General features: G+C 65.6%; 111 protein-coding genes, 1 tRNA gene, 3 pseudogenes and 2 riboswitches (2 of these 117 cut by a window edge). Of the genes and pseudogenes, 74 read left to right on the top strand and 41 right to left on the bottom strand.

The window, feature by feature from the left end; all coding sequences use genetic code 11:
* The 16 genes from IPK20_02800 to IPK20_02725 all read left to right on the top strand — a co-directional run.
* A protein-coding gene (locus IPK20_02800) for a DUF268 domain-containing protein (protein ID MBK8015736.1) crosses the window boundary here: on the top strand, positions 1–583 show its 3' portion. The gene continues 203 nt to the left of window position 1, outside the view; only the last 583 of its 786 coding nucleotides appear in the window; the start codon falls outside the window, past its left edge; the stop codon is at positions 581–583.
* 46 nt (positions 584–629) lie between these two features.
* Positions 630–1,589, top strand: coding sequence for a glycosyltransferase (locus IPK20_02795; GenBank protein MBK8015735.1), 960 nt, complete (start codon positions 630–632; stop codon positions 1,587–1,589).
* A gap of 3 nt (positions 1,590–1,592) precedes the next feature.
* A complete protein-coding gene (locus IPK20_02790) occupies positions 1,593–2,348 on the top strand; it encodes a class I SAM-dependent methyltransferase (protein ID MBK8015734.1) in 756 nt (251 codons plus the stop codon).
* Positions 2,345–3,268 (top strand): alpha-1,2-fucosyltransferase, encoded by a 924-nt coding sequence (locus IPK20_02785; protein MBK8015733.1) that lies wholly within the window; start codon positions 2,345–2,347, stop codon positions 3,266–3,268. The genes IPK20_02790 and IPK20_02785 overlap by 4 nt, the downstream gene beginning before the upstream one ends.
* Before the next feature lie 38 nt (positions 3,269–3,306).
* Complete coding sequence (locus tag IPK20_02780; GenBank protein MBK8015732.1) at positions 3,307–4,011, top strand: FkbM family methyltransferase; 705 nt, start codon at positions 3,307–3,309, stop codon at positions 4,009–4,011.
* Entirely contained in the window at positions 3,996–4,889 is an 894-nt protein-coding gene (locus IPK20_02775; protein MBK8015731.1) for a glycosyltransferase family 2 protein, read from the top strand. Before IPK20_02780 ends, IPK20_02775 begins: the two co-directional genes overlap by 16 nt.
* 28 nt (positions 4,890–4,917) lie before the next feature.
* Entirely contained in the window at positions 4,918–6,885 is a 1,968-nt protein-coding gene (asnB, locus tag IPK20_02770) for an asparagine synthase (glutamine-hydrolyzing) (protein ID MBK8015730.1), read from the top strand.
* Positions 6,849–8,069, top strand: a complete 1,221-nt coding sequence (locus IPK20_02765; GenBank protein ID MBK8015729.1) for a glycosyltransferase family 4 protein — start codon at positions 6,849–6,851, stop codon at positions 8,067–8,069. Before asnB ends, IPK20_02765 begins: the two co-directional genes overlap by 37 nt.
* Positions 8,063–9,058 (top strand): glycosyltransferase family 4 protein, encoded by a 996-nt coding sequence (locus IPK20_02760; protein MBK8015728.1) that lies wholly within the window; start codon positions 8,063–8,065, stop codon positions 9,056–9,058. The genes IPK20_02765 and IPK20_02760 overlap by 7 nt, the downstream gene beginning before the upstream one ends.
* A 373-nt stretch (positions 9,059–9,431) precedes the next feature.
* Positions 9,432–11,204 (top strand): polysaccharide biosynthesis protein, encoded by a 1,773-nt coding sequence (locus IPK20_02755; protein ID MBK8015727.1) that lies wholly within the window; start codon positions 9,432–9,434, stop codon positions 11,202–11,204.
* Positions 11,201–11,956, top strand: a complete 756-nt coding sequence (locus tag IPK20_02750) for a glycosyltransferase family 2 protein (GenBank protein MBK8015726.1) — start codon at positions 11,201–11,203, stop codon at positions 11,954–11,956. The genes IPK20_02755 and IPK20_02750 overlap by 4 nt, the downstream gene beginning before the upstream one ends.
* A complete protein-coding gene (locus IPK20_02745; GenBank protein ID MBK8015725.1) occupies positions 11,953–12,786 on the top strand; it encodes a glycosyltransferase family 2 protein in 834 nt (277 codons plus the stop codon). The genes IPK20_02750 and IPK20_02745 overlap by 4 nt, the downstream gene beginning before the upstream one ends.
* On the top strand, positions 12,783–13,793 hold the full coding sequence (locus IPK20_02740; protein MBK8015724.1) for an NAD-dependent epimerase: 1,011 nt from the start codon (positions 12,783–12,785) through the stop codon (positions 13,791–13,793). Before IPK20_02745 ends, IPK20_02740 begins: the two co-directional genes overlap by 4 nt.
* Complete coding sequence (locus IPK20_02735) at positions 13,790–14,512, top strand: glycosyltransferase family 25 protein (protein MBK8015723.1); 723 nt, start codon at positions 13,790–13,792, stop codon at positions 14,510–14,512. The genes IPK20_02740 and IPK20_02735 overlap by 4 nt, the downstream gene beginning before the upstream one ends.
* A gap of 77 nt (positions 14,513–14,589) precedes the next feature.
* Positions 14,590–15,735 (top strand): O-antigen ligase family protein, encoded by a 1,146-nt coding sequence (locus IPK20_02730; protein ID MBK8015722.1) that lies wholly within the window; start codon positions 14,590–14,592, stop codon positions 15,733–15,735.
* Between the two features lie 16 nt (positions 15,736–15,751).
* On the top strand, positions 15,752–16,861 hold the full coding sequence (locus tag IPK20_02725) for a glycosyltransferase family 9 protein (GenBank protein MBK8015721.1): 1,110 nt from the start codon (positions 15,752–15,754) through the stop codon (positions 16,859–16,861).
* Between the two features lie 37 nt (positions 16,862–16,898).
* Here the strand turns inward: IPK20_02725 and lipA are convergent, their stop codons facing one another.
* The 5 genes from lipA to IPK20_02700 are packed head-to-tail and all read right to left on the bottom strand — an operon-like array spanning position 16,899 to position 20,802.
* Positions 16,899–17,852 carry a lipoyl synthase gene (lipA, locus tag IPK20_02720; GenBank protein MBK8015720.1) on the bottom strand — a complete coding sequence of 318 codons (954 nt, stop codon included), beginning with the start codon at positions 17,850–17,852 and terminating at the stop codon, positions 16,899–16,901.
* On the bottom strand, positions 17,845–18,525 hold the full coding sequence (gene lipB / locus IPK20_02715) for a lipoyl(octanoyl) transferase LipB (GenBank protein MBK8015719.1): 681 nt from the start codon (positions 18,523–18,525) through the stop codon (positions 17,845–17,847). Before lipB ends, lipA begins: the two co-directional genes overlap by 8 nt.
* Entirely contained in the window at positions 18,525–18,800 is a 276-nt protein-coding gene (locus tag IPK20_02710; protein MBK8015718.1) for a DUF493 domain-containing protein, read from the bottom strand. Before IPK20_02710 ends, lipB begins: the two co-directional genes overlap by 1 nt.
* Positions 18,797–19,690, bottom strand: coding sequence for a D-amino acid aminotransferase (locus IPK20_02705; protein ID MBK8015717.1), 894 nt, complete (start codon positions 19,688–19,690; stop codon positions 18,797–18,799). Before IPK20_02705 ends, IPK20_02710 begins: the two co-directional genes overlap by 4 nt.
* Entirely contained in the window at positions 19,660–20,802 is a 1,143-nt protein-coding gene (locus IPK20_02700) for a D-alanyl-D-alanine carboxypeptidase (protein ID MBK8015716.1), read from the bottom strand. Before IPK20_02700 ends, IPK20_02705 begins: the two co-directional genes overlap by 31 nt.
* A 204-nt stretch (positions 20,803–21,006) precedes the next feature.
* Here IPK20_02700 and IPK20_02695 point away from each other — a divergent pair, with 204 nt between their 5' ends.
* Positions 21,007–21,468, top strand: coding sequence for a copper chaperone PCu(A)C (locus IPK20_02695; protein ID MBK8015715.1), 462 nt, complete (start codon positions 21,007–21,009; stop codon positions 21,466–21,468).
* A 55-nt stretch (positions 21,469–21,523) separates the two neighbouring features.
* On the opposite strand, the gene IPK20_02690 is transcribed toward IPK20_02695, so the two are convergent.
* From IPK20_02690 to IPK20_02680, 3 genes are read right to left on the bottom strand one after another with little or no spacing between them, the layout of a single operon-like run.
* Positions 21,524–22,333, bottom strand: coding sequence for a putative DNA-binding domain-containing protein (locus tag IPK20_02690; GenBank protein MBK8015714.1), 810 nt, complete (start codon positions 22,331–22,333; stop codon positions 21,524–21,526).
* Positions 22,290–23,150 (bottom strand): DUF692 domain-containing protein, encoded by an 861-nt coding sequence (locus IPK20_02685; protein MBK8015713.1) that lies wholly within the window; start codon positions 23,148–23,150, stop codon positions 22,290–22,292. The genes IPK20_02690 and IPK20_02685 overlap by 44 nt, the downstream gene beginning before the upstream one ends.
* A 25-nt stretch (positions 23,151–23,175) precedes the next feature.
* Positions 23,176–23,490: a low-complexity protein gene (locus IPK20_02680; GenBank protein MBK8015712.1), complete on the bottom strand. Its 315-nt coding sequence runs from the start codon at positions 23,488–23,490 to the stop codon at positions 23,176–23,178.
* A 237-nt stretch (positions 23,491–23,727) separates the two neighbouring features.
* Between IPK20_02680 and IPK20_02675 the strand changes: the two genes are divergently transcribed.
* The 3 genes from IPK20_02675 (at position 23,728) to IPK20_02665 (ending at position 25,888) form a co-directional block, all read left to right on the top strand.
* Positions 23,728–24,150 carry an Hsp20/alpha crystallin family protein gene (locus tag IPK20_02675; GenBank protein ID MBK8015711.1) on the top strand — a complete coding sequence of 141 codons (423 nt, stop codon included), beginning with the start codon at positions 23,728–23,730 and terminating at the stop codon, positions 24,148–24,150.
* 131 nt (positions 24,151–24,281) lie between these two features.
* Complete coding sequence (gene argB / locus IPK20_02670; GenBank protein MBK8015710.1) at positions 24,282–25,172, top strand: acetylglutamate kinase; 891 nt, start codon at positions 24,282–24,284, stop codon at positions 25,170–25,172.
* Between the two features lie 35 nt (positions 25,173–25,207).
* On the top strand, positions 25,208–25,888 hold the full coding sequence (locus tag IPK20_02665; GenBank protein ID MBK8015709.1) for a UPF0149 family protein: 681 nt from the start codon (positions 25,208–25,210) through the stop codon (positions 25,886–25,888).
* Between the two features lie 260 nt (positions 25,889–26,148).
* Here IPK20_02665 and IPK20_02660 read toward each other — a convergent pair whose 3' ends face one another.
* From IPK20_02660 to IPK20_02650, 3 genes are all read right to left on the bottom strand, one after another.
* Positions 26,149–27,630 (bottom strand): aldehyde dehydrogenase family protein, encoded by a 1,482-nt coding sequence (locus IPK20_02660; protein MBK8015708.1) that lies wholly within the window; start codon positions 27,628–27,630, stop codon positions 26,149–26,151.
* A 274-nt stretch (positions 27,631–27,904) separates the two neighbouring features.
* Positions 27,905–28,447, bottom strand: coding sequence for a DUF2799 domain-containing protein (locus tag IPK20_02655; GenBank protein MBK8015707.1), 543 nt, complete (start codon positions 28,445–28,447; stop codon positions 27,905–27,907).
* Positions 28,448–28,546: 99 nt separating this feature from the next.
* Complete coding sequence (locus IPK20_02650; GenBank protein ID MBK8015706.1) at positions 28,547–29,029, bottom strand: DUF456 family protein; 483 nt, start codon at positions 29,027–29,029, stop codon at positions 28,547–28,549.
* A gap of 163 nt (positions 29,030–29,192) precedes the next feature.
* Here IPK20_02650 and IPK20_02645 point away from each other — a divergent pair, with 163 nt between their 5' ends.
* The gene (locus tag IPK20_02645; GenBank protein ID MBK8015705.1) at positions 29,193–30,452 is read left to right on the top strand and encodes a diguanylate cyclase; all 1,260 of its coding nucleotides are present in this window, start codon (positions 29,193–29,195) and stop codon (positions 30,450–30,452) included.
* 306 nt (positions 30,453–30,758) lie between these two features.
* Here the strand turns inward: IPK20_02645 and IPK20_02640 are convergent, their stop codons facing one another.
* Positions 30,759–31,934, bottom strand: a complete 1,176-nt coding sequence (locus tag IPK20_02640; protein ID MBK8015704.1) for a zinc-binding dehydrogenase — start codon at positions 31,932–31,934, stop codon at positions 30,759–30,761.
* A 239-nt stretch (positions 31,935–32,173) separates the two neighbouring features.
* Here IPK20_02640 and IPK20_02635 point away from each other — a divergent pair, with 239 nt between their 5' ends.
* The 5 genes from IPK20_02635 (at position 32,174) to IPK20_02615 (ending at position 37,151) form a co-directional block, all read left to right on the top strand.
* Positions 32,174–33,109 carry a LysR family transcriptional regulator gene (locus tag IPK20_02635; protein MBK8015703.1) on the top strand — a complete coding sequence of 312 codons (936 nt, stop codon included), beginning with the start codon at positions 32,174–32,176 and terminating at the stop codon, positions 33,107–33,109.
* A gap of 205 nt (positions 33,110–33,314) precedes the next feature.
* Entirely contained in the window at positions 33,315–34,937 is a 1,623-nt protein-coding gene (locus IPK20_02630; protein MBK8015702.1) for a GMC family oxidoreductase N-terminal domain-containing protein, read from the top strand.
* Complete coding sequence (locus IPK20_02625) at positions 34,934–36,178, top strand: Zn-dependent hydrolase (protein MBK8015701.1); 1,245 nt, start codon at positions 34,934–34,936, stop codon at positions 36,176–36,178. Before IPK20_02630 ends, IPK20_02625 begins: the two co-directional genes overlap by 4 nt.
* Positions 36,179–36,303: 125 nt before the next feature.
* Complete coding sequence (locus tag IPK20_02620) at positions 36,304–36,726, top strand: YeeE/YedE family protein (GenBank protein MBK8015700.1); 423 nt, start codon at positions 36,304–36,306, stop codon at positions 36,724–36,726.
* A 2-nt stretch (positions 36,727–36,728) separates the two neighbouring features.
* Complete coding sequence (locus IPK20_02615; GenBank protein ID MBK8015699.1) at positions 36,729–37,151, top strand: YeeE/YedE family protein; 423 nt, start codon at positions 36,729–36,731, stop codon at positions 37,149–37,151.
* On the opposite strand, the gene IPK20_02610 is transcribed toward IPK20_02615, so the two are convergent.
* Positions 37,140–38,915, bottom strand: coding sequence for a SpoIIE family protein phosphatase (locus IPK20_02610; GenBank protein MBK8015698.1), 1,776 nt, complete (start codon positions 38,913–38,915; stop codon positions 37,140–37,142). The two genes, IPK20_02615 and IPK20_02610, sit on opposite strands and share 12 nt — an antisense overlap.
* A gap of 16 nt (positions 38,916–38,931) precedes the next feature.
* A complete protein-coding gene (locus tag IPK20_02605; protein MBK8015697.1) occupies positions 38,932–39,276 on the bottom strand; it encodes an STAS domain-containing protein in 345 nt (114 codons plus the stop codon).
* A gap of 260 nt (positions 39,277–39,536) precedes the next feature.
* Between IPK20_02605 and IPK20_02600 the strand changes: the two genes are divergently transcribed.
* Together IPK20_02600 and IPK20_02595 are read left to right on the top strand one after the other, a co-directional pair.
* On the top strand, positions 39,537–41,135 hold the full coding sequence (locus IPK20_02600; protein MBK8015696.1) for a benzoate-CoA ligase family protein: 1,599 nt from the start codon (positions 39,537–39,539) through the stop codon (positions 41,133–41,135).
* A gap of 89 nt (positions 41,136–41,224) precedes the next feature.
* Positions 41,225–41,986 carry an alpha/beta hydrolase gene (locus IPK20_02595; GenBank protein ID MBK8015695.1) on the top strand — a complete coding sequence of 254 codons (762 nt, stop codon included), beginning with the start codon at positions 41,225–41,227 and terminating at the stop codon, positions 41,984–41,986.
* Positions 41,987–42,797: 811 nt separating this feature from the next.
* Here IPK20_02595 and IPK20_02590 read toward each other — a convergent pair.
* From IPK20_02590 to hrcA, 13 genes are all read right to left on the bottom strand, one after another.
* The gene (locus IPK20_02590; GenBank protein MBK8015694.1) at positions 42,798–43,274 is read right to left on the bottom strand and encodes a PAS domain-containing protein; all 477 of its coding nucleotides are present in this window, start codon (positions 43,272–43,274) and stop codon (positions 42,798–42,800) included.
* An 11-nt stretch (positions 43,275–43,285) separates the two neighbouring features.
* Positions 43,286–43,648 carry a roadblock/LC7 domain-containing protein gene (locus IPK20_02585; protein MBK8015693.1) on the bottom strand — a complete coding sequence of 121 codons (363 nt, stop codon included), beginning with the start codon at positions 43,646–43,648 and terminating at the stop codon, positions 43,286–43,288.
* Between the two features lie 54 nt (positions 43,649–43,702).
* Positions 43,703–44,020: a hypothetical protein gene (locus IPK20_02580; GenBank protein MBK8015692.1), complete on the bottom strand. Its 318-nt coding sequence runs from the start codon at positions 44,018–44,020 to the stop codon at positions 43,703–43,705.
* Positions 43,930–44,682 (bottom strand): ATP/GTP-binding protein, encoded by a 753-nt coding sequence (locus IPK20_02575; protein ID MBK8015691.1) that lies wholly within the window; start codon positions 44,680–44,682, stop codon positions 43,930–43,932. The genes IPK20_02580 and IPK20_02575 overlap by 91 nt, the downstream gene beginning before the upstream one ends.
* On the bottom strand, positions 44,628–45,638 hold the full coding sequence (locus IPK20_02570) for a serine/threonine protein kinase (protein MBK8015690.1): 1,011 nt from the start codon (positions 45,636–45,638) through the stop codon (positions 44,628–44,630). Before IPK20_02570 ends, IPK20_02575 begins: the two co-directional genes overlap by 55 nt.
* The gene (locus tag IPK20_02565) at positions 45,635–46,078 is read right to left on the bottom strand and encodes a hypothetical protein (protein MBK8015689.1); all 444 of its coding nucleotides are present in this window, start codon (positions 46,076–46,078) and stop codon (positions 45,635–45,637) included. Before IPK20_02565 ends, IPK20_02570 begins: the two co-directional genes overlap by 4 nt.
* Positions 46,079–46,083: 5 nt before the next feature.
* Positions 46,084–46,911: a hypothetical protein gene (locus IPK20_02560; GenBank protein ID MBK8015688.1), complete on the bottom strand. Its 828-nt coding sequence runs from the start codon at positions 46,909–46,911 to the stop codon at positions 46,084–46,086.
* On the bottom strand, positions 46,908–47,384 hold the full coding sequence (locus IPK20_02555; protein MBK8015687.1) for a hypothetical protein: 477 nt from the start codon (positions 47,382–47,384) through the stop codon (positions 46,908–46,910). Before IPK20_02555 ends, IPK20_02560 begins: the two co-directional genes overlap by 4 nt.
* 403 nt (positions 47,385–47,787) lie before the next feature.
* Positions 47,788–50,658, bottom strand: a complete 2,871-nt coding sequence (gene gcvP / locus IPK20_02550) for an aminomethyl-transferring glycine dehydrogenase (protein MBK8015686.1) — start codon at positions 50,656–50,658, stop codon at positions 47,788–47,790.
* A gap of 103 nt (positions 50,659–50,761) precedes the next feature.
* Entirely contained in the window at positions 50,762–51,145 is a 384-nt protein-coding gene (gene gcvH, locus IPK20_02545) for a glycine cleavage system protein GcvH (protein MBK8015685.1), read from the bottom strand.
* A 29-nt stretch (positions 51,146–51,174) separates the two neighbouring features.
* On the bottom strand, positions 51,175–52,287 hold the full coding sequence (gene gcvT / locus IPK20_02540) for a glycine cleavage system aminomethyltransferase GcvT (GenBank protein ID MBK8015684.1): 1,113 nt from the start codon (positions 52,285–52,287) through the stop codon (positions 51,175–51,177).
* 78 nt (positions 52,288–52,365) lie between these two features.
* A riboswitch (glycine riboswitch) is annotated at positions 52,366–52,467 on the bottom strand.
* Positions 52,468–52,482: 15 nt separating this feature from the next.
* A riboswitch (glycine riboswitch) is annotated at positions 52,483–52,576 on the bottom strand.
* A 55-nt stretch (positions 52,577–52,631) separates the two neighbouring features.
* Positions 52,632–53,732 (bottom strand): ferrochelatase, encoded by a 1,101-nt coding sequence (locus tag IPK20_02535; protein ID MBK8015683.1) that lies wholly within the window; start codon positions 53,730–53,732, stop codon positions 52,632–52,634.
* Positions 53,733–53,832: 100 nt separating this feature from the next.
* Complete coding sequence (gene hrcA / locus IPK20_02530) at positions 53,833–54,849, bottom strand: heat-inducible transcriptional repressor HrcA (GenBank protein MBK8015682.1); 1,017 nt, start codon at positions 54,847–54,849, stop codon at positions 53,833–53,835.
* 111 nt (positions 54,850–54,960) lie between these two features.
* Here hrcA and IPK20_02525 point away from each other — a divergent pair, with 111 nt between their 5' ends.
* A complete protein-coding gene (locus tag IPK20_02525) occupies positions 54,961–55,836 on the top strand; it encodes an NAD kinase (GenBank protein MBK8015681.1) in 876 nt (291 codons plus the stop codon).
* 150 nt (positions 55,837–55,986) lie between these two features.
* A complete protein-coding gene (recN, locus tag IPK20_02520; GenBank protein MBK8015680.1) occupies positions 55,987–57,654 on the top strand; it encodes a DNA repair protein RecN in 1,668 nt (555 codons plus the stop codon).
* Between the two features lie 160 nt (positions 57,655–57,814).
* Here recN and fur read toward each other — a convergent pair whose 3' ends face one another.
* Positions 57,815–58,291: a ferric iron uptake transcriptional regulator gene (gene fur / locus IPK20_02515; GenBank protein MBK8015679.1), complete on the bottom strand. Its 477-nt coding sequence runs from the start codon at positions 58,289–58,291 to the stop codon at positions 57,815–57,817.
* Between the two features lie 56 nt (positions 58,292–58,347).
* Between fur and IPK20_02510 the strand changes: the two genes are divergently transcribed.
* From IPK20_02510 to IPK20_02485, 6 genes are all read left to right on the top strand, one after another.
* Positions 58,348–58,758, top strand: coding sequence for an outer membrane protein assembly factor BamE (locus IPK20_02510; protein ID MBK8015678.1), 411 nt, complete (start codon positions 58,348–58,350; stop codon positions 58,756–58,758).
* 2 nt (positions 58,759–58,760) lie between these two features.
* Positions 58,761–59,564 carry a 4-hydroxy-tetrahydrodipicolinate reductase gene (gene dapB, locus IPK20_02505; GenBank protein MBK8015677.1) on the top strand — a complete coding sequence of 268 codons (804 nt, stop codon included), beginning with the start codon at positions 58,761–58,763 and terminating at the stop codon, positions 59,562–59,564.
* Between the two features lie 299 nt (positions 59,565–59,863).
* Positions 59,864–61,030 (top strand): glutamine-hydrolyzing carbamoyl-phosphate synthase small subunit, encoded by a 1,167-nt coding sequence (gene carA / locus IPK20_02500; protein MBK8015676.1) that lies wholly within the window; start codon positions 59,864–59,866, stop codon positions 61,028–61,030.
* A gap of 42 nt (positions 61,031–61,072) precedes the next feature.
* Positions 61,073–64,279 carry a carbamoyl-phosphate synthase large subunit gene (gene carB, locus IPK20_02495; protein ID MBK8015675.1) on the top strand — a complete coding sequence of 1,069 codons (3,207 nt, stop codon included), beginning with the start codon at positions 61,073–61,075 and terminating at the stop codon, positions 64,277–64,279.
* A gap of 45 nt (positions 64,280–64,324) precedes the next feature.
* Positions 64,325–64,801, top strand: a complete 477-nt coding sequence (gene greA / locus IPK20_02490; protein ID MBK8015674.1) for a transcription elongation factor GreA — start codon at positions 64,325–64,327, stop codon at positions 64,799–64,801.
* A 55-nt stretch (positions 64,802–64,856) separates the two neighbouring features.
* On the top strand, positions 64,857–65,300 hold the full coding sequence (locus IPK20_02485) for a DUF4149 domain-containing protein (protein MBK8015673.1): 444 nt from the start codon (positions 64,857–64,859) through the stop codon (positions 65,298–65,300).
* A gap of 99 nt (positions 65,301–65,399) precedes the next feature.
* On the opposite strand, the gene yhbY is transcribed toward IPK20_02485, so the two are convergent.
* Positions 65,400–65,750 carry a ribosome assembly RNA-binding protein YhbY gene (yhbY, locus tag IPK20_02480; GenBank protein ID MBK8015672.1) on the bottom strand — a complete coding sequence of 117 codons (351 nt, stop codon included), beginning with the start codon at positions 65,748–65,750 and terminating at the stop codon, positions 65,400–65,402.
* 83 nt (positions 65,751–65,833) lie between these two features.
* Between yhbY and IPK20_02475 the strand changes: the two genes are divergently transcribed.
* Positions 65,834–66,487, top strand: coding sequence for an RlmE family RNA methyltransferase (locus tag IPK20_02475; protein ID MBK8015671.1), 654 nt, complete (start codon positions 65,834–65,836; stop codon positions 66,485–66,487).
* Positions 66,488–66,586: 99 nt separating this feature from the next.
* Here the strand turns inward: IPK20_02475 and IPK20_02470 are convergent, their stop codons facing one another.
* Positions 66,587–66,736 carry a hypothetical protein gene (locus IPK20_02470; protein ID MBK8015670.1) on the bottom strand — a complete coding sequence of 50 codons (150 nt, stop codon included), beginning with the start codon at positions 66,734–66,736 and terminating at the stop codon, positions 66,587–66,589.
* A 25-nt stretch (positions 66,737–66,761) separates the two neighbouring features.
* Here IPK20_02470 and ftsH point away from each other — a divergent pair, with 25 nt between their 5' ends.
* From ftsH to IPK20_02335, 27 genes and pseudogenes are all read left to right on the top strand, one after another.
* On the top strand, positions 66,762–68,657 hold the full coding sequence (gene ftsH, locus IPK20_02465; GenBank protein ID MBK8015669.1) for an ATP-dependent zinc metalloprotease FtsH: 1,896 nt from the start codon (positions 66,762–66,764) through the stop codon (positions 68,655–68,657).
* Between the two features lie 114 nt (positions 68,658–68,771).
* Positions 68,772–69,626: a dihydropteroate synthase gene (gene folP, locus IPK20_02460; protein MBK8015668.1), complete on the top strand. Its 855-nt coding sequence runs from the start codon at positions 68,772–68,774 to the stop codon at positions 69,624–69,626.
* Complete coding sequence (glmM, locus tag IPK20_02455; protein MBK8015667.1) at positions 69,562–70,986, top strand: phosphoglucosamine mutase; 1,425 nt, start codon at positions 69,562–69,564, stop codon at positions 70,984–70,986. Before folP ends, glmM begins: the two co-directional genes overlap by 65 nt.
* Positions 70,987–71,134: 148 nt before the next feature.
* The gene (locus IPK20_02450; GenBank protein MBK8015666.1) at positions 71,135–72,145 is read left to right on the top strand and encodes a PstS family phosphate ABC transporter substrate-binding protein; all 1,011 of its coding nucleotides are present in this window, start codon (positions 71,135–71,137) and stop codon (positions 72,143–72,145) included.
* 158 nt (positions 72,146–72,303) lie between these two features.
* Positions 72,304–73,223, top strand: a pseudogene (pstC, locus tag IPK20_02445) (phosphate ABC transporter permease subunit PstC).
* A gap of 1 nt (position 73,224) precedes the next feature.
* Entirely contained in the window at positions 73,225–74,148 is a 924-nt protein-coding gene (gene pstA / locus IPK20_02440) for a phosphate ABC transporter permease PstA (protein MBK8015665.1), read from the top strand.
* Between the two features lie 9 nt (positions 74,149–74,157).
* Positions 74,158–74,958 (top strand): phosphate ABC transporter ATP-binding protein, encoded by an 801-nt coding sequence (gene pstB / locus IPK20_02435; protein ID MBK8015664.1) that lies wholly within the window; start codon positions 74,158–74,160, stop codon positions 74,956–74,958.
* 171 nt (positions 74,959–75,129) lie between these two features.
* Complete coding sequence (locus IPK20_02430) at positions 75,130–75,891, top strand: triose-phosphate isomerase (protein ID MBK8015663.1); 762 nt, start codon at positions 75,130–75,132, stop codon at positions 75,889–75,891.
* Positions 75,892–75,895: 4 nt separating this feature from the next.
* A complete protein-coding gene (gene secG / locus IPK20_02425; GenBank protein ID MBK8015662.1) occupies positions 75,896–76,255 on the top strand; it encodes a preprotein translocase subunit SecG in 360 nt (119 codons plus the stop codon).
* A 43-nt stretch (positions 76,256–76,298) separates the two neighbouring features.
* A tRNA-Leu gene (locus tag IPK20_02420) sits at positions 76,299–76,383 on the top strand.
* A 136-nt stretch (positions 76,384–76,519) separates the two neighbouring features.
* Positions 76,520–76,888 carry an NADH-quinone oxidoreductase subunit A gene (locus IPK20_02415; protein ID MBK8015661.1) on the top strand — a complete coding sequence of 123 codons (369 nt, stop codon included), beginning with the start codon at positions 76,520–76,522 and terminating at the stop codon, positions 76,886–76,888.
* 72 nt (positions 76,889–76,960) lie between these two features.
* Positions 76,961–77,437: an NADH-quinone oxidoreductase subunit B gene (locus IPK20_02410; protein ID MBK8015660.1), complete on the top strand. Its 477-nt coding sequence runs from the start codon at positions 76,961–76,963 to the stop codon at positions 77,435–77,437.
* Positions 77,438–77,447: 10 nt separating this feature from the next.
* A complete protein-coding gene (locus IPK20_02405) occupies positions 77,448–78,047 on the top strand; it encodes an NADH-quinone oxidoreductase subunit C (protein ID MBK8015659.1) in 600 nt (199 codons plus the stop codon).
* Positions 78,048–78,203: 156 nt separating this feature from the next.
* A complete protein-coding gene (locus IPK20_02400; GenBank protein ID MBK8015658.1) occupies positions 78,204–79,457 on the top strand; it encodes an NADH-quinone oxidoreductase subunit D in 1,254 nt (417 codons plus the stop codon).
* A complete protein-coding gene (gene nuoE, locus IPK20_02395; protein MBK8015657.1) occupies positions 79,454–79,945 on the top strand; it encodes an NADH-quinone oxidoreductase subunit NuoE in 492 nt (163 codons plus the stop codon). Before IPK20_02400 ends, nuoE begins: the two co-directional genes overlap by 4 nt.
* A pseudogene (nuoF, locus tag IPK20_02390) lies at positions 79,942–81,262 on the top strand (NADH-quinone oxidoreductase subunit NuoF). The gene nuoE and the pseudogene nuoF overlap by 4 nt, the downstream one beginning before the upstream one ends.
* Before the next feature lie 52 nt (positions 81,263–81,314).
* On the top strand, positions 81,315–81,659 hold the full coding sequence (locus tag IPK20_02385) for a hypothetical protein (protein ID MBK8015656.1): 345 nt from the start codon (positions 81,315–81,317) through the stop codon (positions 81,657–81,659).
* Positions 81,656–81,997 (top strand): hypothetical protein, encoded by a 342-nt coding sequence (locus IPK20_02380; GenBank protein ID MBK8015655.1) that lies wholly within the window; start codon positions 81,656–81,658, stop codon positions 81,995–81,997. Before IPK20_02385 ends, IPK20_02380 begins: the two co-directional genes overlap by 4 nt.
* A gap of 11 nt (positions 81,998–82,008) precedes the next feature.
* On the top strand, positions 82,009–84,381 hold the full coding sequence (locus IPK20_02375) for an NADH-quinone oxidoreductase subunit G (GenBank protein MBK8015654.1): 2,373 nt from the start codon (positions 82,009–82,011) through the stop codon (positions 84,379–84,381).
* A gap of 1 nt (position 84,382) precedes the next feature.
* A complete protein-coding gene (gene nuoH / locus IPK20_02370; protein ID MBK8015653.1) occupies positions 84,383–85,411 on the top strand; it encodes an NADH-quinone oxidoreductase subunit NuoH in 1,029 nt (342 codons plus the stop codon).
* Between the two features lie 10 nt (positions 85,412–85,421).
* Entirely contained in the window at positions 85,422–85,910 is a 489-nt protein-coding gene (gene nuoI / locus IPK20_02365) for an NADH-quinone oxidoreductase subunit NuoI (GenBank protein ID MBK8015652.1), read from the top strand.
* Positions 85,911–85,921: 11 nt separating this feature from the next.
* Positions 85,922–86,554: an NADH-quinone oxidoreductase subunit J gene (locus IPK20_02360; GenBank protein MBK8015651.1), complete on the top strand. Its 633-nt coding sequence runs from the start codon at positions 85,922–85,924 to the stop codon at positions 86,552–86,554.
* On the top strand, positions 86,551–86,856 hold the full coding sequence (nuoK, locus tag IPK20_02355) for an NADH-quinone oxidoreductase subunit NuoK (GenBank protein ID MBK8015650.1): 306 nt from the start codon (positions 86,551–86,553) through the stop codon (positions 86,854–86,856). Before IPK20_02360 ends, nuoK begins: the two co-directional genes overlap by 4 nt.
* 1 nt (position 86,857) lies before the next feature.
* The gene (nuoL, locus tag IPK20_02350; GenBank protein ID MBK8015649.1) at positions 86,858–88,849 is read left to right on the top strand and encodes an NADH-quinone oxidoreductase subunit L; all 1,992 of its coding nucleotides are present in this window, start codon (positions 86,858–86,860) and stop codon (positions 88,847–88,849) included.
* 7 nt (positions 88,850–88,856) lie between these two features.
* Entirely contained in the window at positions 88,857–90,341 is a 1,485-nt protein-coding gene (locus IPK20_02345) for an NADH-quinone oxidoreductase subunit M (GenBank protein ID MBK8015648.1), read from the top strand.
* A gap of 37 nt (positions 90,342–90,378) precedes the next feature.
* Positions 90,379–91,827, top strand: a complete 1,449-nt coding sequence (nuoN, locus tag IPK20_02340) for an NADH-quinone oxidoreductase subunit NuoN (GenBank protein MBK8015647.1) — start codon at positions 90,379–90,381, stop codon at positions 91,825–91,827.
* Positions 91,827–92,438, top strand: a complete 612-nt coding sequence (locus tag IPK20_02335) for an NUDIX hydrolase (GenBank protein MBK8015646.1) — start codon at positions 91,827–91,829, stop codon at positions 92,436–92,438. The genes nuoN and IPK20_02335 overlap by 1 nt, the downstream gene beginning before the upstream one ends.
* Positions 92,439–92,490: 52 nt before the next feature.
* On the opposite strand, the gene IPK20_02330 is transcribed toward IPK20_02335, so the two are convergent.
* The 4 genes from IPK20_02330 to IPK20_02315 all read right to left on the bottom strand — a co-directional run bounded on the left by IPK20_02330 (position 92,491) and on the right by IPK20_02315 (position 95,429).
* The gene (locus IPK20_02330; GenBank protein MBK8015645.1) at positions 92,491–93,276 is read right to left on the bottom strand and encodes an EAL domain-containing protein; all 786 of its coding nucleotides are present in this window, start codon (positions 93,274–93,276) and stop codon (positions 92,491–92,493) included.
* Complete coding sequence (locus IPK20_02325; protein ID MBK8015644.1) at positions 93,198–93,608, bottom strand: GGDEF domain-containing protein; 411 nt, start codon at positions 93,606–93,608, stop codon at positions 93,198–93,200. The genes IPK20_02330 and IPK20_02325 overlap by 79 nt, the downstream gene beginning before the upstream one ends.
* Entirely contained in the window at positions 93,497–94,444 is a 948-nt protein-coding gene (locus IPK20_02320; protein MBK8015643.1) for a PAS domain S-box protein, read from the bottom strand. The genes IPK20_02325 and IPK20_02320 overlap by 112 nt, the downstream gene beginning before the upstream one ends.
* Positions 94,445–94,505: 61 nt before the next feature.
* Positions 94,506–95,429, bottom strand: coding sequence for a crotonase/enoyl-CoA hydratase family protein (locus tag IPK20_02315; protein ID MBK8015642.1), 924 nt, complete (start codon positions 95,427–95,429; stop codon positions 94,506–94,508).
* A 293-nt stretch (positions 95,430–95,722) separates the two neighbouring features.
* On the opposite strand from IPK20_02315, the gene IPK20_02310 reads away from it, so the two are divergent.
* Positions 95,723–97,846, top strand: a complete 2,124-nt coding sequence (locus IPK20_02310; GenBank protein ID MBK8015641.1) for an AMP-binding protein — start codon at positions 95,723–95,725, stop codon at positions 97,844–97,846.
* Between the two features lie 33 nt (positions 97,847–97,879).
* Here IPK20_02310 and IPK20_02305 read toward each other — a convergent pair whose 3' ends face one another.
* Positions 97,880–98,986 (bottom strand): sorbosone dehydrogenase family protein, encoded by a 1,107-nt coding sequence (locus tag IPK20_02305; GenBank protein MBK8015640.1) that lies wholly within the window; start codon positions 98,984–98,986, stop codon positions 97,880–97,882.
* A gap of 104 nt (positions 98,987–99,090) precedes the next feature.
* Between IPK20_02305 and htpG the strand changes: the two genes are divergently transcribed.
* Positions 99,091–100,998, top strand: coding sequence for a molecular chaperone HtpG (gene htpG / locus IPK20_02300; protein ID MBK8015639.1), 1,908 nt, complete (start codon positions 99,091–99,093; stop codon positions 100,996–100,998).
* Between the two features lie 49 nt (positions 100,999–101,047).
* Here htpG and IPK20_02295 read toward each other — a convergent pair whose 3' ends face one another.
* Entirely contained in the window at positions 101,048–102,667 is a 1,620-nt protein-coding gene (locus IPK20_02295; protein ID MBK8015638.1) for a phospholipase D family protein, read from the bottom strand.
* A gap of 155 nt (positions 102,668–102,822) precedes the next feature.
* On the opposite strand from IPK20_02295, the gene IPK20_02290 reads away from it, so the two are divergent.
* The gene (locus IPK20_02290; protein MBK8015637.1) at positions 102,823–104,469 is read left to right on the top strand and encodes a hypothetical protein; all 1,647 of its coding nucleotides are present in this window, start codon (positions 102,823–102,825) and stop codon (positions 104,467–104,469) included.
* Between the two features lie 16 nt (positions 104,470–104,485).
* On the top strand, positions 104,486–105,133 hold the full coding sequence (locus tag IPK20_02285; GenBank protein ID MBK8015636.1) for an FMN-binding negative transcriptional regulator: 648 nt from the start codon (positions 104,486–104,488) through the stop codon (positions 105,131–105,133).
* Positions 105,134–105,148: 15 nt separating this feature from the next.
* Here IPK20_02285 and IPK20_02280 read toward each other — a convergent pair whose 3' ends face one another.
* Together IPK20_02280 and IPK20_02275 are read right to left on the bottom strand one after the other, a co-directional pair.
* Positions 105,149–105,505, bottom strand: a complete 357-nt coding sequence (locus IPK20_02280) for a hypothetical protein (GenBank protein ID MBK8015635.1) — start codon at positions 105,503–105,505, stop codon at positions 105,149–105,151.
* A gap of 3 nt (positions 105,506–105,508) precedes the next feature.
* A complete protein-coding gene (locus tag IPK20_02275) occupies positions 105,509–106,903 on the bottom strand; it encodes a DUF1446 domain-containing protein (GenBank protein ID MBK8015634.1) in 1,395 nt (464 codons plus the stop codon).
* Positions 106,904–107,153: 250 nt separating this feature from the next.
* Here IPK20_02275 and IPK20_02270 point away from each other — a divergent pair, with 250 nt between their 5' ends.
* The 5 genes from IPK20_02270 to IPK20_02250 are packed head-to-tail and all read left to right on the top strand — an operon-like array spanning position 107,154 to position 111,763.
* Positions 107,154–108,293, top strand: coding sequence for an ABC transporter substrate-binding protein (locus IPK20_02270; protein MBK8015633.1), 1,140 nt, complete (start codon positions 107,154–107,156; stop codon positions 108,291–108,293).
* Positions 108,294–108,345: 52 nt separating this feature from the next.
* Entirely contained in the window at positions 108,346–109,206 is an 861-nt protein-coding gene (locus tag IPK20_02265; GenBank protein ID MBK8015632.1) for a branched-chain amino acid ABC transporter permease, read from the top strand.
* Positions 109,207–109,255: 49 nt separating this feature from the next.
* Entirely contained in the window at positions 109,256–110,263 is a 1,008-nt protein-coding gene (locus IPK20_02260) for a branched-chain amino acid ABC transporter permease (GenBank protein ID MBK8015631.1), read from the top strand.
* Positions 110,260–111,012 carry an ABC transporter ATP-binding protein gene (locus IPK20_02255; protein ID MBK8015630.1) on the top strand — a complete coding sequence of 251 codons (753 nt, stop codon included), beginning with the start codon at positions 110,260–110,262 and terminating at the stop codon, positions 111,010–111,012. The genes IPK20_02260 and IPK20_02255 overlap by 4 nt, the downstream gene beginning before the upstream one ends.
* Before the next feature lie 10 nt (positions 111,013–111,022).
* Positions 111,023–111,763, top strand: coding sequence for an ABC transporter ATP-binding protein (locus tag IPK20_02250; GenBank protein MBK8015629.1), 741 nt, complete (start codon positions 111,023–111,025; stop codon positions 111,761–111,763).
* A 49-nt stretch (positions 111,764–111,812) separates the two neighbouring features.
* On the opposite strand, the gene IPK20_02245 is transcribed toward IPK20_02250, so the two are convergent.
* The 3 genes and pseudogenes from IPK20_02245 to IPK20_02235 all read right to left on the bottom strand — a co-directional run bounded on the left by IPK20_02245 (position 111,813) and on the right by IPK20_02235 (position 113,320).
* Positions 111,813–112,295 (bottom strand): sel1 repeat family protein, encoded by a 483-nt coding sequence (locus IPK20_02245; protein ID MBK8015628.1) that lies wholly within the window; start codon positions 112,293–112,295, stop codon positions 111,813–111,815.
* Entirely contained in the window at positions 112,292–112,513 is a 222-nt protein-coding gene (locus IPK20_02240) for a DUF2970 domain-containing protein (protein ID MBK8015627.1), read from the bottom strand. Before IPK20_02240 ends, IPK20_02245 begins: the two co-directional genes overlap by 4 nt.
* A pseudogene (locus tag IPK20_02235) lies at positions 112,510–113,320 on the bottom strand (enoyl-CoA hydratase). Before IPK20_02235 ends, IPK20_02240 begins: the two are co-directional and overlap by 4 nt.
* A 33-nt stretch (positions 113,321–113,353) precedes the next feature.
* Here IPK20_02235 and IPK20_02230 point away from each other — a divergent pair.
* Positions 113,354–113,387, top strand: the beginning of a protein-coding gene (locus IPK20_02230; GenBank protein MBK8015626.1) for a patatin-like phospholipase family protein. Its footprint extends 2,240 nt past the window's final position; the window shows 34 of its 2,274 coding nt (coding positions 1–34); its start codon is at positions 113,354–113,356; its stop codon lies off the right edge, out of view.

Below are 113,387 nucleotides of genomic sequence, written 5' to 3'. Positions count from 1 at the left end.
TCCCCATTACTTTCACCAGGCCGCCTGGCTCGCCCGCTGTCTGGCGCAAGCGCGTCCCGCTCGCCACGTCGACATCGGCTCGGACGTCGGCATGATCGCCGTGCTGAGCGCATTCGTGCCCGTGGAGTTCGTCGACTATCGTCCCATCGAGGTCGAGTTGAGCGGCCTCACGCCGAAGGCAGGGAATCTGACGGCCTTGCAGATGCCCGAGGGCAGCATTGCCTCTCTGTCCTGTCTTCACGTCATCGAACACGTGGGTCTTGCCCGCTATGGGGACCCATTGGACCCCGCCGCACATCTGCAGGCGGCATCGGAACTTGCCCGGGTGCTCGCCCCTGGCGGGAACCTTTACGTGAGCATGCCCGTGGGACGCGAACGGACGTGTTTCAACGCGCATCGGGTGTTTTCGCGTGCGACCGTGGAACGGATGTTCGGGTCCCTGCGGCTCGAAAGCGTCTCGCTGGTGGACGATGCGGGCGGCCTGCGGGCCGCGGCGTCGCACGACGAGGTCGATGCGTGCGACTACGGCTGCGGACTGTTCCAGTTTCGCAAGGGGCCATCCGGAGACGAGGTGGGAATCTGATGCCGTCGCCGGACCGCAAGGCGTGCACGCGCAGGATCGCGCACTGATGGAGTTCCCTGATCTGTGCGCCGTCGCCGCGCCCCGCCTGTCGGTCATCACGCCCTCCCTCAACCACGCGAAATTCCTGCGGGACACCATCGAGACGGTCGCGAACCAGTCGTTCCGCGACTTCGAGCACATCGTGATCGACGGCGGATCGACCGACGGCACGGTCGACATCCTCAAGTCCTACCCGCACGTGCGCTGGATCTCCGAGAAGGACCGCGACATCGTCGACGCCTATCGCAAGGCCATCGCCCGCGTGCGCGGCGATTGCGTCATCCAGTGCTGCGTGTCGGACGGCTTTCACGACCGGCACTGGTTCGCCAGGGCGGTGGCGGCTCTGGACGCGGACCCGCAGGTCTCGCTGGTCTGGGCGCTGCCCCAGTACATGACCGAGGCGGGAGCGCTCCAGGCCGTCGCGTATCCCGATTTTCTGGAGGATCCGCCGCCGCAGAAGGCGGCCTTCCTGCCGTTCTGGTGGGCCACCCGGATGCCGTTTCCCGAGAGCAACTACTGCGTCCGCGCGCATGTCCTCGACCGGCATTTCCCGACGGAGCATTCGCCCGAGCACCACAGGATCCATCCGCACCTGGGCTTCATGTACGAGTTCATGGTGAACGGATATCTCCCTGCGTTCCTCCCCGAGGTCGTGAGCTTCGGGCGTCTCCACGCCGATCAGCGCGGCAAGCGCCTGTGGCACGTCGAGCGGCCTGCGCAGCTCCGATACAACGCGGACGTCGACACGCATCGGACACAGGTGGCCGCCGGCACCGTGCCGATGGTGTTCCGCGATGGCGCCGGACAGCCCATACGGACGCTTTCGCCAGCGGATGCCAAGGCGCAGGCGCGGTCCTGCTGGAAGATCCGCGTGGCGCGCTCGGTGTTCCTGCGGACGCCGCCCTACCAGCTGGCGAGACGGGCGCTGCAACGTCTGGGGCTGCGCCGGCCCGTTCCGCGGACCTGATCCATGTCCTTCGACTCACTGCGGCAGCGGCTGGCCCATTCGCGATTCCTCGCCTTCAATGCGGTGTCGCGCGATGCCTGGGTGCGTGCGCGCGCGGCCGAAGTGCCGTCCGGGTCGAGGGTTCTCGATGTCGGGGCGGGATCATGTCCCTACCGGTCTGCGTTCTCCCACTGCCGCTACGAGACCCAGGATTTCGCTCAGCTCGATGCCGATCAGTTGAGGTACGGCGGTTACGGCGCGATCGACTACGTCTGCGATGCCCGCGCCATTCCGGTCCCCGACGGCACATTCGATGCCGTCCTGTGCACGGAGGTCCTGGAGCATGTTCCCGAACCCGTCGCCGTGGTGAAGGAGATCGCCCGGGTCCTGCGGCCAGGCGGCCGCCTCATCCTGACGGCGCCGCTGGGTTCGGGCATCCATCAGGAGCCCTATCACTACTACGGCGGCTACACGCCCTACTGGTACCGCGACTTCCTCGCGGCGGCAGGATTCGAATCCATCGGCATCGAGCCGAACGCGGGCTCCTTCCAGTTCTTCGCCCAGGAGTGCATCCGGTTTGCCCGCACCACCCGGCCCTTCCGGCTGGGCATGCCTTTCCTGCTGGAGCTTCTCTGGGCCCCTCTCTGGATGCTCCTGTTCCCGTTGCTGGTGGTTCTCTTCCCGGCCGTGTGCAGCGTCCTCGATCGATATGACACGGAGCACCGGTTCACCGTCGGCTACCACGTCACTGCCGTCCGCAGCGGCCCGTCCGGCGCATGAGCTCCCGGGAGTACTCGAACCGGCCGCGGGTCGTCGTGAAGATCGTCGGCGGGCTGGGGAACCAGCTCTTCTGTTATGCGACGGCCCGGGCGCTCGCGCTCCGTGGTGAGGCGGAACTGGAACTGGACGTCGATTTCTTCCGCTCCGACGTACGGTACGAACGTGAGTACCGGCTCGACCGGTTCGTTCTCGCGCCGCATCGTCTGCGAAGCACACGCCGATGGCTCCCCCGCGCGCTCGATCTGCGCTGGTGGCGGGTGAAGCGATTGCTCGCGCGTCACGGGCTCGTGCCTGGACAGCGCGCGGTCGTAGAGGAAGGCGCCAAGCATTTCCACGACGAATTGCTCGGCATGCGGTGGACCGGCACGCTGCTGCTCGACGGCTACTGGCAGGACGAGCGGTACTTCCGGGATGCGCGAGCGCAGCTGCTTTCGGAGCTGCGCGTCGCCCGTGAGCCGGACGAGCGTCATCGGTCGCTCGGGCAGGCGATGCAGGCCTCGCATTCGGTGGCCGTTCACTGCCGCCGGCATCACCACCGTCTTGCCGACGGTTCCGTTCACGCGGCGAACGGCCGGACCGGACTCGACGTGCAGTACTATCGGCGCGCCCTGGAGCAGCTGTCGGCCCGGGTGCGGCCGGATCATCTGTATCTGTTCGGGGACGAGCCGCAATGGCTGAGTGCTGCGGTGCCGGAGGGCGTTCAGGCGACGGTCGTCGACTGGAACGGCGGACCCGGCGGCGAGGTCCGGGATCTCTGGCTCATGACGCAGTGCCGGCACTGCATCGTGTCGAACAGCACGTTGAGCTGGTGGGGCGCGTGGCTCGGCAGCGAGGCGGACCGGATCGTCATCGCCCCGAGGCCGCAGGACCTGGAGTACTGGGTGCCTAACGCCCGCAGCTGGCAGGAGATCGACTGGTGAACGCCGATCGCGAACCCTTGTCCCTCTGACGGAGACTCATGGCATCCCTCATCACACGGCTGAAGCGGCGCGCGCTGCGCGAGGCGGGCATCCACTATCGGAAGTCCTACGCCCAGTGCGGCGAGGACATGATCGTGCGTTTCGTCTTCGACGCCCTCAAGGTGGATCGCCCGCGCTTTCTCGATCTTGGCGCGCATCACCCCACCTACCTCAGCAATACGTATGCGCTCTACGCGGAGGGCAGCCGTGGCGTCAACGTCGATGCCTCGCCGGCCGCGATCGCCGCATTCCGCCGGACGCGTCCCGACGATGTGAATCTCAACGTCGGTGTCGGCACCGAGCCCGGCGAACTCGATTTCTACGAGATGTCCGTCCCTACCCTGAGCACGTTCTCCGAGACGCAGGCGCGCAGATACGAGGCCGAGGGCGGCGCCAGGATCGTCGGCACGCGCAAGGTGCCGGTCAGGACCTTTCACGATCTGGTGCGCGAACACTTTCCCGTCACACCCGATTTCGTTTCCCTGGACGTCGAAGGCCTGGACGTGGCGATCCTGCGTTCGATCGATTTCGCTGCGTGCCGGCCGACCGTGTTCTGCATCGAGACGCTCACCTATTCTTCCGAGCGGCAGGGCGATCGCATCGACGAGATCGATCCGATCATGATGGCGGCGGGCTATCTGAAGTACGCCGACACGCACGTGAACACGATCTACGTCGTGGAGTCCGCGTGGCGCCGACGATGAATGCGGGCGATGAGGGCCCGCCGCTCGTCACCATCGCGTTGCCCGCATGGAACTCCGCCACCACGCTGCACCGGACGCTCGCATCGGTGCTGCGGCAGACGTTCCCTTCGTGGGAATTGCTGGTGATGGACGACGGCTCTTCCGACGACACCGTGCGCATGGCACGCGACACCGGGGACCCCCGGGTGCGCGTGCATGCCGATGGACGGCACGCCGGCCTCGCCACCCGGCTGAATCAGGCCATCGACCTGGCCCGGGGCCGGTACTTCGCGCGCATGGATGCGGACGACATCGCCTATCCGCAACGGCTTCAGACGCAGCTCGCGTTTCTCGAGGCTCATCCCGACGTCGATCTCGTGGCCGCGCGCGCCCTGGCGTTCCGCGGCAACGGGCAGGCGATCGGTCTGCTTCCGTTTCGCGGAACGCACGAGGCCATCTGCGCGCGTCCGTGGAGCGGTATCCCCATGCCGCACCCCACGTGGTTCGGACGCATCGAGTGGTTCCGCCGCCACCGCTATGCCGTGCCGGATGCGCTTCGCGCGGAAGATCAGGAACTGCTCATCCGCGCATTGCCCGGCAGCCGGTACGCCGCGTGTCCCGAGATCCTGCTCGGCTACCGGCAAGGCGCCTATTCGCTGACCCGTCTGCTGAAAGGACGATACGGGCGCGCGCGCGCCTATGCTCGCAACGCGCTTCCGCGGGGTGAGTGGCTCGGACTCGCGGCCTGCACCGGCGTGACCTTGCTGAAGGCGGGAATCGACGTGCTCGCGGCCATGCCGGGTTGCGATGCCCTGTTCTTCCGCCGCATGGGCAGGATGCCCGACGCAGCGGATCTGCAGGACTGGAACGCGTTGTGGTCCCGGCTCGGCACGGCGTGAAGCCCGGGACACGCGGAGAGCGCGGCTGATGTGCGGAATCGCCGGTTTCTGGCGCCCGGGTCCGATGATCGCGGAGGCAGCCGAGGACGAGGTTCGCGGCATGGCGCGGACCATCGGCCATCGCGGCCCGGACGACGACGGGATCTGGTGCGATGCCGCCGCAGGCATCGTCCTGGCCCACCGCCGCCTGTCGATCGTCGATCTCTCCCCCGAAGGCCACCAGCCCATGTCGTCCCGCGATGGCCATCGGGTCATCGTCTTCAACGGCGAGATCTACAACTTCCAGGAATTGCGCGCCGAACTGGATCGGGGCGGCGGTGCCGATTGGCGAGGACATTCCGACACGGAGGTGATGCTGGCCGCGATCGGGCGTTGGGGCGTGCGGCGTGCCCTGGAACGCATGACCGGGATGTTCGCCTTTGTGCTGTGGGACCGCCGTTCGCGCACCCTGGTGCTGGCCCGCGACCGCTTCGGTGAGAAGCCGTTGTACTACGGCTGGTCGGGAAGCACGTTCTTCTTCGCCTCGGAACTGAAGGCGCTGCGCGCGAGCCCTGCGTTTCGCGCCGAGATCGACCGCGAGGCGCTGGCCCTGTATGCGCGGCATGCCTGCGTGCCGGCCCCGCGCTCCATCTACCGGGGCATCCGCAAGCTGACCCCCGGGCATGTGCTCGAGATCCCCGAAGCGCAGCTGAACCGACGCGAGACGGTGCCGTCGCAGGCCTACTGGTCGCTCGCCGCCGCCGTCGAACGCGGGCGGTCACAACCCTTCGCGGGATCGGAGGCCCAGGCGGCCGACGCTCTCCACGCATTGCTCGGAGGCGTCGTGAAGTCGCAGATGGTGGCCGATGTGCCGCTGGGAGCGTTCCTGTCCGGCGGCATCGATTCCTCCACCATCGTCGCGCTCATGCAGGCCGCCGGATCGAGACCGGTCAAGACGTTCACGATCGGTTTTCGCGAAGGCGATTACGACGAGGCTGCCGATGCCCGTGCCGTCGCCGCCCATCTGGGCACCGATCACACGGAGTGGATCCTGTCGCCGGAGGAAGCCCGTGCCGTCGTCCCGCGACTGGCCCATCTATACGACGAACCGTTCGCCGATTCGTCGCAGATTCCGACGCATCTGGTCTCCGCTCTGGCCCGGCGTCACGTGACCGTGAGCCTCTCCGGAGATGCCGGCGACGAGGTCTTCGGCGGCTACAACCGTCACCGCCTCGCGAGCCGCCTGGACGCGTGGGGGCGGCGCACGCCCGCCGCGCTTCGGCAGGCTGCAGCGGCCCTGCTGCGCGGGATTCCTCCGGGGGCGTGGGATGCCGCGGCGCGAACGGCCTCCCGTGTCGTTCCGTCCCTGAGCGTCCACCGAGCGGTGGGCGACCGGGTTCACAAACTGGCGGGCCTGCTGGGCGCCGCGGATGCCTCGCGGCTCTACGAGCAGCTGACTTCGATCTGGCCCGAGGGATTGGTCCGGGGCAGCGGGACAGCCGCAAGCGACTGGCTTTCCATGGACGTTCCTGCCGGGCTCACGTCGGCCGAGTCCATGATGTTCCGCGACACGCTGGGGTACCTGCCCGACGATATCCTCGTCAAGGTCGACCGTGCGGCGATGGGGACGAGTCTCGAAACCCGCGTGCCGTTCCTCGACCATCGCGTCGTCGAATTTGCATGGACGCTACCGGCGTCCTTCAAGGTCGATGGCCGGCGGGGAAAGAAGATCCTGCGCGAGGTCCTGTTCAGACACGTGCCGCGTGAACTCGTGGAACGTCCCAAGATGGGCTTCGGCATTCCGCTCGACGCGTGGCTGCGGGGCCCGCTGCGCGAGTGGGCGGAATCGCTGTTGGACGAGGCGCGCCTGAGGCGGGAAGGTTTCCTCGATCCCATGCCCATCCGCCGCTGCTGGACAGAGCACCAGTCCGGCGCCCGCAACTGGCAACACCGTCTGTGGGTCGTGCTAATGTTCGAAGCATGGCTCGATACGTGGGGCAGGGGGCTCACCGGGTGAACGCACCGCGGCTGCTTTTCCTCATCAGCGAGGACTGGTTCTTCTGCTCCCACCGTCTGCCGCTCGCCATTGCCGCGCGCGAGGCGGGTTACCACGTTACCGTTGCCACGCGTGTCACCAGGGACGGTGACCGTATCCGCGATGCCGGTCTCGATCTCATCCCCCTCCACTGGTCGCGACGCAGCACCCATCCTCTGCGGGAGTGGTCCGCGCTGCGGGAGGTCGTGAGCGTCTTCCGGCGCGTGCGGCCCGACATCGTTCACCAGGTCGCGATCAAGCCGGTGTTGTACGGATGCATCGCGGCACGCCTGACGGGCGTTCCGGCGGTCGTCAATGCGGTCGCGGGACTCGGTTACGTCTTTGCCTCACGCGATCTCAAGGCGCGCGCGCTGCGCCCGGTGGTGCGTGCGGCGTTCCATCTGCTGCTCGACCGCGACAATGCGCGGCTCATCCTGCAGAACGCCGATGACGTCGAACACTTCGTCCGCGAGCGCATCGTCCACCGTCCCAGGGTCACGCTCATCCGGGGTTCCGGTGTGGATCCCGACCGCTTCACCGTCGTACCCGAACCCGACGGAGACCCGCTCGTGGTCCTGCCGGCACGCATGCTGCGGGACAAGGGCGTGGAGGAGTTCGTGGCCGCGGCGCGGTCCCTCAGGCGTTCCGGGGTTGCCGCGCGCTTCGCGCTGGTCGGCTCGCCCGATCCCGAGAACCCGGCGTGCATCGACGAAGCGCAGCTGAAGGCGTGGGAAGCCGAAGGGGTGGTGGAGTACTGGGGATGGCGCACGGACATGACCGCCGTCTTCCAGCAGGCGCACGTGGTCTGTCTGCCTTCCTATCGCGAGGGACTGCCCAAGGCCCTGATCGAAGCGGCCGCGTGCGCGCGGCCCATCGTGACGACCGACGTTCCCGGTTGCCGGGAGGTCGTGCGCGACGGCGACAACGGTTTCCTGGTTCCCGCGCGCGACGATGCACGCCTGGCCGATGCGCTTCGCAGGCTGGTGGCATCCGGCTCGCTGCGAGAGCGCATGGGAAGGCGGGGGCGCGAACGGGCGGAGCAGGAGTTCTCGCTCGACCGCGTCATCCGCGAGACGCTGGATGTCTATCGCAGCGCTGCCGGTGCCGTGGAACACCGGCTGTCCGCGCCACTGCCGCAGGCGTCCGACCGGCGGGTGAGATCCTGATCGCGCTTGCCGCCTTCGCCGTGGGTGCCTCGGCGTGTCTTGTGGTGATCGTCTGGCTGCTCCGGTCCGGCCGCGCATCGCGGGTTCTGGACCGTCCCAACGAGCGCTCGCTCCATTCGACTCCCGTTCCCAGGATCGGCGGGCTGGGCATCATGGCCGGTGTGCTGCCCGCGCTGCTGATCGCCGGGATGCCCTGGACCGTGGTGAGCGCCACGGCATTCCTCGCAGCCGTGTCGTTCGCGGACGATCGCAAGGGGCTGCCCATTGCCGCGCGATTCGGCGCCCATTTCGTCGCCGCAGGGCTGCTTCTCGCCGCCGTGGCGGGCGGCGCCTGGTCCTGGTTCGCGGCCGGGGCCGCGGCCCTCGCCGTCGTCTGGATGACGAACCTCTACAACTTCATGGACGGTTCGGACGGACTGGCGGGAGGCATGGCCCTCATCGGCTTCGGTGCGTACGCTGCGGCGGCCGGGATGTCCGGTGACGCCATGCTGCTCACCGCCTCGATCGGCATCGCGGCCGCTGCCGCGGCCTTCCTGCACTTCAATTTCCACCCCGCCCGGGTGTTCATGGGTGATGCCGGCTCCATACCGCTGGGCTTTCTCGCCGCATCCCTCGGGCTGCTGGGCTGGGCGCGTGGCGCGTGGCCGCTGTGGTTTCCGGCGGTCGCCTTCGGCCCGTTCGTGGCCGACGCGAGCGTCACGCTGATCCGCCGCATGGCCCGGGGCGAGCGCTTCTGGGAGGCACACCGTTCGCACTACTACCAACGGCTGGTCCAGCTCGGCTTCGGCCACCGGCGCACGGCACTCGCGGAATACGGGCTGATGGCGCTGTCCGCCCTGGTTGCGCTGCTGGCCTGTCGCGCCACCCCTGCCGCACAGGCGATCGCTGCCGTGGCGCTCGCCGCCGTCTACGCCGTGGCCGGTGCCTGGGTCGACCGGAGGTGGCATCGCTTCGCCGCCGCGCGGAATCGGCAGGAGGCAGGCGAGTGAGCGCCGCGCCTGCGGGGCAGGCCGCTCGATTGAAGACAGCACGGCGCTGCACCTACAATTCCGGATTGCTTCACGAGAGCCGGGTCCAGGCGATGGAGTCACGGGACCGCGCCTGCCGCATGCCATTCGGAACTTGCCGAGCCGCACCTTGGCGCGTCGCGGAACCGTCGTCTGTCCCGTCGACCCTGCCGGATCACGAGGCGTCCCGCCCCTGCGGCGCGGCCGTATCCGAGAGAACTCCTTGGACAACCTGAAGGCCTTCGGCCGGAACTTCACCGCGTTCTTGCACGACATCGTCGCCTGCGCCGCGGCATGGGTGTTCGCTTTCCTGCTGCGATTCAATTTCGAGACGCCGCCGGAGTTTCTCGCCAGCATGTGGTCGAAGCTCCTCTGGATCCTGCCGGCCCAGGCCGCCATCTTCTGGCGTTTGAGTCTCTATCGCGGGCTATGGCGCTATGCCAGCCTCACGGATTTCCGCCGCATCGTGGTGGCCGCAGCCATGGGGGCGATGACCATCGCCCTCGTGCTCTTCTTCTTCCAGCTGCGTGAAACGCCGCGTTCGGTGCTGGTCCTGTATCCGATCCTGCTCATCGCCATCATGGCCGGCAGCCGGGTTCTCTACCGCGCCTGGAAGGAAGGCCACCTGGTCCGGCTGTCGCGCCTCGATGCCAAGCGCGCCATCGTTCTGGGGGCGGGCGGGGCTGCCGCGCGGTTGCTGGAGTCCGTCGCCCGCAACAATGAATGGCTCGTGGTCGGCATGCTCGACGACGACCCCGCCAAGCAGGGGCGCGAGATCCATGGTGTGAAGGTGATCGGCCGGCTGCAGGATCTTCCGCGGCTCGCCCAGACGCTGGACGTGGGGCTGGCAGTGATCGCCCTGCCGGGGCAGTTGCACGGCGCGCGCAAGCGCGCCATCGAACTGTGCCGCGAGGCCAGGGTCAAGGCCATGACCGTGCCTTCCTACGACGATCTCGTCTCCGGACGCGTCAGTCTGTCCGCCATGCGGCCGGTGGAGGTCGACGATCTCCTCGGGCGCGATCCGGTCGAGCTCGACAGCTCCGGCCTCAAGCAGTGGCTCGAAGGCGCGGTCGTGATGGTGACGGGAGCGGGCGGGTCCATCGGATCCGAACTGTGCAGGCAGGTGGCCCGCTACAGGCCGGCGACGATCGTGTTGTACGAACTCAACGAGTTCGCGCTGTACACGATCGAGCAGGAGTTTCTGGCACGGGCGCCCGGGACACGCGTGGTGTGCATCCTCGGCGACGTCAAGGACCCCCACCGGTTGCGAACCGCGATGACCCTCTGGCGGCCAGCGGTCGTATTCCACGCGGCTGCCTACAAGCACGTGCCCATGGTGGAATCCGGCAACACCTGGGAGGGCGTGCGCAACAACGTGCTGGGCACGTGGCGAACGGCTGCCGCTGCCATCGAGGCAGGCGTCGGGAAGTTCGTGCTGGTATCCACCGACAAGGCCGTCAATCCGACCAGCGTCATGGGAACGAGCAAGCGGCTCGCCGAGATGGTGTGCCAGTCGCTGCAGGCGGACGCGGACACGCGTTTTGTCATGGTGAGATTCGGCAACGTGCTGGGCAGCACCGGAAGCGTCATTCCCAAGTTCCGCGAGCAGATCGCGGCGGGCGGGCCCGTGACCGTCACGCACCCCGACATGACGCGCTACTTCATGTCGATTCCGGAAGCCGCCCAGCTCGTGCTGCAGGCCGGCGTGATGGGCAACGGCGGCGAGATCTTCGTGCTCGACATGGGCGAGCCGGTGAAGATCGTGGACCTCGCGCGCGAGATGATCCGCCTGTCCGGCTTCGGCGAGGACGACATCCGCATCGTGTTCACCGGGCTGCGCCCGGGCGAGAAGCTGTTCGAGGAGGTGCTGGCCGACGACGAAGCCACGCTGCCGACCCACCACCCGAAGCTGCGGGTGGCGCGTTCGAGACAGGCCGCCGACGGCTTGCTGCCCCAGCTCGCCCAGTGGCTCGCCGAGGGCGTCGAGCGCACCGACGAGGATGTCCGTACCGATCTCAAGCGCTGGGTTCCCGAATACGTGCCCGTCGCGGGGGCGCCGGCCGAACGTCAGCCGACTTCCCCGTCCCCGATGAGCCTGCCGCGTGCGGCAGGCGGCACGACGCGTTGAAGCTCTCCGTCATCGTCATCACCAAGAACGAAGCGGCGGCGATCGGCCGGTGCCTCGATTCGGTCGCCTGGGCGGACGAGATCATCGTGCTCGATTCCGGCAGCGACGACGAGACCGTGGCACTGGCGCGCAGCCGCGGCGCGCGAGTGGAGACGGCCACGGACTGGCCCGGGTTCGGACCGCAGAAGAACCGCGCGCTGGCCCTGGCCCGCGGGGACTGGGTGCTGTCCCTGGACGCCGACGAGTGGGTGACCGAAGCGCTTGCGGAGGAGATTCGCGGGCGACTGGAGTCGCCGGACAATGCCGTCGCCTTCGAGGTGCCCCGGTCGTCTCGATTCTGCGGGCGGGAGATGCGCCACTCGGGCTGGTGGCCCGATTACATCGTCCGTCTTTTCCGCCGGGATCGCGCCCGCTTCTCCGACGACATCGTCCACGAGAAGGTGATCGTCGACGGGCGAGTGGCGCGGCTTGCGGTGCCGCTCCAGCACGAGTCCTTCGTGTCGCTGCACGAGGTCGTGGACAAGATGAACCGCTATTCGACGGCCGGTGCGCAGATGCGGATCTCCCGCGGCAAGGGCGGGTCCATCGGGGGTGCGGTGGGCCACGGGTTGTGGGCCTTCCTGCGCACGTACGTGTTTCGCGCGGGCTTCCTGGATGGCCGCGAGGGGTTCGTTCTCGCGGTCGCCAACGCGGAAGGGACGTACTACCGCTACCTCAAGGCGTGGCTCGCCGCGCGGGACCGGCGCACGTGAAGCTCGCTGTCGTGGTGACCACCTATAATCGGCCGGATGCGTTGCGGGCGGTGCTCGAAGGATATGCGGCGCAGTCGGACGACAACTTCGAACTGGTGGTGGCCGATGACGGATCCACCGCCGCCACCGGCGATCTCGTGCACGACTTCGCCGCACGGGCTCCGTTCGCCTGCCGGCATGTGTGGCACGAGGACGACGGATTTCGCGCCGCCGCCATACGCAACAAGGCCGTCTGCGAAACGCTCGCCGAGTACATCGTCTTCACCGACGGCGATTGCATTCCGGGCACGCACTTCGTCGCCCGGCATCGCGCGCTCGCGGAGCGCGGCTGGTTCGTCGCCGGCAACCGGGTGCTGCTGTCCCGGCGCTTCACCGAGCGCGTGCTGGCGGAGGGCATTCCCGTTCATGGCTGGACCGGGGGACGGTGGGTCGGGGCCCGCATCGCCGGCGACGTCAACCGTCTCGCACCGCTCCTGTCGCTGAGCGACAGACCCTGGCGCAAGCGGCGGCCGGACCTGTGGGAAGGCGTGAAGACCTGCAACCTCGCCGTATGGCGCGACGACCTGATGAAAGTGAACGGGCTGGACGAGACGTATACGGGCTGGGGCATGGAGGATTCGGACCTCGTCGTCCGGCTGCTGCGTGCCGGTGTGAAGCACAAGAGCGCCCGCTTCGGCGCGCCGGTGTTCCACCTGTGGCACGAAGAGAACGACCGGTCGCGTCTGCCCGGCAATCAGGCGAGGCTGCGGGAAGTACTGGCCGCGGACACGATCCGCGCGCGTTGCGGTCTCGACCGGTACTCCGGCGCTCCGGAGACGTCGCGATCATGAAGGTCCTGGTGACGGGCGCCGCCGGATTCATCGGCATGCACACGGTCCAGCGCCTCGCGCAGGCGGGACACCGCGTCGTCGGCGTCGATTCGGTCAACGACTACTACGATGTGTCCCTGAAGGAGGCGCGGCTCGCGCAGCTTTCCGGCGCCCCCGGTTTCGAGTTCGTCCGCATGGATCTGTGCGATGCCGCAGCGGTCGACGGTCTGTTCCGCGCCCATGCGTTCGACCGGGTCGTCCATCTCGCCGCGCAGCCGGGCGTCCGGTATTCGATCGCCAATCCGCGCGCCTACGTCGATCGCAACATCACGGCCTTCCTCAATGTGCTGGAGGCCTGCCGGCACGCGGCCACGCCGCATCTCGTCTACGCGAGCAGTTCCAGCGTCTATGGCGGCAACACGAAGCTGCCCTTCCGGGAAACGGATCCGGTGGACCACCCGGTGAGCCTCTATGCGGCGACCAAGCGCGCGAACGAGCTGATGGCGCATACCTACAGCCACGTGTTCGGGCTGCCCACCACGGGGCTGCGCTTCTTCACCGTCTACGGTCCCTGGGGACGGCCGGACATGTCGCCCATCCTGTTCGCCTCGGCGATCATGGAAGGCCGCACGATCGATCTGTTCAACCACGGCAGGTCGCTGCGCGACTTCACGTACGTGACCGACATCGTGGAAGGCGTGGTGCGCGTGATGGATCACGTTCCCGCGAGGGGCGATCCGGCGTCGTCGCGTGCTCCGGACCGGAGCTGGGCACCTTTCCGCCTGTTCAACATCGGCAATCACGACGCCGTCGAGGTGAGCCGCTTCATCGCTCTGCTGGAAGAGGCGCTGGGACGCAAGGCGAGCGTGCGCCCGCTGCCCATGGAGCCTGGCGATGTGGAAGCCACCTTCGCCGATGTGGAAGCGCTGTCCGCGGCCGTGGGATTCGCGCCGTCCACTCCGATCGAGGAGGGCGTCCGGCGTTTCGTGGAGTGGTTCCGCGGGTATTACGGAGCCCCAGAGACATGAATTCGCTCGGGCTGGACGCGATCTTCGTGCTCAACGTCCGGGCCTACGAGGACAGACGCCGGCACGTCGCAGCGGAACTCGCCCGCTTCGGACTCCAGGCGGAGTTCGTGCACGACTACGACGTGGCCGATCTGACTTCCGAAGTGGAAGCCCGGTGGTTCGCGCCTGACGCGCAGCTGCGGCCCAGCCAGAAGTCCTGCGCCATGAAGCACGTGGCTGCCCTGCAGCGGATCGTCGCAGGGGATCACGCGGCAACGCTCGTGCTGGAAGACGACGTGGTGCTCTCGCCCGGGTTCGCCGATGGCGTGAAGGATGCACTGCGGGAGGCGCGGCAGTGTCCGCAGCCCCATGTGATCTTCATCGGGTCCGGCGGCAACTTCTACACGCCTCGCAGCGAACGCAGGCCGGGTCGACGACTCTATCCGGCACAGCGGGGACGCTTCGGCGACTCCTACATCCTGGGCAGCGACACGGCCCGCAGGCGTCTCGAGTGGATCGAAGGCCATCGCATCCGCATCCCCATCGACAATCAGTTCGAGGAAATCGACAAGGCGCTGGGCATCGCTATGCTGTGGCTGGAGGAACCGGTGGTGGAGCAGGGCAGCAAGAACGGGCTGTTCCAGTCCATGGTGGAGCCCGCGCCCCCACCGCCCATCCAGCGCCTCAAGTTCGGCTGGGAAAAGCTGCGGCGCAAGTATCTGTATCAGCTATGGCGATAGATTTCCGCGATCTCCCAGCCGACGCAGTGCCCGGATCCTGGGCGGCGCGATGTCTTGCCACGAGCCGTTCCGCCGCGATGGCCGGAGTCGTGGCCATTCCCGTCGCGACTGCCCTGGCCAGCACGGCCCTGGGGGTGTTCGTGATCGCCCTGGTGTTGTCGGGCCGATTCGCCGCAGTCGCGCGCGATGCCTTCCGCCAACCCCTGGGCAAGGCGCTCCTCGTGTTTTTTGCGGTCATCCTGCTCGGAACGCTGCACGGACCGGCGGATTGGCACGAGCGCTGGGAAAGCGTCTGGAGCTGGCGCAAGCTCCTCTACGCCTTCCTGCTCCTGGGCCTGTTCGGTCCCACGGTCTGGAAGGATCGTTTCGCCCGCACGGTGGCGCTCGCTGCGGTGGCGGGCGGCATCGCCTCCTATCTCGCCTGGCTCGGCATGTTTCCCTCGCGGCCCAATCACGAGATCGGGGTGCTCTTCCAGAACCATACGACGCAGGGCATGTTCTTCGCCGCTGGCATTCTGTTCTGCGCCCAGATCTCTCTTGCGGCTCGAGGTCCCTGGCGCTGGTTCCTGATCGCCGGTGCCGTGCTTCTTGCCACCAACATCCTGTTCGTCTCGCCCGGCCGCAGCGCCTATCTCGTTCTGGCGGCGATTCCGGCCGTCCTCGGCATACAGCACCTCGGCATGAGACGGGTTCCCCTCGTGCTGGCGGCGGTGGGCGTCCTGTGCGTGGCCACCTACGGTCTGTCGCCCCTGGTGCGCGACCGTGTCGATCTGGCGTGGGAACAGACGATCAACGCGGACCGCTCGCCCATTCTCACTTCCGTGGGGTTCCGCGCCGTGGTCTATCGCAACACCCTGGAACTGATTCGCGACAATCCGGTGATCGGTTACGGGACAGGCAGCTTCAAGGACGTCTACTCGCCGCACGTCGCCAGGAAATACCCGGACTGGCGCGGCGAACCGACGGCCGATCCTCACAACCAGTACATGCTGATCGCCATGGAAACGGGACTCATCGGTCTCGCCGCGTTCGGCGCGGTGCTGTTCCTGGCGCTTCGCTGTGTCCGGCGCAACACGACTCACGCGTGGATCGCCGCAGGCGTGCTGCTGGGATGGATGCTCTCCTGTCTGTTCAACTCCCACTTCCGCACGTTTCCCGAGAGCCATCTGATCGCATTGATTCTCGGTGCCATGCTGGCCGCGCCGCGCGAGCCGTCGGCCTGACCCGGTGACGCGAGGCATGGAGCCCGGTGCCCTCCGTCCTGCAGCCAGCCTTCCGCGGCGCATCCTGGTGGTCTGCACGCGCCGCATCGGCGACGTGCTGCTGGTCACTCCGCTCGTGCGCAGCCTGAAGTCCGCCTGGCCTGCCGCGATCGTCGACGTCATGGTGTTCAGTGGGACCGAGGCCGTGCTCGAAGGAAATCCGGACGTGGACCGGGTGCTGTCCGTCGGCGAGCGCGATCCCCTCGGCGCCCGATTGAAAACGATGATCCGCACCTGGCGCCGCTACGACCTCGCTTGCAGCGCCCAGACGTCCGACCGCACGACTCTTTACGCCTGGGCGGCAGGGCGCCGCGCCGTCGGACTCCTGGACCCGCGCAAGGCGCCTGCATGGAAGCGCGCTCTGCTGGACGCCTGGCAGCCGTTCGACAATCTCGACGTTCACACGGTTGTCGCCGGCCTGTCGCTGTGCGATGCGCTGGATATTCCCAAGCGATTCGACGTGGTGCCGCCCGCGGCCGACGAAAGCGCCACGGCCATCGGCGCACAACTGGGTCTGGACCTCCTGTCGGGGGAATCCTTTGCGGTGCTCCACGTGTCGCCGAAGTTCGTCTACAAGAGCTGGACGGCGGACGGTTGGCGGACGCTCGCCAGGTGGCTGTCCGAACGCGGCATCAAGCCTGTCGTGTCGGCGGGGCCAGGGGGAGAAGAACGCGCCGTCGCCGCCGCGGTGGTCGCGCATCTCGAAGGTCAGGCCATCGATGCGAGCGGCCGTCTGAGTCTTCCCCAGCTCGTCACTCTCGTCGGCGCGGCGGTCGCCTATATCGGCACGGATACGGCAGTCACCCACGCGGCCGCCGCGACGGGTGTCCCCACGATCGCACTTTTCGGACCGTCCAATCCGGTCAAGTGGGGTCCGTGGCCAAGCGGTTGCAGCGTCACGCCGAGTCCCTGGAAGCGGGTTGGCTCACAACGCGCAGGGAACGTGACGCTCGTGCAGGGGAGAGGGGACTGCGTGCCTTGCCTGCTGGAGGGATGCGACCGGCACGTGGCGAGCCTGAGCCGCTGCCTGCAGGAAATGCGGGCAGACGATGTGATTGCCGCGGTGGAAGAAGCCTTGAGCGGCTGATGCGGAAAGGACCGGGACCCGCCGGTCCGGTCCAGGGTCAGACGACGCCGGCCCCGTGCGCCTGCCGGTCCGCGTGATAGCTGGACCGGACCAGCGGACCGCACGCTGCGTGGCGGAACCCCATGGCGTACGCTTCGCGCTCGAAATCCTTGAACCGCTCCGGTTCCACGTAGCGCAGCACGGGAAGATGCCCGCCCGTGGGCTGCAGGTACTGGCCGAGCGTCAGCATGTCGATCTCGTGCGCACGCATGTCGCGCATCACCTGCAGGATCTCGTCGTCGGTTTCGCCCAGGCCCAGCATGAGCCCGGACTTGGTGGGCACGTCGGACTTGCGCTGCTTGTAGGTCTTGAGCAGTTCGAGCGAGTGCTCGTACTTGGCCCCCGGGCGCGCCAGCTTGTACAGACGCGGCACGGTCTCGAGGTTGTGGTTCATCACGTCGGGCGGCGTCTCCACCAGCCTGTCGAGTGCCGGCTGCAGCCTGCCGCGGAAATCCGGCACCAGCACCTCGATCACGATCCCCGGATTGGCGGCCCGCACCTCGCGGATGCAGTCCGCAAAGTGGCCGGCCCCGCCGTCGCGCAGGTCATCCCGGTCCACGCTGGTGATCACGACGTACGAGAGCTTCATGGCCTGGATGGTGCGCGCGAGGTTGCCGGGCTCCTGCGCATCCGGGGCCAGCGGACGGCCGTGAGCCACGTCGCAGAACGGGCAGCGCCGGGTGCACACGTCGCCCAGGATCATGAAGGTCGCGGTGCCCTTGCCGAAGCACTCGCCGATGTTGGGGCAGGAGGCCTCCTCGCAGACCGTGTGCAGCTTGTGGTCGCGCAGGGCCTGCTTCACTTCGAGGAAGCGCGGGCTGCTGCCGACGCGCACGCGGATCCAGTCCGGCTTGCGCAGCGCTTCCACGGGCACGATCTTGATCGGGTTGCGGGCCGTCTTGGCGGCACCCGTCTGTCGCAGAGGGGTCGCGGTATCGTGATCGTCAGCCATACAGGCGCTCCATCAGGTGTTGTGCAAGGCTCGCCGCCAGTTCTTCGCGGGGCGCGGTGATGCCCAGCCGCCGGGCGTCGGTGACGTCCAGCCCGGGGAAACCGCACGGATCGATGCGGCCGAACGGCGCAAGGTCCATGTCGACGTTGAAAGCCAGACCATGATACGAACATCCGCCACGGATCTTGAGGCCCAGCGCGGCGATCTTCGCCCCTCCGACATAGACACCGGGACGGGCGGGGTCTCCCGCCGCGTCGACGCCATGGCTGGCCAGCAGCCCCACCACGCTGTCCTCCAGCCGCCGCACGAGAGTCCGGATGGTGAGATCGAGCCGGCGAAGATCGAGCAGCGTGTACAGGACGATCTGGCCGGGCCCGTGATAGGTGACCTGCCCGCCCCGATCGGTACGTACGAGAGGGATCCCGTCGCCATCGAGGGGCAGGTGCTCCGGCCTCCCGGCAATGCCTACCGTGAAGACCGGAGGGTGTTCGGTGAGCCACAGTTCGTCGACCGTCGACGGAGTGCGTTCCGCCGTGAAGCGCTTCATGGCGTTCCACGTGTCGTCGTATCCGGTCGGCCCCAGGTCGCGGACGGTGGCGCGTCCGGATCGTCCCCGTGGCGCCGGAGCGTTGTCCCGGCGCAGCGTATCCGGCGACCGGCCCGTAGGCGACATCACAGCACCATCACCACCTGCGGGTGATCGCACAGGTCCCGGTAGACGGCGTCGAGCTGTTCACGCGAGGCCGCGCGGATGACGCAGGTGACCGACAGGTAGTTCTTCTGCTTGCTCATCCGCATCTCGATCGTGGAGGCATCGAAATCGGGGGCGTGACGCGTGACGATGGCCACGATGTCCTGGGCGAGCCCGGGTCCCTGCCTTCCCATCACCTTGATGGGAAAGTCGCAGGGATACTCGATCAGAGAGGGGGTTTCCGGGCTGGCGGTCATGCGTGTCTCGCGGGCGGAGGGGGTTGGCGCTTGTCCGGCTGGAAAAGTCCGTACATGCGCTCGAACATGGGGCCGGGTCTGCCGGTGCCAACGGGCCAGCCGTCCAGCGTGGTGATGTCCAGGACCTCGCGCGTCGAACTGGCGAGCCACAGCTCGTCGGCTTCGCGGACTTCGGCCTCGCTCACGTCGCGCTGCTCGAACGGCATGCCGTGCCTGAGGGCGAGTTCGGCGATCGCTTCCCAGGTGATGCCGGGGAGAAGGAGGTGGCTCATGGCGGGCGTTGCGACGCGGCCGTTCTTGACCACGAACACGTTCGACGCCGAACCCTCGGTGAGAAAGCCGTTGCGCAGCAGCACCGACTCCGCCGCTCCCTGGTCCACGGCGAACTGCCGCAGCAGCACGTTGGCCAGGAGCGAAGTGGATTTCACGTCGCAGCGATACCAGCGGTTGTCCGTGGCGGTCACCGCACGCACGCCTTCCTGCACCTGCTCGCGCGTCGGCAGCGCGAGGGGGTTCGACATCATGAAGACGGTGGGGGCGACCCCTTTCGGGAACGCGTGGTCGCGTTTCGCCACTCCGCGGGTGACCTGCAGATACAGCGACTGGTCGTCCGTTGCCTGCCGCGCGACGAGTTCGTCGAACAGGTGAGCCCACTGTCCGTCGTCGTGCGGGTTGGCGATTTGCACGGCGTCGAGACTGCGGCGAAGCCGGGCCAGGTGTCCCGGCAGCCGGTACGGCCGGCGCCCGTACACGGGGATCACCTCGTACACGCCGTCGCCGTAGATGAATCCCCGGTCAAGTACGGGGATCCGCGCTTCTTCGAGCAGCAGGAACTCACCGTTGAGGTAGCAGACGCCGGTCACTTGAGCATCAGCCGCAGGCTGTCCCATGCACGGCCGAAGATGTTGGCCACACCGATGCTCTCCAGCGCGACCACCGCATAGTCGCCGACCGGCTTGCCGTCCAGCGTGACCTTGAGCGTGCCCACGCGGTCGCCGGCTGCCACGGGAGCGATGAGCGGCTGCATGCTTTCGAGGGAGGCCTTGAGCCGACTGGCCATGCCTTGCGGAATGGAGAGATGGAAGTCATCGGTGAAGCCGGCCTTCAGTTCGGAACTCGACCCCTTGAAGACCGGCAGAACGCTCACGGCCTGACCCTTTTCGTAGAGGCGCACGGTGTCGTAGAACTGGAATCCGTAATTCAGGAGCTTCTGGCTCTCGGTGGCGCGGGCCGTGTCCGAGGCGGTGCCCAGAACGACCGAAATGAGGCGCCGGGGAGCGCGCTTCGCCGTCGCAATCAGGCAATAGCCGGCGGTCTCGGTGAAGCCGGTCTTGAGGCCATCGACCGTGGGGTCGAGCGTGAGCAGACGGTTGCGGTTGTACTGCGTGATGTTGTTGTAGCGGAATTCCTTGGTGGAGTAGAGCGGGAGATACTCGGGGAAGTCCCGGATCAGATTGGCGGCCAGGGTCGCCAGATCCCTTGCCGTGGTGTAGTGCTGAGGATCCGGCAGGCCGGTCGAGTTCACGTAGTGCGTGTTCTTGAGGCCCATGCGTTCGGCCTGCTTGTTCATGAGGTCCGCGAAGGCGTCCTCGCTGCCCCCCACGGTTTCCGCCAGTGTGATGGTGGCGTCGTTTCCGGACTGCACGACCATTCCCTTGAGAAGATCTTCCACCGTGACCGGAATGCGCGGGTCCAGGAACATGCGCGAGCCCTCCGCGCGATAGCCGCGTTCCGATACCCGGGCGATCTGGTCGATCGCGATGCGTTTCTGCTTCAGCGCATCGAAGACCAGATAGGCGGTCATGAGCTTGGTGAGCGATGCCGGCTCGATCCGCCTGTCGGCCTCCTTCTGGACCAGAAGCTGACGGCTCTGCCAGTCGAGCAGCACCCAGGCCTTCGCGGCCAGCGCGGGCGGATTGGGAATCAGCGGAGAACTCGACTGGGCGAACGCGGTGAGCGGGAGGATCAGCAGGCAGAGGCAGACGGACAGGAAACGATTCATGTGCGTGTCGCGGCAAAACACGGATTATAGGGGCGGGCACCCGGCGCAGTCCTCGCGAGATTGCGCTCGCACGGGAGCTTTGGCGACAATCGGCGTCCGGCCCGTCGATTCGGGCCCTCCGCAGTCTTCACCCGTAGTGTTCCGATGGAGTCCAACATGTCGTCATCCTTGCGTGGTGCCGTGGCAATCGCCTCAGTCGCGGCGATGCTGTGGTCTTCCACCTCCTGGGCGGTGCCCACCGGTCCCCAGGTCGAAGTGATCGATCCCTGGGTACGTGCCACCGTTGCCGGCCAACCCGTCGCCGGCGCGTTCATGGAACTCAAGTCGCCCAAGGCGGCCAGGCTCGTGGGAGCCACCACCCCCGCGGCCAAACGCGTCGAGCTGCACGAGATGAAGCACGAAGGCGGCGTGATGAAGATGCGTGCCCGCAAGGACATCGCCCTGCCCGCCGGTGAAAGCGTCCGGCTGGAGCCCGGTGGCCTGCACATCATGATGTTCGGTCTGCAGCAACCTCTCGAAGCGGGACAGACCGTGACGTTCACGCTCCAGTTCCGCGGCAGCGACGGCAAGCCGTTCGCGCAGACCGTGGAGGCGCCCGTCCGGCCGAAGGAAACATCCGGCCAGGAACCGGCCGGCAAGAACGCTTCGGGGCACGAGCACCACTGACCGGTCCGGGCCGCGAGACGGCGCCGGTCTGCCCCGGTCCCGCTGCGGCGGCTCGTCAGCCCGCGGCAGCCTTGCGTGCAGGCGGCCTGGCGCCGAGCAAGGCGCCTTGGGCCCGGAGATCTTCGAGGATTGCCCGTCCGCCTTCGATCACGATGGCCGGATCGGGATGCTGCAGTTCGCGGGCGATGCGGCGCAGCGCGCCAAGGCCCGTCAGCCGGCCCGGCTCCAGCAACGCGACCAGCCGGGCCGACACGGGGTTCAGGACGATGAACCGGACCGCGTCGGAGGGATCGCGAAACGCGAAGATGATCGTGTGTTCTGGCGGCGCGCGCCGGCGGTGTCCCGCTGCGCCGAGGCGATGCACCGCGCAGGGATACTCGAGCAGCATCGAGACGGGGTTCACGGCGGGCCGGCCCGCGAGCAGATCGCCCGACGGGTCTGCACCGGGCGCGGAGGCCTCGCGCGGGCTGACGTCCAATGCAAGTTCGACCCACTCGTAGTGCACCAGGTGGCGCAGATGCTCGGGCACGGCCAGGGCGCTGCCTCCCGTCGCAAGCCAGCGCACGAACTCCTCGGGAATCTGGCGGAACAGCGGGCTCTGACAGCGGTGGACGGCGAAGAACTCGCGCATCAGGCGTGTCCACTTCGTCTCGCCGAGAAGCTCCCGCGAAACGGGGAAGCAGGCGTCGAGAAAGCCGCGCAGATTGTTGAAGAGCAGCTCGTTGTAGACATTCATCCGGCGAGCCTGGACGCCGGCTGGACGCGTGCGTTTCTGCGGATCGCGGATGTGCCCGGTGAAGGCGTACTGGTACTGCTGGAACTCAGGAAGCGGCACGGCCCGGCCTCGCCGAAGGGAGCAGCCCATGCGCGCGCTGCAGCGATGCGATGCGCGACACCTGCGGCAAGAGCGCCTCGAGCGGAGGGATGTTGAAGTCGCGCTCCAGCAACGTGGGGTGCGTGCCGACCCGGCCGTACGCGTAATCGAGCAGGTCCCATACGGGATCGATGACGTCCGTGCCGTGCGTGTCGATCAGCAGATCGTCCGCTTCGCGGAAGTGACCTGCCATGTGCAGGTAGGCGACGCGATGGGGGGGCAGTGCGTCGAGGTAGGCGCGCGGATCGAAGCCGTGATTGACGCTGTTCACGTAGACGTTGTTGACATCCAGGTGCAATGCGCAGTCGGCCTCGTCCAGTACCGCCCGCACGAACTCAGGCTCGGTCATCTCGTCGATCGGAGAACTCACGTAGTAGGACGCGTTCTCCACCGCGATGCGTCTGCCGAGAATGTCCTGGGCCCGGCGGATCCGCCGGCTCACATGCAGGACCGCATCCCCGGTGAACGGGATGGGCAGCAGGTCGTAGAGCTGGCCGTCGTCGGTGGTGTAGGCGAGATGTTCCGTGTAGAGCTCGATGCGGAATTCCTCCAGGAACCGCCGCACGCGGCGGAGGAAGATCTCGTCCAGGGGTTTGGGGCCGCCCAGGGATAGGGACAAGCCATGGGCGACGATGGGCCGCTGCTGCGCCAGTTCGCGAAACCGCCGGCCGCTCGCACCGCCCATGTCCATCCAGTTCTCCGGTGCGATCTCGAAGAACTCGACCTCGGGCGGGACGCCGGCCTGAAGCGAGGGGATGAGTTCCCGCCTCAGGCCGAGCCCGGCACCGCGGACTCCGGTGGGAATCACGACGGTTCGACCGGCAAAGGGCCGCTTACTTGCTGCCGCCGCACTTGCCCTCGCCGCACTTGCCGTCCTTCTTCTTGTCGCCGCCGCATTTGCCTTCCTTGGCCTTGTCGCCGCCGCACTTGCCGTCCTTGGCTTTGTCGCCACCGCACTTGCCTTCCTTGGCCTTGTCGCCGCCGCACTTGCCCTCCTTGGCCTTGTCCGCGGCGGCCACCTGGTAGCCGTTCTTCAGGGACTGCATCTCGAAGGGGTTGCCGGCAGCGTTCGCCAGGGACGCGGCAGCCAGGGACGCCGCGACGGCGGTACCCACTGCGGCGGAAACGAGGATTTTCTTGCTGGCCATGATGATTCTCCTGAATTTGAGGTTTCGATGGTTGCCTGCACGGGTGCGGACCGCTACTGCGGGATCGGATGGTAACCCGCTCTGTCGAACCGCATGCGCCGGCTTATACGGCGGCCGGCGCCATTCGGATTCAGGGAGCCGCAACGGGTGCCCTTGAAAGCGCTCGCCGGGCACCCACTTTGGTGACATCGGCGCAACGTCGTGCGCTTCGGACCACTCCTGAGAGGAGAAATTCACATGGCCAATGTCACCCGATTCAATCCCTTCGAGGATTCCCTCGATGACCTGTTCCGCGGTTTCTTCGTGAAGCCGGTCGCCTTCGAGAACGAGCGCCCGGTCCAGATCAAGATGGACGTGAAGGAGGACGGCAACAATTACGTCGTGCATGCCGAGATCCCCGGGGTGAAGAAGGAAGACATCCACGTCACCATCGACGGCAACCAGGTGGCCATCAGCGCCGAGGTGAAGCGCCAGTCCGAAGAAAAGCAAGGTGAGCGCGTGCTTCGCAGTGAACGCTACTACGGCAAGGTGCAACGGATGTTCTCTCTGGCGTCGGAGGTGGATTCGGCGGGGTCGCAGGCCAGGTACAGCGATGGAGTGCTGGAGTTGACGCTTCCCAAGAAGGCGACGGTTTCGTCCAAGCGCATCTCCGTGCAGTGACGGTGCTCCTGCCCGCCAGATGAGAAAGACGGCCCTCCGGGGCCGTCTTTCTTTGGACGCGCGGGCCTTGTCCGCTTGGACGGGCTTCGGGGGGTCGATACAATCCGCCCCTCTTCACCGGTGCCGTTCCCATGTCCGACTCTCCTCCCCTCCAGCCTTTCCAGAAAGCCCAGGTCCTGGCCGAGGCGCTGCCCTACATCCGGCGGTTCCAGGACAAGACCATCGTGGTCAAGTACGGCGGAAACGCCATGACCGACCCGGCGTTGAAGGAAAGCTTTGCCCGGGATGTCGTCCTGCTGAAGCTCGTCGGCATGAATCCGGTCGTGGTCCATGGCGGCGGCCCCCAGATCGACGAAGTGCTGAAGCGCGTCGGCAAGCAGGGACAGTTCATCCAGGGCATGCGGGTCACCGACGAGGAGACCATGGACATCGTCGAGATGGTCCTGGGCGGTTCGGTGAACAAGGAGATCGTCAACCTGATCAACCGCCACGGCGGCAAGGCGGTAGGCCTCACGGGCCAGGACGGCTCGTTCATCCGGGCGCGCAAGCTGCTGATGCCCAACAAGGACAAGCCCGAGGAACTGCTGGACATCGGCCAGGTGGGGCAGATCGTCTCCATCGACCCGTCGATCATCGCGTTCCTGGACACGGGTGACTTCATTCCCGTCATCGCGCCGATCGGCGTGGGAGAGGAGGGCGAGTCGTACAACATCAACGCCGACGTGGTGGCGGGCAAGCTCGCCGAGATCCTCAAGGCCGAAAAGCTGATCCTGCTGACGAACACGCCCGGCGTGCTGGACAGGGACGGCAATCTGCTCACCGGACTCACGCCGAAGCAGATCGACGACCTCTTCGCGGATGGCACGCTGTACGGCGGCATGCTGCCGAAGATCTCCTCCGCGCTGGACGCTGCCCGCAGCGGCGTGCGCAGCGTGCACATCATCGACGGACGCGTGGAGCACTCGCTGCTCCTGGAAGTGCTGACCGACCAGGGCGTCGGCACCCTCATCAAGGCGAAATAGGCCCACCGCAGAGGGGGCCCCACCGGAGAAGACGCATGGCCGCCATTCCCATGACCGAGGCGGAACTCGACCGCCTCGAAACCTTGCTCGATTCGCATCCCCCGGGGCTCGATCCTTTGTGGATCGATTCTCTGCAGGGATTCCTCGCCGCGTGCATCAGCGCACCGGAGCCTGTCAGCCGCGACCGCTGGATGGCCGTGGCCGTGGGCAAGGAAGACGGCTGGGACACCGACCCCCAATCCCAGGAACTGGTCCGGCTCGTCGACCGCCTCTACGCGGACGTGCTGCGGGATCTCGGGGAGGGCGAAGGCATTCCCCTGCTGGTCTACCCGAAGGACGAATCAGGCGACGAGTACGACTTCGAGCCCTGGGTGGCGGGATACCTGGAAGGGGTGGAACTGGCCGATCCCGCCTGGTACGACGCGGGCGAGGAGGAAGTCGTCGACGAGTTGCTGTTCCCGTTCGTGGCGCTGTCGGGTGGATTGGAGGAGGACGACGAGATCGTCGAAATGCTCACCGAGGATGGTGCCACCCGGGAGGAAGTGATCCTTCGCTGCCAGGAGGAGCTTCCGCTGGTGGTGCAGAACGCCTTCGACTACTGGTTCGAAAAACGCAAGCCCGACACCGTGAAGCGTGACGCGCCCAAGGTGGGGCGCAACGATCCCTGCCCGTGCGGCAGCGGCAAGAAGTACAAGGCGTGTTGCGGGGCGGGATAGAGGGGCGACAGGCCCGAGACCCCAGTCCCCAGCCCCTGGTTCGTTTCGCCCGCGGCAAGGCGCCGCGGGCCTCGGGCTGCACGGGGCCCCTTTCGCGGCCTGAGGCTCAGGCGGGTCCAGTCCCCGGTCCAGAGACCCGATGTCCGGTCAGCCGCGGCCCATGGCCGCGAAAACGTGGATGCCGTCGGCCGCCGGAGGCGGCCTGAGTGTTCCTGGGGGCCAGGGTCCGGGGACCAGGCCCGGGCTGCTCCAGGCCAGCGTTACCCGTGCTTGTAGACGACGGTCTTGGCGTGCGAGAACTCGCGCAGCGCCTCGAAACCTTTCTCCCGCCCGTGGCCGCTCTTCTTGACGCCGCCGAAGGGCAATTCGATGCCACCGCCGGCGCCGTATCCGTTCACGAAGACCTGGCCGCACCGCATGCCCTTCGCGACCCGCATCTGCCGCGCACCGTTGCCGCTCCAGATGCCGGCCACCAACCCGAATTCGGTGGAGTTCGCGAGCTTGATCGCGTCCGCCTCGTCCTCGAAGGGAATGGCGGACAGCACGGGCCCGAACACTTCGTCGCACGCCAGCGCATTGGTGCGCGGAACGGGTCCGAACAGGGTCGGTGCCACATAGAAGCCACCGGCAGGGGTCCCTTCCGCGATCGTGGCTTCGGCCAGCACCTTCACGCCCTCGGCCTTCGCACGCTGGATGAAGCCTTCCACGCGTTTCTTCTGGGTGGCGCTGATGAGCGGTCCGCAATCGAGATCCATGACGTGGGAGCCCACGCGAAGCTGCGCGAAGCGCTCCGCCACGCGGGCCATGAAGGCGTCGTAGACGTTGCGCTGGACCAGCACCCGGCTGCCCGCGGAGCAGGTCTGGCCGCCGTTCTGCACGATCGCGGCCACCACCACGGGGACGGCTGCGTCGAAGTCGGCATCGTCGAACACGATCTGCGGCGACTTGCCGCCCAGTTCCAGCGTGCAGCCGATGTGGTTTCTCGCGGCCGCGATCTGGACCAGCGTGCCCACTTCAGGTGAGCCGGTGAAGGACAGGAAGTCGATGCCGGGATGCCCAGACAGCGCGGCACCTGCTTCCTCGCCGATACCGCTCACCACATTCAGGACACCGGCGGGAAAGCCCACCTCTTGCGCCAGTGCGGTGAGCCGTAGCGGCGTCAGGCAGGCTTCCTCCGCCGGCTTCATCACGGTGCAGTTGCCCATGGCGAGTGCCGGTGCCAGCGTGCGCCCGAACATCTGGGCCGGGTAGTTCCAGGGAATGATGTGGCCGGTGACGCCCTTGGGGTCGCGCAGCACGGTGACCATGTAGCCTTCCAGGAACGGGATCACGTCGCCATGGACCTTGTCGGCGGCGGAACCGTAGAACTCGAAGTACCGCGCAGCTGCGACCATGTCGGCGCGCGCCTGCTTCATCGGCTTGCCGGTGTCGCGGGCCTCGAGCTGGGCGAGTTCTTCGGCATGTTCCGCGATCTTGGCGCCTAGCTTCACCATCAGGCGCCCGCGTTCCACGGCGGGCATGCGCGGCCATGGACCTTCCTCGAAGGCGCGCCGCGCGGCGGCCACGGCATCGTCGATGTCGGACGCCGTTCCTCGGGCGATGCGGGCGAACACCTTGCCGTCGCTGGGAGACACGACGTCCACGGTGCGTCCATCGGCCGCAGGGCGCCACTTGCCGTCGATGAAGTTCTGGAATTCGAGCAGGCCGCTGTCGAGCGTGCCGCCGGTGACGGGTGCATTCATGGTGTCCTCGAGAAGATGGGGGTCAAGGCCGCGCATCGGATCGCGGCAAAGGGAAAGGCTCGATTCTAGGGAAGTTCTGGAAAATGCACCCGGATCGCGTGCAGCCCGGGGACGGGGGAGGGCAAGGCCGGAGGCGACGGCAGGATGGGACTGTGGGGCCACGGCGAAAGCGCTTCCCAGCGGAGGATCCGATCGACGGATGCGATCCGCGCGCCTTGCCTGGACGTTCTCCGGCGTGCCGGCCGGTGGTTTCCCCCATCCGGTCAAGGCAGGGTCAACCGCCGAATCCGGCCCGGGTTGCATCTTCCTCCAGACGGCGGACGCGCCTTTGGGCATCCAGGATCTCTTCGTCCAGGGTGCGGATCTGCCGGCGCAGGTTCTCGCGCTCTTCCGCACTCTGCGACTTCTTGAGCTTGTCCTCGGCCGCGCGTATCTGGACCTGCGTGCTGTCGATCTGCCGCCGTTCCTTGCGGATGTCGGTTCCCAACCGGAAGCCCTCGCGGAACTTCGCGTCGGTCTCCGGCGGGCAGGTGTTGCGGTAGGTCTTGCCCTCGGTTCCCATCGCGTAGCCGCGCGCACCCGTGCAGAGCCTCGCCAGCCCTTCGTCGAAACCCTTCGTGTACGCGGCAGTGTCGGTCGCGATGCCGTGTTCCGAGCACGCTTCCCGGTGGTCCTCGAAGCGGCTCCGATCCCAGCCGTCGTAGGCATCGCGCGCACCCTGCTCCTGCCAGTTGACGGTCTTGCACTGCTTTTCGCTGAGGGAGGCGCAACCGGTGGCAAGCAGCATCGTGATGAAGAGCGGCAGCAGGCGATTCATGTCGGGTTTCTCCGTCGGGGTTCGCGTCGCGGGATAGACGTGCAAGGGTGTCCCGGCCGGCGGGTTTCGCCGGCACCCGGCACTTGGCGTACGCGAGCGTCAGAAAGCATATGAAATCACGAATATGGCGACCATCGCGAGACCGATGACAAGCTTCAGCACGCTTCCCACGAGGAAGCCGGTCCAGGCCCCGAAGCCGACACGCCCCGCGCGCAGCAGATCGCTTCCCGCGATGAGCTGACCGACGGCGGCACCCAGGAACGGACCGACGATCAGACCCAGGAGACCGAAGAGCGCCCCCAGTGCGGCCCCGATGCCGGCGCCCACGAGGGCTTGTTTCGATGCGCCTGCCCTGCGTGCGCCATGCACGCTGGCAACGAGATCGATGGCGAACGACAACGCAGCGAGTGCTCCGATGATGATCAATGTGCCCATTCCCACTCTTTCGAAGCTGTCGATCCACGCCGCGAGTGCGAGTCCCGCGAACACGAACGGCGCGCCCGGCAGGACGGGAAGCACGGATCCGGCGAGACCCGCGAGAACCAACAGCGCGGAAACAAGCCAAAGCAGCAGTGGCGTCATTGCAGTGCATTCCTCGTCAGCGGTTCACCCCGCTGACGCGTTGCGGAAACGCAGGTGTGAACCTCGTGCGGCGTGTCGCCGAAGTCGTTGTTTCGAGACACTAGCGGGGCGGCGCCGTAGTGCTTATGGTACGCGGCAGGGAGAACGGGTCGAAGGTAGGAACATGCAGGCATTCTCGGCAACGCAGCCTCACGGAGTCGGGCAGCTGCCACCCGTCGCGTCATCGCACCGGGGGCTGCAGTTCGCCGCGATCCAGCTTCTGCTGCTGGTGAGTTCACTGGCGTTGCTGCCGTTCGTGCCGTCCCTCCCGCGGGAACTCGCGGGGCTTCACCATTACGGTCCATTCCTCGTCTTCGCATCGGCCGGCGCCATCGCGATCGCCTTCAACCGGGGACGTGTCGCGCTGGCCGTCGCATCTCAGTCCGCGGCCTACGCGCTGCACTCCGCCGGCGCCCTCCAGTCGTCTCCGCTCCAGTTCTCTGCGGTGTTCGTCGTGCTTCCACTGATGGTGGCGGCGATCGCGGCGGCCCGGGAGCGCGGGATCGCGAGCCTTCACACCATGCGCCGCGCCGGGGTCTTGCTGGCGGTGACGGCCGTGATGGCGTGGCTCGTCTCCAACGGTGGCTGGGCCTGGGTGCACCGCGTGGCGCCGGCCCTGATGGCGCCCGCCGCGGGCACGTCGCTTCCGTCGGCGGCGCTCCTGGCCATAGGCATTGCCCTGGGTGTCAACGTCGTCTCCCTGAAGCTGCGAGGCGGGGCCATCGATGCGTCGCTGGTCATGGTGGCCGGAGCGGTAGGTGTGGCGGGTAGCCTCTCGTACGTTCCCTACGCCGTCGGGCTTGCATTTGGCACCGCGGCGCTGGGCCTCATGATTGGCGTGCTGCAGGATGCCCACCGGTTCGCGTTCGCGGACGAACTGACCGGTCTCGGCGGCCGCCGTGCCTTCAACGAGAAATTGCTCTCGCTGGGCGACCGGTTCGCCATTGCAATGGTGGATGTCGACCACTTCAAGCGGGTCAACGACAAGTTCGGTCACGACACGGGAGACCAGGTGCTGCGGATGATCGCGTCGCATCTCGCCAAGGTGGGCGGCAACGCGCGTGCCTATCGTTTCGGAGGCGAGGAATTCGCGGTGGTCTTCCCGGGAAAGAGCGTGCGTGAAGCGGTGCCGCACCTTGAGACGTTGCGCGCGTGCATCGAGGACTACCGCATGCAGGTACGCGCGGACGACAGGCCTGGCCATGCCGATACAGGGCACGTCCGTCGCGGGCAGGGTGCCCGCATGGCCTCTCTGCAGGTCACCGTGAGCATCGGCATCGCGGAACGGGATGTCCGCAATTCCACCGCCGATTCCGTGGTGCTCGCCGCGGATCAGGCGCTCTACCGTGCCAAGGATCGCGGCCGCAATCGCATAAGCCGCTAGGGTCGCGGCATCCGTCCTGCCGCATCACCCTGAGCAGTGCAGGGGTGAGCGAGCCCGTTCCCGGCATCCCTCCAGCCACCCGGCGGCCGTCCCGTCGGCAGACTCTCGGCGTCCGGCGCCGGGTCGTCTTCGCCGGGACCATGGTCCCTCGCTGCGGCGCCGGTTCCGGGTTCCGCGACGGGCTGGCTTGCCGCGGACGCCCTGCTCGCTTCGCGGCGGCCGAAGACCGGCAGCCGAAGGCGTTCGCCAGAGCAGGCAGGGCCTCCGGCTGCCTGCGCCGATCGGGCAGGCAGCCAACGCCTGTGCTCAGTCCTGGACCAGTTCGGGAAACGGAACGATGGTCGACTTCACGGTCTTCATGGCCATGGCGTCCTGCACTGCCTGGGACACGCCCTCTTCGGAGAACGGGTAGACGGTCTGGATCGCGAGCCAGGGATACTTGTCGCGGGTGCGGTAGAGCATGTCCACGCCAAGGGCCAGATCGTTGCCCGTGAATCCCCACGATCCCAGCAGATTGATGTCCTTGGTGCAGAACCGGTGCCAATTGGTGGTGACGCTTCCCGCGTCCGTGAACTGGCCCATCTCGATGTACGTGCCGCCGTCACGCAGGAACTCGATGCCTTCGGGGCCGGCGGACGGATGACCCGAGCAGTCCATGACGACGTCCGCACCGAAGCCGCCCACGATCTCGCGCACGCGGGCGATGCGCGCTTCCGATGTCGTGTATTCCTGGATGTCCACCGTCTCCTCCGCACCGAACCTCCGGGCGAGCGCGAGGCGTGGATTCTCGGGCGCGCCCACGCAGATCACGCGTCCCGCTCCCATCTCCTGGGCAGCCGCCACTGCGAGAATCCCGATGGGGCCCGAGCCCTGGATGACGACCGTATCGCCCCACTTGAAGCTGCCAGCCCTGATGGCACGGTTGAACCCTCGCATCGCCGAGGTGAGTGGCTCGGACAAGGACCCGAGGCGCAGGCTCATGTCGTCGGGGAGCTTGTAGATCTTGGTGCCGGGAAGCATGTCCAGATCGACGTAGATGTATTCCGCCCAGCCGCCCCACATGTGGGGTGCCTTGTCGAAGCCCAGATACCGGCCGTAGTAGACCGGCGTCAGGCACTTGTTGGCCGTCTCCGGATAGTGGACGCAGTAGTAGCAGCGGCCGCAGGGCATGAGCGGAGGAATCATCACGCGTGAGCCGACCTCCAGAGGTTTCCCCATGAAGTCGGCGTCCAGTTCCGGACCTTTCTCGACGATCACGCCTCCCACCTCGTGCCCCAGGGTGAAGGGCCAGGGAAGTGGCTTCGGCCAGTGGCCCTTGAGGATGTGCTGATCGGTGCCGCACACCCCGCAGGCGCCGACCTGGAGGACCGCGGCGTTCTTCGGCACGTCGGGCCAGGGCACCGTCCGGATGACGGGGCTCGCGCCGGGACCGGCGAAGGTGGCCACACGGACCGACGTGGCGCGTTTGATGGGCAGGCTCATGTTGTGCGATTCCTCCGGGCAGGTTCTTGTGAGCCGGGGCCCGCGGCGAACCGTCGGACCCCGAGCGGCAGAAAGCGGGATGCGGACGTGGTTCGGTCCGGTCATCCCGCGATGGTGAGAGAATGCGAGCCGCGAATCGCAGCGACAAACGACTCCTTTTTGTCCTCGGGTGAATCGGATTCATCCGCTGCCCGGAATTCCGGACTTACTCGTCAATCACGACCTTTCCTCGAATCGCCGTGCGCCGCATTCCGAGTTTCAGTGCCCTGCGGGCCTTCGAGGCCGCGGCCCGCCTGGAGAGCTTCCAGCTCGCCGGTGCCGAACTTCACCTGACGCCGTCGGCCGTGAGTCACCAGATTCGGGCGCTGGAAAGCCATTTCGGCAAGCCGCTGTTCGTCCGCCACAACCGCCAGGTCGAACTCACCAGCGACGGACAGCGTCTGCTCTCGCGCCTGTCGGGTGCGCTCGATGTCATCGAAGCCGCCTGCAACGAACTCATGCCAGGTCCAGGGCGGCAGACTCTCGTGCTGCGTTGTGCTCCGTCCTTCGCATCCAAATGGCTCGGACCGCGTCTGGCCGCATTCCTGCGGGCACATCCCGCGGTGAATCTCAGGATGTTCGCCAGCGCGGATCCGGTCGATCTTGCGCGCATGGACGACGTCGATCTCGCCATCGTCTACGGCGAGGCGCCGGCTGGCGCCAGCATCCTCGTGCTGCCGCTGGGCGACGAGCGCATCGAGCCCCTGGCGGCGCCGCATGTCGCACGCGAGGCCGACCTTTCTCGCGTCGGGCCCGGGGACAGAACGGCGCTCATCGAATCCACCGTGAGCCCGGTACGCTGGTCCGACTGGTTCGAAGCCAATGGGATCAAGGTGCCGGCACAGGCCGCGGGTCCCTCCTTCGACCGCGGTGCCCTTGCGGTCGCGGCCGCGGAGCAAGGGCTGGGAATCGCACTGGAGAGCACGCGTTTCGCGGAAGAGGAATTGACGCGGGGCACGCTGGTGCCGGCGGGCGGGACGGGGCTCCGGGCGATCTGCCGGCCACTCCACTTTCTCTGTGGCAGAAAGGCACAGGCCGACGTGCCCCCGATCGCGGCGTTTCGTGACTGGCTGCTTGCCGAGGTCGCGAGGGACCCCCAGGGGCCACCGGCCGCGGGTGCGCGGGATCCTGCGTAGCGACGGATGTCGGGCCGCGTGTCTCCGTTTCTCGAGGCCGGGGGCCATTGGAGTTGCAGGTGCGGATATCGACACCGGACCAAGGCCGGCCGGGACATTCGGGTTAACATCGGGCCGCCCTGGGGAGACCGCGCCGCACGCGGCCGCGAACATGTCGCCATTCAGGGGCCCGGGCGACAGGCAACGAAAGCTGCAAGAAGAGCGGATGGATCCGAACACCTACGACTACGTGATCATCGGCGCAGGCACCGCCGGCTGCGTTCTCGCCAATCGGCTGTCGGCCGATCCGTCGAAGCGGGTGCTGCTCGTGGAAGCAGGCGGCAACGACGACTACTTCTGGATCCACGTCCCGGTCGGCTATCTCTACACCATCGCCAATCCGCGCACGGACTGGTGTTTCAAGACGTCGCCCCAGAAGGGACTCAACGGCCGGAGCATCGGCTACGCGAGGGGCAAGGTGATCGGCGGGTGCTCGTCGATCAACGCCATGATCTACATGCGCGGGCAGCGCAGCGACTACGATCACTGGGCTTCGCTCGGTAACCAGGGTTGGGGCTGGGACGACGTGCTGCCCGTGTTCAAGAAGAGCGAGGACTACGTCCATGGCGCCGACGAGTTCCACGGTGCAGGCGGGGAATTGCGCGTGGAGGAAAGGCGCGTGTCGTGGGAGATCCTCGACGCGTGGCGGGAAGCGGCCGAGGAGTGCGGCATTCCCAGGATCGCGGAGTTCAACCGCGGCGACAACTTCGGCAACGCCTACTTCCAGATGAACCAGCGCAAGGGCGTGCGGTGGAGCGCGACCCGCGCATTCCTCCGGCCGGTCGAGCATCGCACGAATCTGGACATCCAGCTCAACGCCCACACGCTGGCCGTTCGATTCGACCGCAGCGCCGGCCGTCCCAGAGCGACCGGGGTGGCACTGCGCCTGAGCGACGGCACGCCCCGCGAGATCGCAGCGACGCGCGAGGTTGTTCTTGCGGCCGGTGCCATCGGTTCGCCGCAGATCCTGCAGCTCTCGGGCGTGGGAAGTCCGGAACGGCTTTCGCGCCATGGCGTGCCGGTCGTCCATGCGCTTCCGGGTGTGGGCGAGAACCTGCAGGACCATCTCCAGATCCGCATCCAGTACAAGGTGTCCAACGTCACGACGCTGAACGAGCGGGCCAACTCCCTCTTCGGGAAGGCGCTGATGGGCGCGGAGTATTTTCTGTTCAGGACAGGCCCGCTCACGATGCCGCCATCGCAACTCGGCGCCTTTGCGCGCAGCGATCCGGCACAGCCTTCCGCGAACATCGAGTGGCACGTGCAGCCGCTTTCGCTCGACAAGTTCGGCGAACCCCTGCATCCGTTCCGCGCCATCACGCCTTCGGTGTGCAATCTGCGGCCATCCAGCCGTGGATCGGTGCACATCGACGGGCCCGACCCCATGGCAGCGCCGGTGATCGATCCGAACTATCTGTCCACGGAGGAGGACCGGCAGGTCGCGTCCGGCAGCATCCGTTTCACCCGCCGGATCATGGCAGCGAAGGCGCTGCAGCGCTTCCTGCCCGAGGAATACCGGCCCGGGCCGGCCGTGCAGAGCGAGGAGGAGCTGATCGCCGCCGCCGGCGAGCTGGGCACGACCATCTTCCATCCCGTCGGCACGTGCAAGATGGGTCGCGACGCCGCCGCGGTGGTGGACGACCGCCTGCGCGTTCACGGCATCGACGCCCTGCGCGTGATCGACGCTTCCGTGATGCCCACGATCACGTCGGGCAACACCAACGCGCCCACGGTCATGATCGCCGAGAAGGGCTCCGCTTTCATCATCGAGGAGAATCGCGGACGATGAGTGCGCACGAATCGCTCCGCGTCAATGGCGCCCGGCTGTGGGACAGCCTCATGACGCTCGCCGAGATCGGTGCGACGCCCAAGGGCGGCGTGCGCCGCCTCGCGCTGACGGATGCCGACCGCCAGGGACGCGATCTGGTCGTCCGCTGGTGCAGGGAAGCCGGCCTTGCGGTGAGCGTGGACCGCATCGGCAACATCTTTGCGCGGCGCGCGGGGACCGACGCTTCGCGTCTGCCCGTCATCGCCGGAAGCCATATCGACACGCAGCCTTCAGGGGGCAAGTTCGACGGCAACTATGGCGTTCTGGCGGCGCTGGAGGTCATCCGCTGCCTCGATGAGCACGGTGTCACGACCGCGGCACCGTTGGAGCTGGCCGTCTGGACGAACGAGGAAGGCACGCGCTTCCAGCCGGTCATGATGGGTTCCGGCGCATTCGCTGGCGTCTTCGACCTCGACGTGGTCCTGGGCAGGTCGGATCTCGAAGGCAAGCGCGTCGGCGACGAATTGCGCCGTATCGGCTATGCCGGCACCGAGCCCTGCGGCGCGCGTCCGGTGGGCGCCTACTTCGAGGCTCACATCGAGCAGGGCCCCATTCTGGAGAACACCGGTACCACCATCGGCGTCGTCACGGGCGTCATGGGGCTGCGCTGGCTGCAGGTGACGGCCACGGGGCAGGACTCCCATGCCGGCCCCACTCCGATGAATCTGCGCCGCGACGCCCTCCTGGCCGCCGCCCGTGTCGTGGACCGCGTGCACGGCATCGCGGTATCCCACGCACCTCACGGGCGGGGAACGGTCGGCTATCTGCAGGTGAAGCCCAATTCGATCAACGTGGTCCCGGGTGAAGTGGTCTTTTCCATCGATATCCGCCACGCGACCACGGAAGGACTGGACGCCATGGAGGCTGCCGTGCGTGCCGCCTGTGAGGAGATCGCGCACGAATCCGGCACGACCCTCTCGCTGGCGGATATCTCCCGTTTCGCGCCCACGCGGTTCGATCCCTTCATGGTCGAAGCGGTCAGGAAGGCCGCGCAGGGGCTCGGACTCAGCCACATGGAAGTCGTGAGCGGCGCGGGACACGATGCCGTGTATCTCGCCCAGGTGGCGCCGACCGCGATGATCTTCGTGCCGTGCGAGGGAGGCATCTCGCACAACGAGGTCGAGAACGCGCGTCCGGAGGATCTCGAAGCGGGCTGCAACGTGCTGTTGCACGCCCTGCTCGCCAGGGCGAATGCCGAATGATGGTTCCGGTTGGCGCCGCGCGGGACGACGGCCCAGGGCGAGGCGGGTGGCAACGGTGTGATCGGCCGTCCGGTGCAGCTGTGAAGATGCGTCGGGCCGTCGCCGGGCCTCGTGAGGGCTTCTGAATGACGGTGGCCCAGTTCACACCCTGGTCCGCGCTCGCGGGCGGATTGCTCATCGGTGCCGGAAGCGCAGTGCTGTGGTGGGGCATCGGCCGCATCGCCGGTGTTTCCAACATCCTCGGTCAGCTGCTTTCCTGGGAGCGGGGTCACCGGGCCTGGCGCGTGGCATTTCTGCTCGGCTTGTTCGTGACGGGGTTGGCCGCCGGCGTGTTCGTGGGCGACCGGCTGCCATTCGAGCTGGCGGGCGGTTACGGCCGCGCGGCAGTCGCGGGAGCACTGGTCGGATTCGGCACGCAGATGGCCAACGGATGCACCAGCGGTCACGGCGTCTGCGGGATGGGACGTCTGTCGAAGCGGTCCATTGCCGCCACCCTGTGCTTCATGCTGGCGGCCGGTGTGATGGTCTTTCTGACATCGGGATCGTGACGATGCGGGCTGCGACGGGATTCATCGCGGGCGTCGTGTTCGGTGCCGGTCTGCTCGTGTCGCAGATGACGAATCCGGCCAAGGTGCGCGCGTTTCTCGATGTGACGGGTGCGTGGGATCCGAGTCTTGCATTGGTGATGGCCGGTGCCGTGGCGGTCTTCGGCATCGCGTATCGACTGAGCCGCCGGGAGACCGCCCGCCCGGTGTTCGGCGAGCGCTTTCACGTGCCGGATTCGCAGGTCGTTGACGCTCGTCTGATTGCCGGCAGTCTGCTGTTCGGCGCAGGCTGGGGATTGAGCGGTTTCTGCCCCGGTCCGGCCGTCGTCAGCGCTGGATTCGGCGATGCGCGGGTGTGGGTCTTCCTTGCGTCGACCGTCGCGGGCGTCCTGCTGTTTCGCCGGTGGCGCGCGCCGTCATCGTCCTGATCGTTCGGAGGGCTGTGGCCGGCGCGCCAGCACGAGCGCCGTGACGTCGTCGTGGTCGCCGTTGCCCGCCGTGAATCGATCGACCTCCTCGAAGAGGCCGGCCAGAACATCGGGCGCGTCGGAGGTCGACGTTCCCGCGAGAAATTCCCTCAACCGCTCCTCGCCGAACATCTGTCCCGACGGCGAGCACGCTTCCGTGACCCCGTCCGTGTACAGCAGGAGCGTCGCGCCCGGCTCGAGCACCACCTCGCCGCTCCGATAGGACAGGCACTCCTTCACGCCGCACACCAGATTGCGCGGCTGGGCGAGGCTGACGGGCGGCGCATCCGGCTGGATCAGCAGCGGAGGGTTGTGTCCCGCGTTGACGTACGCAAGGCGGCCGGTCGACAGCTCGTAGATCGCGCAGAAGAGCGTGACGAATGCGCGGCCTTGCATGCTGAGATACAGACCGGTGTTGACTCTTTCCACCAGGGCCGACGCTGACAGGGCGCTGCCGCCGGCGCGCTGCACGGCCTCACCGCGGAGGAGAGTCACCGACTTCACCATGAACAGTGCCGCCGGCATGCCCTTTCCGCACACATCGCCGACGGCGATGACTACGTGGTCCGCGTCCACGAAGAACGCGTCGTACAGGTCGCCCCCCACATCGCGCGCCGAACGCATCCGGGCAGCGCATTGCAGTTCCGGGACACCGGCGAGCAACGCATGGCCGGGCGGCAGCATTCCCGCCTGGATCTCGCGGGCCGCCTCCAGTTCCTGCTCGAGGCGTTCCAGCTTGAGGCTCGCCTCGTACCGGTCGATGATGATCCGGTTGTTTCGGCGCATCCGGTTTGCCAGCATCCCGATGACGTTCCGGGCGACCCGGGGAATGATCAGGAACTGCTGCACGAAGACCTCTCCTGGAACGAGCAGCGCACGGCAGTTCCGGTCACTCACCACGAAGGCAGAGACGGGGCTGCCGTCGATCACCGACATCTCGCCGACGCAGTCGCCCGCCAGCACTTCGATGAAGTCGGACGATTCCGGCGATTCGAAGTGCACCCGCAACCGGCCGGAGATGACGAAGGCGACGTACTGGTTCTGTTCACCTGGGCGCAGCAGCACCTCGCCGTCGGTGAGATCGGAGATGGCGCAGCGGCTCATCACAGGTTCCAGCGCTGCAGGGTCGACGCCCTCGAAGATCGGAAAGTCGGCGATGAACGCGTATCGGCGCCGGTCTTCGCCGGATCGCCGTTCCGCGTCGTTGTCCCGCGCGGTCTGCGACCGGGCGCGTCGGCGCTCGGCGCCGCGAGGACGATGGGCCTGTCCGGCAGGCGGAAGGGCCGGCAGGCCGAACGACAGCGTGGTGACATTGCGGTGGCCCTGCCGGACGTAGCCGATGCGGTCCGCGAACGACCTCACGAGGTGGATGCCCAGGCCGCCGATGCGGGCCGCCGCGAGGGAAGACGGCGGCACATGAGGCGGGTGCTCCAGCAGATTGAAGGGCACGCCGTCGTCGCCGATCGTCACGCGCAGCGTCTCGCCTGCACACTCCATCGACAGTTCCACGCGACGGCCCGAATCGGCGCGCGCGAACCCGTGGCTCACGATGTTCGTCAGCAGCTCGCTCACGCAGAGATCCACCCGATGGATGAGGTCCGCCTCGACGAGCCATTCCTGGCACACCACCCGGACCCACGCGCTGGCGCTCGCCACCGCATCAACGTCTGCGGGCAGCTGCAGCTGGCGGCAGTCGACGGACCCCTTTGCCGCGTGCGTGCTCACGGACGGTGCAAGGCGTTCAGGCGAAATCCAGGCCGGCCTGTGCCGCCTCGAGGCTGTCGTAGATCGGCACGAGCTGGTCCACGCCGGCCGTTTCCAGGATCGCCCGCACGATGCCCTGCGGCATGGCGACCACCACTTTGCCTCCCATGCCATCCTGGGCCAGCGCTGCCGACAGCAGCAGGCGGATGCCCACGGACGCCATGAACGTCACGGAAGACAGGTTGAAGATGACCCGCATCTGGCGCGCGGTGACGATCGGCGAGACGATTGTCTCGGCCTTCTGGGTGCCCTCGATGTCGAGGCGACCGGCAAGGTCGAGGCGCACCATGTTTCCGGGCAGCTCGGTGACTTCCACTTTCATGGATCTTCCTTGGGCGGGATCGATGGACGCGGCTTCTGTGATGATGCCAGCTCAGGAAAGGTCCGATCGAGATGCGCATCCGTCCGCATCGACCGCACCTCCCTCGTTGTTGTTCTTGACCCGGATCGCGCGGCGGCTCGATCGACCGTCTGACAGCGGCGCCGAAGCCCGCTTCGATGCGACAATCCGGCCGGAAACCGGACGCCGCGGGAGGAGCGGCGCCGGATCCCCTTCTTAACGGACAGAAGCAGGAGAACTTCATGGCCGGAATGAGCACGGCGGATCGCTCCACGAGCCCGCCCGTGGTCCGGATACCGGACGTCTACAACGCCGCCCACGATCTCGTCGAACGCAATCTCGGGCCGCAACGGCGGAACAAGACCGCGTTCATCGACGACGGCGGACGTCACACCTACGGCGAACTGGCCCAGCGAGTCGACCGGTTCGGCAGCGGTCTCCTGCGTGCAGGAATGCGCCCGGAAGAGCGGGTGATGGTGTGCCTCCTGGACAGCGTGGACTTCCCGACCGCGTTCCTCGGCTGCATCAAGGCCGGGATCGTGCCGATTCCCGTCAACACGCTCCTGACGACGGCCGACTACGAGTACATGCTGCGGGACAGCCGGGCCAGGGCCCTGGTGGTATCCGCGCCGCTGCTCCCTCAATTCGCGCCGTTGCTCGCGCGTCTGCCGCACCTGCGGCACGTGATCGTCTCGGGCGGGGACGCGGGCGACCACGTTGCCCTGGACGCATTGCTTGCTTCGGGCGAGCCGGCGCTGGAAGCGGCCGCCACATGCGCCGACGACGCGTGCTTCTGGCTCTACTCGTCCGGCTCCACCGGCTCGCCCAAGGGAACGGTCCACGCTCACGGCAGCATGATCCACACGTTCGAGTACTACGCACGGGCCGTGCTGGGCATTCGCGAGGACGACATCGTGTTCTCGGCCGCCAAGCTCTATTTCGCCTACGGTCTGGGCAACGCGCTCGTGTTTCCCATGGCGGTGGGCGCCACGGCCGTTCTCATGGCCGAGAGGCCCACGCCGGCCTCGGTCTTCCACCGTTTGCGGGAGCACCGGCCCACCGTCTTCTACGCCGTTCCCACGCTCTACGCTTCCATGCTGGCGAGTCCCGACCTGCCCCCGCGCTCCGATGTCTCGCTGCGGGTGGCGACCTCGGCAGGCGAGGCGCTGCCGCCGGAGATCGGCCGGCGAGTGAGCGAGCATTTCGGCATCGATGTCCTGGACGGCATCGGTTCCACGGAGATGCTGCACATCTTCCTGTCCAACCGTCCGGGGGATGTCCGGTTCGGCACGACAGGCAAGCCTGTGCCGGGGTACGAACTGAAGCTCGTCGACGAGAACGGGGAGGAGGTGGCGGACGGCGAACAGGGAGAACTGCAGATCCGCGGCATCACGAGCGCGCTGTGCTACTGGAACAACCGTGTCAAGAGCCGCCACACCTTCGTCGGCGCGTGGACACGCAGCGGTGACAAGTACCTGCGAGACCCGGACGGATACTACGTGTACTGCGGCCGCAGCGACGACATGCTCAAGGTGAGCGGCATCTACGTCTCGCCCGTGGAAGTGGAAGCGGCCCTCATCAGCCATGGTGCAGTTCTCGAAGCGGCCGTCATCGGGAGCCCGGACTCGGACGAGTTGATCAAGCCCAAGGCCTTCGTCGTGCTCAAGCCCGGCATTGTCCAGTCCCCGGCGCTGGCCGACGAACTGCGCCGGCACGTGAAATCGATGCTTGCCCCGTACAAGTATCCACGGTGGATCGAATTCGTGACCGACCTGCCCAAGACCGCCACAGGCAAGATCCAGCGGTTCAGGCTCCGGGCCATGGACAGGCCGGATCGCTGAGTGGCGATGACACAGGGAACCCACCCTCGCTGCGCGGAATCCGTACCGGGCGCGCGGCGGCACTGAGCATCCGGTTCGGACTTCCTTCCATGCCCTTCATCCCGATTCTCGAGCACCGGCTCGAATACGCGTGGTTCGGCGAGCTCTCCGCGCGCGCGCCCGTCGTGATGCTCCACGAGGGTCTCGGCTCCGTGGCGTTGTGGCGCGAATTTCCCGGACGGCTCGCCGCCGTGACGGGCCGCCGCGTGCTGGCCTATTCGCGCTACGGCTACGGCAAGTCCGATCCCCTTCGCGAGAAGCGGGAGCCGACGTTCATGCATACCGAAGCGCTGGAGGTTCTCCCACGTCTCATCGAGGCCCTGGACATCGAACGCCCCGTGCTTTTCGGGCACAGCGACGGCGGTTCGATCTCGCTCATCCACGCCGGCGCGGGGCGCTGGTCCGTGACGGGCGTCGTGGTCCTCGCACCCCATGTGTTCGTGGAAGAGTGCTGCACGGCCGCGATCCGCCAGTCGAAGATCACCTACGACACCACCGATCTGCGCACCCGGCTCGCGCGTTACCACGACGATCCCGACTCGGCCTTCCGCGGCTGGAACGACATCTGGCTGGACCCACGCTTCACCGCCTGGAACATCGAGGAGTTCCTGCCGTCGATCTCATGCCCGGTGCTCGCGATCCAGGGCGAGGGAGACGAGTACGGCACCATGGAGCAGATCGACCGCATCGAACGCCAGTGTCCCGATGCCTCGCTGCTCAAGCTCGAACACTGCGGCCATTCGCCGCACCGGGATCAGCCGGATGCGGTGCTGCGGGCGGCGAAGGAGTTCATGGCGGGCCTGCCTGCCTGAGTGGGCCGGGAGCCTTCGATAGCGAGGGAGCCTTCCCCTCCCGCACGCGGTTCGTCCGCCCGATGAGCGTCTTCGCGGCGGCGCATCAGGTCCGCGTTTCCATCAGGTCCCCGTCTCCGCTCCGTCGCTGACCGTCGCCAGCCTCCCGACCCGAGATCGCGCTGGACGCGCTGCGCTCCGAGGCGATGCCGGAGGCCGCTCCGGCGGCCAGCTGACCCGGAGGGGGGCCCATCCCGGCACATGTGGGGGGCCGGCGAACAGCATGTGGTGGATCCGGATCTCGGCTCAGCCGCAGAGGGCCCGCGCGGCGACCGTCGCCAGTGGGCCCCTCGGACACGTGCGGAAGGGTGTCGGCCACGCGCGCCTGGCGGCCTCGCCGAGGTGTCGCGGCCCGGATGAAGGTGTCGGACGGCGATGTCGCCACGGACGAGGTTCACCTCCGGATCCGTGGAGGAGGCGATGCGGGCGCCAGGCTTCAGGTCCTCGATCCGTCGAACCGGACTCGTGGCCGGGACCGCGGACGGAGTTCGTTCGGCCTGCCCCTGGCGTTGGGCGGATGGCCACCGGCGGAATCCCGACGACACGCGGACGGCATCGGGCGGCTCGTAGTTGGCGAAAATGAGATCCACCTGACCGGCCCTGACGGCGTTGCGGCAGCGCTCGAAGTCCTCATACAGCTCGAGATGGATCTTCTCGCCGAGCACCCGCTGCATCCAGGTGTTGAAGACGTACCAGCCGGACAGGTAGCGCATGCTGAGATCCGGGCTCAGGGTGAACTGATAGGTCATGTCGTCCTCTCGTCTCGGGCCGGTCACTTGAGTGTGCGGTACAAGGCTTCGGCGGCGGCGATCTTCGCTCGCGACGGCTTGCGCCGGACCGACGTGAAGCCCACCACCTTGCCCTGCCGGCGATTGGGCACCACGGTGGCGTAGACCCAGTAGTAGGCGCCGTCCTTGCGCAGGTTCTTCACGTAGCCGTGCCACTTCTCGCCCTTTGCCATGGTGTCCCAGAGATCCTTGAATGCCACGGCGGGCATGTCCGGGTGGCGCAGGATGCAGTGCTGTTCACCGATCAGTTCCTGTTCGGTATATCCGGACATGTCCACGAACGCCTGGTTGGCGTGCGTGATGACGCCCGCGGGGTCGGTTCGGGAGACGATGAGGCTGCCTTCCGGAAAGGGCACTTCCCGGTCGACGACGTAGACCGTGCGCTTCGAGCCGTCGTGAAACGTGAGCTCGTGCCGCACGCCGGTCTCGTCGTGCAGATCCTCCGGTGCGATGTCGCGCATGGCAGTTCTCCTCAGAGCAGCTTCGAGATGCCTTCGGCCGCGCGCCGGGCATCGAGGAAGATGAGCCCGAGTTTCGCGGTGGGCCGCGCGATGACCGAGAGCACCGCGTCGGGCCCCGCGTGGATCATCAGGATGTAGCCGTCCTTGCCCTTGACCATGACCTGCTCCAGGTCACCACAGCCCAGTTCCGAGGCACTGCGGTCGCCCAGCGTCAGCATGGCGGCATTCATCGCACCGACACGGTCTTCGTCCATGTGCGCCGGCAGCAGGCTGGAGATCATCAGCCCGTCGGTCGAGATGACCGCGGAAGCGGTGATGTCGGCGGAACTTCCGTTCAGGTCGCCGAGGATGGATCGGATCATCTCTTCACGCATGGAGGCAGTCCTTCTTGAAGATGGGTTCGTGAGTGGGAGCGAACTCGGGGGCGGTCATGCCGGAGTCGCGTATCGATGCGCAAGCCCCCAGATCGCGTCCGCGAATGCGCGGCCGTGAAGCAGGGGAACGCCCGCAACGATGAGCAGGAAGGAGTGCGATCCGAGTGTCAGCGGCCAGACACAGACCTGGCCGTGACCCGCGGCATCCACCAGCGCAATGCCGCCTGCGTTCAGGCGCAGGTTGCCGTGCACCAGGCCGTGATAGCGCTGGTGAACGGCCGTCAGTTCGGCGGCCAGCGCGGCGAGCTGTTCGGCCGCCTCGTGGGTGAAGCCGCTCGAGGCGAGCTGGAACCCTTCCGCGTCGGCCAGCATCGCGCGCTTGCGCGCGGACATCCGGGAGAGGAGGGCCGGCATGTCTTCGTCCATGTGAACGGACGGGACGTCACGCGCCACCGGCTCGGCCGCGATCCATCCGAGAAACTGCATGCGATGCAGGAGCGCCAGCGATGCACGCCGGGGTCTATGGTGTACAGCAGCGCCTCCACGAGCAGACCAACCTCCCGGGGATTGCGCGGGTCCACTTCGAAGATCGGTGGATTGAGGCCGAGGTCGGCACGCCGTTCGCGGAAGTACGAGTGATAGTCGTCCAGCGTCGGCTTCGGCGAGCGCTCGGTGAAGTTCACGCCGACCGCGAGCTGCGTGCGGGACAGCAGGTCCTTGAACGCCGACAGATAGAACGCCAGATCGTCCAGGGGCGCGCGGCGCGAGTTGTCGATGAGAAGCACGAGCCCGAGCGCTCCCTTCTCCAGGATCTTCCACATGAAATCGAAGCGCTCCTGGCCGGGCATGCCGTACAGATGCACGCGCTCGGTGTCGCTGAGGTTCATCACGCCGAAATCCATGGCGACCGTCGTGGCGTTCTTGCGCTCGCGGGTCATGTCGCTCGCACGCTCGTCCGTGCGCAGTATGGGGGTGTGGCTCAATGTCGCGATCGCGGTGGTCTTGCCCGCGCCGACAGGCCCGGCGAAGACGATCTTGTGGACCCGCTGGGCACGGCGCGGAACGTAGGAGAACGATTCCGCGGAGGGGAGACGGCGGGAGACACGGCGCCGGTCAGTCGCGCGATGAGCTCCGCGGCCGACTGGGGGCGGTCGGCCGGGCGCAACTGCAGCATCCAGTCCACCGCCTCGAGGACGTCGCGTCCGTAGCGTCCGGAAAGCAGGCGAGCCGACGGCGTGAACGGATCCGGCTTTCCCTCGCCCACCTCCGCGTCGCGCCGCTGTGCGTCTACCGGGGCCTGTCCCGTCATGCAGCGGAACAGCGTGGCACCCAGGCTGTAGATGTCCGACCAGGGACCCTGCACTCCATCCGGACTGTATTGCTCGATGGGCGCATAGCGGGGTGTCAGGACGTTGAGCCCGTCGCCGCCGCTCGTTCCGAACTCCATGCGGGCGGCGCCGAAATCGAGCAGGACCGGCGAGCCGTCCTCGCGCAGGTAGATGTTTGCCGGCTTGATGTCCCGGTGGAGATAGTGCTTCTCGTGGACCAGTTTCAGTCCGGAGAGCAGGGGCAGCAGGAGGCTGCGAAGCTCGGTCTCCGGAAGCGGACCTCCTTCGCGCGACAACCGGTCGAGAAGACTCTCGCCCTTTTCGTAGTCCATCACGATGTAGGCGGTCCGGTTCGCCGGGAAGTAGCGCGAGACCCGCACGATGCTGGGATGCTTGAACTGCGCCAGCACCTGCGCCTCGCTGATGAAGCGGGACAGTCCCCACTCGTAGAGTTCGGCATCCCCGCCCTTGGCAAGATTCGCCACTCCCGAGGGTTCCCGGCACATGAGCTCGCCGGGGAAGTACTCCTTGATCGCCACCGAGGACTGCAGGTTCTCGTCCCAGGCGCGATAGGTGATCGCAAACGCACCCTGGCCCAGCACCGACTCGATGCGGTACTCGTGCAGATGCGCGTCGACGGGGAGGGAGTGAGAAAGGCTCATGCGCCCTCCCCGGCATCGTGACCGGAATCGTCACGGGGCAGGCGGCTGGCGATCCGGCCCAGCAGCGAGCGGCGGCTGTGGGGTTCCGGCGGTCCGCCGTCTTCGTCCGCCTCGGGTACACGGCCCGGGACGTCGATGAGACCGATCGTCGACGCGGCGCCGTAGAACGCGAACACGTGACGCTGCGGAATGGAGAGGGCCTTCGCAACCTGCGGGAGGCGCATGGGGTGGCGCACCAGCAGAGCGGCGACACGCGTGGCGTTGGGCGTGGGGAGGAGCCGCGTGAGATTGGGCCAGCTCTCGAGCCGGAAGCGTTCGTTCATGGGGGTGCCAGCGGGCAGGCGGCCGCGATAGGTCCACAGCGCCGTCTTCCACAGCAGCGCTTCCATGGACGTGGTGCGACCGCCCACGGGCGACACGCCCGAAGCGGTGGAGGGCACGGCTTTCAGCATGCCCGGCCCAAAGGAGGTCCCGCAAAGCGCCCGCAGCTGTTCGTCGGACAGGGGGTCGTGACGCTGGCGTTTGACCACTCGACGATCATGACCGCATTGCCGTGCAGGTGAATCTCTGCCGGGCGCGTCCGCGTGCGCGACAACGACAGTGCCACTCGAACGCACTCCAGCACGGCGGTACCCGATGTGCAGAACCGCCTGCGAAGCTGGACTGGATCGTCGATATCCACATCCGCAGCGCTGCCGCAGACGGCGTCGGACGGGTCCCGGTCCAGCGGATCGGACTCCGTCAATGACCGCCTGTCTTCCATGAACTCGGTGGCCCTGTAACCGGGAATGACCGGCTGCGCCATCCTTTGCACGGGCGGAGCCGCAGTGACAGGGGCCGGCGCCGTGCCGGACCGGTTGCGTTCCTGCGGAGCCGGCGTCGGCGGCCGGGAGGACACGCTCGAGGTCGCGGCCACAGGCGCGGGGCGTCCGACGATGGTACGGACACGGTCGAGCGCCTCCACCAGCCTGTCCACCTGCACGGGTTTCGACACGACCGCGTCGGCACCGGGCACCGGCTGACTGTCGAGCGTGAGCGCGATCGTCGGGCGCTCGGGGTGCAGCGCCCGGTACCTCGACCACTCGGCCTGTGCGCCCACGCCGTCCAGATTCACGATGACTGCCAGCGCCTGCGCTCCGTCCGCGAGAACGTACCGGCCGCGAGCCGGCCCGCGCATCACCATCTCGAGCGTGTCGCGCATGCGCCGGTTGGCACCGATCAGATCCAGCGCCAGAGGCGACGCCTCGTCGCGATCGCGAGCGGCAGCCGTCATGCGGAGGCTTCCACGGCCGGGGGAATGCCCCCGGTCTTTCCGGGCATGTCACCCTGCGCCGGCCTGACGAGTCCCACGATTCCCCCGCGCGGGACGGCAGGCGACAGCAGCGTCCCGGCCACTGCCTCGCACTCGGCGCAGGTCGGCGCGCGCCGGAGAACGGCCCATGCCATCGATCGATGGGGTTCGGTCAGGGTGGTTCCGACCCGTGCCGTCAGCGTGCTTCGCAGGTCCAGCCCCTTGTCGCCGAGGGCGCAGGCGAGATCGAGCAGCGCCGCGCAGAGCGCCTCGCTGTCGTCGAGGCCCTGTGCCATCAGAACGCGCAGCACGTGCGCGCGAAGGTCGGCAGGGGAACGGCGGACCAGATGGCTGGCGTGCGACAGAAGCGATTCACGGTGGGCGGTGCCGGCCGCGGACAGGCCGGGCAGATGGTGAACATCCACGAAGGCCGGTTCGAGAGGCAGATCAGCCATGGCGCCGCTCCCGGCATGAGCCGGTCAAGGGCGATGCCGCAGGCGCCGACGAAGGGCAGGATGCCGGTTTTCGGCGGACCGCCTGGGTGCGCGGAGATTCGGAGCGGATGACGCACATAGTGGTGCGATCGTTCATTTCCATGGGGACTTCCTGGCGCAAGGGGTGGCGGCCGAGGCCCGCCACACGACGCTCATTTCATCGGTTTTCGGAAGGAATCCCCCGCGACTTGAGAGTCAAACGTGTACCCCCGCCCGCGTTCGGATTGACAAATGTCAAGCAAACGCGCGTTCTTGAAGGCGGCCGTCCTCCCGGCCTTCCACTTTGCGCAGGAATGCCGCCACGGCGTGCCGGGGATATCGGCCGACTTTCCGGGCGCTCCGGGCGCTCCGGGGGCAGCGGTGCCTACCCGGCCGCGGAATGCGCGTACTCCTCCACCGGGGGGCAGGCGCACACGAGGTGACGGTCACCGTAGGCGTTGTCCACGCGCGCCACGGGAGGCCAGTACTTCGCGGACCTGACGGCGGGCAGCGGAAAGGCGGCATGCTCGCGGGAATACGGATGCGGCCATGCGTCCGCGAGGCAGGCGGCCGCGGTATGGGGAGCATTGCGAAGCGCGTTGTCCAGGCGATCCGCCCGGCCGGTCTCCACGGCACGGATCTCCTCGCGGATGGCGATCATGGCGTCGACGAACCGGTCCAGTTCCGCCTTCGATTCGCTCTCGGTGGGTTCCACCATCAGCGTGCCGGGCACGGGAAAGCTCATGGTCGGCGCGTGGAAACCGAAGTCGATGAGCCGCTTGGCGACGTCCTCGTTGGAGATGCCGGTGGCTTCCTTGATGGGCCGCAGATCCAGGATGCACTCGTGCGCCACCAGACCGGCGTGCCCGCTGTAGAGGATGGGAAAGTGCGGGGCGAGCCGGGTCGCAAGATAGTTGGCGTTGAGGATCGCCATCTGTGTGGCACGCGTGAGGCCTGCAGGGCCCATCAATGCGACGTAGGCCCAGGAGATGGGCAGGATGCTTGCGGACCCGTAAGGCGCCGCGCTCACGGGTCCGACGGCCGAGTTCGGGTGCAGCGGATGCCCGGGCAGGAATGGCGCGAGATGCGCGCGAACGGCCACGGGCCCCACCCCCGGACCACCGCCGCCGTGCGGGATGCAGAACGTCTTGTGGAGATTGAGGTGCGACACGTCCGCGCCGAATCGTCCGGGCCGGGCGAGCCCTACCAGCGCATTGAGATTGGCGCCGTCGAGATAGACCTGTCCCCCGTGCGCGTGGACGATGTCGCAGATCTCGCCGATGGCGTCCTCGAACACGCCGTGCGTGGACGGGTACGTCACCATCAGCGCGGCCAGTTCCGCCGCGTGCTCCCGTGCTTTCGTCCGGAGATCGTCCACGTCGACATTGCCCCGCGCGTCGCACGCGACGACCACGACTTCCATCCCTGCCATGTGAGCCGAGGCCGGATTCGTGCCGTGAGCCGATGACGGGATCAGGCAGATGCGGCGGTGCTGCTCGCCGCGCGACCGGTGCCAGGCGCGGATCGCCAGCAGGCCGGCAAACTCGCCCTGGGCGCCGGAGTTGGGCTGCACGCTCACCGCGTCGTAGCCGGTGATTTCGCACAGAGCCCGTTCGAGTTCGCGCACGAGACGCGCGTAGCCCAGCGACTGATGGACGGGGGCGAACGGGTGCAGGTTCGCGAAGCCCTCCCAGGTGACCGGGATCATCTCCGTGGTCGCGTTGAGCTTCATCGTGCAGGAGCCCAGAGGAATCATCGTGCGGTCCAGGGCGAGATCCCTGTCTGCGAGCCTGCGCAGATAACGCAGCATCTCCGTCTCGGAGTGCATGGTGCGGAACACCGGATGCGTCAGGAAATCGGAGGTCCTCAACAGCGCGGGAGGCAAGCCGATGGAACTGCGGTCCCCGGGCTGCGCGGACCGCGCATTGGCTTTCGCGAACAGCGCAAGCACGGCCGCGACGTCCGACCGATCGTGGGTCTCGTCGAAGCTCACCCCGATGCCGTCGCCCGGAGCGTCGCGCAGATTGATCGACTGTTCCATCGCGTTTCGCAGCACGGCAGACTTGGCATCGCCCGCATGCACGGTCACGGTGTCGAACAGGGCGCCCGAGGCGATGCCGCAGCCGAGCGATCGAACGGCGGCCGCGAAATCGCACGCGAGCGCGTGTACCCGGCGTGCGATCGCGCGCAGTCCCTCGGGGCCGTGATACACCGCGTACATGGAGGCCATCACGGCCAGCAGGACTTGCGCGGTGCAGATGTTCGATGTGGCCTTCTCCCGCCGGATGTGCTGTTCCCGGGTCTGCAGTGCGAGCCGCAGAGCCGTGTCCCCCCTGGCGTCGACGGAAACACCCACGAGGCGGCCCGGCATGGACCGCTTCAAGGCATCCCGGCACGCGAGATAGGCGGCGTGCGGTCCGCCGAATCCCATCGGCACGCCGAAGCGCTGAAGGGATCCGATCGCGATGTCCGCACCCCACTGTCCCGGAGGAGCGAGGAGCGCGAGCGACAAGGGATCGCAGGCTGCGACGAACAGCGCGCCGGCGGCGCGGCACGACTGCGCCAGGCCGTGCGGATCACGCACCGATCCGTCGGTGGCCGGATACTGGACCAGCACACCGAAGAAATCGCCTGCGTCCATCAGTGCGGACGCCTTGCCGACGCGCACATCGATGCCCAGTGGTTCCGCACGGGTGCGAACGACGGCGATGGTCTGCGGATGGCAATCCTCGGAGACGATGAAGCCGGCGCCTCCCGACGTGGCATGCCGCTGCGCCATCATCATCGCCTCAGCCCCCGCCGTCGCTTCGTCGAGCAGCGATGCGTTGGCGATGTCCAGGCCGGTCAGATCGCACACCATGGTCTGGAAGTTGAGCAGCGCTTCCAGCCGGCCCTGCGAGATCTCGGGCTGGTAGGGGGTGTAGGCGGTGTACCACGCCGGATTCTCCAGCACGTTGCGCAGGATGACGGGCGGCGTCACGGTTCCGTGGTAGCCCTGACCCAGGAAATTCCGGGCCGGCACGTTCATCCCGGCCAAGTCTCGCAGCGCTGCCAGCACTTCGCGCTCCGAGCGCGGCGGAGGCAGACGGAGCGGTTCCGCCGAACGTATGCCGGCAGGCACGACCCGCTCCACGAGCTGTTCGAGAGATCCGGCGCCCACCGTGGTCAGCATGGCCGTCACGTCTTCGTCGCGTGGGCCGATGTGGCGGGCGGCGAATCCGCACTCGTCATTGCACGGTGTCGGGGTCATCGGCATGTCCTCCAGTGACAAGGGTGCGATTGCTACTCGGCCGCCACGATGGCCGGCCGCAGAGGAAGAACGGACGGTTGCCCCTGGGCAACTGTCGTCCTCCGCGCCGTCACTCCTGGCCGGCCACCGCGGCGTAGCCGGCGGCATCCATCAGCTTTGCCACGTCACCCGCATCGGCGGGACGCAGCTTGAAGATCCACGCTTCGTAGGGCGACTCGTTGATCCGCTGCGGCTCGCTGTCCAGTGACGCATTGAAGGCCACGATCTCTCCCGCCACGGGGGCGTAGATGTCCGACGCTGCCTTCACCGACTCCACCACCGCCGCCGCATCGCGCGCCTTCAACTGCGCACCGACCTTGACGTCCCCCACGAAGACGATATCGCCCAGCTCCTGCTGCGCGTGGTCGGTGATGCCGACGACGACGGTGCCGTCGGCCTCGAGACGGACCCATTCGTGGGATTCGGTGTATTTGAGTTCAGGGGGCAGATGCATGGAGGAATTCTCCCGGTTTGAAAGGTCGATCAGCAGCAGAGGGGCCGCGCGTCCAGCAGCGATTGGCCATGACGGACGAACGGGGGTTTGACGACGCACGCCGGCAGCCACTTGCCGCGCACGTCCACTTCCACGGGCGTGCCCGGGCGGGGGACCTGGCCCGCCTCGCGAGGCACGCGTGCGAACGCGATGGAGAAGCCAAGGGTGGGAGAGAACGTCCCGCTGGTGATCTCGCCGTCCCCCCACGCGGTTCGAAGGCGCATGTGGCTGCGCAGGACACCCTTGTCGAGCAGGCGCAGACCCGTGAGGGCCCTGGACGCAGTGCGAGACATCAGCGCCTCCCTGCCGACAAAAGGACGATCCGTGCGGGTATCCACGGTCCAGCCCAGCGCGCTTTCCATGGGCGTGGTGTTCCGATCCATGTCGGAACCGTACAGATTCATGCCCGCTTCCAGTCTGAGCGTGTCCCGTGCGCCGAGTCCGCAGGGCCGCACTCCGGCGAGTTCCATATCCTGCCAGAGGCTTTCCGCCATGCTGGCGGGCAGCGTGATCTCGAAACCGTCCTCACCGGTGTAGCCCGTGCGCGCAACCATGACCTCGCCTTCCAGGACCGAAGCGAACGTCTGCAGGTCGCGTGTCCGGCTTTCCAGGCCGGGACGCGCGCGCCAGAACGACTCCCGGCCCTTCGGACCCTGCACGGCGATCATCGCGAGATCGCGACGACCTGAGATCTCCACTTCGCAGTTCATCGACGCGCGGCAGATCGACATCCATTCGAGATCGCTGTCCGCGGTCGCGGCGTTGACCACGAGGCGATACCGGTCCTCACCGCTCCGATGGACGATGAGATCGTCCAGGATGCCGCCGGTCTCGTCGAGCATGCAGGAATAGAGGGCCCGGCCGGGCGATGCGAGCCGGTCCACGTCGTTGGCGAGCAGCCTGCGCAGGAAGGGCCGGGACTGCGGTCCCGAGACGTCGATGCTCAGCATGTGCGAGACATCGAACATGCCGGCGGCGCGGCGCACGGCGTGATGCTCTTCGATTTGGGAGCCGTAGTGAAGAGGCATCGCCCAGCCGCCGAAATCGGTCATGCGTGCGCCCGCGGCCACGTGCTGCGCGTGAAGACAGGTGTGTCGGGTCAATTCGGCCTCCTCATGGCGATGGCGGGACCCGCAAATGAAAGAGGGGTGGGCAGGACACGCCGGTCGAGCGCATGCCCTGTCCACCCCTCTGTCCTTTTGCCTGAGAGTTGAGCCCTGCGACGGGCTTGCCCCTTCGGCGTCCCGGCGACGATGCGCCGCGATCTCTCCAGAGTTGCCCTGAGCCGGTATGGACCGGTCGATGCCACGGTTCCAGAAGCCTGAGCGATTCCGGGTGGGTTACGCCTTCGGCGGCGGACCGGGTCGGCCCACGCTCTCCCGCAGCATGTCGGGCAGTCGGGAGAATACGCCCGGAAGGCCGACCTGACTACCGCGGGGTAAGGGGTTCAGCGGGATGCGCCCAGAGCCAGCGCGCGCTCCCGCGATCTCGATGCCTCGGCCTCCGCGGCCTTGTCGTCCCACTGGGTGTGCGCCCAGCCCTGGAGGTTCTCGCCGACGATGTGGCACAGGCCACGAACCCAGTCGTCGCGTTCGTTGAGGCAGGGGATGTAGTGGAATTCCTTGCCGCCTGCCGTCAGAAAGGCGGTCTTGTTCTCCATGCCGATCTCTTCCAGCGTCTCCAGGCAATCGGAGACGAAGCCGGGGCAGATCACGTCCACGCGGGCCGTGCCCTTGCGTCCGAGTTCCTCCAGCGTCGGCTGGGTATACGGTTCGAGCCACTCCGCACGGCCGAATCGCGACTGAAAGGTGAGCATCCACTGATCGGGCTTCAGTTCCAGCGCCTCGGCGAGCAGGCGGCCGGTTTTGCGGCACTCACAGTGATAAGGATCGCCCTTGTCCAGGTGGAAGCGCGGTACGCCGTGAAAGCTCATCACGAGCTTGCCGCCCCGGCCGTTCTTCGACCAGTGATCGCGCACGGACTGGGCGAGCGCGGCGATGTAGCGGGGATGGTCGTGGAAGTGGCGGATCGTGCGGATGGCGGGAACGTTGCGCGCGTGGCTCAGTGTCTCGAACACCGCGTCGAGGGCGCTGGCGGTCGTGCTGGCGGCGTACTGCGGATACAGGGGGACGACGAGCAGCCGGTCGCATCCGTCCGACCTGAGTTCGCCGATGGCGGATTCCACCGAGGGGTTGCCGTAACGCATGGCGCAGCGAACGGTGACAGGGGATTTCACCGCGGCGTGGAGGTAGCCCTGGACGAGTCGCGCGAGTTTCTCGGTGTGCACCTTGAGGGGCGAGCCCTCGGGAGTCCAGATCGCCGCGTACTTCGCGGCGGACTTCTTCGGCCGGGTGTTGAGGATGATGCCGTTCAGGATGATCCACCACACCGGTCTCGGAATCTCCACCACGCGCGGGTCCCAGAGAAACTGCCGCAGATAGCGCTTGAGGGCGGCCGCCTCGGGCGCATCGGGAGTGCCGAGATTCAGCAGAAGGATGCCCACCTTGGGAACGGAGCCGTGAGTGTAGGAAGGTTCGGTCTTGAACATGGAGTCGTAGGCCGGTAAGGGGGGTGGCGGTCTTTCGGGGTGGGGGACGTCTGCGCCGCTGCCTGCGTCCAGGGTGTCGCCCGGCGAGTGGCGATTCGGCTCAGGAGTGGGAAAGCGCGCTGGACAGCAGTTTGGCCGTGATGTCGACGATCGGGATGACGCGCTCGTAGGCCATGCGCGTCGGACCGATGACCCCGACCGTGCCCACGACCTGTCCGTCCACCTTGTAAGGGGCCGTCACCACGCTGCATTCGTCCAGAGGCACCAGGCCTGACTCCCCGCCGATGAAGATCTGCACGCCCTGCGCGCGGCTGGACAGTTCCAGCAGCTGCAGGAAGCTCGTCTTCTGCTCGAAAAGCGCGAACAGCCTGCGAAGGCTGTCCATGTTGGTGGACAGTTCGGAGACGTCCAGCAGGTGCCGCTCGCCGGAGATGACGACGTCGCCGGCGTTCTCCTGCATCGCCTCGGTGCCGGCATCCAGCGCGCGCGCCATGAGCCCGGAGATGTCGTCCTTGAGTTCGCGCAGATCCGCCTGAAGCTGGATGCGGATGTCGTCGAAGTCGCGCCCCGCGAAGTTCTGGTTCAGATAGTTCGCGGCCTCGACGAGCTGGGAGGCGGTGTAGGGGCGGTCCATGGGCAGGATGCGGTTCTGCACGTCGCCCTCGGGCGTGACGATGATGAGCAGCACCCGGTCTTCACCCAGCCGCAGGAACTCGATGTGCCGGAAGGCGTTGCGTCGGCGCGGTGTCATCACCACGCCCGCGAAACGGGTGAGATCCGACAGCAGGTGCGAGGCCGTCGAGACGAGCTTGTGGGTGCTGTCGACCTGGAGCTGTCCTTCGAGCTGGCTGATCTCCAGCTGCTGCAGCGGCCGGACAGTCAGCAGGGTGTCCACGAACAGGCGGTAGCCGCGCGGAGTCGGGATCCGGCCGGCGGAGGTGTGCGGACTCGCGATGTACCCCATCTCCTCGAGGTCCGCCATGATGTTGCGGATGCTGGCCGGAGAGAGGTCCAGGCCGGAAAACTTCGCGAGCGCACGAGAACCCACCGGTTCGCCGTCCTCGATGTAGCGCTCGACGAGGGTCTTGAGCAGGATTCTGGCGCGATCGTTGATCATGGCGGACGATTCTAAACAGGTTGCGGAACGCGCGGGAAGCATTCGACAGGCCCCGTTTCGCGGCGTTCGCGGCACGGGAGAGCACGGCAAAGTGTGCTCTAATCCCGGCCGATGGAGAACTTCCGCACCATTGCCCTGATCGGCAAGTACAAGAGTCCAGAGATTGCCGGCCCCCTCCTGGATCTCGCCGCCTTCCTGGAAGACCGCGGCCGTTCCGTCGTGGTGGACCCGCTCACGGCCGTGCATATCGGCGACCACCGCCGGCTGGTGCTTTCGCTGGAGGACATCGGCAGGCAGGCCGACCTTGCGATCGTGATCGGCGGTGACGGGACCATGCTCAACATCGCCCGCACGCTCGCGCCCTACGACGTGGCGCTTGTCGGCGTGAACGTGGGCCGCCTCGGTTTCCTCACCGACGTATCCATGGACACCATGTTCGAGACGTTCGCCGAGATGCTGGACGGGCGCTACGTGGTCGAGACCCGGATGCTGCTGCAGTCGGAGGTGCGGCGCGAAGGCGCGAGGGTGATGGATGTCGTGGCCTTCAACGACGTCTCCATCAACAAGGGCGCGGAGGGCAGCCTGATCGAGCTGGAGGTCATGGTCAATGGACAGTACGTCTACGATCTGCGGGCCGATGGACTGATCGTCGCGTCGCCCACCGGCTCCACGGCCTACGCGATGTCTGCGGGCGGGCCGATCGTTCATCCCTCGCTGTCGGTCTTTTCTCTTGTCCCGGTCTGTCCGCACACCCTGTCCAACCGGCCGATCATCGTCTCGTCGGAATCCGTGATCGAGATCCTGGTCCGCGGCGCTGCCGATGCGCGGGCTCATTTCGACAGCCATTCGCATTGCGAGCTGAAGGAAGGCGACAAGGTCTTCGTGCGCCGCTGTCCCGAGAAGATCCGCCTGCTGCATCCGTCGAACCACGACTACTACCACATGCTCCGGGAGAAGCTTCACTGGAGCGAGAAGCCCGGACGCTAGGAAGGTCCCAACGATGGTCGCGGATCGCATTCCGTCCGGAAGCGGACGATGGACAGGCGGCAGATGGCAGTGCGACGGTGCATTCCGGCCGGCCATCCGGGCCGCTTGGCGCTTCGCGATGGCTGCAACCCTCTGGCCGGGAGGCGGCGCATGCTGACCGCTCTGAGCGTGCAGGACTTCGTGATCGTGGACCGGTTGCGTCTCGAGTTCGGGCGCGGCTTCACGGTGCTTACCGGAGAGACGGGGGCAGGCAAGTCGATTCTGGTGGATGCACTGCTGCTCGCGCTGGGCGGACGCGCCGATGCGGGCGCCGTCCGGCCGGGGCGGGAGAAGGCGGAAGCGAGCGCGGAGTTCGATGTCAGCGGTGTCGATCCGGCCCGCGAGTACCTCGCCGCCAACGAGCTTGCCGGGGAAGGCGGGGAGTGCATCCTGCGCAGGATCGTCGAATCGGGCGGCCGATCGCGGGCCTACGTCAATGGCCGGCCCGTGACCGCCACGCAGTTGCGGGAGCTGGGCGAACTCCTCGTGGATATCCACGGACAGCACGAACACCAGACATTGATGCGGCCCGCGGCGCAACGCGGCCTGCTCGATGCATACGCGGGGGCGGCCGAGCTGGCGCTGTCGGTGGCGGAACGCCACAGGCAATGGCAGGAGGCGCGCGAGGCACTGCAGGCGGCCGAGCGGGGCGCGCAGGCGTTGGCGGCCGAACGGGACCGCCTGTCCTGGCAGGCCGAAGAGCTCTCTCGCGTCGCACTGACCCCGGCCGAGTGGGACGAACTGAAGGAGGCCCATCAGCGGCTGTCGCACGCGGCGGCCCTCATCGAAGGATCGCAGGCGGCCGCGGAGGTTCTGTCGGAAGGCGACGATTGTCTCGCGAGCGCGCTGTCCGGATTGAGGGGCCGGCTGGAGCAGCTGGCGCATCACGATCCTGCGTTGAAAGAAGTGGTGGATCTTCTGGCGTCTGCAGACATACAGCTTGGCGAAGCGTCCCGTGCGCTCCGGCAGTACCGCTCGCGGCTGGATCTCGATCCCGCCCGGCTGAAGGAGCTCGAATCGCGCATCGAGTCGGTCACCGCGGCTGCGCGGAAGCACCGAATCCGTCCGGAGGAGCTGGCGGCGCGTCTGGCCGAATGCAGGCGCCGGCTGGAAGAGCTGGACCACGATCTGGACGCCGAAGCGCTGCGCAAGGAAGCCGAGTCGCGGGAATCGGGCTACCGGGCAGCGGCGGAAAAGCTCTCGTCACTGCGTGCGAAGGCTGTCAAATCCCTCGGCGCCGCAGTCACGGCGTCGATGCAGCAGCTCGCCATGGCGGGGGGGCGCTTCGAAGTGGAGCTGAAGCCGGCCGACACACCGGCCGCCCATGGACTGGAAACCGTGGAATTCCGCGTATCGGGTCATCCCGGGGCACCGCCTGCGCCGGTCTCCAAGGTGGCTTCGGGTGGCGAACTGGCCAGGCTGTCGCTCGCCCTGCAAACCGTGACCAGCCGCGTGGCGCCGGTGCCGACGCTCGTCTTCGACGAAGTGGATTCCGGCATCGGCGGTGGCGTTGCCGAAGTCGTGGGCAGGCTGCTGCGTCAGCTTGGCCGGGACCGTCAGGTTTTTTGCATCACCCACCTGCCGCAGGTGGCCGCCACCGCGGTGCATCAGTGGAAGGTCGCCAAGCGGGTGGAGAAGGGTGTGACGCTTTCCGTGGTCGAGGTGCTGTCCGAGGAGGCCCGGGTCGAGGAGGTCGCACGCATGCTGGGCGGAGTGCGCATCACGGACACCACGCGGTCCCACGCCCGCGAGATGCTGGAGGCCGCAGGGCCGGACTAGAGATTTTTCGGAAGGAAGTGCGGACGAGGGAGACCCGCATCGATGGGGGGGACGAGACCACGGGACCGGACCCCCGGGCGGTCGCGGATGCCGAGGAGTCCTTTCCCGGTCCCTTCCCGGAATGGTGGCAGGCGCCCCGGGGCGCGGCAGTCGTTACCGGTCAGCCCTCGGTGGACGAATCGTCGCTGAAGGAGCGGTGCACGCCTGACTTGCGGTTCGGGCAATTCGGCCGGTTGCAGTAGGCGTAGAGCTGAAGCGAGTGCTCGTGGATGGAGAAGCCGCGATCCCGCGCGATGGCGTCCTGCCGCTTCTCGATTTCGGAGTCGTAGAACTCCTCCACGTGCCCGCACTGCAGGCACACCAGGTGATCGTGGTGACCGCCTTCATTCAGTTCGAACACGGCCTTACCGCTTTCGAAGTGATGGCGCGCCAGGATTCCTGCCTGTTCGAACTGAGTGAGCACACGGTAGATCGTGGCCAGACCGATGTCCATTCCCTCGGCCAGCAGGATCTTGTAGACGTCCTCTGCCGTGAGATGGCGCTCCTCGCTGGTTTCGAAGAGGTTCAGTATCTTGAGCCGCGGCAGCGTCGCCTTGAGGCCCATCGTCTTGAGGTCGTTCGGGGTTCGGTTCGGCATGACCGTCTCGCGGAAGGTATCGATTATCATAGAAGCTTTCCCTGGCGCTGAGAACAATGACGGCATCTTCGAAGGGTGTGGCCGCGCGCCTCGCCCTGTGGTTGGCTTTTGTCTTCCTTCCGGTGGCGTCGGGTTGTGCCGTCTACCGCATCGACATCCAGCAGGGCAATGTCGTGACCCAGGAAATGATCTCCAAGTTGCGGCCGGACATGACGCGGCAGCAGGTGAAATACGTGATGGGGACGCCCCTCGTCGCAGACACGTTCCATCCCGATCGCTGGGACTATTTCTACAAGTTCGACAAGGCCGGCAATCCGCGGGACCGTCGGCAGCTCACCCTCGTCTTCGACGGCGACAAGCTGAAGAAGATCCTGGGAGACGTGACGGCCGCGCCGGGTCTGGTCGATTCCGCAGGTACCACCGAAGCACCCGGCACGGCGAACAAGCCACTGCCCAGGGACCATTGATCATGTCGCTGAAGATCGTCATCGCAGGCAGCACCGGACGCATGGGCCGTGCCCTCATCGAATCGATTGCCGCAGAGGATGGTCTCAAGCTCCACGCGGCTCTCGAGCGTCCAGGGGTGCCGGGCATCGGCCAGGACGCCGGCGAATTCGCGGGCGTGCGCAGCGGTGTCCTGATCGCGACCGACGTGGAGGCCGCCGTTCGCGGGGCCGACGTGCTGATAGATTTCACCCGTCCCGAGGCCACGTTGCATCACGCAGAGGCGTGCGCGCGGAACGGGGTCCGCATGGTTGTCGGCACGACCGGATTCTCGGCGGAGCAGAAGCAGCGTCTTGCGGAGCTGGCGAAAGCGAACGCCATGGTCATGGCTCCCAACATGAGCGTCGGTGTCAACGTGCTGCTGCGCCTCATCGAAGTGGCGGCGAAGACGCTGGGTGACGGCTACGACGTGGAAATCATCGAGGCTCACCACCGGCACAAGGTCGACGCGCCCAGCGGCACGGCGCTACGGATGGGCGAGGCCGTGGCGGCCGCGCTTGGCCGCTCGCTTGCCACCGATGCCATCTACGGCCGCGAAGGGGTGACCGGGGAGCGCAATCCGCGGACCATCGGGTTCGCAACGGTCCGCGGCGGGGACATCGTTGGCGATCACACGGTGCTGTTCGCAGGCACGGGGGAACGGGTCGAACTCACCCACAAGGCGTCGAGCCGGGCGACCTTCGCCCAGGGAGCGCTGCGTGCCGCGCGTTTCGTGGCGGGAAGGCAGGGCGGCATTTTCGACATGCAGGACGTGCTGGGGCTCAAGTAGCTCGGGGCGCCCTGGCATCGGGATCACGAATGACCGCGCGGGACGTACGTTAGCCCCCGCTCTCGTTGCCCCGGAAAGGGGCGCGAGGCTATAATCGGATCAATCTCAGAGCGGGAGTGGCGCGCAAGCGCCCTCCCGCTTGGCACATGGCACGTGGGAAACAGGAGTCTTCCCGCCCGTCTGACCGGCAGGCCTTGTCTCCTCGGCGCGCCCGGGCAGTTCGCCCGCAGGTACTGGCTGTAATGGCCGTGTTTTCCGCGGGTTCCTGTGTCGTATGTTCCGGTTCCGTATGGTTCCGTATGTTTCCCTGTTGCGCATGTTCCGAGGATCTCAAAGTGTCTGACCGCCAGCCCGCCCTTCTTGCGCTCGCCGATGGGACGGTGTTCCGGGGAGACTCCATCGGAGCGGCCGGACTGTCGGTGGGCGAGGTCGTCTTCAACACGGCGATGACGGGGTACCAGGAAATCCTGACCGACCCTTCCTATGCCCGCCAGATCGTCACGCTGACGTACCCTCATGTCGGCAACACCGGGGTAAACGAGGAGGACGAGGAGGCAGGCCGCGTGCACGCCGCGGGTCTGGTCATCCGGGACCTGCCGCTGCTCGCCTCCAACTGGCGGATGCAGCAGCCCCTTCCGGAGTACCTGGCAAGCCGGAACGTCGTGGCCATCGCAGGCATCGATACACGCAAGCTGACACGGATCCTTCGCGACAAGGGCGCGCAGGCAGGATGCCTGATGGCGGGATCCATCGATGAAGGTCGTGCCATTGCGGAGGCACGGGTCTTCCCCGGCCTGGCGGGCATGGACCTGGCCAAGGTGGTGAGCTGCACGGAGCCGTTCGAGTGGAAGGCCACCAGCTGGACGCTGACCCATGGACATGGGGAACTCGACAAGCCCCGGCACCACGTGGTGGCGTTCGACTATGGCGTGAAGCGGAACATCCTGCGCATGCTCGCGGATCGCGGATGCCGGCTGACCGTGCTTCCGGCCCAGTCGACCGCACGCGACGCGCTGGCGCTCAAGCCGGACGGCATCTTTCTTTCGAACGGCCCGGGGGATCCGGAGCCGTGCGACTACGCGATCCGGGCGATCCGCGAGCTGATGGCGACCGGTCTGCCCACTTTCGGAATCTGCCTGGGCCATCAGCTCATGGGCCTGGCGAGCGGAGCTCGGACGCGCAAGATGAAGTTCGGGCATCACGGCGCCAATCATCCGGTGCAGGACCTCGAATCGGGCCGCGTCGTCATCACGAGCCAGAACCACGGTTTCGCAGTCGATCCGGATACGCTGCCTCCCAGCGCCAAGGTGACGCACGTGTCACTGTTCGACGGATCGCTCCAGGGTTTCGCCCGCATCGACGTGCCCGCGTTCTGCTTCCAGGGCCACCCGGAAGCGAGCCCCGGCCCCCACGATATCGGTTACCTGTTCGACCGCTTCGTCGGACTCATGGAGGCGAGGCGATAGGGTAGGACCCTGGCCGGCAATCCGGCCAAGCCGCACGCAAAAATGCCAAAACGCACAGACATCAAGTCCATCCTGATCATCGGCGCCGGCCCGATCGTCATCGGCCAGGCGTGCGAGTTCGACTATTCCGGAGCCCAGGCCTGCAAGGCACTGAAGGAAGAGGGGTACCGGGTCATTCTGGTCAACTCCAACCCCGCGACGATCATGACGGATCCGGAAACGGCGGACGTCACCTACATCGAGCCGATCACGTGGCAGATGGTGGAAAGGGTGATCGCGCTCGAACGGCCCGATGCGCTGCTGCCGACCATGGGCGGACAGACCGCGCTCAACTGCGCTCTGGACCTGGCCAAGCACGGCGTGCTGGAGAAGTACGACGTGGAGATGATCGGCGCGTCGCGCGAAGCCATCGACAAGGCCGAGGACCGGGAAAAGTTCAAGGCGGCGATGACCAAGATCGGGCTGCAGTCGGCCCGATCGGCGATTGCTCACAGCCTGGAAGAAGCATTGCAGGTGCAGGCGATGGTCGGATTCCCCACGATCATCCGGCCTTCGTTCACGCTGGGCGGTTCGGGGGGCGGCATCGCCTACAACCGCGAAGAGTTCGTCACGATCTGCGAGCGGGGTCTGGAAGCTTCCCCGACGCACGAGCTACTCATCGAGGAGTCGGTGATCGGCTGGAAGGAATTCGAGATGGAGGTGGTGCGGGACCGCAAGGACAACTGCATCATCATCTGTTCCATCGAGAACCTCGACCCGATGGGCATCCATACCGGCGATTCCATCACCGTCGCGCCCGCCCAGACGCTCACGGACAAGGAATACCAGATCATGCGCGACGCCTCGTTGGCGGTTCTGCGCGAGATCGGTGTCGACACCGGTGGTTCGAACGTGCAGTTCGCGATCAGTCCCAAGGATGGCCGCATGCTGGTGATCGAGATGAACCCGCGTGTGTCGCGGTCGTCTGCGCTGGCATCCAAGGCGACGGGATTTCCTATCGCGAAAGTGGCTGCGAAGCTGGCGGTCGGTTACACGCTCGACGAACTGCGCAACGACATCACGGGGGGCGCCACGCCCGCCTCCTTCGAACCGACGATCGACTATGTCGTCACGAAGGTTCCGCGTTTCGCGTTCGAGAAGTTCCCTCAGGCGGACAGCCGCCTCACGACGCAGATGAAATCCGTCGGAGAGGTCATGGCGATCGGCCGCACATTCCAGGAATCCTTCCAGAAGGCCCTGCGCGGGCTGGAAGTGGGCGTCGACGGGCTCAATCAGAAGACGACGGATCGCGAGACGATCGAGACCGAACTGGGGGAGCCTCGTCCTGAGCGCATCTGGTACGTGGGCGACGCGTTCGAGAACGGTTTCACGCTCGAGGAAGTGCATCAGCTCACTCACATCGACCCCTGGTTCCTCGCCCAGATCAAGGAGATCGTCGACATCGAGATGGATCTCGACGACCGCGACATGGCGGATCTCTCCGCGGACGAACTGCGGCGCCTCAAGCGCAAGGGGTTCTCCGATCGGCGTCTCGCCAAATTGCTGAAGACGACGGAAGCCGAGATCCGCGGGCTGCGTCAGCAGCTGGGCATCCGTCCCGTCTTCAAGCGTGTCGACACCTGCGCAGCCGAGTTCGATACCCGCACGGCGTACATGTACTCGACGTACGAGGAGGAATGCGAGGCCCGGCCGACCGATGCCAGGAAAGTGATCGTCCTGGGAGGCGGTCCGAACCGCATCGGACAGGGCATCGAATTCGACTACTGCTGCGTCCACGCGGCGCTGAGCCTGCGGGAAGACGGGTTCGAGACCATCATGGTCAACTGCAATCCCGAGACAGTGTCCACCGACTACGACACCTCGGACCGTCTGTATTTCGAGCCGCTCACGCTGGAAGACGTGCTCGAGATCGTGCACGTGGAGAAGCCCCACGGCGTGATCGTGCAGTACGGCGGTCAGACGCCGCTCAAGCTGGCACGCGATCTGGAGCGCAATGGGGTGCCGATCATCGGCACCACGCCCGACATGATCGATTGCGCCGAGGACCGCGAACGGTTCCAGAAGCTGCTGCACGAGCTTGGCCTCAAGCAGCCTCCGAACCGGACCGCACGCGATCCGGAGCAGGCTCTGGCGCTCGCTCAGGAAATCGGCTATCCGCTGGTCGTCCGGCCGTCCTACGTGCTGGGTGGACGCGCCATGGAGATCGTCCATCAACAGTCCGACCTCGAGCGCTACATGCGCGAGGCCGTGAAGGTGAGCAACGACAGTCCGGTGCTGCTCGACCGCTTCCTCAACGACGCGATCGAGGTGGACGTCGACGCCATCAGCGACGGCAACCGCGTGCTGATCGGCGGAATCATGGAACACATCGAGCAGGCGGGAGTGCACTCCGGCGATTCCGCCTGCTCGCTGCCGCCCTTCAGCCTTTCACCGGAGATGCAGGACGAGCTTCGCCGCCAGACCATCGCGATGGCGAAAGGCCTCGACGTGGTGGGACTCATGAACGTGCAGTTCGCGATCCAGGATCAGACGGTCTATGTCCTGGAAGTCAATCCGCGCGCGTCACGGACCGTTCCCTACGTCTCCAAGGCGACGAGCCTTCCGCTGGCCAAGATCGCAGCGCGCTGCATGGTCGGCCGCACCCTGGACGCCCAAGGCGTGAAGGGCGAGGTGCAGCCGCCCTATTACGCGGTGAAGGAAGCGGTGTTCCCGTTCGCCAAGTTCCCGGGTGTCGACACCATCCTCGGCCCCGAGATGAAGTCCACCGGCGAAGTGATGGGCGTGGGCGAGACCTTCGGCGAGGCGTTCGTGAAGTCGCAGCTCGCCGCCGGCGTGCGCATGCCCCGCTCCGGCCGCGTGTTTCTGAGCGTGCGCAATTCGGACAAACCCAAGATCGTCGACATCGCCCGGTCACTGGGCGAGCTCGGCTTCACCCTGTGTGCGACACGCGGAACGGCCGCCTATCTCAACGAGCGCGGCATCACGACCACCCCGGTGAACAAGGTGACGGAAGGCCGGCCGCATATCGTGGACATGATCAAGAACGACGAGATCGCGATGATCATCAACACGGTGGAGGACAGGCGCACGGCCATCCAGGATTCCTATTCGATCCGCCGGTCGGCCCTCCAGGGCAGGGTCACGTACTACACCACGATCGCCGGTGCGCGTGCTGCCTGCGCCGGCATGCAGGGGATGGGAGAGCTCAAGGCCTACTCGGTCCAGGGTCTCCACGCCCGCCTGCAATGACGACGCCCCGTCCACGCGTTTGCCTGTTTTCAGGAGATTCCATCTTTGGCCAAGATCCCGCTCACCGTCATCGGCGCCGAGAAGCTGCGGCAGGAACTGCATACCCTCAAGACAGTCGAGAGGCAGAAGGTGATTGCCGCGATCGCCGAAGCACGAGCCCAGGGCGATCTGTCGGAGAATGCGGAATACGACGCCGCGAAGGAGCGTCAAAGCTTCATCGAGGGCAGGATCGCCGAGCTGGAAGGCAAGATCTCCAACGCCCAGATCATCGATCCCAAGCTGCTGGATGCCGACGGCCGGTGCGTGTTCGGCGCCACGGTCGATCTGCAGGATCTTTCGAACGACGAAGAGGTCACTTACCAGATCGTGGGTGATGACGAAGCGGACATCAAGGACGGGAAGATCTCCATCAGCTCGCCCACCGCACGGGCGCTGATCGGCAAGTCGGCGGGAGATGTCGCGGAGGTTGTGGCACCCGGGGGCATCAAGGAATACGAGATCCTCGACGTGAAATACATATGACCTTGCTGCCTCGACGCGCGCCTTTCCAGGCGGCCGGACCGGCTTCGTGAGCCGGATCTTCGCCGCCCTCGACCAGATCGCCGTCGCCCTGTGGGCAGGGGGCATGTGGGTGACCGGATATCTCGTCGCCCCCCTGCTTTTTCATTCCGCGCCGGACAGACAGATCGCGGGCAATCTTGCCGGCACCATGTTCACGGGGATGGCGTTCGTGGGGCTTGCCTGCGCGGCATTTCTCCTGGTGCACCGCCTGGGAACCGTGGGACTCAAGGCGATGAAGCAGGCGTTCTTCTGGGTGGTTGTTCTCATGACCGCTCTGGTCGTCGCCGGCCAGTTCGGGATCCAGCCGATCCTTGCCGGACTCAAGGCTCAGGCCTTGCCGAGAGAGGTGATGGAGAGCGTCTTCCGCGACAGGTTCGCCACCTGGCACGGCGTGGCGAGCCTCCTTTATGTGTTCCAGAGCCTGCTGGCCGTATTCCTGGTCATTTCCAGCCGGCGGTGAACGGCCGCCGAAGCCGCGGCCTCCGTCCGCCGGAAATGCATCACCACCCCGTACATCGATGTGATCGTCCCCAGGCGACAACACTTGCGCTATCAGGCTCTACTCGTGCCCCTGGAAGCTGCGCTTGGTCTGGCGCGGCGTGCGCCGCCTCGAAGACGCCTTCGACCCCTGGGTGCCCGACGCCGGCTTCTCCCGGTAGATGACGAGCATCCTTCCGATCGCCTGGACCGGTTCCGCGGAGACCTGGCCGCAGATTTCCGCCTGGAGGAGTTCACGGGTTTGCTTGTCTTCTCCCGCGACGTGAACCTTGATGAGTTCGTGCGCCTTCAGCGAGGCGTCGATTTCCTTAAGTACCGCCTCCGTCAGTCCGTTACCCCCGATCAGGACGACGGGTTGCAGGGCATGGGCTCTGGCCTTGAGGGACTTGCGCTGGGCGGCTGTGAGGGGCATGGTCGGAGACTCCGTGAAATCGTGGATTGTCGCATCGCACGGAACGTTGCGTGCGATCCGAGCCGACTCGAGGTCAGGGGAACATGAGCCGTACCAAGACGAGCAAGGCCTGGATGAGGGAACACGTCACGGACGCGTGGGTCCGGAAGGCCAAGTCCGACGGCTACCGGTCGCGCGCGGCCTTCAAGCTGATGCAGATCGACGAAAGGGACAGGATCCTGCGGGCCGGCGCCTGGGTCGTGGATCTGGGTGCGGCGCCGGGCGGGTGGTCCCAGGTGGCTGCCGACAGGGTCGGACCCACGGGACGCGTCGTCGCGGTCGATCTGTTGGAGATGGCGCCCTTGCCGGGTGTCCGGTTCGTCCGGGGAGATTTCGGCGACGACGGTGTGCTCGCGCAGATGGAATCGCTGCTCGAGGGCAGGCGGGTCGACCTTGTGCTATCGGACATGGCCCCCAACTTGAGTGGCATCGCGGGCGTGGACCAGGCCCGTGGCGCGTACCTCGCGGAGCTGGCTCTGGACTTTGCCAGGACGCATCTGTCGTCAAACGGCGTCATGGTGGTGAAGGTTTTCCATGGCGAGGGCTTCGATGCCCTCATGAGGGAGATCAGGGCCGGATTCCGGAAGGTCGCCGTCCGGAAGCCGGAGGCCTCCCGCGGGAGAAGCAGTGAAACCTATGTTGTCGCGCGCGATCCAGTGCAGAACGATGCCCCCGAGCCGTCGGAGCGGGAAGTTTGATGATTTCCCAGCCCGGGCGGGGAACGAAAACGGATTAGAATCGGACCAATCGTGCTGTGAGGCTGCGGGAATCCCCTCGCGGCCTTGAGGAAGGTCTGATCAATGTACGCGGTCGCGACGGAAGCCCCACGGCTTGCGCTGGAAGCTGGCGCTGGCTGCGTTGGCCGGCTCGATGGGATATCCGGTTTCGTCGGTGCCTCGCTGCTTGCCATCGCCCGTTCTGGACCGCACCGCGATTCCTTCGCTCATCAATCGGACCTTCCGTAATCAAGGAGTGAACTTGAACAATCTCATCAAGAACGTGGCGATCTGGCTGGTCATCGCCCTGGTGTTGATGACCGTCTTCAACCAGTTCAGCCAGCGTCAGAACCCGCAGCAGGCCATGGAGTACTCGCAATTCATCGAAGAGGTGAAGCGCGGGCACGTGGCCAAGGTGACCATCGAGGGTCGCGTGCTGAAATGGGTCAATACGGAAGGCCGTCGGTTCACGACCTATCAACCCTCCGATCCATGGATGGTGAGCGACCTCCTCAAGGCTGGGGTCATCATCGAGGCGAAGCCGGACGAAGAGCCATCCCTGCTCATGAACATCTTCGTGTCCTGGTTCCCCATGCTGCTGTTGATAGGCGTGTGGATCTTCTTCATGCGACAGATGCAGGGAGGCGGACGCGGCGGCGCGTTCTCCTTCGGGAAGAGCCGGGCGCGAATGCTCGACGAGAGCAACAACCAGGTGACGTTCGCCGAGGTTGCCGGTTGCGAAGAAGCGAAGGAAGAAGTCTCGGAACTCGTCGATTTCCTGCGTGATCCCGGCAAGTTCCAGAAACTGGGCGGCCGCATTCCCCGTGGTGTGCTGATGGTGGGTTCACCGGGTACCGGCAAGACGCTGCTGGCGCGGGCGATCGCCGGCGAAGCCAAGGTGCCGTTCTTCTCGATTTCCGGATCGGACTTCGTCGAGATGTTCGTGGGCGTGGGCGCGGCGCGAGTGCGTGACATGTTCGAGCAGGCCAAGAAGCACTCGCCGTGCATCGTGTTCATCGACGAAATCGATGCGGTGGGCCGTCAGCGTGGCGCCGGCCTTGGCGGAGGCAACGACGAGCGCGAGCAGACCCTCAACCAGTTGCTGGTCGAGATGGACGGCTTCGAATCGAGTTCGGGCGTGATCGTGATCGCCGCGACCAACCGTCCCGATGTGCTGGACCCGGCCCTGTTGCGCCCGGGACGATTCGACCGCCAGGTGGTCGTTCCCCTGCCCGACATTCGGGGCCGGGAGCAGATCCTCATGGTGCACATGCGCAAGGTTCCCATGGCGCCCGATGTCCGGGCGGACATCCTGGCGCGCGGCACTCCCGGGTTCTCCGGCGCCGACCTCGCGAACCTGGTCAACGAAGCGGCGTTGTTCGCGGCCCGCGGAAACAAGCGCTTGGTGGACATGGACGACTTCGAGCGCGCCAAGGACAAGATCTTCATGGGTGCCGAGCGCAAGTCCATGGTCATCTCGGAAGAAGAGCGGGTGATGACGGCCTATCACGAGTCGGGGCACGCCGTGGTGGCCAAGCTGCTGCCCCGGGTCGATCCCGTGCACAAGGTCACGATCGTGCCCCGAGGCAGGGCTCTGGGGCTCGCATGGATGCTTCCCGAGCGCGACAGTCTCGGAATCGACCGGGAAAAGATGCTGCAGAACATCTCCATGGCGCTGGGCGGACGGATCGCCGAGGAAGTCTTCATGAACCGGATGACGACCGGAGCAAGCAGCGATTTCGAGAATGCGACGCGTACAGCACGGGAAATGGTGACTCGCTACGGAATGTCCGACGCCCTCGGAACCATGGTGTATGGCGAGAACGAAGGCGAGGTGTTCCTGGGCCGTTCGATCACGACGCACAAGAATCTGTCCGAGGCGACGATGCAGAAGGTGGACGGTGAAATCCGGCGCATCATCGACGAGCAGTACTCCGTGGCGCGCAAGCTGATCGAGGACAACCGCGACAAGGTCGAGGCGATGACCAAGGCTCTGCTCGAGTGGGAAACGCTGGACGCCGAGCAGGTGAACGACATCATGGCGGGCAAACCGCCCCGGCCTCCAAAGCCGGCGAGCCCGCCGTCGGTGCCTCCTTCGCAGGACAATACGCCCACCCCGGCACCCACGACGACTCCGGCTCAGGAAATCTGAGTTCGAGACGATCCGGATCACGGCAGGAACGCGGTTGGACCGCGTCCTGCCGTCTGTTTTTGGAGCACCCTCCCGTCATCTGCCTGCTGAGCGCAGGGGAGGCGGCCTGTTGCCATGAGTCTTTCCCGCAGTGCCCCCAGAGTCCTCCATGCGGGGACCTATCGTTTCGTGCTCGACCGTCCGCTCATCATGGGAATCCTGAACGTGACTCCGGATTCCTTTTCCGACGGCGGGCGGTTCTTCGGGGCCGAATCGGCTCTGGATCGCGCCAGGCAGATGATGCAAGAGGGAGCGGACATCATCGATGTGGGCGGGGAATCCACCCGTCCAGGCGCGGAGGCTGTCGGGCCGGAAGAGGAACTGCGCCGGCTCCGGCCCGTCGTGGAACTGCTCGCCCCCCGGTTTCCCATCTCGGTCGACACCAGCAAACCCGACGTGATGCGCGAAGTCCTGCCGCTGGGCGTCGCCATGGTCAATGACGTGAGAGCCCTTCGGGAGCCCGATGCGCTCGAGACCGTCGCCGGGAGCGGCGCCGCCGTGTGCCTGATGCACATGCTCGGCACGCCCCGGAGCATGCAGCAAGCTCCGCATTACGACGATGTCGTGGCGGAAGTGGGCGGATTCCTGAAACAGAGAGCCGAAGCGGCGGAAGCCATGGGCATAGCTCGGGAACGGATCGTGATTGACCCGGGGTTCGGATTCGGCAAGACCGCGGAGCACAACCTGACGTTGTGGCGGCGACTGTCGGATCTTCGCAACCTGGGCTGGCCGGTGATGGCAGGCCTGTCGCGGAAGTCGACGCTCGGACAGATCACCGGGAGAGCTGTGGACGACCGGCTTTTCGCGAGCGTGGCGGCGGCGATGCTGGCGGTGCAACGCGGGGCGGAAATCGTCCGGGTGCACGATGTCGCACCGACGCGGGACGCCCTGGCCATTCTCAGGGCGGTCGAGACTGAATCGAGGGGGTAGAGTGACAAAGCGAAAGTACTTCGGCACGGATGGAATTCGGGGACGTGTCGGCGAGCCGCCGATCACGCCGGAACTGGTGATGCGACTGGGTTTCGCAGCCGGAGTCGTGCTGTCGAAGGAGGCGCCCCCAGGGACGCACGCAGCCGTCCTGATCGGCAAGGACACCCGAATTTCCGGCTATCTTCTGGAATCCGCTCTCCAGGCGGGCCTCGCGGCGGCAGGCGTCGACGTATGGCTGGCCGGGCCAATGCCTACTCCGGCGATTGCCTATCTCACGCGTGCCTTGCGGCTCTCCGCCGGCGTCGTGATCAGCGCTTCCCATAACCCCTACGACGACAATGGCATCAAGTTCTTCGGTGCGAACGGCCACAAACTTCCTGATGAAGTGGAGCGGCGGATCGAGGAACGCCTGGAAGCTCCGATCGAGTGCCGGCCTTCGGCAGAACTGGGCAAGGCAAGGCGGGTCGTCGAGGCGGATGGCAGATACATCGAGTTCTGCAAGAGCACGTTCCCCAACGAGCGCGATCTGCGAGGGCTCCGTGTCGTCGTCGACTCGGCCAATGGTGCGGGGTACCACGTCGCGGGACCGGTGCTCCACGAACTGGGCGCCGAGGTCATCGAGATCGGAAATCATCCGGATGGACTGAACATCAACGAAGGTTGCGGAGCGACGCATCCCGGGTTCATCGCCGAAGAGGTCAGGCGGGCCGGGGCACACCTGGGTCTTGCCCTGGATGGAGATGGCGACCGGCTCATCATGGTGGATGGTGCGGGCCGCATCTACGATGGCGATCAGCTGCTGTACGTCATCGCACGGCATCGGAAGCGCGCCGGAATCATGTCCGGCGGTGTCGTGGGAACGGTCATGACCAATTTCGGCATGGAGAAGGCGCTCGAGCGGCTTGAAATTCCTTTTGCGCGGTCCGCCGTCGGTGATCGATATGTCCTGGAAATGCTCATGAACAAGGGCTGGATGCTGGGCGGGGAAGGGTCTGGGCATATTGTCTGTCTGGACAAGCACACCACTGGAGATGGCCTCATTTCAGGACTGCAGGTGCTCGACGCGCTGGCGTCGAGCGGGGAAGCGCTCGCCGAGGCCTGCGCCGACGTCCGGCTGATGCCCCAGAGACTCATCAACGTGCCTGTCCGGCGCGGTTTCGATTTCCGTTCCAACAGCGATATCGTTGCCGCGGTTCAGGGCGCTGAGCGGCGGCTCGATCGGCGAGGGCGCGTCCTGCTTCGCCCTTCGGGAACGGAACCCGTACTCCGTGTCATGGTGGAAGGAGAGGACGAAAAGGAGGTATCGCTCCTCGCGGGACAGATCGCGGACGTCATCAAGGCACTTCCCGCCGCCGCTTGACCCGGAGCCCCAGGCCCGTTCGGGGCTGCGGGCGACGAATGCGAGGCCCGGAGACGCACTTCCGAGCCTCGCGTGCAATTAAAGTGTCACAATCTCGAAATAAACTCCCTTTGCAAAGCCACTGCGCTTATTCGCGGGAGATTTCGAGATGCAAGCACAACCCCTGGTTCGTTCCATCCTCGCCACGGCCTTCCTGGCCGCCATGGCATCGACCCCTTCTGTGGCAACTGCTCAGGAGGTCATCAAGGTCGACGGTTCGTCCACCGTTTTTCCCATCACCGAAGCTGTCGCCGAGGAGTTCCAGGCATCCAAGCGCGGCAAGGTCCGCGTGACCGTCGGTATCTCCGGTACGGGCGGCGGGTTCAAGAAATTCTGCCGCGGCGAGACCGATATTTCCGACGCCTCCAGGCCCATCCTCGCGCGCGAAATGGAAGAGTGCAAGAAGACGGGTGTGCAGTACATCGAACTGCCCGTCGCCTACGATGCCTTGACGGTGGTGATCAATCCCAAGAACAACTGGCTCAAGTCCATCACGGTCGCCGAATTGAAGAAGATGTGGGAGCCTGCTGCCCAGGGAAAGGTCACAAAGTGGAAGCAGATCAATCCGGCATGGCCGGATGAGCCGATGAAGCTCTTCGGGCCCGGGGCCGATTCCGGCACCTTCGATTACTTCACCGAGGCAGTCAACGGAAAGTCGAAGTCCAGCCGCGGTGACTTCACCGCCGCCGAGGACGACAACGTCCTGGTGCAAGGGGTTGCCAGGGATGTCAACGGCCTGGGGTACTTCGGTTACGCGTACTACGCGGAAAACAAGGACAAGCTGAAGGCGCTCCCGATCATCAATCCCAAGACGGGGAAGCCGGTCGGTCCCTCCATGGAGACCGTGGTCGACGGGACGTATCAGCCTCTTGCCCGTCCGATCTTCATCTACGTCAACGTGAAATCGCTCGATCGAACCGAGATCAAGGAATTCATCCAGTTCTACATGAAGAACTCCGAAGATCTGATCAAGGAGGTTCGCTACGTTCCCCTGCCTCAGAAGGCATACGCCCACAACATGGAAGCCGTGGAAAAGAAGGTACTGGGCACCAAGTTCGGCGGCGAGAACAAGGTCGGTCTGACGATCGAGGAGTTGATGAAGCTGGAAGCGAAGCTGTAAGGATTGCGCTATAAACTGTAGATCGCCGGAGGGGTGCGTCCGCGCCTCTCCGGCGAATTTCGTTCCGGCCGGACCCGGCGGTACCGGCAGCATGAAGACATGACCCTGCCCAGCAACAGAGGCCCAGCATCTTGAGCACCGTACTTCAGCCGGAGTCGCTGCCGATCGTGCACACGGTCAGCAACCGCCTGCAAAAGCGCGCAACGCGTCACGTGAAGGAAAAGATCATCGAGACCGTGCTGCTGCTCGCCGCGCTGTTCTCGGTGTTCGTCACGGGGGGGATCGTCTGGGTGCTCGTGAGCGAGTCGCTTCAGTTCTTCCTGCACGTACCGCTGTGGGATTTCCTGACCGATACCCAGTGGACCCCGCTGTTCGATGACGCACACTACGGAATCATGGTGCTGCTGTCCGGCACGCTGGTCAGTTCGATGGTGGCGCTGGCTGTTGCCATTCCTCTCGGGACCATCATCGCGATCTACCTTTCCGAATTCGCTCCATTCACGTTGCGCGAGGTGGCCAAGCCGTTCCTCGAGCTGCTGGGAGGCGTGCCCACTGTCGTATACGGCTATTTCGCACTGTTGTATGTGACGCCCGCCCTCCAGTTCTTCATGCCGGAACTGCCCGGCTTCAACCTGCTGTCGGCAGGACTCGTGATGGGCATCATGATCATTCCCTATGTAAGTTCGGTGAGCGAGGATGCCATGCGGTCGGTCCCGATGAGCATGCGGGAGGGTTCGTACGCCATGGGCGCCACAAGGTTCCAGACCGCCATCCGCGTTGTGACGCCAGCAGCATTCTCGGGGATCGCCGCCGCCTACATTCTGGGGATTTCCCGCGCGGTGGGAGAGACGATGATCCTGGCCGTGGCTGCGGGGATGCAGCCCAATCTCACGTGGAACCCTCTGGAGCCGGCCGCGACGATCACCGCGTACATCGTGCAGGTCGCCCTGGGGATCTGCCGCACGGATCCATCGGCTACCAGACGATCTTCGCTGCCGGTCTCACACTGATGCTGCTCACGCTCGCGTTCAACGTCCTGGGGCATCTGCTCCGGCGAAAGTTCCGGCAGGCCTACTGAAATGCTCAAGCAGAACGTCGACGAGATTCGCGTACTCATCGCCAGACACAAGCGGTGGGACCTCATCTTTGCGCTGTGCGGCCTGATGGCCCTGATGGTGGGAATCCTCACTTTCCTCACGCTGTTCGCGGGCATGGTCTACGACGGTTCGGCGCGCCTGAATCCCGAATTCTTCACCCACTTCCCTTCGCGACGGCCAGAGAATGCCGGGATTCTCTCCGCGTGGGTGGGGACCACGCTCGTCATGGTGGTGACTGCATGTGCGGCGATTCCGCTGGGCGTCGGGGCTGCCGTCTATCTCGAGGAATACGCGCCCAAGAACTGGATCACGGATGTCATCGAAATCAACGTGACCAATCTGGCGGGAGTCCCGTCCATCGTGTACGGGTTGCTGGCGCTCGGATTGTTTGTGTACAAGTTCGGATTCGGACAGAGCATTCTCTCCGCCGGACTCACCCTTGCATTGCTCATTCTTCCGGTCGTGATCGTGGCCACGCGCGAAGCGATCCGGGCCATTCCGGGGTCCATTCGGGAAGGTGCCTACGCTCTGGGGGCCACCAAGTGGCAGACGACGTCGGACCACATCATTCGATATTCGGCGCCCGGCATTCTGACGGGCGTGATCATCGGCATGGCGCGAGCCATCGGCGAAACCGCCCCGATCATCACCATCGGCGCGCTGACGTTCATCGCGTTTCTCCCGGCCGCGCCCGTGACGGCATCGTTCCCGTTTCTTTCGTTCGAATGGCTCATGTCGCCCTTCACGGTCATGCCCATCCAGATGTTCAACTGGACGTCCCGGCCCGAGGCGGCCTTCCACCAGAACGCCGCAGCCGCAGGGCTCGTGCTGGTGGTGATGACTCTTTCCATGAACGCGCTGGCCATCTTCATCCGCTATCGTCTTCGCAAGAACATCAAGTGGTGAACTGAAACCATGTCAAAGATCACGGAAGGGGCCGTCGCCCTTGCGGACCTCAAGGTGAAAGCCGAGGCCAGAAATCTCAGCTTCCACTACAGCAGCTTTCACGCCCTGAAATCCATCAACATGCCGATCTACGAGCGCAAGGTCACGGCATTGATCGGACCCTCGGGTTGCGGAAAGTCGACGTATCTGCGGTGTTTCAACCGCATGCACGATCTGTATCCTGGAAATCGTTACGAAGGGGAGATCCGCTTCTTTCCGGACGACACGAACCTCCTGCATCCGCAAGTGGATCCGATCGAGGTCCGGATGCGGATCAGCATGGTGTTCCAGAAGCCCAACCCTTTTCCCAAGTCGATCTTCGAGAACGTCGCCTACGGTCTGCGCGTGCGGGGCGTCCGCGGGATGGCGGTGCTCGACGAGAAAGTGGAACAGGCGCTTCGCGGGGCGGCCCTGTGGGACGAGGTGAAGGATCGCCTGAACGATCTTGCCTTCAATCTTTCCGGCGGACAGCAGCAGCGGCTGTGCATCGCCCGGGCGCTCGCCACCGAGCCGGAAATCCTGCTGTTCGACGAGCCGACTTCGGCTCTGGATCCCATTGCCACGGCAAGCATCGAGGAACTGATCGCCGATCTGAAGGACAAGGTCACGATCCTCATCGTCACGCACAACATGCAGCAGGCGGCGCGGGTCTCCGACTTCACTGCCTACATGTATCTCGGCGAAATGATCGAGTTCGACGCGACGGACACGATCTTCATCAAGCCCAAGAACAAGGCGACCGAGGACTACATCACGGGTCGTTTCGGCTGATCCGGCTGTTGTCGTCGGCCGGAGGTCATCCGGCCGTCGGGACGAATGACCCGACGCGAGTACCGTGTTGGTGGGCGGCCCGAACCTTCCCTTTTGCACTGCACCACCGTTGACCCAGGCGCGGGGCGACGAGTACACTCTCAAGGATTTACAGGGGCAGTCCACACGGTCATGCGGTCCAAGTTCGTCGCCGGAAACTGGAAGATGAACGGGAGCCTCGCGGCGAACGAAGCGCTGCTGAGTGCTCTTGCCGCAGCGCCGGGGATTCCACGGGGTGGTGTGGCCGTTCTCGCTCCCTTTCCCTACCTGGGACAGTGCGCCGATCTGCTGCGCGGCTCGACTGTAAGTTGGGGTGCGCAGGACGTGAGTGTCCATGAATCGGGGGCCTACACCGGCGAGGTTTCAGGGTCGATGCTCCTGGAGTTTGGCTGCCGGTTCGTGGTGGTCGGGCACTCCGAGCGTCGTGCGATGCATGGTGAAACGAGTGAACTCGTTGCGCGCAAGGCGGTAGCGGCGGTGAAGGCGGGGCTTACGCCCATCGTCTGTGTGGGCGAAACCCTGCAGGAACGTGAATCGGGCAGGACTCAGTCGGTGATCGGCGAGCAGCTGGACGCAGTGCTTTCGACGGCGGGCATGGAGGTGGTCGGGAAATCGATCCTGGCCTACGAGCCGGTCTGGGCAATAGGTACCGGCAAGACGGCGACGCCGGCCCAGGCGCAAGAGGTCCACAGCTTCATTCGCCGTCGCGTGGCTGGCAAGGATGCCGGGTGCGCGGAAGGTGTGCTGATCCTCTACGGAGGCAGTGTGAAAGGCTCGAACGCCGGGGCACTGTTCTCCGAACCCGATGTGGATGGAGGGCTTGTGGGCGGGGCGTCACTGGTGGCGGCCGATTTTCTGGAGATTTGCAAGGCGGCATTCGTGCCGTCTGCGTGAGAAGATGCAAACATTGATTCTGATCATTCACGTGCTCGTGGCGGCAGGCATCATCGGCCTGGTGTTGCTTCAGCACGGGAAGGGCGCCGACATGGGGGCCGCGTTCGGCAGTGGTTCGGCGGGCAGCCTCTTCGGAGCAAGCGGTTCCGCGAACTTCCTGAGCCGCGTGACGGCCGGTCTCACCGCCGTGTTCTTCATCACGAGTCTTGCGCTCACCTATCTGTCGACGGGCCGGTCGGAGAACAAGGGCGTAGTGATCGATCATCCTGCCGTGGAACAGAAGAACGCGCCAGCGGTTCCCACCGACGCTCCGGCGGCACCCGCAGGATCGGACGATTCGAAGGCGAAAGAAATACCGAAGTAACGGACCGCGGTATTCTCCCGGAATACAGGGAGGGGTCTGGAATGCCGATGTGGTGAAATTGGTAGACACGCTGTCTTGAGGGGGCAGTGGCGAGAGCCGTGTGAGTTCGAGTCTCACCATCGGCACCATCGAGTGCACAATGCAGGGACGACGCGGAGGGAGTGCCTTCTCTGCGCGATCCGTGCGTGGAGGGGTGCGGCGCCCGTTGTCGGCGAGTTGGCCCCGCCGACTTGGGGACGTCGCCCATTGAGCGGTCCTTGAGAGATGCTGGAAAACTATTTTCCGATTCTGCTGTTCATTGTCGTGGGTCTCCTGGTGGGATCGGTCGCGATCGCCGCTGGAGGGGGCCTGTCCCGCCTGCTGGGTCACAATCGCCCGGATTCAGAGAAGCTGTCTCCCTACGAATGCGGTTTCGAGGCATTCGAGGACGCGCGGATGAAGTTCGATGTCCGCTACTACCTGGTTGCGATTCTCTTCATCCTGTTCGATCTCGAGATTGCCTTCCTCTTTCCCTGGGCCATCGTCCTGAACGAGATCGGCATGTTCGGTTTCGTGGCGATGGTCGTGTTCCTGGCCATCCTCGTGGTCGGGTTCGTCTACGAATGGAAGAAGGGCGCGCTCGAATGGGAATGATGGCGAGCGTGCCTGCCGCAGCTGGACCCGGGGCAAGGGCAGTCGCGGAAATCAGGGGCCAAAGGAGCGGGTATGGGCGTTGAAGGCGAACTTCAGAAGGGATTCGTCACGACCAGCATCGACACACTGATCAACTGGACGCGAACGGGCTCTCTGTGGCCGATGACCTTCGGACTGGCCTGCTGCGCCGTGGAAATGATGCAGGCCGGCGCGTCCCGCTATGACCTCGACCGGTTCGGCATCGTGTTCCGACCCAGTCCCCGGCAGTCCGATGTCATGATCGTCGCAGGAACCCTCTGCAACAAGATGGCGCCCGCCTTGCGGAAAGTCTACGACCAGATGGCCGAGCCGCGTTGGGTGATCTCCATGGGATCCTGTGCCAACGGTGGAGGCTACTACCACTACTCCTATTCGGTCGTGCGCGGATGTGACCGGATCGTGCCGGTGGACGTCTATGTTCCCGGCTGTCCGCCGACGGCCGAGGCGCTGCTCTACGGAATCATCCAACTCCAGAACAAGATCCGCCGCAACAACACCATCGCAAGATAGGCTGGCACGCGTGACCGACAATCCCACTCTCATCGCTGCCCTGGAATCCGCGCTTGCCGATTCTCTGGTCAGGACGGAAGTCGTCCGTGATCAGGTGATCGTCACCATCAGGGGGGAGGCATGGCAGGCCGCGGCGCGCACGCTGCGCGACAGTGCCGGCCTGCGTTTCGATCAGATGATCGACCTGTGCGGAATGGACTACCGCACCTATGGCGACGGCCGCTGGGATGGCCTCCGGTATGCCGTGACCGTCCAGTTGCTGTCCGTTCAACTGAACCATCGATTGCGAGTGAAGATCTTCGCACCCGACGACGAACTGCCCTCGGTGGACTCCGTGGTCGATGTCTGGTCAGGCGCCAACTGGTTCGAACGTGAAGCGTTCGACCTCTACGGCATCGTTTTTCCGGGGCACCCCGATTTGCGGCGCATCCTTACCGACTACGGCTTCATCGGCCACCCGTTTCGCAAGGACTTCCCCGTCTCGGGTTTCGTCGAGATGCGATACGACCCGGAGCAGCGGCGCGTCATCTATCAGCCGGTCTCCATCGAAGCTCGCGAGATCGTTCCGCGTGTCGTGCGCGAAGACAACTATGGGGGTGCCGGACGATGATCCCTGTTCGCGTCCACGATTGGGGAGGGGGTCGTTCGCGGAGTTCGCCCATGGCTGAGATCCGCAACTTCACCATGAATTTTGGCTCCGGCGTAACGTCGGCGCTGCCGGCATTAGCCTTCACCGAAATGCATGGTTCGTTCGCGGAGCCCGCCCATGGCTGAGATCCGCAACTTCACCATGAATTTTGGCCCCCAGCATCCGGCTGCGCATGGGGTGCTGCGGCTCGTGCTGGAACTTGACGGCGAAGTGATTCAGCGTGCGGATCCGCACATCGGCCTTCTGCATCGCGGCACGGAGAAGCTCGCCGAGCAGAAGATGTTCATCCAGAGCGTGCCGTACATGGACCGCCTCGACTACGTGTCGATGATGTGCAACGAGCACGCGTACGTGATGGCCATCGAGAAGCTTCTGGGCATCGAGGTTCCGCTCCGGGCGCAGTACATCCGCGTGATGTTCGACGAGATCACGCGGCTGCTCAATCATCTCCTGTGGCTCGGAGCGCATGGCCTGGACATCGGCGCCATGACGGTCTTCCTCTACTGCTTCCGCGAGCGGGAAGATCTGATGGACCTTTACGAGGCCGTGTCCGGCGCCCGCCTTCACGCGGCGTACTACCGGCCCGGCGGCGTGTACCGGGATCTCCCGGATCGCATGCCGCAATATGAGGTTTCTCCTCTCCGCTCGGCCGATGATGTCCGCAGGCTGAACGAGAACCGGCAGGGATCGATGCTCGATTTCATCGAGGATTTCACTCGCCGTTTCCCGCGGATGGTCGACGAGTACGAGACCCTCCTCACCGACAACCGCATCTGGAAACAGAGAACGGTGGGTATCGGCGTGGTGTCGCCGGAGCGCGCCCTTCAATTGGGCTTCACCGGCGCGATGCTCCGGGGATCCGGCTTCGCCTGGGATCTGCGCAAGAAGCAGCCCTATGAAGTCTACGATCGGGTCGACTTCGACATCCCGGTGGGGGTCAACGGCGACTGCTACGACCGTTACCTGGTCCGCATCGAGGAAATGCGCCAATCCAACCGGATCATCCGGCAGTGTGTGGAGTGGCTCCGCGCCAATGCCGGGCCCGTCATGACCGACAACCACAAGGTCGCGCCGCCCGCCCGCGTGGACATGAAGTCCAACATGGAAGAGCTGATCCATCACTTCAAGCTCTTCACCGAAGGCATCCACGTCCCGGAAGGCGAATGCTACGCGGCGGTGGAGGCTCCGAAGGGGGAGTTCGGCATCTATCTCGTGTCCGATGGCGCCAACAAGCCTTATCGCCTCAAGATCCGCGCCCCGGGATTCGCACATCTTTCCGCCATGGACGAAATGGCGAAGGGCCACATGATCGCGGACGCCGTCGCGATCATCGGCACCATGGATATCGTTTTCGGCGAGGTCGATCGATGAATGCCGCAGTCAGCCTTTCCGAGGCGTCCCGCGCGCGGATAGACCGCGAACTGACGAAGTATCCGGCCGACCAGCGGCAATCGGCCGTGATGTCCGCCCTGGCGATCGTGCAGGAAGAGAATGGTCATCTGACGAATGCCCTCATGGATGCCGTTGCAGAGCATCTCGGCATGCCGCCCATCGCGGTCTATGAAGTCGCGACCTTCTATTCGATGTACGACCTTTCCCCGGTGGGGACCCACAAGCTGTGCGTGTGCACCAATCTTCCTTGCGCTCTTTCCGGAGCGAACGAAGCCGCGGAGCACCTGAAGAAGCGGTTGGGTATCGGTTTCAACGGCACCACCGCTGACGGCAGGTTCACGTTGAAGGAAGGAGAGTGCTTCGGCGCTTGCGGAGACGCGCCGGTGATCCTGCAGAACAACCGCAAGATGCTGGTGGGCATGACCGCATCCAAGATCGACGAGTTGCTGGCCGAGTTGGCGAAATGAAGACTACTCATCCCCCGTTCCCGCCCGACAGCTATGGCCCGGACGCCGTCATCATGAAGGATGTGGACGGCAACAACTGGCGGCTGAAGGACTACGAAGCGAGAGGCGGTTATCAGGCGCTCCGAAAGATTCTCGGCGAAAGATGACGGCTGCCGCCGTTATCGACGAAGTGAAGAAATCGGGTCTTCGGGGCGGGGTGGCGCAGGCTTTCCGACGGGGCTCAAGTGGAGCTTCATGCCTCGCAGCTACGAAGGGCAGAAGTACCTGGTGTGCAATTCCGACGAAGGCGAGCCCGGCACATTCAAGGACCGTGACATCCTGCGGTACAACCCGCATACGGTCATCGAGGGCATGGCGATTGCGGCCTACGCCATGGGCATTACCGTGGGCTACAACTACATCCACGGCGAGATCTGGGAAGTCTACAAGCGCTTCGAGGAAGCCCTCGAGGAAGCCCGCGCGGCCGGACTTCTCGGGGACCGGATTCTCGGTTCCGATTTCAGTTTCCAGCTTCACGCGCATCACGGATACGGCGCGTACATCTGCGGCGAGGAAACGGCCCTTCTGGAATCCCTCGAAGGCAAGAAAGGTCAACCGAGGTTCAAGCCGCCGTTTCCCGCGAGTTTCGGCCTGTACGGCAAGCCGACGACGATCAACAACACCGAGACGTTCGCGGCCGTGCCGTGGATTCTCGTCAACGGGGGCGAAGCCTTCCTGAATCTTGGCAAGCCGAACAACGGCGGCACGAAGATCTTCTCCGTATCGGGCGACGTCGAGCGCCCGGGCAACTATGAAGTCCGTCTGGGCACTCCGTTCGCGAAACTGCTGGAAATGGCGGGCGGCATGCGTGGTGGTCGGAGACTCAAGGCCTGCATCCCCGGCGGTTCGTCGATGCCCGTTCTCCCAGGCGCCGTGATGATGGAAACGGACATGGACTACGACTCCATCGCGAAAGCCGGATCCATGCTCGGTTCGGGAGCCGTGATCGTCATGGATGAAACGCGGTGCATGGTCCGGTGCCTGGAGCGGCTGTCGTACTTCTATCACGAGGAATCCTGCGGCCAGTGCACCCCTTGCCGGGAAGGCACCGGTTGGCTGTATCGCATGGTTCACCGTATCGAGCACGGACTGGGGCGGCCCGAAGACCTCGACATGCTCAATTCGGTGGCGGACAACATCCAGGGTCGCACGATCTGCGCGCTGGGCGACGCTGCGGCGATGCCGGTGCGCGCGTTCATCAAGCACTTCCGCGACGAGTTCCAGTACCACATCGACCACAAGACATGTCTCGTGGGTGCACTGGCGAAGGCGGCATGAGGAATGACTGCGCGATGATCCGCAGCGAGAACGGCATGGCGGAGGGCGGCCTGTGAGCGAGCCCAAGATGATCAACCTGGAAGTCGACGGCCAGGCCGTTCAGGTTCCGGAAGGCTCGACGGTGATGGAGGGACGCCGGGAGTCACCGCGGGGCCTCCGGCAGCAAGACGAGCGGCGTCGGTCGCCGACAGTGTTGCGGCAAGGCGGAGGGCGGCCTGTGAGCGAGCCCAAGATGATCAACCTGGAAGTCGACGGCCAGGCCGTTCAGGTTCCGGAAGGCTCGACGGTGATGGAGGGACGCCGGGAGTCACCGAGCAGGGGCCCCTCCGGGGATGCGAGCAAGACGAGCGGCGTCGGTCGCCGACAGTGTTGCGGCATGGCGGAGGGCGGCCTGTGAGCGAGCCCAAGATGATCAACCTGGAAGTCGACGGCCAGGCCGTTCAGGTTCCGGAAGGCTCGATGGTGATGGAGGGACGCCGGAGTCACCGAGCAGGGCCCCTCGGGGATGCGAGCAAGACGAGCGGCGCCGTGTTGCGGCATGGCGGAGGGCGGCCTGTGAGCGAGCCCAAGATGATCAACCTGGAAGTCGACGGCCAGGCCGTTCAGGTTCCGGAAGGCTCGATGGTGATGGAGGGACGCCGGGAGTCACCGAGCAGGGGCCCCTCCGGGGATGCGAGCAAGACGAGCGGCGTCGGTCGCCGACAGTGTTGCGGCATAGCGGAGGGCGGCCTGTGAGCGAGCCCAAGATGATCAACCTGGAAGTCGACGGCCAGGCCGTTCAGGTTCCGGAAGGCTCGATGGTGATGGAGGCGACCAACCGCCTCGGCATCTACGTGCCCCACTTCTGCTGGCACAAGAAGCTTTCCATCGCCGCCAATTGCCGGATGTGTCTGGTGCAGGTGGAAAAGGCGCCCAAGCCTCTGCCTGCCTGTGCGACGCCCGTCACTGAGGGCATGAAGGTCCACACGCACTCGGAAGCGGCCGTGAAGGCCCAGCGCGGCGTGATGGAATTCCTGCTCATCAATCACCCTCTCGATTGCCCGATCTGCGATCAGGGCGGAGAGTGTCAGCTTCAGGATCTTGCCGTCGGTTACGGTGGATCCGAATCACGGTATGGCGAAGCCAAGCGTGTCGTGCCGCCGAAGGACATCGGGCCGCTCGTCGCTGCCGTGGAAATGGCGCGCTGCATTCACTGCACACGTTGCGTCCGCTTCGGGCAGGAGATCGCCGGCGTCATGGAACTGGGCATGGCGGGTCGCGGTGAGCACTCCGAGATCCTGTCGTTCGTCGGCCGGACCGTCGATTCCGAAGTCTCCGGCAACATGATCGATCTGTGTCCCGTTGGCGCGCTCACGTCCAAGCCCTTCCGGTACACCGCGCGTACCTGGGAGCTTGCCCGTCGCCGGACAGTGAGCCCGCATTGCGGTCTGGGCTCGAATCTCGTGGTGCATGTCAAGGGCAACCGTGTCATGCGTGCACTGCCTCTGGAGAACGAGGCAATCAACGAGTGCTGGCTTTCGGACAAGGACCGGTTCTCGTACGAAGGACTGAATTCCGAAGACAGACTCGTGCGTCCCATGATCCGCCGGGACGGGAAGTGGCAGGAAACCGACTGGACGACCGCTCTCGAATTCACGGTGGCGGGACTGAAGAAGGTGCTCGCGAACGGCGGCGGCGACCAGGTGGGGCTTCTCGCGAGCCCCCATTCGACACTGGAAGAACTCTACCTGGCGGGCGAGTTCATGCGCGGCATCGGCAGTGACCACGTGGACTTCCGCCTGCGCCAGTCGGATTTTTCTCTCGATGGAAGGCGTGCGGGCGCGCCGTGGCTGGGCATGCCCATCTCCGAGATCGCGAGCGCGCGACGCGTGCTGGTGATCGGTTCGAACCTGCGGAAGGACCATCCCCTTGTCGCCGTACGTTTGCGCACGGCGTCGCGGAAGGGCCTGCAGTTGTCGATGGTCGGGTCCTTCTTCGACGAGCCGCTCATACCTCTCTCGCACCAGGCACGCGTCTCACCGGCCGGTCTACCCGTGCTGGTGGGTGAGATTCTCGCGGCAGCCGCGGAACTCAAGGGCGCGGCGGTCCCGGCGGACCTGTCCGGCGCTCTGAGCGTTACCAAGCCCGGCCCCCAGGCCCGCCAGATCGCCCAGTGGATGCTGGAACAGCCCGCTGCCGTGTTCCTTGGCAACGAGGCGCAGCACCATGCAGCCGCAGCGTCGCTGGAGCGGATGGTGCAGGCGCTCGCCGCCATCACCGGGGGGCGCTGCGGTTTTCTGGGCGAGGCGGCGAACAGCGTCGGCGGATATCTGGCGAAGGCGCTGCCTCGGAAGGGTGGATTGAACGCCGCGGCAATGATGACGTCTGCCCGACGCGCATACGTGCTGCTCGGTTGCGAACCCGAACTGGACATGGCGGATGGTGCCGCGGCTCTGCGCGCGTTGCACGGCGCCGAGTTCGTGGTCGCGTTGTCGCCCTACCAGCATCGTGCGGTCGAGTACGCCCATGTGCTGCTCCCGATGGCACCGTTCACCGAGACGGCGGGGACGTTCGTGAACACCGAAGGGCGGGTTCAGTCCTTCCGCGGGGTGGTTCAGCCTCTCGGCGACGCACGTCCGGCGTGGAAGATCCTGCGCGTGCTGGGGAACATGTTCGAGCTTTCCGGTTTCGACCAGGGCTCTGCTGAAGACGTGCGATCCGATGCACTGGGAGCGCTGCCCGACATGGCCGCTGCCATGAACAATGATCTGCGCATGTCCGAGCCGATGGGGCCGATCCCGTCCCCGCGCCCCGGATTGCAGCGCATCGGTGACGTGCCGATCCACTTTGCCGACCCGCTCGTGCGCCGCTCGCCGCCATTGCAGAAGACTGCGGATGCCGAGCCGCCGCGGGCCTCCATGAACGCTCGCACTGCCGCGGCTCTTCAGGTGACCGGAGGCGACCAGGTCCGCGCGTCGCAAGGCGAGGCATCCACACTGCTGTTCGCCCATATCGATGATCGGATTCCCGACGGATGCGTGAGGATCCCTGCAGGGCATCCCTTGACGGCAGGCCTGGGGGGGCTCGATTCGGAGGTGCGTCTGGAACGCCTGACCCAAGCCGCACGAGCGAGTGTCTGACATGGAACTGTTCCATCAAATCGAGCAGTGGTTCGGACCTCTCTGGCCGCTCGTGTGGTCGTTGGCGAAGATCGTCGCGATCGTCCTGCCGCTGATGGGGGCCGTGGCCTACCTCACGCTGGCGGAACGCAAGGTCATCGGCTACATGCAGGTACGTCTCGGGCCGAACCGGGTGGGTCCCAAGGGCCTGCTTCAGCCCATCGCGGATGCGCTGAAGCTGATGACCAAGGAGATCATCATCCCCAGCGGCGCCAACAAGCTGCTGTTCCTGCTGGCTCCCATGCTGTCCCTCATGCCCGCGCTTGCCGCTTGGGCGGTGATTCCGTTCAATCCGGATCTGGTCCTGGCGAACGTGAATGCCGGGCTGCTGTACGTGATGGCCATCACGTCCATGGGTGTGTACGGCGTGATCATCGCCGGCTGGGCATCCAACTCGAAGTACGCCTTCCTCGGGTGTCTGCGCAGCGCCGCCCAGATCGTCTCCTACGAGATCGCGATGGGCTTCGCCCTGGTCGGGGTGCTCATGATGGCGCACAGCCTCAATCTGGTGGAGATCGTGCGCCAGCAGCAGAGCGGCTGGGGACTGCTCTCCTGGAACTTCATTCCCCTGTTCCCGATGTTCGTGGTGTACGTCATCGCGGCGGTTGCGGAAACGAACCGCGCCCCGTTCGACGTGGCCGAGGGCGAGTCGGAGATCGTGGCGGGCTTTCATGTCGAGTATTCCGGCATGGCGTTCGCGGTGTTCTTCCTTGCCGAATACGCGAACATGATTCTGGTGTCCTCGCTCGCGGCCATCATGTTCCTGGGCGGCTGGCTGTCTCCCATCCCCGGCGTCCCGGATGGTTTCCCCTGGCTGCTGGCGAAGATCGCGTTCGTGCTGTTCCTGTTTCTCTGGTTCCGGGCCACGTTCCCGCGGTACCGCTACGACCAGATCATGCGGCTCGGATGGAAAGTGTTCATTCCCGTCACGCTCGTCTGGCTGATCGTCATCGGCGCGTGGATGCAGACGCCGCTGTGGCTGTGGAAGTGAGGTGCGCATCATGAATCGAGTCAAGGAATTCTTCAGCACCTTCCTGCTCCTGGAGCTCGTGCGAGGCATGATGCTCACGGGCCGCCACCTGTTCGCGCGCAAGATCACCGTCCAGTTCCCGGACGAGAAGACGCCGCAGAGCCCGCGTTTCCGCGGTTTGCATGCTCTTCGCCGCTATCCGAACGGCGAAGAGCGGTGCATCGCATGCAAGCTGTGCGAAGCCGTGTGCCCGGCGCTTGCCATCACCATCGAGTCGGAGCCGCGCGCGGACGGCACGCGCCGAACGACCCGCTACGACATCGACCTCACCAAGTGCATCTTCTGCGGGTTCTGCGAGGAGTCCTGTCCGGTGGACTCCATCGTGGAGACCCGCATCTTCGAATATCACGGCGAACGCCGCGGGGACCTCGTGTACACGAAGGAAATGCTGCTGGCCATCGGCGACAGATACGAGGCCCAGATCGCCAAGGACCGCGCAGCCGACGCGGCATACCGGTAAACGGTCGAAAGATGGAATTCAAAACGGTCGCCTTCTACGCCTTCTCGCTGATCCTCGTCGCCGCAGCGCTGCGCGTCATCACGGCGCGCAATCCCGTCCACTCCACCTTGTTCCTGGTGCTGTCGTTCGTCACGGCTTCCGGGCTGTGGATGCTCCTCGAGGCCGAGTTCCTTGCGATCACGCTCGTCCTCGTCTATGTCGGGGCGGTGATGGTCCTGTTCCTGTTCGTCGTCATGATGCTGGACATCAATCTCGACCGGTTGCGGGAGGGCTACTGGGACTATCTGGTGCCGGCCCTGGTCGTCGCCCTCGTCATGCTGGGAGAGATGGCGGCCATCGTCTGGGGCAAGTACTTCAGCCTCGAGGGGATGCCCGCGCCGTCGCCCAAGCCGGAGACGTACTCGAACACCCGCGAACTGGGCAAGCTCATCTACACCGACTACGTGTATCCGTTCGAGATCGCATCGGTGCTGCTGCTTGTTGCCATCGTGGCCGCGATCGCTCTCACGCTGCGGCGGCGCAAGGACACCAAGTTCCAGGACCCGTCCCGGCAAGTCCTCGTTCGCCGGCAGGATCGCGTGCGCATGGTCTCCATGCCGGCCGAGAAGGCGCCGGCCTCCGAAAAGGCTGCGAACCGAACATGATCTCCCTTTCGCACTATCTGGTTCTGGGTGCCGTCCTCTTTGCGATCAGCGTGGTGGGCATCTTCCTCAACCGGAAGAACGTGATCATCCTGCTCATGGCCATCGAGCTCATGTTGCTGTCCGTGAACATGAACTTCCTGGCCTTCTCGCATTTCCTCAACGACTACGCCGGCCAGGTGTTCGTGTTCTTCATCCTGACCGTGGCCGCCGCGGAGTCCGCCATCGGCCTCGCCATTCTGGTGGTCCTGTTCCGCAACATCCGCTCCATCAACGTCGACGACCTCGGATCGCTGAAGAACTAAGATGAAGGGCCTCTACCTCGTCGTTCCGCTCGCTCCGCTCGCCGGCGCCATCGTCGCCGGACTGTTCGGAAAGCTCGTCGGCCGTACCGGCGCCCACGTCGCGACCATCCTGGGTGTGGCGATCTCCTTCGTCGCATCGATCCTGGTGTTCCAGGAGGTTCTGGCCGGGCACACCTTCAACGGCCCGGTCTATACCTGGCTCGTGTCCGGCAGCGTGAAGATGGAGGTGGGCTTCCTCATCGATTCGCTCACGGCGACGATGATGCTGGTCGTGACGTCCGTCTCGCTGATGGTGCACATCTACACCATCGGCTACATGGCGGACGACCCCGGGTATCAGCGCTTCTTCAGCTACATCTCGCTGTTCACGTTCTCCATGCTGATGCTGGTGATGTCCAACAACTTCCTCCAGCTCTTCTTCGGCTGGGAAGCGGTCGGACTGGTGTCCTATCTGCTCATCGGCTTCTGGTACACGCGGCCCACGGCGATCTTCGCCAATCTCAAGGCGTTCCTGGTGAACCGCGTGGGCGACTTCGGATTCGTCCTGGGCATCGGCCTGGTGCTCGCCTACTTCGGTTCGCTGGACTACGCCACCGTGTTCCAGGCCGCGCCTCTGCAGGAGACAGCGACCATCACGCTGTGGGGCGGAGAACCGTGGTCCCTTCTCACGGTCATCTGCGTCCTGCTGTTCGTTGGTGCGATGGGCAAGTCCGCTCAGTTCCCCCTGCACGTGTGGCTGCCCGATTCCATGGAAGGCCCCACGCCGATCTCCGCCCTGATCCACGCGGCGACCATGGTGACGGCCGGCATCTTCATGGTCGCCCGCATGTCGCCGCTCTTCGAGCTTTCGGAAACCGCGCTTTCGTTCGTCATCGTGATCGGGGCGATCACGGCACTGTTCATGGGGTTCCTCGGTGTCGTGCAGAACGATATCAAACGGGTGGTTGCGTATTCGACGCTTTCGCAGCTCGGCTACATGACCGTTGCGCTCGGTGCCTCGGCCTACCCGGTAGCCATCTTCCACCTGATGACTCATGCGTTCTTCAAGGCGTTGCTCTTCCTGGCCGCCGGTTCGGTGATCATCGGGATGCATCACGATCAGGACATCCGCAACATGGGGGGGCTGCGCAAGTACATGCCGGTCACGTGGATCACCTCCCTCGTCGGCTCACTCGCGCTCATCGGGACGCCTTTCCTTTCCGGTTTCTATTCGAAGGACAGCATCATCGAGGCGGTCGGCGCTGCGCACATCCCGGGCAGCGGATTCGCGTACTTCGCGGTGGTGGCCGGTGTCTTCGTGACCGCCTTCTATTCCTTCCGGATGTACTTCCTGGTCTTTCACGGCAAGGAACGGTTCACCACCGGCGGCGATGCTCATCACGGACATGGACACGACGATCATCACGGTCACGGCGGGACGCCCCACGAATCGCCCTGGGTCGTGACCTTGCCGCTGGTCCTGCTGGCGATCCCGTCCCTGATCATCGGTTACATCACCATCGGACCCATGCTGTTCGGTGACTACTTTGCCGGGCCCATTCACATCTCCGGCCACCACGAAGCGATGGCCGATCTGAAGGAGCACTTCCACGGTGCCGCGGCAATGGGGCTGCACGCGTTCGGAACACTCCCGTTCTGGCTGGCTCTTGCAGGTGTCGCCCTGTCGTGGTTCTTCTATCTGAAGCGTCCGGACATTCCCGCCGCCGTCGCCCGGCACACCCGGGTGCTGTACACCTTGCTTTCCAACAAGTACTACTTCGACGAAATCTACAACGCGGTCTTCGCGGCCGGAGCCCGAGGCCTGGGCACCGTGCTGTGGCGCGTCGGCGATGTGGCGATCATCGATGGATTGTTCGTAAACGGCTCCGCCCGGCTCGTCGGCTGGTTCTCCGGAATCATCCGCAAGTTCCAGTCGGGTCTCATCTACCACTATGCATTCACGATGATCATCGGCGTCTTCGTTTTGCTGACGGTCTGGTTCGTCCGGACGTGAGGCTGCGATGAGTACAACACCCTATCTCACGCTGGTCATCTGGGTCCCGATCCTTGCTGGTGCCCTGGTGCTCGCCACGGGTTCGGATCGGAACGCGTCGCTGGCCCGTGTCGTGGCGCTGCTCGGGTCGCTGGCAGGCCTCCTCGCCTGCCTCCCGCTCATCGCCGGGTTCGATCCCGCCGCGCACGGCATGCAATTCGTCGAGCGTTCGCCCTGGATCACGCGCTACAACGTCCAGTACGCGCTCGGCATCGATGGCATCTCGCTGCTGCTCATTCTGCTCAACAGTTTCACCACCGTGCTCGTCGTGCTCGCAGGATGGAAGGTCATCGAGTCCCGTGTAGCCCAGTACATGGCGGCCTTCCTGGTGATGTCAGGGCTGATGAACGGTGTGTTCAGCGCGATGGACGCCATGCTGTTCTACGTGTTCTTCGAGGCGACCCTCATTCCGATGTTCATCGTCATCGGCGTATGGGGCGGCCCGAACCGGATCTACGCATCGGTGAAGTTCTTCCTTTACACGCTGCTCGGTTCACTGCTCATGCTGGTCGCGCTCCTCTATCTGCACCAGCAAAGTGGCGGAAGCTTCGCGATCAGCGAATTCCAGAAGGTGCCGCTGGCTCTTACCGCTCAGATCCTCGTCTTCATCGCCTTCCTCGTGGCCTTTGCCGTCAAGGTGCCCATGTGGCCCGTGCACACCTGGCTGCCGGACGCACACGTCGAGGCACCCACCGGCGGTTCGGTGGTCCTGGCGGCCATCATGCTCAAGCTGGGAGGATATGGCTTCATCCGCCTTTCGCTTCCCATCGTGCCGGATGCAAGCCATGCCCTGGCCGGATTCATGATCGCCCTGTCGCTGATCGCCGTCGTCTACATCGGTCTCGTGGCGTTGGTGCAGACCGACATGAAGAAGCTGATCGCGTACTCGTCGATCTCGCACATGGGCTTCGTGACCCTTGGCGTGTTCCTGTTCGAGCGCCTGGGCATGCAGGGCGCGATCTTGCAGATGATCTCCCACGGATTCATTTCGGGCGCGATGTTCCTTTGCGTGGGCGTGCTGTACGACCGCATGCATTCGCGACAGATCGCGGACTACGGTGGAGTCGTCAACAAGATGCCGGTCTTTGCATCGCTCTTCATGCTCTTCGCCATGGCCAACGCCGGGCTGCCGGGCACCAGTGGTTTCGTGGGCGAGTTTCTCGTGATCATGAGCGCCGCAAAAATCAATTTCTGGTACGCGTTCGCCGCGGCAACGACGCTCATCTTCGGCGCAGCCTACACGCTGTGGATGTACAAGCGCGTGGTCTTCGGTGCGGTCGCGAACACGCATGTCGCCGAACTCCAGGACGTGGAAGTCCGCGAATGGGTGATTCTGGGAATACTGGCCATCGCGGTGCTGTGGATGGGCATCCACCCGGCCCCCTTCAACGCGGTGCTGGAAGTGCCGGTCGCCGATCTGCTCGAGCAGGTAGCCAAGAGCAAGCTGCCATGAACCGCTGGAACCGCAACGTAGGCCGGAGAAGCGCGTGATGCTGACCACTGCCGATTTCCTGCCGATCTGGCCGGAACTGATCCTTCTCATCATGGTGTGCGTGATTCTCGTGGCGGACCTGTTCGTTCGCGACGATCAGCGCGGAGGGATCTATCTCCTCAGTCTTCTCACGCTGGGTGCGTGTGCGCTCGTGACGATCAGTTCCAGCCGACCGGATGTCGTCTTCGCGTTCCACGGCATGTTCGTGGACGACCCCATGAGCGATCTGCTCAAGGTCATGGTGTACATCGCGGTGGCAGTGATGCTCGTGTATTCCCGCGGATACGTCACGGTGCGCGGCATGTTCCAGGGCGAGTTCTTCTCGCTCGTCCTGTTCGCCACGCTGGGCATGATGGTCATGATCTCGGCCAATCACTTCCTGACCGCGTATCTGGGCCTGGAACTCCTGTCGCTGTCGATGTACGCGCTCGTTGCCTTGCATCGCGACAACGCGGCGAGCACCGAGGCGGCCATGAAGTACTTCGTTCTGGGCGCGCTGGCATCGGGAATGCTGCTCTACGGCATGTCCATGATCTACGGTGCGACAGGGACCCTTTCCATTCCCGAAGTCGCGGCGCGAATCGCCAGCGGCAAGGCGACGATGACGATTCTTCTGTTCGGACTGGTCTTCATCGTGGCGGGTCTTGCCTTCAAGCTCGGCGCGGTTCCTTTCCACATGTGGGTCCCGGACGTCTACGAGGGCGCCCCCACTGCCGTGGCGCTGTTCATCAGCACCGCGCCCAAGCTTGCCGCCTTCGCGTTCGTCATCCGGCTGCTGGTGGAATCGCTCGGCGACAAGGCGCTGCTGGTGGAGTGGCAGCAGATGCTGATCATCCTTGCCATCCTGTCCATGGCGATCGGCAACATCACGGCCATCGCCCAGACCAATCTGAAGCGCATGCTCGCCTACTCGACGATCTCGCACATGGGCTTCCTGCTGCTTGGCGTGCTGTCGGGCACGGTGAATGGTTACAGTGCGGCAATGTTCTACGTGGCCGTGTACGCGCTGATCGGCCTGGGCACCTTCGGCATGATCCTGCTGCTTTCGCGTGAAGGCTTCGAAGCCGATCGCCTGGAGGACTTCAAGGGGCTCAACCGCCGCAGTCCCTGGTATGCGTTCCTCATGCTGCTGCTCATGTTCTCCATGGCCGGCATTCCTCCGACCGTGGGCTTCTACGCCAAGCTTTCCGTCCTTCAGGCAGTTCTGGACGCGGGGTACATCTGGCTGGCCGTGGTGGCGGTCGTGCTTTCGCTCATCGGTGCGTTCTACTACCTGCGCATCGTGCGCCTGATGTATTTCGATGCTCCGGTGGACACGACGCCGATCCGCTCGGACGCCGCTGCGCGCGTCCTCCTGTCGGTCAACGGTCTGGCGGCACTGATCATCGGTATTGTGCCGGGCTGGCTCATGGCGCTGTGCCAGCGGGCCATGCAGGCAACGCTCTGATGCCCGAGATGCCGCTACCCTCCGGCGGCGGCCTGCCGGAGCACGATTTCACCGAGCATCGCATCGCCACCACGGTCGTCTATCGCGGCCGCATGCTTGAAGTGCGCGAGGACACCGTGCGTCTGCCGGATGGCAACAGCGCACGGCGGGAATACGTCGTTCATCCCGGTGCCGCAGTCATTCTCCCTCTCTTCGACGACTGGTCCGTGTTGCTGGAGCGGCAGTTCCGCTACCCCGTGGGGCAGCACTTCTACGAATTGCCCGCAGGAAAGCTCGAGGCGGGGGAGCCCCATCTGGAGACAGCCAAGCGCGAACTGCTCGAGGAGACCGGCTATACGGCCGCCCGCTGGGCGCGGCTTTGCACTTTGCATCCCTGCATCGGATACTCCGACGAGATGGTCGAGGTCTACATCGCACGCGGGCTCAGCTTTTCGAGGCGCAATCTCGATGACGAGGAATTCCTCGAAACCCTGATCGTTCCTCTCGACGAAGCCCTGGAATGGATCCGCACGGGGCGCATCACCGAGGTCAAGACCCAGATGGCTCTCTTCTGGGCCGACCGCCTCCGTTCGGGCTGGCCTCTCGACGAAGCCGACGCCGCTGCTCCTTGAGCCGCGAGACCGGCGAACGCCGCGAAAGCGGCGCGGGACCGGGAAGAGCGCGTCAGTGCCGGGCGGCGGCCTGAGGCTGACGGAAGACGGGTTCGCGCGTCTCGGGCGCTTCGATCGGGAACGGCTTGTTGAAGAGGAAGCCCTGAGCGTACTCGACCTTCATGTCGTTGAGCCGCGAGAGCACCTCGGGCGTTTCCACCCACTTGGCAATCACCTGTTTCGACAATCCCTGGCCCACATCGCACAGGGCTTTCACGAAGATTCCGTTCGCGTCGTCGCGGGTGAGATCGCGAACGAAGCTCCCATCGATCTTGATGTAGTCGACGTCGAACTGCCGAAGATAATAGAACGAGCTGAAGCCCGAGCCGAAGTTGTCCAGGGCGAACCGGAATCCCTTTTCCTTGAGATCGCGTATGAAGGTCTTGCTGATGGATACTTCCGCCATGGCGGCCGCCTCGGAAATCTCGAAGACCAGCTGGCCGCGGGAGACGTCCGACTGATCGAGCAGCGCGTGGAAGCGCCGTGTCCAGTCGGGATCGGAGATGCTCACACGTGAAAGATTGACGAAGAAGCGCGAGCGCATCGAACGACGATCCGGAGCGCTCAGATACTGGAGAAGTTTCTGCACTACCCGCAGATCGATCTCCTGCACCAGCCCCAGCGACTCGGCCGCATCGATGAACTGGTGTGGCGAAATGATCCGGCCATCGTCATCCTCGATGCGCACGAGCACCTCGTAGTGCATCGGTTCCTCGTCGTTCAGCCGGATGACGGGCTGGACGTAGAGAAGGATCCGATCCTCGTCCAGCACCTCCCGCAATTGCTTGGCCCACAACACGCGCCGGTGGGTGGTGCGCAACGCATCGCCCCATCCTGCCCGTAGATGATCATGCGGTTCCGGCCGGCATCCTTCGCCTGGTACATGGCGATGTCGGCACAGGCGAACAATCCGTTAGGCTCGGCACTGTGGAAGGGATACAGGGCAATCCCGGCCGATCCTGTCAGCGTGATGACCCGGCCTTCGTCAGGCAGGGGAATGGGACATTGGCGCAGCCGGTTCAGCAAGGCATCGGCGAATTCCTGGGCCTGCGGCCGCAGGGCACCGGGTACCAGAGCGGCGTACTCGTCGCCGCCCAGCCGGAAGACCTTGCCCCCCAGGCCTTCGGCCACTTCACGCAGGATTCCCCCACGGAAACCAGCATCTGGTCCCCGCGGCGGTGTCCCACGTTGTCGTTGACGTACTTGAAGTGATCGAGGTCGAGGAAGATGACCGCGCCCTTCTCGTGCAGGGACAGGGCGCGCTCGACGGACTTGTGAAGGCTTACGCGATTGGGCAGGCCCGTCAGCGGATCGTGGGTGGCGAAGTACTCGGTCTGCATCGCCGCCTGCTGCTGTTCCGTGATGTCGCGGGCGGTACCACGGATGCACATCACGCCGCCGGCTTCATCGTGCGCCACGCGGGCATTGATGCCGACCCAGCGCTCCGTGCCATCCACGGACCAGAGCTGAGTGGTGTGGTTCTTGACCTCGCCGACCTTCTTCAGCTGGGAGAAGAAGCGCCGGTTGGACAGATGAGAGGGTTTCGCCTCGAAATCGAAGAAGCAGCGGCCGATGAGTTCCTGTGGCTTGAGACCGAAGATCTCGTAGGCGGCGCCGTTCAGGTAGGTGAAGCGTCCCTGGGAGTCGGTCGTCCAGATGAGGTCATGGGACGTCTCGACCAGGTCGCGATAGCGGCTTTCGCTTTCCAGCAGCAGCTGGATGATCCGGCGCTTTTCCTGAAGCGCCTTCCGGGCGTGCTCCAGTTCGTCGTTGTAGCGGTCCATGGTGCTGCCCAGCGACGAGGCGGCGAGACCGTCGACGATCTCCTTCGCGTAGCGCCGATGGCCGCCGTCGGTGCGGCGGGCGACGAGCACGCCTTGGGCATCCCAGCGGCGCAGTTTCTGCACAGGAATGCCGAGCTTCTCGGCGACTTCCTGGATGCTGTATTCGAGCTTTTCTTCGCGCATGATTCGCGGTTGCCCCAATAACGCGGCCGGCGCCCCTGTCCGCCGACCGTCCGACCCGGCCTCAGTGCAAGGCCTCCAACCGGGCGACACCGTCCTGCCGCGACACGAGACGCTGCATGAGCTTGAGGTCGCGATGGGTAAGGTCCAGGGCCGTCTCGACCCAGATCCTGACCACGTCCGCCAATTCCTCGAATTCGATGCTCTCGACCCGTCGGCGAGCTCTTGCGATGCCAGCCAGCCCGTTGCGGTTCTTGCGGCCCCGATCGATCCATGCCTGGACCGCGGCCTCGCCCGTTCCGTCATCGCAGACAACGTCCACGATACCCCAGGCAAGCATATCATCGGCGCTCAGAATCCTGCCACTCGAAAGCAATTCTTCCGTCCGGGCCCGGCCGACGCGGCGTTGCAGGAAGGAGTAGGCGCCCATGCCGGGAAAGAGATTGAACAGGATTTCCGGAAAGCCGAAGCGGCTCGAACGCTCCGCGATGATCACGTCGCTGGACAGCGCGGCTTCGAACCCGCCTCCCAGGCACTCGCCCTGTACCAGCGAGATGGTCGTGGCGCGAAGGCCGTGAGCCACATGGTTCCGGTAGAGGACGTCCACGCAGGCCATGCCGTAATCGAGGAGCGCATCCTGACCCCGCCCGTCGATGAGTCGCATGAAAAGCGACAGGTCGCCTCCGAAGTTGAAGACGCCCTTCACCGCGGAAGCGAGGATCACATACTCGATGGGCTGGGATTCCGTCGCGTCGATGTGACCGCCCGTGTCTTCGAGCAGCCGGCAATAGCACGACAGATCCCGCAATAGCGACGGATTGAAGCTGGGCCGGGGCGTGGGATGCATTCTCAGCCACATCGCGTTCTGTCCGGTCGAGTAGGAAGCGGACAGCTGCTCCGAGCAGAGGAAATCCTTTCGCTCGTGCCGGCGCGCATCCGCATGGGGCTGGGTGAGCTTGGCAAGGGCGTGAGGGATGTGCATATCCATGGCTGAAGTCTCCCGGGATGTGATGGTTCCAATGTGGGGGTGAAGCGAGTAACCTTACGAAGGAAGTCGCTAACCCACTGTACGAGGGGACTTTTTATCCTGCAAATCTAACGAAATGAACGTTTCGTGGGCTTCAAGGAATCTTTCCGGAACGAAATTCCTCCGGGAATCGAACAGATGCGCAGACTTTCCTTCGATCTTCACCTTGCAAGGGGTGCAATGAGCCGGCGCCATCGGGGAGACCGTTCTTGACGGGGCGACGCACGAGCGCGGAACCTGAACCGCGCGTTCGTCTGGTCATCGCTTTTCTGGCCCGCCTCGCTGCCAAGCTGTTCTGGCGCGTTCGCGTGAGCGGAGAACCGGCGCCTCTCTTCGGCCGCCGGGTCCTGATCATTGCCAATCACCCGCATCCCCTGGACGCGTTCTTCCTCGGATGCTGCCTTCCCGTGCGGCCGGTCGTGCTGTTCCCGCGGGAGGAACTCCGGTCCTTCCGCACGCGCCTGCTTGCCCGGTTCTTCGACCACGAGACCTGGGACATCAACGATCCGATGACGGTCAAGAAGGCCCTGCGGCTGATCGAACGAGGCCGCATCGTGGCCATGTTTCCGGAAGGCCGCGTGGAACGCGCCGCCAACGTGATGAAGATCTACGAAGGCGCAGCGATGCTCGCCATGCGAAGCGGCGCGTCGCTGGTGCCCATCCACGTCGAGCACCGGGAAGACCGGGGCTTCGGCGACACGCGCGTGCAGTTGCACATCCACTCGGCCACTCACATCGATCCCCGCCGGCAGGCCGGGCCGAGGGCGCGGCGGGAGGCCGGCGCGCGGGAACTCGCCGCCACGATGCAGGCCGCCGCGTTCCGTTCCCACGTCGCCCAAGGCCTCTACGATGCTTTTCTGGATGCCGTCCAGCGCCGCGGCAGGCGTACAGAGATCCTCGAGGACATGCGCGAGGAACCCAAGACCTACGGCGACCTGCTGAAGGCGAGCCTGGCGATCGGGCGGTGGCTCGCCCGCTACACGCAACCCGGCGAGACCGTCGGCGTGATGCTCCCCAACATGTTCGCCTCGGTCGGCGCCGTGCTCGGTCTTCAGTGCCAGGGCCGTGTGGCGGCCATGCTCAACTACACCAGCGGTCCCCACGGAATCGAGAGCGCCCGCGTCACGGCCAATCTCAGGACGGTCGTCACTTCCCGTGCGTTCGTCGAGCAGGCGGGGTTGGAACCGCTCATTGCGGCGCTGGAAGGTGTCCGCATCCTCCATCTCGAGGACATCCGCCAGGAATTCGGCGTGCTGGACAAGCTGTGGCTCGTGGGTTTCGCCATGAGGGCGCCCCGGCTGGTGCGCGTGCGGGTGAATCCGCACGATGTCGCCGCGATCCTCTTCACGTCAGGCTCGGAAGGGCGGCCAAAGGGTGTGGCGTTGTCGCACGCGGCCATGCAGGCGAACATCCGTCAGATCGCCACGGTGCTGGACTTCTCTCCGGCGGACAAGGTCCTCAATGCCTTGCCGATGTACCACGTCTACAGTTTCACGGCGGGCGTATGGCTGTGTCTTCTTACCGGCACCCAGCTCTTTCTCTACGTCTCGCCCCTGCGTTACCGGGCGATCCCCGAAATCGCCTATCGCAGGGACGCCACCTATCTCTTCGGCACCAGCACCTTCCTCGGGTTCTACGCCCGTCATGCGCATCCCGGGGATTTCGGCACGGTCCGCTACGTGATCTCGGGCGGCGAGAAGCTGGGCGAGGAAGTCGCCAAGACCTGGCTCGAGAAGTTCGGGCTGCGCATCTTCGAGGGTTATGGGGCGACGGAGTGCACGGTGATCTCCCTCTCCACGCCGCTCGGGTACCGTCAGGGGTGCGTGGGCAGGCTGCTTCCCGGGACCGAGGCTCGCATCGAGAAGGTCCCGGGAATCGAGCGCGGCGGCGTCCTGCACGTGCGTGGGCCGGCGCTCATGCTGGGCTACATGCAGTACGACGCACCCGGCCTGATTCAGCCGGTATCCTCGGAGTTCGGCGAGGGGTGGTATCGGACCGGAGACGTGGTCGACATCGACGACGAGGGTTTCCTGCGCATCGTCGGACGCGTGAAGCGGTTCGCGAAGATCGCTGGCGAAATGGTATCGCTCGATCAGGTCGAGCGTGTGGCGGCCGCGGCTTCTCCCGCGTGCCTCCACGCCGCGGTGCTCAAGCTCGAGGCGGCGGGAGGTGAAACGACCGTGCTCTTCACGGCCGACCCCGAACTGACGCGTTCCCGGCTGCTGAAGGCCGCACGAGCCCTCGGGGCGCAGGATCTCGCCGTGGCGCGAAACATGATCCACATGCCGGAGATTCCGCTGCTCGGGAACGGCAAGACGGATTACGTACGGCTCATGGAACTGGTCGCGGACGACTCGGTCTGGGCCACCCGCTGCTGAGCGCGACCGGCGCCCTGACCCGGGCCCGCCGTCTCACCTGGCGGACGGGCTCCGGTACGTGATGCGGTAGATCGCGCCGGCCAGGTCGTCGCTCACCAGCAGGCTCCCGTCCCGTGCCACCGCCAGATCCACCGGGCGGCCCCAGCTGCGTTCGCCGTCCAGCCAGCCTTCGGCAAACGTGGCCGCCGATTCCACCTGGTTGTCACGAACCTGCACCGCCATCACCCGGTACCCGTTCTTGCGCGACCGGTTCCACGACCCGTGCTGCGCGATGAAGATCCGGTTCCGGTACTCCGCGGGAAACATGTCGCCCGTATAGAACTTGAGGCCGTCCGGTGCAACGTGGCCGCCCTGCTTCCAGGCGGGCGGCTCGAATTCCGCGCAGGAACGCTTGCCCCCGTACTCGGGATCGGGCGTGTCGCCTTGGTGGCAGTACGGAAAGCCGAAGTGCATGCCGGGCTTCGGGGCACGGTTGAGTTCGCACGACGGAAGGTCGTCGCCCATCCAGTCGCGACCGTGCTCGTTGAACCACAGCACCTTCGTTTCGGGATGCCAGTCGAAGCCCACCGAATTGCGGATGCCTCGGGCGAACACTTCGTATCCCGTTCCGTCCGGCCGGATGCGCGAGATCAGCGCATAGCGATCGGCATCCGGCTCGCACACGTTGCAGGGCGCGCCCACGGGCACGTAGAGCCAGCCGTCGGGGCCGAACGCGATGTACTTCCAGCCATGATGCGTGTCCTGCGGATACCGGTCGGTGACCACGGCCGGACGCGGCGGAGCATCGAGCCGGCGTTCGATGCCGTCGTAACGCAGGATGCGATTGATTTCCGCCACGTACAGCGACCCGTCCCGGAAGGCCACGCCGTTGGGCGAAAGCAGGCCTTCGGCGATCACCGTTGACTGCGAGGGCTTGCCCGAGGACGGCGGGCGGACGGCATAGACCCGGCCGGCATTCATCGTTCCGACGAACAGAGTGCCTTCCGACCCCAGTGCCATGGACCGCGCACCGGGCACCCTGGCATACAGTTCGATGGAGAATCCGGGCGGCAGCTTGATGCGTTCCAGGGGCAGATCTGCTGCCAGGGAGGCACGGGAAGCGAGGGACAGCACCAGCAGGAGACCGACGAGAATCCGCATTGCGACACCTCCGGGCTTGAAATCGTGTCAGGCTGCCCGCATTTTCGCGCGGAATCCGTCCGCGCGGCGGACAACCGTCCGTACACCGACTTGCAGAGGAAGACATCGTGAGTACCACCACCCAGGAAACCCTGAGTTTCCAGGCCGAGGTCAAGCAGCTTCTCGACCTCATGATCCACTCGCTCTACAGCAACAAGGAGATCTTCCTGCGGGAACTCGTCTCCAACGCCTCCGACGCCGCCGACAAGCTGCGATTCGAGGCGCTCGGCGATCCCGCGCTGTACGAGAACGACTCCGAGTTGTCCATTCGTGTGTCCTGGGACAAGGATTCCCGCACCCTCACCATCGCCGACAACGGCATCGGCATGTCCCGCGAGGAAGTCATCGGCAATATCGGGACCATCGCCAAGTCGGGCACGCGGGAGTTCTTCAAGTCGCTCACCGGCGATCAGGCGAAGGACGCCAACCTGATCGGCCAGTTCGGCGTGGGTTTCTACTCTGCCTTCATCGTGGCCGACAAGGTCACGCTGGTGACCCGCCGCGCGGGGCTGATGGCGGAACACGGGGTGCGGTGGGAATCGGCGGGCGACGGCCAGTACACGATCGAGACCGTCGACAAGCCTTCGCGCGGCACGGAGGTGACGCTGCATCTGCGCGAGGGCGAGGACGAGCTGCTCTCCGGCTGGCGGCTGCGCGACATCATCAAGCGGTACTCCGACCACATCACGCTTCCGATCCTCATGCGCAAGGAGACGTGGGACGAGGAGAAGAAGGCGCAAGTGCTGACGGAAGAGGAAGAGAAGGTCAACGAGGCCTCCGCGCTCTGGACCCGGTCCAAGAACGACATCACCAAGGAGCAGTACGAGGAGTTCTACAAGCACGTGGCCCACGACTTCGAGGCGCCCCTGGCATGGACTCATGCCCGGGTCGAGGGACGGCAGGAGTACACGGAGCTGCTGTACATCCCTGCGCGCGCCCCTTTCGACCTCTGGGACCGCGATCACCGCCATGGGGTCAAGCTCTACGTGCGCCGCGTCTTCATCATGGATGATGCCGAACAGCTCATGCCCGCCTATCTGCGCTTCGTGCGGGGCGTCATCGATTCCAACGACCTGCCTCTCAACGTGTCCCGCGAACTCCTTCAGCAATCGCGAGATGTCGAGGCGATCCGCAACGGGTCGGTCAAGAAGGTGCTGGGCCTGCTCGACGATCTGGCCGAGAACGACAAGGAGAAGTACGCCAGGTTCTGGAAGGAATTCGGCCGTGTCATCAAGGAAGGCATCGGCGAGGACTTCGCCAACCGGGAACGGATTGCCAGGCTGCTGCGCTTCACCTCGACTCACCAGGAAGGCGAGGAACAGAATGTCTCCCTCGCGGACTACGTGGGGCGCATGAAGGAAGGACAGGAAAAGATCTACTTCATCACGGCGGACAGTTTCGCGGCCGCGCGCAATTCGCCGCACCTCGAGATCTTCCGCAAGAAAGGCCTGGAAGTGCTGCTGCTGCACGATCGCGTCGACGAATGGGTCGTGGCCGGACTGACGGAGTTCGAGGGCAAGCAGCTCGTGTCCGTGGCGAAGGGCGATCTCGATCTGGGCAAGCTCGAAGACGAACAGGAGAAGGAAGCCCAGAAGCAGGAAGCGGAGTCCTTCAAGGCACTGACCGATCGCATCAGGAACGTCCTGAGCGAACAGGTGAAGGAAGTCCGGGTCACGCACCGTCTCACCGATTCGCCCGCATGCCTGGTGGCCGACGAGCACGCGATGGGCATGAACCTGGAACGGCTGCTGAAGGCCGCAGGACAGAAGACGAGCGGTGCGAAGCCGATTCTGGAGATCAATCCGCAGAGTCCGATCGTCTCGCGTCTCAATGCCGAGGCCGACGAGACGCGTTTCTCCGACTGGAGCCACGTGCTGTTCGATCAGGCGCTTCTCGCGGAGGGTGGACAGCTGGAGGATCCGGCGTCGTTCGTGAAGCGCGTCAATCAGCTCATGCTGGCCATGGCGGCCTGAGGCCGGGACGCTGGAAGGCGGCGGCAGGCCGAGGAGGCCTTCGCCGCCGCTACAGCTGGGATTCGATCGGCAGCGCGGAAAAGAGGTTGGCGCCCAGACGGCGCCAGAATCCCGCTTCGGGCTCGGTGAAGAGCGTGACGGGCTCGCCAGCACGCTCGCCCTGCCATGTCAGGATCTCCGACCCGTCCACCGTCCGGTCCAGACGCACCCGATAGGCCGACCCGGGCGAAGTCCAGCGATCGAACAGCCCCGCGACCTGCTCTGCCAGCTCGCGGCTGTAGACGAGCAGCCCCACCTCGGTGTTCTGCCTCATGGAGCGGGGATCGATGTTGAGCGATCCGACGAACACGGCCTTGCGGTCGTAGACGAACGCCTTGCCGTGCAGGCTGGAGCGCGTGGCGCCGAGGATCTTCCGGATGCGCGCATCGCCGCGTGCCTGGGGCCGCAGTTCGTACAGGTCCACCCCGGCGCGCAGCAGCGGACGCCGGAATTTCTTGTATCCCGCATGCACGAGCCAGACATCCGTCGCCGCCAGCGTGTTGGTCAGGATTCTCACGCGGACGTTCTCACGCACCTTGCGGCCGAAGAACTCGACGCCCGCCGGCCCCGGCACGAAATAGGACGAGACGACCAGCAGCTCGGATCTCACCGATTCCGTCTGCGCCGCCAGGTTCACTCCGAGGAACCGCTCGGCCGGTTCCTCCGCCTTGTCGAGAACCTTGTCGGGAGCGTCCTGCAGCAGGCTCGCGTCCGCCCATACCGAACGCGGCCAGCGGCTGCGCAGTGCGCGCGCGATGTCGGAGTCCGCCATGGCCTCGGCGCGGGGGGACCCGGCGCGAGACTGGGCAAAGCGGCGCAATGTCACCGACAGCGACGCCAGCTTTTCCGTGCTCGCATCGAAGCGACCCAGCTCGGCGATCGGAACCGAGAACGGGCTGTTCCAGTATGCGTCGAAGCTCCCGGTGCAACGGTTGGCAATGGGCCCTGCGCCAAGCACATCGATGTCCTGGAAGTCCACGTCGGTCGCGTTGAAGTACTCATCGCCGATGTTGCGGCCCCCGATGACCGCCGCCTGGTTGTCCGCGATGAGGAGCTTGTTGTGCATGCGCCGGTTCACCCGCGCGAAATTCGTGGCGAGCTCGGCCAGCCGGGAAAACCCCGACCGGTGGCGGTTCGGGTTGAAGAGGCGGATCTCGATGTTCGGATGCGCGTCCAGGGCGGCGACATCGTCGTCGTTCATCGCGCTCGTGCCCCAGTCGTCGAGCAGCAGGCGGACCCGCACCCCGCGGTCCGCGGCGGCGAGCAGCCGGTCGATGATCAGGGACCCCGTCGTGTCGTCCCGGAAGATGTAGTACTGCATGTCGATCGAACGGTCGGCGGCATCGATCAGGGCGATGCGCGTGGCGAAGGCATCCAGGCCCCGATGCAGCAGAACGAATCCCGACTTTCCCGGGTGGGCGGCCCCGGCCTCGCGCACCTTCGATCCGAGACGGGTGCCGCTCGTGTCCACATAACCGTAGGAAGGCGCGGTCGCCGGCTGGCGAGTGTTCCAGAGCGTCCCGCCGCAGGCATTCAGGCAGGCGGCAATGAAGCACGCACCGGCGATGCGGGCGGGAGCGCGGAAGGATGCAGCAGCGGAATGTGCGGAAGGCCGGCGTTGCCGAGACACAGGAGAGACGTCCTTGCGAACGGGGCGCGTCGCCCGACGGCCCGGCTGCGCACTATAGCCGACGAGCGCGGCGATTCGTTTCCGGGGCCGAGTGAACTCCGCGGGTTTTCCGCTACTCTTTGTCACGTCCGACCACAACAACGAAGGCGCGTCCCATGACGACATCGCAAGCCGCAGCCCGGCCAGGGCTCAGGCACTGGATCGATCGGAACATCCTGGATCTCGGCCGTCAGGTCCGGCTCTCCTACCTGCCCCCCCTGATGGTGTACCTCGCCTACGGCATCTCGGGTCTCACAGGCATCGTGGGCACGTTCTTCGTCAAGGGCTATCTCGGCTTATCCGCCGAGTCGCTGGCCGCGCTCGGTTTCTGGGCGGGGCTGCCCTGGGCGCTCAAGATGCCCATCGGGCACCTCGTCGACCTCATCTGGCGGTGGAAGGGACTGCTCGTGTACTTCGGCGCGCTGCTCCTGTCGTCCAGCCTGCTCATCATGATCGGCCTGCTCAGCGACCGCGCGGCCATGGAGGCGATCATGCCCGCGGACGAGTGGTTCGTGTTCGCGGTGCTGCTGGCGCCCATCGGCTACGTGATCCAGGACGTCGTGGCGGATGCCATGACCGTCGAGGCCGTGCCGCGGGTCGACGATCAGGGGAAGGAAATCCCGGACGCCGAGCGGCGCGCGGGACACACCACGATGCAGACGCTGGGGCGTGTCGCGATCGTGGGAGGCGGTGTGCTGGTCTCCCTCGCCAACGTGATCCTGTTTGCGGACGCATCCGAACTGCCCGAGCCGGAAAAGATCGCGAAGTACCGGCAGATCTACCTGTTCGCGCTGGCGGTGCCCGTGATCTCGGTCTTCGGCGTCATGCTGGCGGGGCACCTTCAGCGCAGGCAGATCGCCTCCCTCAAGGGGCAGGGGTTGTCCGCCAGCGAAATACGCGCTGCCGTGCACGGCAACGGGGAACGGCCTCCGGTGAACTGGTGGATCCTGGGCGGCGGCCTGCTGTTCGCCGTGGTGTCCATCACGCTCGGCATGTCGAAGATTCCGTACAAGCAGGAGATCATCTTCGGCGCATCCATGCTGATCGTGCTGTTCCTCATGTTCCGCCTCGTGCGCGAACTGGATCCCGTCTCGCGCCACACCCTCGTCGGCACGGCGCTGCTCATCTTCGTGTTTCGTGCCATGCCGGGCCCGGGCGCCGGCTCCACCTGGTGGATGATCGATTCGCTGGGATTCGACGAGGGCTTCCTGGCGCGGCTGTCGGTGATCGGCTCCACCCTTGCGCTGTTCGGCATGTTCCTGTTCCGGCGCTTCATGGCGGAGCGTTCGATCGTCTACATCGTGGGCTTTCTCACCATTGTCGGCACGGTGCTCTCGCTTCCGAGCCTTGCCATGTATCACGGCTTCCACGAGTGGACCGCGGCGCACACCGGAGGGGTCGTGGACGCGCGCTTCATCGCGATGATCGATACCGCGCTCGAATCGCCACTGGGGCAGGTGTCCATGATCCCCATGCTGGCGTGGATCGCGAACTCCGCGCCCGACCGCTTGAAGGCCACCTACTTCGCCGTGATGGCATCGTTCACCAACCTTGCGCTGTCGCTGTCGAACCTGGGAACGAAGTACCTGAACGGCATCTACACGGTGACGCGCGAGGTGAAGGACCAGGCGACCGGCGCCATCAAGGTGCCCGCCGACTACAGCCAGTTGGGTGACCTTTTCGTGGCGGCCATCGTCCTGGGTCTTGTCCTGCCCATGCTGGCCATCCTCTTCGTCAAGTCCACGCGTTTCAAGAGCGCCTGAGCAGGAGCCGCGAACGATGACCTACCTGCCCGCCGCATTCGTCCAGGAAGATCCCCTGCGGCTGCGTGAGCTCATGCGCGCGTCGCCACTTGCCGTGCTCGCGGCATTCGGGGACGGCCGCCTGCAGGTGAGCCACGTGCCCTTGCTGCTCGACGAGGGCGACGGGATGCCGGCGATTCTCAGGGGCCATCTGGCCCTGGCGAACCCGCTTGCCCAGCACTACGATCCCGCCGTCGAGGCGGTGGCCGTCTTCTCCGGACCCGACGCCTACGTGTCGCCGTCGTCCTATGCGACGAAGCGCGAGACGGGCAAGGTGGTGCCCACCTGGAACTATGCTGCCGTCTATGCCTATGGAACGTTGCGTTTCCTCGACGAGCATGAACAGAAGCATGCGGTGGTGAGCGCACTCACGCGCGAGCACGAGGCTGCCTTGCCGGCGCCATGGGCGGTGTCCGATGCCCCCGCGGATTTCGTCCAAACGCAGCTCAAGGCCGTCCGTGCGTTCGAGTTCCACGTGACGCGGCTGGAGGGCAAGTGGAAGTTGAGCCAGAACCGTACGCAAGCTGACCGAAATGGGGTCATTGCCGCGCTCGGCGAGTCGCCCGCCAGAGGAGCGGGCGAGGTGCACGAAGCCATGCGGCGCCACTATGGCGCCGGCGACTGAAGGGGCGGAACGCGCTCAGGCCCCGGCGGGGTAGTTCCGCAGCTTGTCCCGCAACGTGTCCGGCACCTCCAGTTCGAACCCCAGGATCGCCGCGGAAAGCGACTTGCCGTAGTTGTCCAGGCACAGGCTTCGCGAAACGCCTCCGCCCAAGGCGCCGTGGGCGACGAAGTTGAGCGCGGCCAGGCCATCCACTTCGTAACGGAGCACCGGTCCGTCCACCGTGCCGGCATAGTGCCGGTGGAACCGCTCGGCCGTGAGCTGCTCCTTCAGCAGCGGATACAGATCCGGGTCGTAGGCGATCACGCTGATGTTGGACGTGTTGCCCTTGTCGCCCGAGCGGGTGTGCGCGACGTGCTGCAGTTTCACTCGCATCGCTCAGCTCTCGAAATAGTTGATGGACGGGACGATCCGGTCGCGCGGCACCAGGGACGACCACACCCCGATGATCTCGCGTGTCCGATCCTGATGCGGCACCCGTTTGCCCGTGTGACCCACGCCCGATACGGCCATGCCATCCACCTCGCGGCCGACCTTGATGGCCTCCTCCTTCGTTCGCGTGCGTGCGGCCACCCGCACGGCGATCTCGTAAGGTTCGGGCTGGTCCTTCGGTGACATCGCGCCGTGTATCGCGTTGAGTCCCAGAAAATCGATGCGGACCTCCTCGGCGTCGAGCTTCACGATCTTGAAGCGTTCCTCCAGGATCCTCTTCGCGAGCTGGGCGCGCCGCAACGCCCCCGGTCCGGCGTAGAAGAACATGTCCTCGCCGATGAAGCCTTCGGTGCAGCCGATCGACACCTTGAGCGTGGGCGTTCGGGGCTTGCCGCCGATATGGGTCACCTTCACGCGATCCGGTCCCACCTGTTCCAGCCGCGCCGTCGTGAAGTCGACCACCACGTCCGGTGTGATGTAGTTGGCCGGGTCGTGCACCTCGTACAGCAGCTGTTCCTTCACGGTCATGAGGTTGACCTCACCCACTGTGCCAGCCCCCTTGGTCACCACGGCGCTGCCGTCGGATTCGACTTCCACAATGGGAAACGCCAGGTTCCAGGGATCGGGCACGTCCTTGAAGCCGGGATCGCTGAAGTACCCGCCCGTGACCTGAGCGCCGCACTCGATGAGGTGGCCCAGGCCGTTGCCCGCGCCCAGCCGCGCGTGGTCCAGCGGATCCCAGCCGAACTCGACCATCATGGGCGCCATGAAGATGGACGGGTCGGCGACGCGGCCCGTGACGACGATGTGCGCTCCGTTGCGAAGCGCCTCCGCAATGGGCTCCGCCCCCAGATAGACCTCTGCGGACACGAGCGAGGGCGCGAGCGTCGACGTCGGCTTGCCGTTCTCCAGGATCGTGTCGGTGAGCGACAGCACGCGGTCCGTGATCAGGCTGCCGTTGACCGCCGCCACCTTCACGCCCTTCGCGCCGAACTCGCGCAGCCAGTGCACGATGCGCTGTGCCGCTCCGTCCGGGTTGATCCAGCCCTGGTTGGTGACGATCTTCGTCCCGCGGCGCAGGCAGTGCGGAAGCACGCCGCGCATGCGGTCGTCCAGATAGGTGTCGTAGCCGGGAAACGTCGGGTCGCGCCGTGCGCGTACCTGGGCGGCCGAGATGGTGGCCTCGGCCATCGTCTCGAAGCACAGATAGTCGAGATCGCCGCGCTCCGCGTTGACGATCGCCGGTTCCACGCGGTCGCCCCACCACGCCGAGCCGGCGCCGATGCGAATGGTCTTGCTCAAGGTGTCCGCCTCCTCTGCATTGCGCGAGAGCGTGGCCATGCACAAACGCCGTGTCAAGCGACGGGCGGGCGACGCCCGGTCTCCCGCACGTCAAGGCGAGTCCTCGACGCGTGTTCCGTCCTTCCCTTGACAGCCCGGCGATCGCCAAACGAAGATTGCCCGGGCACTCCGCAAGCGGGTGCTCCGGCCGTCTGTCGGACTCGAATGCCGACGACTGCCAGAAATCCGAGCTGTTCATCCGGGAGGGGATATGTCGACGAATGTGCGATCGCGCGCCGCGCGGTGGTTGATGCCGCTGTTCGTGCTTCTGAGCGGAACCGCCTCGGCGGACACCATCAAGATCGGCTGGCTGTCCTCGCTCACCGGCCCCCTGTCGTCCGCGGCCATCGCCGAGAACAAGGGAGTCGAGTTCGCGGTGGAGGAGATCAACGCCGCCGGCGGCGTTCTCGGGCGCAAGCTCGAACTGGTGACCCGCGACACGGCCGGCGATCCGACCAAGGCGGTGAGCCTAGCGCAGCAGCTCGTGTTCAGCGAGAAAGTGAACTTCGTCATCGGCCCCGTCAATTCCGGCGAGTCTCTCGCCACGGTGCCCATCGTTTCGCGCGCGGGCATCCCCAACCTGGTGATCGGCACCATCGACGAACTGGTGGACCCGCGCAAGTATCCGCGCGCCTTCCGTGCCATCAACACGAACCGCCAGTGGATCGAGGCCGCCAACGACTACGCGCTCAAGGTGCTGAAGAAGTCCAGGGTGGCGATCATCGGCGACACCACGGGATACGGCACGTCCAGTGCGAAGACGGCCGCCGAGCTGCTCGAGAAGGCGGGCGTGAAGCCGGTCTTCAGCACGCTGGTGGACCCCAACAAGACCGATCTCACGGACGAGATGAACAAGGCCAAGGCGGCGGGCGCGGACGTGCTCATGCCCTGGTCGGCGGCAACAGGCCTGCTGGGCCGCCTCATCAACACGCGCGGAGACATGGGGTGGAGCGTGCCCATCGTCGGCCACCCCTCGGTGATGGCGCCCGCCATCAAGAAGCTCATCAACAAGCCGCAGTACTGGGAGAACACCTTCGCGGCCGGCCCCGTGAGCACTACTTACAAGGCGGACGGAAAGCTGCCCGAGCGCACACAGGCGCTGGTGGACAAGCTTCGGCCGCGCATGGGCGGAGGCGAAATCGACTATCTCTTCTGGTGGGTCGCCCTCGGCTACGACACCGTGAAGATCGTCGAGCACGCCGTCAAGACCGCGGGCGGGACCGACCCGGCCGCCATCCAGAAAGCGCTGGAGTCCACCCGGGAACTGAAGGGCGCCTACGCCACATACACCTGGACCGCGCAGGACCGGAACGGTTTCCCGGATCACGACATCACGGTCAACCTCGCCAATTCGCTGAAGGACGGAAGCTTCAAGCCGGCGCCTCGATGAAGCGCCGAGCCCTTGCAGGATCCGTTCGCCGCGCAACGGCGTTGATGCACGCATGCTGACCCTGATCGTCTCGGGTCTTGCGGCCGGGGCGTTGTACGCAGCCACCGCGCTTGCGTACAACGTGATGTTCTCCACCTCCAAGGTGCTGAGCGTCACCACCGGGCACATCGCCATGCTGGGCGGCGTGTTCGGCGCATGGTTCATCGCCGGCTTCGGTCTGCATCCTTTGCTGGGTCTCGCGGGCGCTCTGGCCGTCGGCGGCCTGTTCGGCTATCTGACCGACGTCATCGCCATCCGCCGCGTGGTGACCCGTAGCGACGAGCACCTCTGGCTTCTCTCCACTCTCGCGCTCGCAACGATCGTGCAGCAGGGCGTCGGTCTATGGTGGGGAACGGAACCGCAGCCTTTCCCGCGGCTGCTGCCGCAGGACTTCGCGGCCGGCCTCGCGGACCAGAAATACTGGCTGCCGATTCTCACGACGGTGGCCATTGCTTTGGCCCTCGAGCTCTTCTACCGTCGAACCCTCTACGGCAAGCTCTTCCTGGCGATGTCGGAAGACGCATTCGCCGCCCGGGCGCGCGGCATCGAGACCGACCGCATCCGTTCCCTGTCCTACGTGATCGCCGGCGTCATCGGAGCGCTGTCCGGCTTCGCGGCAGGACAGCTGACGTTCGCCTTCTTCGCGCTGGGCCTCACGCTCACGCTGAACGGCTTCATTGCTCTGGCGGTCGGCGGACTGGGCAGCAACGTCGGCGCCCTGGTCGGAGGCGCGGCGCTGGGACTGCTCAACGCGTTCTCCAGCAACCTCATCGGCGGCGAATTCCAGAACACCGTCTCGGTCGGTCTGCTGATGATCGTTCTGCTGCTGAAGCCCGAAGGGCTGTTCGGCGCCCGCAACGTGAGGCCGGTATGAAGCGCCCGCTCGTCATGCCTGTCGGGGCTGATTCGCGGATCGTTCCGTGATGACGACGTTTCGCGGAATCGTTTCCACGGTCGGCGTTCTCGGAGCGCTGGTGTCGCTTCCGTGGTGGGCGGGCGATCAGTACCAGCTCCATCTCGTATCGCTGATCGCCGTCTACTGGATCCTCATCGCGGGGCTCAACCTCGTGGTCGGATTCACCGGCCAGCTTTCCATCGGGCACGTGGGCCTGCTGGCCATCGGGGCCTACGGATTCTCGATACTGGCAGGCACCCACGAGTGGTCGCCCTACGTCGCCCTTCTTGCTTGCGGTGCGGTGGGTGCCCTGTGCGGATTCCTCCTCGGCCTGCCGTCGCTGCGCCTGCCGGGCTTCTACTTCGCCATGGCGACCATGGCGTTCGCGCTGATCGTGTCCGAGTTGTCCCTTTCCCTGGGCGATCTCACGGGAGGCGGCGTGGGACTCCCCGTTCCGGCATTTCCGCCGCCGTTCGACACGCCCGACGGCTTCTACCTCCTGCTGCTGGGCGTCGCGGCGCTGATCACCTGGCTCACGTGGAACACGGCCCGCTCCATGTGGGGCCGCGGCCTGATCGCCATCCGTGACAATCCCGTGGCCGCGGAATCGGTCGGCGTGCCGGTCTTCCGCATGAAGCTGTGGGTGTTTGTCGTGAGCGGTGCCACCGCGGGAATAGGGGGGGCGCTGTTCGGATCGCTCCAGAGCTACATCACGCCCGACACGTTCGTGTTCGAACTCGGTCTGTTTTTCTTCGTCTGCATCATCATCGGCGGGCGCGGCAGCATTCTCGGGCCGCTGGCCGGAACGGTCGTGCTGACCGCGCTGCCCGAACTGGTCGCGCCTCTCGCCAAGCTGGGCAATCTCTTCTATGGCCTCCTGCTCCTCGCGGTCGTGCTTCTCGTGCCGGAGGGCATCGGGCGGATCTTCGAGTGGCTCGTCGAACGTCTGCGTCCGCGCCACACCTCGCACGCGCTCGTGGAGCCCGACGCCGCCCGGCTCGCGGCTGCACTGTCGCGCAGACGCAAGCCGCGATGAGCCTCGCGGCGGAGGGCGTCACGAAGCGATTCGGCGGGCTCACGGCCCTCGACGGCGTGTCGCTCGAACTCCGGCCCGGAGAAGTGCATGGTCTCATCGGGCCCAACGGCAGCGGCAAGACGACCCTGCTCAACCTGCTTTCCGGTTTCTACCAGGCCGACGAAGGACGCGTGTTGCTGAACGACGCCGATGTCACGCGCGCCGCCGTGCAGCGCAGGGCTTACGGCGGCGTGGCTCGCACCTTCCAGAAGCCGCGGCTGCTCGGCACGCTCTCCGTGCTGGAGAACGCCATGCTGGGCGGCTGGCGCGAGGCGCCGCGGCGCCTCGTTCCCAGCATGTTCGCGTTGCCGGGCGTGCGTGCCGAGGAGCGCCGCAACCGGGAACGCGCCACCGAACTGCTCGAGAGCCTGGGCCTGGGTTACGCGGTGCATCGTCGCGCCAACCTGCTCGCGCATGCGGAGAAGCGCTTTCTGGAGATCGCGCGCGCGCTGATGCTCGATCCGGACTACGTGCTGCTCGACGAGCCGGCGGGCGGACTGACCGGCGCGGAGATCGAGCGGCTTGGCGTGGTCATCCGCACGCTGCGCGAATCCGGCATCGGCGTTCTGCTCGTGGAGCATCACACGGAATTCGTCTTCGGCATCTGCGACCGGGTCACGACCTTCAATCTCGGCAGGCTGCTCAAGCACGGATCGCCGCAGGACGTCCGCAACGACCCGGAAGTGATCCGCGTGTATCTGGGAGCCTGACGTGGACACTTTGCACCGGCCTGCCGGAAAGCTGCTGGAAGTCGACGCACTGGCTGTCGCGTACGGCACCGCCGAAGTCGTGCACGGCGCGAGCTTCGAGGTGCGGGAGGGAGAGTTCGTCGTCCTGCTGGGGCGTAACGGCGCAGGCAAGAGCACCATGCTGCACGCAATTTCCGGTCTCGTACCCAAGCGCGGCGGTACCGTGCGCTTCGCGGGCCAGGACCTCACCGCAGCCCGCCCGCGCAGGATCGTTCAGGCCGGCGTGGTCCAGGTGCTGGAGGGCCACCGGGTGTTCCACGCCCTCACCGTGGAGGACAACCTGCTGATCGGCACCTACGCGCGATCGCCCCACGGCGACCGGTCGAAGCTGGGCCGCATCTACGAACTCTTTCCGGAGATCGCCGACAAGCGGCACCAGCCGGCATCGCGCCTGAGCGGCGGCCAGCAGCAGATCCTCGCCGTGGCACAGAGCGTCATCGGCGAACCGAAGCTGCTGATCCTGGACGAGCCCTCCGCCGGGCTGGCTCCCATCGTCATCGACCGCATCCTCGACGTGGCCGCGGAACTCTGCCGGCAGGGCATGTCGATACTGCTCGTCGAGCAGATCGTGGAGAAGGCGCTGCGGCACGCCCACCACTGCTACCTGGTGGACACGGGACGCATCGTGGGCGAAGGACCCGCCATGGAAATGCTTGGCAGCGACGCGTTGCACGAGGCGTATCTGGGCAAGGCGAGGCAGACCAGTCCCTGACTCGGAGACCTCGCGAACGGCGCGTCACGGCAGCGCAGTTCCCGCGGGTTCACTCCGGCCTTCCGAACGTCTCCCGATACAGTCTGGCGGCCTGCGCCACCTGATCCGGCGACATGCCGGCATCCACCAGCTTCTCCCGCGCTTCCCGGGCCTTCCACCACCCGTTGGCGGCGGCGGCCGTGTACCACATGTGCGCCCTGACCGGGTCGCGGGCAGTCCCATCGCCCTTGGCGTTCATGTGTCCGAGGATGTACTGGGAGTGGCCATGGCCTGCGCGCGCGGCACGTTCGAACCAGCGGGCAGCGGCGGCCAGGTCGCGTTCGACGCCTTCGCCCCGGGCATACATGAGTCCGAGGTGATACTGCGCCGAGGTGCTGCCCGCTTCTGCCGCCGGCAGGAACCGCTCCAGTGCCTGCGCGTGGCGGCCCGCGTCGTAGTCGGCGATTCCCTCGGCGACCTCGCGCTCATCGACCGGCGCCGCGATCGCCGCCAGGGAGGCGGCAAGCGCGGCCCCGGCCAACAGGCGCTTCACTTGGCCGTGATGAAGTGGACGAAGGTGACGAGCGAGGCGACGAAGATCGCCGCACAGATGACGCCCACCACCACCACCTGAAGCGGCGTGATCTTGACGATATCCGACTGCATGTCGCTCTTGCGCCGGATGCCGAGGAAGCTCCACAGGACCGCCTTGGCGACGGTGAAGAGGGAGGCGCGTTTGGCTGGCGTTTCGGCCATGGACGGGGCGCTCATCGACCTTTCCATACGGGCGGACGCTTGCCGATGAACGCGTCGATGCCTTCGCCGGCGTCCTCGGCCATCATGTTGCAGGCCATCACCTCGGCGGCCTGCTTGTAGGCGTCCTCCATGCCGACCTCGAGCTGCGGATAGAACATCTTCTTGCCTGCCGCCACGGCCACCGGGCTCTTTGGCGATGATGGCATCCGCCAGGATCTTCACCTCGGCGTCGAGCCGATCGAGCGGGACGACGCGATTCACCAGGCCGAAATCCTTGGCCGTGGCAGCGTCGATGAATTCGCCCGTCAGCAGCATTTCCATCGCGCGCTTGCGGGACAGATTGCGCGACAGCGCGACGGCGGGCGTGGAGCAGAACAGACCGACGTTGATGCCCGATGTCGCGAATTTCGCGTTGTCCGACGCGATGGCCAGGTCGCAGGCAGCGACGAGCTGGCAGCCCGCCGCGGTGGCGATGCCGTGAATGCGGGCGATCACCGGTTGCGGTTGCGCGGCGATGGTCAGCATGAAGCGGCTGCACTGGGCAAACAGTTCGTCGTAGAAGTCCTTGCGTGGATTGCCCCGCATTTCCTTGAGGTCGTGCCCGGCGCAGAAGGCCGGCCCGTTGCCCGCGATCACGATGACGCGCACGGCGGGGTCCTTGGCCGCCGCATCGAGGGCGTCCTGCAGTTCGGTTAGCATCCCGCAGGACAGCGCGTTGTACTGCTTGGGTCTGTTCAGCGTCAGGGTGGCGATTCCGTGGGAGACCGATTTCAGCAGGATCGGCTCGGCGGTGGTCGCCGGTGCGTCGGCAATGGTGGACATGAAAGCTACCCTCGAGTGAGCGGGTGACGAGCGATGAATTATAAGTGCCGCCGGGGGAGCGGGACGG

The organism is Betaproteobacteria bacterium, from assembly GCA_016713305.1.
Classification (GTDB): Bacteria; Pseudomonadota; Gammaproteobacteria; order Burkholderiales.
Note: the sequence above shows the minus strand (reverse complement) of the source record. Positions and strands in the feature narration are given on the sequence as shown.

What these genes read in the sequence shown, in the direction of transcription:
- IPK20_02415 (MBK8015661.1), top strand. Translation starts at nt 76,520, where the DNA reads ATGCTGGAAAACTATTTTCCGATTCTGCTGTTCATTGTCGTGGGTCTC.
- IPK20_02665 (MBK8015709.1), top strand. Translation starts at nt 25,208, where the DNA reads ATGGCCGCCATTCCCATGACCGAGGCGGAACTCGACCGCCTCGAAACC.
- IPK20_02615 (MBK8015699.1), top strand. Translation starts at nt 36,729, where the DNA reads ATGCGGGCTGCGACGGGATTCATCGCGGGCGTCGTGTTCGGTGCCGGT.
- IPK20_02535 (MBK8015683.1), bottom strand. Translation starts at nt 53,732, where the DNA reads ATGTTCAAGACCGAACCTTCCTACACTCACGGCTCCGTTCCCAAGGTG.
- IPK20_02265 (MBK8015632.1), top strand. Translation starts at nt 108,346, where the DNA reads ATGCTGACCCTGATCGTCTCGGGTCTTGCGGCCGGGGCGTTGTACGCA.
- IPK20_02730 (MBK8015722.1), top strand. Translation starts at nt 14,590, where the DNA reads ATGGCCGGAGTCGTGGCCATTCCCGTCGCGACTGCCCTGGCCAGCACG.
- asnB (MBK8015730.1), top strand. Translation starts at nt 4,918, where the DNA reads ATGTGCGGAATCGCCGGTTTCTGGCGCCCGGGTCCGATGATCGCGGAG.
- IPK20_02595 (MBK8015695.1), top strand. Translation starts at nt 41,225, where the DNA reads ATGCCCTTCATCCCGATTCTCGAGCACCGGCTCGAATACGCGTGGTTC.
- IPK20_02430 (MBK8015663.1), top strand. Translation starts at nt 75,130, where the DNA reads ATGCGGTCCAAGTTCGTCGCCGGAAACTGGAAGATGAACGGGAGCCTC.
- IPK20_02560 (MBK8015688.1), bottom strand. Translation starts at nt 46,911, where the DNA reads ATGACGGCTGCCGCTCGCGATCGCGACGAGGCGTCGCCTCTGGCGCTG.
- fur (MBK8015679.1), bottom strand. Translation starts at nt 58,291, where the DNA reads ATGCCGAACCGAACCCCGAACGACCTCAAGACGATGGGCCTCAAGGCG.
- IPK20_02525 (MBK8015681.1), top strand. Translation starts at nt 54,961, where the DNA reads ATGGAGAACTTCCGCACCATTGCCCTGATCGGCAAGTACAAGAGTCCA.
- gcvP (MBK8015686.1), bottom strand. Translation starts at nt 50,658, where the DNA reads ATGCCGATGACCCCGACACCGTGCAATGACGAGTGCGGATTCGCCGCC.
- dapB (MBK8015677.1), top strand. Translation starts at nt 58,761, where the DNA reads ATGTCGCTGAAGATCGTCATCGCAGGCAGCACCGGACGCATGGGCCGT.
- nuoH (MBK8015653.1), top strand. Translation starts at nt 84,383, where the DNA reads ATGGAACTGTTCCATCAAATCGAGCAGTGGTTCGGACCTCTCTGGCCG.
- IPK20_02570 (MBK8015690.1), bottom strand. Translation starts at nt 45,638, where the DNA reads ATGAGCCTTTCTCACTCCCTCCCCGTCGACGCGCATCTGCACGAGTAC.
- recN (MBK8015680.1), top strand. Translation starts at nt 55,987, where the DNA reads ATGCTGACCGCTCTGAGCGTGCAGGACTTCGTGATCGTGGACCGGTTG.
- carB (MBK8015675.1), top strand. Translation starts at nt 61,073, where the DNA reads ATGCCAAAACGCACAGACATCAAGTCCATCCTGATCATCGGCGCCGGC.
- IPK20_02725 (MBK8015721.1), top strand. Translation starts at nt 15,752, where the DNA reads ATGGAGCCCGGTGCCCTCCGTCCTGCAGCCAGCCTTCCGCGGCGCATC.
- IPK20_02240 (MBK8015627.1), bottom strand. Translation starts at nt 112,513, where the DNA reads ATGAGCGCCCCGTCCATGGCCGAAACGCCAGCCAAACGCGCCTCCCTC.
- IPK20_02585 (MBK8015693.1), bottom strand. Translation starts at nt 43,648, where the DNA reads ATGCGTGAAGAGATGATCCGATCCATCCTCGGCGACCTGAACGGAAGT.
- IPK20_02650 (MBK8015706.1), bottom strand. Translation starts at nt 29,029, where the DNA reads ATGACGCCACTGCTGCTTTGGCTTGTTTCCGCGCTGTTGGTTCTCGCG.
- argB (MBK8015710.1), top strand. Translation starts at nt 24,282, where the DNA reads ATGTCCGACTCTCCTCCCCTCCAGCCTTTCCAGAAAGCCCAGGTCCTG.
- IPK20_02790 (MBK8015734.1), top strand. Translation starts at nt 1,593, where the DNA reads ATGTCCTTCGACTCACTGCGGCAGCGGCTGGCCCATTCGCGATTCCTC.
- IPK20_02320 (MBK8015643.1), bottom strand. Translation starts at nt 94,444, where the DNA reads ATGCGCGAAGAAAAGCTCGAATACAGCATCCAGGAAGTCGCCGAGAAG.
- IPK20_02645 (MBK8015705.1), top strand. Translation starts at nt 29,193, where the DNA reads ATGCAGGCATTCTCGGCAACGCAGCCTCACGGAGTCGGGCAGCTGCCA.
- secG (MBK8015662.1), top strand. Translation starts at nt 75,896, where the DNA reads ATGCAAACATTGATTCTGATCATTCACGTGCTCGTGGCGGCAGGCATC.
- IPK20_02275 (MBK8015634.1), bottom strand. Translation starts at nt 106,903, where the DNA reads ATGGCCACGCTCTCGCGCAATGCAGAGGAGGCGGACACCTTGAGCAAG.
- IPK20_02270 (MBK8015633.1), top strand. Translation starts at nt 107,154, where the DNA reads ATGCCGCTGTTCGTGCTTCTGAGCGGAACCGCCTCGGCGGACACCATC.
- IPK20_02700 (MBK8015716.1), bottom strand. Translation starts at nt 20,802, where the DNA reads ATGAATCGTTTCCTGTCCGTCTGCCTCTGCCTGCTGATCCTCCCGCTC.
- IPK20_02675 (MBK8015711.1), top strand. Translation starts at nt 23,728, where the DNA reads ATGGCCAATGTCACCCGATTCAATCCCTTCGAGGATTCCCTCGATGAC.
- IPK20_02660 (MBK8015708.1), bottom strand. Translation starts at nt 27,630, where the DNA reads ATGAATGCACCCGTCACCGGCGGCACGCTCGACAGCGGCCTGCTCGAA.
- IPK20_02680 (MBK8015712.1), bottom strand. Translation starts at nt 23,490, where the DNA reads ATGGCCAGCAAGAAAATCCTCGTTTCCGCCGCAGTGGGTACCGCCGTC.
- IPK20_02625 (MBK8015701.1), top strand. Translation starts at nt 34,934, where the DNA reads ATGAGTGCGCACGAATCGCTCCGCGTCAATGGCGCCCGGCTGTGGGAC.
- yhbY (MBK8015672.1), bottom strand. Translation starts at nt 65,750, where the DNA reads ATGCCCCTCACAGCCGCCCAGCGCAAGTCCCTCAAGGCCAGAGCCCAT.
- pstB (MBK8015664.1), top strand. Translation starts at nt 74,158, where the DNA reads ATGTCAAAGATCACGGAAGGGGCCGTCGCCCTTGCGGACCTCAAGGTG.
- hrcA (MBK8015682.1), bottom strand. Translation starts at nt 54,849, where the DNA reads ATGATCAACGATCGCGCCAGAATCCTGCTCAAGACCCTCGTCGAGCGC.
- carA (MBK8015676.1), top strand. Translation starts at nt 59,864, where the DNA reads ATGTTTCCCTGTTGCGCATGTTCCGAGGATCTCAAAGTGTCTGACCGC.
- IPK20_02590 (MBK8015694.1), bottom strand. Translation starts at nt 43,274, where the DNA reads ATGCGCGACATCGCACCGGAGGATCTGCACGACGAGACCGGCGTGCGG.
- IPK20_02785 (MBK8015733.1), top strand. Translation starts at nt 2,345, where the DNA reads ATGAGCTCCCGGGAGTACTCGAACCGGCCGCGGGTCGTCGTGAAGATC.
- nuoL (MBK8015649.1), top strand. Translation starts at nt 86,858, where the DNA reads ATGAAGGGCCTCTACCTCGTCGTTCCGCTCGCTCCGCTCGCCGGCGCC.
- IPK20_02690 (MBK8015714.1), bottom strand. Translation starts at nt 22,333, where the DNA reads ATGGGCTGCTCCCTTCGGCGAGGCCGGGCCGTGCCGCTTCCTGAGTTC.
- IPK20_02285 (MBK8015636.1), top strand. Translation starts at nt 104,486, where the DNA reads ATGACCTACCTGCCCGCCGCATTCGTCCAGGAAGATCCCCTGCGGCTG.
- folP (MBK8015668.1), top strand. Translation starts at nt 68,772, where the DNA reads ATGAGTCTTTCCCGCAGTGCCCCCAGAGTCCTCCATGCGGGGACCTAT.
- IPK20_02735 (MBK8015723.1), top strand. Translation starts at nt 13,790, where the DNA reads ATGAATTCGCTCGGGCTGGACGCGATCTTCGTGCTCAACGTCCGGGCC.
- IPK20_02620 (MBK8015700.1), top strand. Translation starts at nt 36,304, where the DNA reads ATGACGGTGGCCCAGTTCACACCCTGGTCCGCGCTCGCGGGCGGATTG.
- IPK20_02630 (MBK8015702.1), top strand. Translation starts at nt 33,315, where the DNA reads ATGGATCCGAACACCTACGACTACGTGATCATCGGCGCAGGCACCGCC.
- pstA (MBK8015665.1), top strand. Translation starts at nt 73,225, where the DNA reads ATGCTCAAGCAGAACGTCGACGAGATTCGCGTACTCATCGCCAGACAC.
- IPK20_02290 (MBK8015637.1), top strand. Translation starts at nt 102,823, where the DNA reads ATGACGACATCGCAAGCCGCAGCCCGGCCAGGGCTCAGGCACTGGATC.
- nuoK (MBK8015650.1), top strand. Translation starts at nt 86,551, where the DNA reads ATGATCTCCCTTTCGCACTATCTGGTTCTGGGTGCCGTCCTCTTTGCG.
- IPK20_02255 (MBK8015630.1), top strand. Translation starts at nt 110,260, where the DNA reads ATGAGCCTCGCGGCGGAGGGCGTCACGAAGCGATTCGGCGGGCTCACG.
- IPK20_02755 (MBK8015727.1), top strand. Translation starts at nt 9,432, where the DNA reads ATGTGGTCGAAGCTCCTCTGGATCCTGCCGGCCCAGGCCGCCATCTTC.
- IPK20_02605 (MBK8015697.1), bottom strand. Translation starts at nt 39,276, where the DNA reads ATGAAAGTGGAAGTCACCGAGCTGCCCGGAAACATGGTGCGCCTCGAC.
- IPK20_02580 (MBK8015692.1), bottom strand. Translation starts at nt 44,020, where the DNA reads ATGCTGGCCGACGCGGAAGGGTTCCAGCTCGCCTCGAGCGGCTTCACC.
- IPK20_02335 (MBK8015646.1), top strand. Translation starts at nt 91,827, where the DNA reads ATGCCCGAGATGCCGCTACCCTCCGGCGGCGGCCTGCCGGAGCACGAT.
- nuoI (MBK8015652.1), top strand. Translation starts at nt 85,422, where the DNA reads ATGAATCGAGTCAAGGAATTCTTCAGCACCTTCCTGCTCCTGGAGCTC.
- IPK20_02450 (MBK8015666.1), top strand. Translation starts at nt 71,135, where the DNA reads ATGCAAGCACAACCCCTGGTTCGTTCCATCCTCGCCACGGCCTTCCTG.
- IPK20_02695 (MBK8015715.1), top strand. Translation starts at nt 21,007, where the DNA reads ATGCTGTGGTCTTCCACCTCCTGGGCGGTGCCCACCGGTCCCCAGGTC.
- glmM (MBK8015667.1), top strand. Translation starts at nt 69,562, where the DNA reads ATGTCGCACCGACGCGGGACGCCCTGGCCATTCTCAGGGCGGTCGAGA.
- IPK20_02795 (MBK8015735.1), top strand. Translation starts at nt 630, where the DNA reads ATGGAGTTCCCTGATCTGTGCGCCGTCGCCGCGCCCCGCCTGTCGGTC.
- IPK20_02315 (MBK8015642.1), bottom strand. Translation starts at nt 95,429, where the DNA reads ATGGATATGCACATCCCTCACGCCCTTGCCAAGCTCACCCAGCCCCAT.
- gcvH (MBK8015685.1), bottom strand. Translation starts at nt 51,145, where the DNA reads ATGCATCTGCCCCCTGAACTCAAATACACCGAATCCCACGAATGGGTC.
- IPK20_02600 (MBK8015696.1), top strand. Translation starts at nt 39,537, where the DNA reads ATGGCCGGAATGAGCACGGCGGATCGCTCCACGAGCCCGCCCGTGGTC.
- lipA (MBK8015720.1), bottom strand. Translation starts at nt 17,852, where the DNA reads ATGGCTGACGATCACGATACCGCGACCCCTCTGCGACAGACGGGTGCC.
- IPK20_02260 (MBK8015631.1), top strand. Translation starts at nt 109,256, where the DNA reads ATGACGACGTTTCGCGGAATCGTTTCCACGGTCGGCGTTCTCGGAGCG.
- lipB (MBK8015719.1), bottom strand. Translation starts at nt 18,525, where the DNA reads ATGTCGCCTACGGGCCGGTCGCCGGATACGCTGCGCCGGGACAACGCT.
- IPK20_02345 (MBK8015648.1), top strand. Translation starts at nt 88,857, where the DNA reads ATGAGTACAACACCCTATCTCACGCTGGTCATCTGGGTCCCGATCCTT.
- IPK20_02305 (MBK8015640.1), bottom strand. Translation starts at nt 98,986, where the DNA reads ATGCGGATTCTCGTCGGTCTCCTGCTGGTGCTGTCCCTCGCTTCCCGT.
- IPK20_02780 (MBK8015732.1), top strand. Translation starts at nt 3,307, where the DNA reads ATGGCATCCCTCATCACACGGCTGAAGCGGCGCGCGCTGCGCGAGGCG.
- nuoN (MBK8015647.1), top strand. Translation starts at nt 90,379, where the DNA reads ATGCTGACCACTGCCGATTTCCTGCCGATCTGGCCGGAACTGATCCTT.
- IPK20_02470 (MBK8015670.1), bottom strand. Translation starts at nt 66,736, where the DNA reads ATGAGCGAAGGAATCGCGGTGCGGTCCAGAACGGGCGATGGCAAGCAG.
- IPK20_02475 (MBK8015671.1), top strand. Translation starts at nt 65,834, where the DNA reads ATGAGCCGTACCAAGACGAGCAAGGCCTGGATGAGGGAACACGTCACG.
- IPK20_02375 (MBK8015654.1), top strand. Translation starts at nt 82,009, where the DNA reads ATGATCAACCTGGAAGTCGACGGCCAGGCCGTTCAGGTTCCGGAAGGC.
- IPK20_02400 (MBK8015658.1), top strand. Translation starts at nt 78,204, where the DNA reads ATGGCTGAGATCCGCAACTTCACCATGAATTTTGGCCCCCAGCATCCG.
- IPK20_02510 (MBK8015678.1), top strand. Translation starts at nt 58,348, where the DNA reads ATGACGGCATCTTCGAAGGGTGTGGCCGCGCGCCTCGCCCTGTGGTTG.
- IPK20_02705 (MBK8015717.1), bottom strand. Translation starts at nt 19,690, where the DNA reads ATGGGACAGCCTGCGGCTGATGCTCAAGTGACCGGCGTCTGCTACCTC.
- IPK20_02765 (MBK8015729.1), top strand. Translation starts at nt 6,849, where the DNA reads ATGGCTCGATACGTGGGGCAGGGGGCTCACCGGGTGAACGCACCGCGG.
- nuoE (MBK8015657.1), top strand. Translation starts at nt 79,454, where the DNA reads ATGAATGCCGCAGTCAGCCTTTCCGAGGCGTCCCGCGCGCGGATAGAC.
- IPK20_02640 (MBK8015704.1), bottom strand. Translation starts at nt 31,934, where the DNA reads ATGAGCCTGCCCATCAAACGCGCCACGTCGGTCCGTGTGGCCACCTTC.
- IPK20_02710 (MBK8015718.1), bottom strand. Translation starts at nt 18,800, where the DNA reads ATGACCGCCAGCCCGGAAACCCCCTCTCTGATCGAGTATCCCTGCGAC.
- IPK20_02360 (MBK8015651.1), top strand. Translation starts at nt 85,922, where the DNA reads ATGGAATTCAAAACGGTCGCCTTCTACGCCTTCTCGCTGATCCTCGTC.
- IPK20_02280 (MBK8015635.1), bottom strand. Translation starts at nt 105,505, where the DNA reads ATGCGAGTGAAACTGCAGCACGTCGCGCACACCCGCTCGGGCGACAAG.
- IPK20_02740 (MBK8015724.1), top strand. Translation starts at nt 12,783, where the DNA reads ATGAAGGTCCTGGTGACGGGCGCCGCCGGATTCATCGGCATGCACACG.
- IPK20_02410 (MBK8015660.1), top strand. Translation starts at nt 76,961, where the DNA reads ATGGGCGTTGAAGGCGAACTTCAGAAGGGATTCGTCACGACCAGCATC.
- IPK20_02555 (MBK8015687.1), bottom strand. Translation starts at nt 47,384, where the DNA reads ATGGCTGATCTGCCTCTCGAACCGGCCTTCGTGGATGTTCACCATCTG.
- IPK20_02655 (MBK8015707.1), bottom strand. Translation starts at nt 28,447, where the DNA reads ATGAATCGCCTGCTGCCGCTCTTCATCACGATGCTGCTTGCCACCGGT.